Annotated in this window: 99 protein-coding genes and 1 tRNA gene (2 of these 100 cut by a window edge); 47 read left to right on the top strand and 53 right to left on the bottom strand. The window is 62.4% G+C overall.

Annotation, left to right across the window (positions count from 1 at the left end):
• The 4 genes from BV071_RS09040 to BV071_RS09025 form a co-directional block, all read left to right on the top strand.
• On the top strand, positions 1-413 hold the end of the coding sequence (locus tag BV071_RS09040; RefSeq protein ID WP_035605209.1) for a PhoH family protein. The gene continues 565 nt to the left of window position 1, outside the view; only the last 413 of its 978 coding nucleotides appear in the window; its start codon lies off the left edge, out of view; its stop codon occupies positions 411-413.
• Between the two features lie 188 nt (positions 414-601).
• Entirely contained in the window at positions 602-2,323 is a 1,722-nt protein-coding gene (locus BV071_RS09035; protein ID WP_265594247.1) for an HDIG domain-containing metalloprotein, read from the top strand.
• Between the two features lie 31 nt (positions 2,324-2,354).
• A complete protein-coding gene (gene ybeY, locus BV071_RS32725) occupies positions 2,355-2,807 on the top strand; it encodes an rRNA maturation RNase YbeY (protein WP_052573084.1) in 453 nt (150 codons plus the stop codon).
• A gap of 198 nt (positions 2,808-3,005) precedes the next feature.
• Positions 3,006-3,233, top strand: a complete 228-nt coding sequence (locus BV071_RS09025; RefSeq protein WP_035605206.1) for an addiction module protein — start codon at positions 3,006-3,008, stop codon at positions 3,231-3,233.
• Between the two features lie 2 nt (positions 3,234-3,235).
• On the opposite strand, the gene BV071_RS09020 is transcribed toward BV071_RS09025, so the two are convergent.
• From BV071_RS09020 to BV071_RS09010, 3 genes are read right to left on the bottom strand one after another with little or no spacing between them, the layout of a single operon-like run.
• Positions 3,236-3,715: a hypothetical protein gene (locus tag BV071_RS09020; RefSeq protein ID WP_265594246.1), complete on the bottom strand. Its 480-nt coding sequence runs from the start codon at positions 3,713-3,715 to the stop codon at positions 3,236-3,238.
• 26 nt (positions 3,716-3,741) lie between these two features.
• Complete coding sequence (locus BV071_RS09015; RefSeq protein ID WP_035605200.1) at positions 3,742-6,888, bottom strand: efflux RND transporter permease subunit; 3,147 nt, start codon at positions 6,886-6,888, stop codon at positions 3,742-3,744.
• On the bottom strand, positions 6,885-8,021 hold the full coding sequence (locus BV071_RS09010) for an efflux RND transporter periplasmic adaptor subunit (protein WP_035605197.1): 1,137 nt from the start codon (positions 8,019-8,021) through the stop codon (positions 6,885-6,887). Before BV071_RS09010 ends, BV071_RS09015 begins: the two co-directional genes overlap by 4 nt.
• Before the next feature lie 177 nt (positions 8,022-8,198).
• Between BV071_RS09010 and BV071_RS09005 the strand changes: the two genes are divergently transcribed.
• Positions 8,199-8,927 carry a response regulator gene (locus tag BV071_RS09005; protein WP_035605195.1) on the top strand — a complete coding sequence of 243 codons (729 nt, stop codon included), beginning with the start codon at positions 8,199-8,201 and terminating at the stop codon, positions 8,925-8,927.
• A gap of 5 nt (positions 8,928-8,932) precedes the next feature.
• Positions 8,933-10,297 carry an ATP-binding protein gene (locus BV071_RS09000; RefSeq protein ID WP_035605192.1) on the top strand — a complete coding sequence of 455 codons (1,365 nt, stop codon included), beginning with the start codon at positions 8,933-8,935 and terminating at the stop codon, positions 10,295-10,297.
• Between the two features lie 49 nt (positions 10,298-10,346).
• Here the strand turns inward: BV071_RS09000 and speA are convergent, their stop codons facing one another.
• The 4 genes from speA to nspC form a co-directional block, all read right to left on the bottom strand.
• Positions 10,347-12,293 carry a biosynthetic arginine decarboxylase gene (speA, locus tag BV071_RS08995; protein WP_052573092.1) on the bottom strand — a complete coding sequence of 649 codons (1,947 nt, stop codon included), beginning with the start codon at positions 12,291-12,293 and terminating at the stop codon, positions 10,347-10,349.
• A 96-nt stretch (positions 12,294-12,389) separates the two neighbouring features.
• The gene (locus BV071_RS08990; RefSeq protein ID WP_035605189.1) at positions 12,390-14,906 is read right to left on the bottom strand and encodes a phosphatidylglycerol lysyltransferase domain-containing protein; all 2,517 of its coding nucleotides are present in this window, start codon (positions 14,904-14,906) and stop codon (positions 12,390-12,392) included.
• A 61-nt stretch (positions 14,907-14,967) separates the two neighbouring features.
• The gene (locus tag BV071_RS08985; RefSeq protein WP_052573083.1) at positions 14,968-15,372 is read right to left on the bottom strand and encodes a hypothetical protein; all 405 of its coding nucleotides are present in this window, start codon (positions 15,370-15,372) and stop codon (positions 14,968-14,970) included.
• A gap of 113 nt (positions 15,373-15,485) precedes the next feature.
• A complete protein-coding gene (gene nspC / locus BV071_RS08980; RefSeq protein ID WP_081885881.1) occupies positions 15,486-16,688 on the bottom strand; it encodes a carboxynorspermidine decarboxylase in 1,203 nt (400 codons plus the stop codon).
• Between the two features lie 80 nt (positions 16,689-16,768).
• Between nspC and BV071_RS08975 the strand changes: the two genes are divergently transcribed.
• The gene (locus BV071_RS08975) at positions 16,769-17,674 is read left to right on the top strand and encodes a lactate dehydrogenase (protein WP_035605368.1); all 906 of its coding nucleotides are present in this window, start codon (positions 16,769-16,771) and stop codon (positions 17,672-17,674) included.
• A gap of 64 nt (positions 17,675-17,738) precedes the next feature.
• Positions 17,739-18,104 (top strand): hypothetical protein, encoded by a 366-nt coding sequence (locus tag BV071_RS08970; protein ID WP_035605183.1) that lies wholly within the window; start codon positions 17,739-17,741, stop codon positions 18,102-18,104.
• A 14-nt stretch (positions 18,105-18,118) separates the two neighbouring features.
• Here the strand turns inward: BV071_RS08970 and BV071_RS08965 are convergent, their stop codons facing one another.
• From BV071_RS08965 to BV071_RS08955, 3 genes are read right to left on the bottom strand one after another with little or no spacing between them, the layout of a single operon-like run.
• A complete protein-coding gene (locus BV071_RS08965) occupies positions 18,119-18,343 on the bottom strand; it encodes a hypothetical protein (protein ID WP_035605180.1) in 225 nt (74 codons plus the stop codon).
• A 17-nt stretch (positions 18,344-18,360) separates the two neighbouring features.
• Complete coding sequence (locus BV071_RS08960) at positions 18,361-18,969, bottom strand: hypothetical protein (protein ID WP_265594245.1); 609 nt, start codon at positions 18,967-18,969, stop codon at positions 18,361-18,363.
• 5 nt (positions 18,970-18,974) lie between these two features.
• Positions 18,975-19,838: a hypothetical protein gene (locus tag BV071_RS08955; RefSeq protein WP_265594244.1), complete on the bottom strand. Its 864-nt coding sequence runs from the start codon at positions 19,836-19,838 to the stop codon at positions 18,975-18,977.
• Positions 19,839-19,942: 104 nt separating this feature from the next.
• Here BV071_RS08955 and BV071_RS08950 point away from each other — a divergent pair, with 104 nt between their 5' ends.
• Genes BV071_RS08950 through BV071_RS08940 form a run of 3 tightly spaced genes read left to right on the top strand, consistent with a single transcriptional unit; the run spans position 19,943 to position 21,693 of the window.
• A complete protein-coding gene (locus BV071_RS08950; protein WP_265594243.1) occupies positions 19,943-20,314 on the top strand; it encodes a BlaI/MecI/CopY family transcriptional regulator in 372 nt (123 codons plus the stop codon).
• Positions 20,315-20,371: 57 nt separating this feature from the next.
• Positions 20,372-20,779 carry a hypothetical protein gene (locus BV071_RS08945; RefSeq protein ID WP_265594242.1) on the top strand — a complete coding sequence of 136 codons (408 nt, stop codon included), beginning with the start codon at positions 20,372-20,374 and terminating at the stop codon, positions 20,777-20,779.
• Positions 20,780-20,787: 8 nt separating this feature from the next.
• A complete protein-coding gene (locus BV071_RS08940) occupies positions 20,788-21,693 on the top strand; it encodes a M56 family metallopeptidase (protein WP_035605168.1) in 906 nt (301 codons plus the stop codon).
• A gap of 390 nt (positions 21,694-22,083) precedes the next feature.
• Here BV071_RS08940 and BV071_RS08935 read toward each other — a convergent pair whose 3' ends face one another.
• From BV071_RS08935 to BV071_RS08915, 5 genes are all read right to left on the bottom strand, one after another.
• Complete coding sequence (locus BV071_RS08935; protein WP_035605165.1) at positions 22,084-22,692, bottom strand: redoxin domain-containing protein; 609 nt, start codon at positions 22,690-22,692, stop codon at positions 22,084-22,086.
• Positions 22,693-22,771: 79 nt separating this feature from the next.
• Positions 22,772-23,587, bottom strand: coding sequence for a protein-disulfide reductase DsbD domain-containing protein (locus tag BV071_RS08930; protein WP_265594241.1), 816 nt, complete (start codon positions 23,585-23,587; stop codon positions 22,772-22,774).
• Positions 23,588-23,645: 58 nt separating this feature from the next.
• Positions 23,646-24,059 carry a GNAT family N-acetyltransferase gene (locus BV071_RS08925; protein WP_035605159.1) on the bottom strand — a complete coding sequence of 138 codons (414 nt, stop codon included), beginning with the start codon at positions 24,057-24,059 and terminating at the stop codon, positions 23,646-23,648.
• 2 nt (positions 24,060-24,061) lie between these two features.
• The gene (locus tag BV071_RS08920) at positions 24,062-24,433 is read right to left on the bottom strand and encodes a hypothetical protein (protein ID WP_035605156.1); all 372 of its coding nucleotides are present in this window, start codon (positions 24,431-24,433) and stop codon (positions 24,062-24,064) included.
• A 4-nt stretch (positions 24,434-24,437) separates the two neighbouring features.
• Positions 24,438-25,184: an AraC family transcriptional regulator gene (locus BV071_RS08915; RefSeq protein WP_265594240.1), complete on the bottom strand. Its 747-nt coding sequence runs from the start codon at positions 25,182-25,184 to the stop codon at positions 24,438-24,440.
• A gap of 124 nt (positions 25,185-25,308) precedes the next feature.
• On the opposite strand from BV071_RS08915, the gene BV071_RS32720 reads away from it, so the two are divergent.
• On the top strand, positions 25,309-28,911 hold the full coding sequence (locus tag BV071_RS32720; protein ID WP_052573081.1) for a PVC-type heme-binding CxxCH protein: 3,603 nt from the start codon (positions 25,309-25,311) through the stop codon (positions 28,909-28,911).
• A 442-nt stretch (positions 28,912-29,353) separates the two neighbouring features.
• Complete coding sequence (locus BV071_RS08905; RefSeq protein WP_035605149.1) at positions 29,354-30,622, top strand: MFS transporter; 1,269 nt, start codon at positions 29,354-29,356, stop codon at positions 30,620-30,622.
• Positions 30,623-30,774: 152 nt separating this feature from the next.
• On the opposite strand, the gene BV071_RS08900 is transcribed toward BV071_RS08905, so the two are convergent.
• The 6 genes from BV071_RS08900 to BV071_RS08875 form a co-directional block, all read right to left on the bottom strand.
• Positions 30,775-31,101 carry a hypothetical protein gene (locus BV071_RS08900; RefSeq protein WP_035605147.1) on the bottom strand — a complete coding sequence of 109 codons (327 nt, stop codon included), beginning with the start codon at positions 31,099-31,101 and terminating at the stop codon, positions 30,775-30,777.
• Between the two features lie 68 nt (positions 31,102-31,169).
• Positions 31,170-31,490 (bottom strand): hypothetical protein, encoded by a 321-nt coding sequence (locus BV071_RS08895; RefSeq protein ID WP_035605145.1) that lies wholly within the window; start codon positions 31,488-31,490, stop codon positions 31,170-31,172.
• Between the two features lie 54 nt (positions 31,491-31,544).
• Positions 31,545-31,919: a hypothetical protein gene (locus tag BV071_RS08890; protein WP_035605142.1), complete on the bottom strand. Its 375-nt coding sequence runs from the start codon at positions 31,917-31,919 to the stop codon at positions 31,545-31,547.
• 150 nt (positions 31,920-32,069) lie between these two features.
• On the bottom strand, positions 32,070-32,900 hold the full coding sequence (locus tag BV071_RS08885) for a hypothetical protein (RefSeq protein WP_035605139.1): 831 nt from the start codon (positions 32,898-32,900) through the stop codon (positions 32,070-32,072).
• A gap of 116 nt (positions 32,901-33,016) precedes the next feature.
• Positions 33,017-34,720: a phosphate ABC transporter substrate-binding/OmpA family protein gene (locus BV071_RS08880; RefSeq protein ID WP_265594239.1), complete on the bottom strand. Its 1,704-nt coding sequence runs from the start codon at positions 34,718-34,720 to the stop codon at positions 33,017-33,019.
• Between the two features lie 93 nt (positions 34,721-34,813).
• On the bottom strand, positions 34,814-36,013 hold the full coding sequence (locus BV071_RS08875) for a substrate-binding domain-containing protein (RefSeq protein WP_035605134.1): 1,200 nt from the start codon (positions 36,011-36,013) through the stop codon (positions 34,814-34,816).
• A 190-nt stretch (positions 36,014-36,203) separates the two neighbouring features.
• Here BV071_RS08875 and BV071_RS08870 point away from each other — a divergent pair, with 190 nt between their 5' ends.
• Positions 36,204-42,374: an autotransporter-associated beta strand repeat-containing protein gene (locus BV071_RS08870; protein ID WP_035605131.1), complete on the top strand. Its 6,171-nt coding sequence runs from the start codon at positions 36,204-36,206 to the stop codon at positions 42,372-42,374.
• A gap of 122 nt (positions 42,375-42,496) precedes the next feature.
• Here BV071_RS08870 and BV071_RS08865 read toward each other — a convergent pair whose 3' ends face one another.
• The 5 genes from BV071_RS08865 to BV071_RS08845 are packed head-to-tail and all read right to left on the bottom strand — an operon-like array spanning position 42,497 to position 46,667.
• Positions 42,497-42,814, bottom strand: coding sequence for a hypothetical protein (locus BV071_RS08865; protein ID WP_035605129.1), 318 nt, complete (start codon positions 42,812-42,814; stop codon positions 42,497-42,499).
• A gap of 11 nt (positions 42,815-42,825) precedes the next feature.
• Entirely contained in the window at positions 42,826-43,233 is a 408-nt protein-coding gene (locus BV071_RS08860) for a 4Fe-4S binding protein (RefSeq protein WP_052573080.1), read from the bottom strand.
• Positions 43,230-44,045, bottom strand: a complete 816-nt coding sequence (locus tag BV071_RS32715; RefSeq protein ID WP_052573079.1) for a nitrate reductase cytochrome c-type subunit — start codon at positions 44,043-44,045, stop codon at positions 43,230-43,232. The genes BV071_RS08860 and BV071_RS32715 overlap by 4 nt, the downstream gene beginning before the upstream one ends.
• Before the next feature lie 3 nt (positions 44,046-44,048).
• On the bottom strand, positions 44,049-46,430 hold the full coding sequence (locus BV071_RS08850; RefSeq protein ID WP_035605127.1) for a molybdopterin-dependent oxidoreductase: 2,382 nt from the start codon (positions 46,428-46,430) through the stop codon (positions 44,049-44,051).
• 12 nt (positions 46,431-46,442) lie between these two features.
• Positions 46,443-46,667 carry a hypothetical protein gene (locus tag BV071_RS08845; RefSeq protein ID WP_265594238.1) on the bottom strand — a complete coding sequence of 75 codons (225 nt, stop codon included), beginning with the start codon at positions 46,665-46,667 and terminating at the stop codon, positions 46,443-46,445.
• Between the two features lie 177 nt (positions 46,668-46,844).
• On the opposite strand from BV071_RS08845, the gene BV071_RS08840 reads away from it, so the two are divergent.
• Genes BV071_RS08840 through dsrP form a run of 3 tightly spaced genes read left to right on the top strand, consistent with a single transcriptional unit; the run spans position 46,845 to position 49,753 of the window.
• Positions 46,845-47,498, top strand: coding sequence for a hypothetical protein (locus BV071_RS08840; RefSeq protein ID WP_052573078.1), 654 nt, complete (start codon positions 46,845-46,847; stop codon positions 47,496-47,498).
• A 4-nt stretch (positions 47,499-47,502) separates the two neighbouring features.
• Positions 47,503-48,465, top strand: a complete 963-nt coding sequence (locus BV071_RS08835) for a 4Fe-4S dicluster domain-containing protein (protein ID WP_035605122.1) — start codon at positions 47,503-47,505, stop codon at positions 48,463-48,465.
• Positions 48,466-48,472: 7 nt separating this feature from the next.
• A complete protein-coding gene (dsrP, locus tag BV071_RS08830) occupies positions 48,473-49,753 on the top strand; it encodes a sulfate reduction electron transfer complex DsrMKJOP subunit DsrP (protein WP_052573077.1) in 1,281 nt (426 codons plus the stop codon).
• 186 nt (positions 49,754-49,939) lie between these two features.
• On the opposite strand, the gene BV071_RS08825 is transcribed toward dsrP, so the two are convergent.
• The 11 genes from BV071_RS08825 to BV071_RS08775 all read right to left on the bottom strand — a co-directional run bounded on the left by BV071_RS08825 (position 49,940) and on the right by BV071_RS08775 (position 56,122).
• The gene (locus BV071_RS08825; RefSeq protein WP_035605120.1) at positions 49,940-50,602 is read right to left on the bottom strand and encodes a hypothetical protein; all 663 of its coding nucleotides are present in this window, start codon (positions 50,600-50,602) and stop codon (positions 49,940-49,942) included.
• Positions 50,599-51,474 (bottom strand): nucleotidyltransferase, encoded by an 876-nt coding sequence (locus tag BV071_RS08820; RefSeq protein ID WP_052573076.1) that lies wholly within the window; start codon positions 51,472-51,474, stop codon positions 50,599-50,601. Before BV071_RS08820 ends, BV071_RS08825 begins: the two co-directional genes overlap by 4 nt.
• 30 nt (positions 51,475-51,504) lie before the next feature.
• Complete coding sequence (locus tag BV071_RS08815) at positions 51,505-51,744, bottom strand: hypothetical protein (RefSeq protein WP_035605119.1); 240 nt, start codon at positions 51,742-51,744, stop codon at positions 51,505-51,507.
• Entirely contained in the window at positions 51,741-51,992 is a 252-nt protein-coding gene (locus BV071_RS08810; protein WP_035605116.1) for a hypothetical protein, read from the bottom strand. The genes BV071_RS08815 and BV071_RS08810 overlap by 4 nt, the downstream gene beginning before the upstream one ends.
• A 52-nt stretch (positions 51,993-52,044) precedes the next feature.
• Entirely contained in the window at positions 52,045-52,716 is a 672-nt protein-coding gene (locus BV071_RS08805; protein WP_265594237.1) for a hypothetical protein, read from the bottom strand.
• A 323-nt stretch (positions 52,717-53,039) separates the two neighbouring features.
• Positions 53,040-53,582, bottom strand: coding sequence for a helix-turn-helix domain-containing protein (locus BV071_RS08800; RefSeq protein ID WP_035605110.1), 543 nt, complete (start codon positions 53,580-53,582; stop codon positions 53,040-53,042).
• A gap of 4 nt (positions 53,583-53,586) precedes the next feature.
• The gene (locus tag BV071_RS08795) at positions 53,587-54,414 is read right to left on the bottom strand and encodes a hypothetical protein (protein WP_035605108.1); all 828 of its coding nucleotides are present in this window, start codon (positions 54,412-54,414) and stop codon (positions 53,587-53,589) included.
• 17 nt (positions 54,415-54,431) lie between these two features.
• Entirely contained in the window at positions 54,432-54,701 is a 270-nt protein-coding gene (locus BV071_RS08790; RefSeq protein ID WP_035605105.1) for a hypothetical protein, read from the bottom strand.
• A gap of 230 nt (positions 54,702-54,931) precedes the next feature.
• Entirely contained in the window at positions 54,932-55,603 is a 672-nt protein-coding gene (locus tag BV071_RS08785; RefSeq protein ID WP_265594236.1) for a hypothetical protein, read from the bottom strand.
• A 19-nt stretch (positions 55,604-55,622) separates the two neighbouring features.
• On the bottom strand, positions 55,623-55,871 hold the full coding sequence (locus tag BV071_RS08780) for a hypothetical protein (RefSeq protein ID WP_035605099.1): 249 nt from the start codon (positions 55,869-55,871) through the stop codon (positions 55,623-55,625).
• A gap of 11 nt (positions 55,872-55,882) precedes the next feature.
• A complete protein-coding gene (locus BV071_RS08775) occupies positions 55,883-56,122 on the bottom strand; it encodes a hypothetical protein (protein ID WP_035605096.1) in 240 nt (79 codons plus the stop codon).
• Between the two features lie 106 nt (positions 56,123-56,228).
• On the opposite strand from BV071_RS08775, the gene BV071_RS08770 reads away from it, so the two are divergent.
• The 14 genes from BV071_RS08770 (at position 56,229) to BV071_RS32705 (ending at position 67,389) form a co-directional block, all read left to right on the top strand.
• Positions 56,229-56,555 carry a helix-turn-helix domain-containing protein gene (locus BV071_RS08770; protein WP_035605092.1) on the top strand — a complete coding sequence of 109 codons (327 nt, stop codon included), beginning with the start codon at positions 56,229-56,231 and terminating at the stop codon, positions 56,553-56,555.
• Positions 56,556-56,665: 110 nt separating this feature from the next.
• Positions 56,666-56,914, top strand: coding sequence for a hypothetical protein (locus BV071_RS08765; RefSeq protein WP_035605090.1), 249 nt, complete (start codon positions 56,666-56,668; stop codon positions 56,912-56,914).
• A 44-nt stretch (positions 56,915-56,958) separates the two neighbouring features.
• Positions 56,959-57,384: a hypothetical protein gene (locus tag BV071_RS08760; protein ID WP_265594235.1), complete on the top strand. Its 426-nt coding sequence runs from the start codon at positions 56,959-56,961 to the stop codon at positions 57,382-57,384.
• Between the two features lie 79 nt (positions 57,385-57,463).
• Positions 57,464-58,099, top strand: a complete 636-nt coding sequence (locus BV071_RS08755) for a hypothetical protein (RefSeq protein WP_035605085.1) — start codon at positions 57,464-57,466, stop codon at positions 58,097-58,099.
• A gap of 9 nt (positions 58,100-58,108) precedes the next feature.
• Complete coding sequence (locus tag BV071_RS08750) at positions 58,109-59,224, top strand: hypothetical protein (protein ID WP_035605084.1); 1,116 nt, start codon at positions 58,109-58,111, stop codon at positions 59,222-59,224.
• Positions 59,225-59,267: 43 nt separating this feature from the next.
• The gene (locus BV071_RS08745; protein WP_035605082.1) at positions 59,268-59,558 is read left to right on the top strand and encodes a hypothetical protein; all 291 of its coding nucleotides are present in this window, start codon (positions 59,268-59,270) and stop codon (positions 59,556-59,558) included.
• Positions 59,558-61,129, top strand: a complete 1,572-nt coding sequence (locus BV071_RS08740) for a hypothetical protein (RefSeq protein ID WP_035605080.1) — start codon at positions 59,558-59,560, stop codon at positions 61,127-61,129. Before BV071_RS08745 ends, BV071_RS08740 begins: the two co-directional genes overlap by 1 nt.
• A gap of 30 nt (positions 61,130-61,159) precedes the next feature.
• Positions 61,160-61,741: an HK97 gp10 family phage protein gene (locus BV071_RS32710; protein ID WP_052573075.1), complete on the top strand. Its 582-nt coding sequence runs from the start codon at positions 61,160-61,162 to the stop codon at positions 61,739-61,741.
• 656 nt (positions 61,742-62,397) lie between these two features.
• Complete coding sequence (locus tag BV071_RS08725; RefSeq protein WP_265594234.1) at positions 62,398-63,102, top strand: hypothetical protein; 705 nt, start codon at positions 62,398-62,400, stop codon at positions 63,100-63,102.
• A gap of 78 nt (positions 63,103-63,180) precedes the next feature.
• On the top strand, positions 63,181-63,681 hold the full coding sequence (locus BV071_RS08720) for a hypothetical protein (protein ID WP_265594233.1): 501 nt from the start codon (positions 63,181-63,183) through the stop codon (positions 63,679-63,681).
• Positions 63,682-63,692: 11 nt separating this feature from the next.
• Complete coding sequence (locus BV071_RS08715) at positions 63,693-64,220, top strand: hypothetical protein (RefSeq protein ID WP_035605068.1); 528 nt, start codon at positions 63,693-63,695, stop codon at positions 64,218-64,220.
• 222 nt (positions 64,221-64,442) lie between these two features.
• Positions 64,443-64,739: a hypothetical protein gene (locus BV071_RS08710; protein WP_265594232.1), complete on the top strand. Its 297-nt coding sequence runs from the start codon at positions 64,443-64,445 to the stop codon at positions 64,737-64,739.
• A gap of 786 nt (positions 64,740-65,525) precedes the next feature.
• Positions 65,526-66,488: a LysR family transcriptional regulator gene (locus BV071_RS08705; RefSeq protein ID WP_035605063.1), complete on the top strand. Its 963-nt coding sequence runs from the start codon at positions 65,526-65,528 to the stop codon at positions 66,486-66,488.
• Positions 66,469-67,389, top strand: coding sequence for a LysR family transcriptional regulator (locus BV071_RS32705; protein ID WP_052573074.1), 921 nt, complete (start codon positions 66,469-66,471; stop codon positions 67,387-67,389). Before BV071_RS08705 ends, BV071_RS32705 begins: the two co-directional genes overlap by 20 nt.
• Positions 67,390-67,589: 200 nt before the next feature.
• Here BV071_RS32705 and BV071_RS08695 read toward each other — a convergent pair whose 3' ends face one another.
• A complete protein-coding gene (locus BV071_RS08695; RefSeq protein ID WP_052573073.1) occupies positions 67,590-70,430 on the bottom strand; it encodes a hypothetical protein in 2,841 nt (946 codons plus the stop codon).
• 234 nt (positions 70,431-70,664) lie between these two features.
• Here BV071_RS08695 and BV071_RS08690 point away from each other — a divergent pair, with 234 nt between their 5' ends.
• Entirely contained in the window at positions 70,665-71,039 is a 375-nt protein-coding gene (locus tag BV071_RS08690; RefSeq protein WP_035605060.1) for a hypothetical protein, read from the top strand.
• Between the two features lie 316 nt (positions 71,040-71,355).
• On the opposite strand, the gene BV071_RS08685 is transcribed toward BV071_RS08690, so the two are convergent.
• The 4 genes from BV071_RS08685 to cysE form a co-directional block, all read right to left on the bottom strand.
• Positions 71,356-72,378 (bottom strand): hypothetical protein, encoded by a 1,023-nt coding sequence (locus tag BV071_RS08685; protein ID WP_265594231.1) that lies wholly within the window; start codon positions 72,376-72,378, stop codon positions 71,356-71,358.
• 164 nt (positions 72,379-72,542) lie between these two features.
• A complete protein-coding gene (locus BV071_RS08680; RefSeq protein ID WP_035605339.1) occupies positions 72,543-73,022 on the bottom strand; it encodes an SRPBCC family protein in 480 nt (159 codons plus the stop codon).
• Between the two features lie 17 nt (positions 73,023-73,039).
• Positions 73,040-73,432, bottom strand: coding sequence for a metalloregulator ArsR/SmtB family transcription factor (locus tag BV071_RS08675; protein WP_035605054.1), 393 nt, complete (start codon positions 73,430-73,432; stop codon positions 73,040-73,042).
• Positions 73,433-73,656: 224 nt separating this feature from the next.
• Positions 73,657-74,547: a serine O-acetyltransferase gene (cysE, locus tag BV071_RS08670; protein ID WP_081885875.1), complete on the bottom strand. Its 891-nt coding sequence runs from the start codon at positions 74,545-74,547 to the stop codon at positions 73,657-73,659.
• Between cysE and BV071_RS08665 the strand changes: the two genes are divergently transcribed.
• Together BV071_RS08665 and BV071_RS08660 are read left to right on the top strand one after the other, a co-directional pair.
• On the top strand, positions 74,546-74,959 hold the full coding sequence (locus BV071_RS08665; RefSeq protein WP_035605051.1) for an Rrf2 family transcriptional regulator: 414 nt from the start codon (positions 74,546-74,548) through the stop codon (positions 74,957-74,959). The genes cysE and BV071_RS08665 overlap by 2 nt on opposite strands.
• Positions 74,960-75,599: 640 nt before the next feature.
• A tRNA-Phe gene (locus BV071_RS08660) sits at positions 75,600-75,672 on the top strand.
• A gap of 190 nt (positions 75,673-75,862) precedes the next feature.
• Here BV071_RS08660 and BV071_RS08655 read toward each other — a convergent pair.
• Together BV071_RS08655 and BV071_RS08650 are read right to left on the bottom strand one after the other, a co-directional pair.
• Positions 75,863-77,257 (bottom strand): DUF1501 domain-containing protein, encoded by a 1,395-nt coding sequence (locus BV071_RS08655; protein WP_035605047.1) that lies wholly within the window; start codon positions 77,255-77,257, stop codon positions 75,863-75,865.
• Positions 77,247-79,436, bottom strand: coding sequence for a DUF1549 and DUF1553 domain-containing protein (locus BV071_RS08650; RefSeq protein ID WP_265594229.1), 2,190 nt, complete (start codon positions 79,434-79,436; stop codon positions 77,247-77,249). The genes BV071_RS08655 and BV071_RS08650 overlap by 11 nt, the downstream gene beginning before the upstream one ends.
• Before the next feature lie 195 nt (positions 79,437-79,631).
• Here BV071_RS08650 and BV071_RS08645 point away from each other — a divergent pair, with 195 nt between their 5' ends.
• The 4 genes from BV071_RS08645 to BV071_RS08630 all read left to right on the top strand — a co-directional run bounded on the left by BV071_RS08645 (position 79,632) and on the right by BV071_RS08630 (position 85,861).
• Complete coding sequence (locus BV071_RS08645; protein WP_265594228.1) at positions 79,632-80,525, top strand: hypothetical protein; 894 nt, start codon at positions 79,632-79,634, stop codon at positions 80,523-80,525.
• Positions 80,526-80,596: 71 nt separating this feature from the next.
• On the top strand, positions 80,597-81,646 hold the full coding sequence (locus tag BV071_RS08640; protein ID WP_035605041.1) for a PQQ-binding-like beta-propeller repeat protein: 1,050 nt from the start codon (positions 80,597-80,599) through the stop codon (positions 81,644-81,646).
• A 31-nt stretch (positions 81,647-81,677) separates the two neighbouring features.
• The gene (locus tag BV071_RS08635) at positions 81,678-84,410 is read left to right on the top strand and encodes a glycoside hydrolase family 9 protein (RefSeq protein WP_265594227.1); all 2,733 of its coding nucleotides are present in this window, start codon (positions 81,678-81,680) and stop codon (positions 84,408-84,410) included.
• Positions 84,411-84,520: 110 nt separating this feature from the next.
• Positions 84,521-85,861, top strand: coding sequence for a hypothetical protein (locus tag BV071_RS08630; RefSeq protein WP_265594226.1), 1,341 nt, complete (start codon positions 84,521-84,523; stop codon positions 85,859-85,861).
• 55 nt (positions 85,862-85,916) lie between these two features.
• Here the strand turns inward: BV071_RS08630 and BV071_RS08625 are convergent, their stop codons facing one another.
• Together BV071_RS08625 and BV071_RS08620 are read right to left on the bottom strand one after the other, a co-directional pair.
• Positions 85,917-87,599 (bottom strand): LamG-like jellyroll fold domain-containing protein, encoded by a 1,683-nt coding sequence (locus tag BV071_RS08625; RefSeq protein WP_035605035.1) that lies wholly within the window; start codon positions 87,597-87,599, stop codon positions 85,917-85,919.
• A complete protein-coding gene (locus BV071_RS08620; protein WP_035605032.1) occupies positions 87,589-88,155 on the bottom strand; it encodes a sigma-70 family RNA polymerase sigma factor in 567 nt (188 codons plus the stop codon). The genes BV071_RS08625 and BV071_RS08620 overlap by 11 nt, the downstream gene beginning before the upstream one ends.
• A gap of 180 nt (positions 88,156-88,335) precedes the next feature.
• On the opposite strand from BV071_RS08620, the gene BV071_RS08615 reads away from it, so the two are divergent.
• The 8 genes from BV071_RS08615 to BV071_RS32695 all read left to right on the top strand — a co-directional run bounded on the left by BV071_RS08615 (position 88,336) and on the right by BV071_RS32695 (position 104,623).
• Complete coding sequence (locus BV071_RS08615; protein WP_265594225.1) at positions 88,336-91,722, top strand: autotransporter-associated beta strand repeat-containing protein; 3,387 nt, start codon at positions 88,336-88,338, stop codon at positions 91,720-91,722.
• A gap of 144 nt (positions 91,723-91,866) precedes the next feature.
• Positions 91,867-92,490: a response regulator transcription factor gene (locus BV071_RS08610; RefSeq protein ID WP_035605026.1), complete on the top strand. Its 624-nt coding sequence runs from the start codon at positions 91,867-91,869 to the stop codon at positions 92,488-92,490.
• A gap of 66 nt (positions 92,491-92,556) precedes the next feature.
• Positions 92,557-93,669: a glycoside hydrolase family 76 protein gene (locus BV071_RS32700; RefSeq protein ID WP_052573070.1), complete on the top strand. Its 1,113-nt coding sequence runs from the start codon at positions 92,557-92,559 to the stop codon at positions 93,667-93,669.
• A gap of 495 nt (positions 93,670-94,164) precedes the next feature.
• The gene (locus tag BV071_RS08600; RefSeq protein WP_035605024.1) at positions 94,165-97,761 is read left to right on the top strand and encodes a hypothetical protein; all 3,597 of its coding nucleotides are present in this window, start codon (positions 94,165-94,167) and stop codon (positions 97,759-97,761) included.
• Between the two features lie 111 nt (positions 97,762-97,872).
• A complete protein-coding gene (locus BV071_RS08595; protein ID WP_035605021.1) occupies positions 97,873-98,553 on the top strand; it encodes a hypothetical protein in 681 nt (226 codons plus the stop codon).
• Between the two features lie 181 nt (positions 98,554-98,734).
• On the top strand, positions 98,735-99,259 hold the full coding sequence (locus BV071_RS08590; RefSeq protein WP_035605017.1) for a sigma-70 family RNA polymerase sigma factor: 525 nt from the start codon (positions 98,735-98,737) through the stop codon (positions 99,257-99,259).
• 5 nt (positions 99,260-99,264) lie between these two features.
• Positions 99,265-100,662: a FecR domain-containing protein gene (locus BV071_RS08585; RefSeq protein WP_265594224.1), complete on the top strand. Its 1,398-nt coding sequence runs from the start codon at positions 99,265-99,267 to the stop codon at positions 100,660-100,662.
• 97 nt (positions 100,663-100,759) lie between these two features.
• The gene (locus BV071_RS32695) at positions 100,760-104,623 is read left to right on the top strand and encodes an arylsulfatase (protein WP_052573069.1); all 3,864 of its coding nucleotides are present in this window, start codon (positions 100,760-100,762) and stop codon (positions 104,621-104,623) included.
• Between the two features lie 189 nt (positions 104,624-104,812).
• Here BV071_RS32695 and BV071_RS08575 read toward each other — a convergent pair whose 3' ends face one another.
• From BV071_RS08575 to BV071_RS08555, 5 genes are all read right to left on the bottom strand, one after another.
• A complete protein-coding gene (locus BV071_RS08575; protein WP_052573068.1) occupies positions 104,813-105,259 on the bottom strand; it encodes a hypothetical protein in 447 nt (148 codons plus the stop codon).
• Between the two features lie 28 nt (positions 105,260-105,287).
• Positions 105,288-106,079, bottom strand: a complete 792-nt coding sequence (locus BV071_RS08570) for an SDR family oxidoreductase (RefSeq protein ID WP_265594223.1) — start codon at positions 106,077-106,079, stop codon at positions 105,288-105,290.
• A gap of 171 nt (positions 106,080-106,250) precedes the next feature.
• The gene (locus BV071_RS32690; RefSeq protein WP_052573067.1) at positions 106,251-109,406 is read right to left on the bottom strand and encodes a serine/threonine-protein kinase; all 3,156 of its coding nucleotides are present in this window, start codon (positions 109,404-109,406) and stop codon (positions 106,251-106,253) included.
• A gap of 12 nt (positions 109,407-109,418) precedes the next feature.
• Positions 109,419-110,159 (bottom strand): sigma-70 family RNA polymerase sigma factor, encoded by a 741-nt coding sequence (locus BV071_RS08560; RefSeq protein WP_052573066.1) that lies wholly within the window; start codon positions 110,157-110,159, stop codon positions 109,419-109,421.
• A gap of 175 nt (positions 110,160-110,334) precedes the next feature.
• Positions 110,335-110,793, bottom strand: coding sequence for a RidA family protein (locus tag BV071_RS08555; protein WP_035605011.1), 459 nt, complete (start codon positions 110,791-110,793; stop codon positions 110,335-110,337).
• Between the two features lie 217 nt (positions 110,794-111,010).
• On the opposite strand from BV071_RS08555, the gene BV071_RS08550 reads away from it, so the two are divergent.
• Complete coding sequence (locus tag BV071_RS08550) at positions 111,011-113,734, top strand: NPCBM/NEW2 domain-containing protein (protein WP_035605008.1); 2,724 nt, start codon at positions 111,011-111,013, stop codon at positions 113,732-113,734.
• A gap of 18 nt (positions 113,735-113,752) precedes the next feature.
• On the opposite strand, the gene BV071_RS08545 is transcribed toward BV071_RS08550, so the two are convergent.
• Together BV071_RS08545 and BV071_RS08540 are read right to left on the bottom strand one after the other, a co-directional pair.
• Complete coding sequence (locus BV071_RS08545) at positions 113,753-114,868, bottom strand: M23 family metallopeptidase (RefSeq protein ID WP_052573065.1); 1,116 nt, start codon at positions 114,866-114,868, stop codon at positions 113,753-113,755.
• Positions 114,869-114,872: 4 nt separating this feature from the next.
• On the bottom strand, positions 114,873-115,343 hold the 3' portion of the coding sequence (locus tag BV071_RS08540; RefSeq protein WP_035605006.1) for a hypothetical protein. Its footprint extends 30 nt past the window's final position; 471 of the gene's 501 nt are visible here — the last part of the coding sequence; the start codon falls outside the window, past its right edge; the stop codon is at positions 114,873-114,875.

Genomic DNA, 115,343 nt, shown 5'->3' with positions numbered 1-115,343 from the left:
CCCCCTACCTGCGCCCGCTCTACGACGCGATCCACGACATGATCGGTCATGAGGAGGGTGAGCGCTACTTGGCGGATGGCACGATCGAAATCGCCCCGCTGGCCTTCATGCGCGGGCGCACCCTCGCACGCTCTTTTGTCATTCTGGATGAGGCGCAAAACACCACCCGCGAGCAGATGTTCATGGCCCTGACACGACTCGGCGAAGACTCCCGGATGGTGGTTACTGGAGACGGTTCCCAGATCGACCTGAAGCCGAATGTGCCCTCTGGATTGTTTGAAGCAGAGCGCGCCTTGGGCGGCGTAGAGGGCATCGATTTCGTCCGTTTCAGCGGGAGCGATGTTGTCCGTCATCCGGTGGTCGGGCGCATCATTGAGGCCTATGACAAGCATCGCAGCTCGGCTGGCGGCTAAGTCGCTCGTTGTCAAGGTGAACGTCTGCTTAAAGCTTTGGGAATCATGATGTTTGCGTAGATTGATATTCTCCGCTGATCAGCTCGTCCTCGGGTATTTGCGCATTGCTAAAAGGGGTGCGATCTTCTAACCAACTCCCCGCCGGTGGCTCAGCGCCGGACCCGTCTCAGCAACCAAGTTGCCTCACCGTGGGATTTATCGATGCTTTTAAACGCTGGCGTCTCGCACGCCGCGGCCTTTCATCCGGCCGGAAGCGTCGCGTCCACGCGGAGAACCCGGTGGCGCTGACTCTCGACCGCAGCCCGTGGGTGCGGTTTTGCCTCTATTTATTTTTCGTCGTTTGGGTCGGCGTGATGGTGCTGCGCGTGGCGCACCACACCTACTTCGCGGAGAACCCGATGATGGGTGGTCTCTTCGGTCTGGTGGTGGCCGTCACGGGAGTGGCCATCCTGCAGATGAATTACGAGGCTGCCTCGTTGCGCAACGGCCGCCTGGTGCTGATCCTCGCCGGCCTTGCCGGGCATATGGCCATGGTCCGCGCGATCTCGGTGATCGTCGATCACCTCGTCGGCGACCCGACCGGGGCGGACAGCCAGATGAAGTTCCTGCTGATCCCATTCGCGCTGACACCCATGGTTCATGCGGTGTTGCTGGGGCGGGGGATTGGGATTTTCTCGACCATGTATGCCGCGCTGCTCGGCTCGCTGGTCCTGCCGGAGCGGGATGCTACCCTCTACATGGCGGTCAGCTTGGTCTGTGGTCTGGTCGCGGTGCAGGCCGTCCACCGCGTTCGCAAGCGGGTCCAGCTCTTGCGCGGCGGTGTCTATGCCGGCTTGGCCGCGCTCTTGCTCTGCGTGGCCTTTGGGCGGATCGACCTGATGCCAGAGATGAACGACAAGTTCGAAGGGCTCAAGCAGGCCGGCCTCAGCTCGCTGGCAGCCCTCGGCGTGGGCATCGTGATTGCCCTGCTGGTCAGCGGCATGCTGCCGGTGCTGGAAGGCGCCTTCCACCTCACCACTGACATTTCCTGGCTCGAGCTGAGCGATCTGAATCACAAGCTCCTGCGCCGCCTGCAACTCGAAGCGCCCGGCACCTTCCACCACAGCCTGGTGGTCGCCTCCCTTTCGGAGGCCGCCGCGGAGGCTGTCGGCGCAAATGCCGCGATGTGCCGCGTCTCAGCCTACTTCCACGACATCGGCAAGCTCAGCAAGCCGGAATACTTCATCGAGAATCAGGTCGAGGGCGTGGAAAATCCCCACGATACCCTGACGCCGACGATGAGCGCGCTGATCATCATTGCACACGTCAAGGACGGCGTGGACCTCGCGGTGAAGCACAAGCTCAACCCGCGTGTTATCGACGTGATCCAGGAGCATCATGGCGACTCGCTGGTGAGCTACTTCCATCGCCGCGCGCAGGAGCAGAAGAAGGCGGAGCTTGAGAAGGTGGAGAAGGGCCTCGAAAACCCCGAAGACCTGCCGAAGATCGACGAGAAGAACTTCCGCTATCCCGGCCCTCGTCCGCGCACCCGCGAGAGCGGCATCGTGAGCTTGGCGGATGCGGTGGAGAGCGCCTCGCGCAGCTTGCGCAAGCCTACCCCGGCGAAGATCCGCTCAATGGTGGAGGACCTCGTCGATGGCCGCGTTTGCGACGGCCAGCTTTCCGATTGCGTGCTGACCCTGCGCGATCTGGCGACAGTGAAGGACAGCTTCTGTGCTACCCTGCGCAGCATGCTCCACACCCGCATCGACTATCCGAAGGATGACGAGCGCAGCACCATCGGCCGCAAGTCATCTTCTGATCTGGAGCGACGCCACGGCGGCGGGACCAAGACCCAGCCGCTCAAGACTGCGCCGATCCAGCCTGCGGCGACTCCCGTGGTGACTCCACGGCAGTCCCCGGCCAATTGATTCGATTCAACCCGAGCCAAGATAGATTCCCATGCCTCCGGAAATCATTGTCGGCAACAACCAGGAACGTACTGAGATCCCCGAAGCTTGGCTGACGATCCTGGAAAGTGGCGGGGCCCTCGCCGCGGCGGAGATCCTCGCCAAACACGTCGTGGTCGAAGACGCGCCCCTGCACGACCACGAGTGCATCGAGGTCGCACTGGTGGACAACGAGACCAGCGCCCGCGTCCACGAGCAATTCATGGGCATTGAAGGCGAGACCGATGTCATTACCTTCCACCACGGCGAGATTGTGATCGGTGTGGAGGTGGCCTTCAAGCAAGCCGCGGAGAACGGCGAGCCGCCGCTGCGGGAGCTATTCCGTTACATCGTCCACGGCTTGCTCCATCTCGCCGGCCACGAAGATGAGGAAGATGCGGATCGCCAGCGCATGGAAGCCGCGCAGGAGCCGCTGGTGGCGAGGCTGTGGCCGGAGTTGGGCTAGCCTCGGGCTCGCGAATGGTCTTCGTGCCAAAGGCACGGCTCATAACAGCCCGGCACGAAGTGCCGGGTTTTGCATTCCGGAATCTTCGCGTCCTGAAGGGACGCCTAATGCTTCTGGCGGCGATGGAAATCGCGAATTGCTGCCCCATCGACGGGAGGCCTGCTTGCAAGCGCCTTCTGCCAAGGTTACATCAGAAGCATGGCGGTCACCGTAGTCGAACTCCATGCCGAGGCTCTTCTGCTTTCCGATGAAGCGCGCATCGAACTTGCGGAGCGTTTGATTGAAAGCTGCAGCTTGCCTTCGGATTTGCTGTCGGAACAGCTCGTGATCGTCCAGAGGCGGATGGAAAATCTGGATGCCGGGCTATCCCGGGAAATTCCCGGAGAAGAGGCTCACCTGCGCGTGCTGCGATCGGTGTCCGCCTAAAATCAAATTAGCCAGCCTCGATCCACCACATGAAGGTATTCGATGATCATTTCATCGGGAAGCTGTTCGATGGTGTCGAAGTCGTCGTAGGCGATTCCTTTATAAACTTCGGGGACGTCGAATTGCAGGCCGAACTCGCCGTCGATGATTAGCCAGCCAGCGGTGAACAACTGCTTAGCCGAATTGGCGGCAATCTCCCTTACGGGCATTCCTGGATAGAAAGCCTGCTTGTAGCGTCCTTGATAGCGTGAAGAGCATGAGATCCTGCAGATTCCTCCAGGCGGCTCCTCAGTGAATGACACGCCCCAGTCCTCGATTGTCCATTCCAAGAAGTCCCTGCCAACATTTTCAAATGTCCCGAGGGATACCTTCAGGCCCATCTCCTCAAGCTGCGCAGCCACTGCCGAGCCATCTTCGTCGAGACAGATGCCGGCGATTGAGACTCCGGGTACAATTGGCTCGCTTCTAGAGAATTGCTTCATGCTGCCCTGCAAGATCTGGAGCGGGTTTAGACTCCTGCTGCCAGCGCTTTTTCACCTGCGGCAGCTTGATGCTTGTCCTCCTCGTGCTTCTTCTTCCGCCACCCCGCCAGCCGGTCGAACATCAAGTAAACCACCGGCGTCGTAAACAGCGTCAGCATCTGGCTCACCGCCAGACCGCCAACGATTGCATAGCCCAGCGGCTGCCGCAGTTCGGAGCCATCGCCGTGACCCAAGGCCAGGGGGATGCCGCCGATCATCGCCGCGAGGGTCGTCATCAGGATCGGCCGGAAGCGCTTGATACAGGCTTCAAAGATCGCCTTTTCCGGCTCCTCGCCACGATCCCGCTCCGCCTCGATCGCGAAGTCGATCATCATGATCGCGTTCTTCTTCACGATCCCGATCAAGAGCAGGATGCCGATGATCGCGATCACGCCGATGTCGTAGTTGAAGGCCCAGAGGGTCAGCAACGCGCCGAGGCCTGCAGAAGGCAGCGTCGAGAGAATCGTCAGTGGATGGATGAAGCTCTCGTAGAGCATCCCCAGGATGATGTAGATCGCGATGATTGCAGCCGCGATCAGATAGGGCTGCGAACTCAGCGAATCCTTGAAGGCCTGCGCGGCACCTTGGAATGAGCCCGTCACTGTGATCGGCAGGCCCATGTCGCCGTTGGCCTTCTCCACCGCGGCCACGGCCTCTCCGAGCGCGACCCCCGGCGCGAGGTTGAAGGAGATGGTCACGGACGGATACTGCCCGAGGTGATTCACCGAGAGCGGCTTGCTTGCGCCAGTGTCGAAAGTCACCAGCGAGCTCAGCGGCACCTGCCCACCCGTGATTGGCGAACTCAGGAAGATCTTGTCGAAGGTGGATGGGTCCTTCTGCAACTCCGGCGAAACTTCGATGATTACCTTATACTGGCTGACCTGGGTGTAGAACTGCGTGATCTGCCGCTCGCCGAAAGCATTATAGAGCGCGGAATTGATCGCCTGCGCGGGTATGCCGAAGCGGCTCGCCGCTTGGCGGTCGATCTCCACGCTCAGTGCGGGTGCGGCGGATTCCTGGTCGGATGCCACATCGCGCAGTTCCGGCAGCTCACGCATCTTCTCCACCACCTTCGGAGCCCAAGCGTTGAGTTCGTCCATGTCCGCATCGCGCAGCGTGTATTGGAACTGGGTCTTGGACAGCAAGCCGCCCACGTTGAGATCCTGTCGTGCCTGGAAGAAGATCGTGAGACCCGGTATGCCGGCAGTGGCCTTTTTCAGCCGATCCATCACCACCGCCGCCGGATCCCGCTCATGGCGCTCCTTCAGCGTGATGAAGAAGCGGCTGGAATTCATCGCGCCGCCGCCACGGCCTCCACTTCCGATGCGGTTCTGCATTCCCAGCACACCGGGGTCCTTGACGATGATGTCCCCTATCTCTTGCACCCGCTGGTACATCGCGTCGTAGGAAATATCGGCTGAAGCTTCGACGGTGGCATCTACCAGACCGATGTCCTGTGAAGGGAAGAAGCCCTTGGGCATCTGCACGAAGACGGAGCCTGTCGCGGCAATCGTGAGCAGCAGCGAGAGCAGGGTTGCCTTCCGGTGCCGCAGCACGAAGTGCAGCATCGACTCGTAGGTCCTCTCCAAGCCGCCGAAGAAGCGCTCCAGTGCCCGGTCGAGCAGAGCCCGCGGCCCATTTCCCGTCGGCACCTCATGGTGCTTCAGGAAGCGCGAGCACATCATCGGCACGAAGGTCAGCGAGACGAAGCCAGAGACCAGCACCGCGGTGGTGACCGTCACCGCGAACTCGCGGAACAAGCGCCCCACGATCCCGCCCATCATCAGCACCGGGATGAACACCGCGATCAGCGAGAAAGTGATCGAAAGGATGGTGAAGCCGATCTCGCCCGCCCCTTTGAGAGCCGCATCCATCGGCTTCATGCCGTCCTCGATGTGGCGGTAGATGTTCTCCAGCATCACGATCGCGTCATCGATCACGAAGCCCACCGAGATGGTCAGCGCCATCAGCGAAAGGTTGTTCAGGCTGAAGCCCAGCACGTGCATGATCGCGAAGGTCGCGATGATCGAGATCGGCACCACCGCGCTGGCGATCAGCGTGGCCCTCAGGTTCCTCAGGAACCCGAAGACCACGATGGTCACCAGCCCGACAGTGAGCGCCAGGTGCATTTCCACCTCTTCCACGGAAGCCCGGATGGTGCGGCTGCGATCGCTCTGCAGGTCGATCGACATTGCCGGCGGCATTGCTGCGCGCAATTGCGGCAGCAAGCCGTTCACCCGGGCAATGGTCTCGATCACGTTCGCATCCGCCTCCTTGCGGATGATGATGCCCACGCCCGGTTGATTGTTCACCAGCGCGCCGGAGCGTGCCTGCTCGGGGCCATCCACGGCGCGGCCGATATCGCGGACCCGGATTGGTGCCCCTTTGCGATAGGCCAGGATCAGGTCGTTGTAGGGCTCTGCCTTGAGCAGCTGGTCATTCGCGTAGATCGAGTAGCTCTGGCGGTCGCCGTTGATGCTGCCCTTCGGCGAATTGATGGTCGCGGAAGCGATCACGCCGCGCACATCGTCCATGCTCAGGCCCAGCGAGGCCAGCTTCGCGGGATCCACCTGGATCCGCACCGCCGGCTTGCGCTCGCCCATCACATCCACCTGGGCCACTCCGCTGAGCTGCGAGATCTGCTGTGCCACCACATTCGAGGCGTAGTCGCTCACTTGCGTCAGCGGCAGGACTTCGGAGGTCAGGCTCAGCATGAGGATCGGCGAGTCCGAGGGATTCACCTTCTTGTAGTTCGGCGGGCTGGGCAGGTTGGTCGGCAGTTGCCCGGCGGCGGCGCTGATCGCGGACTGCACTTCCTGCGCCGCGGCATCGATGTTCTTGCTGAGGTCGAACTGGATCGTGATCGAGGTGTTGCCCAGTCCGCTGCTGGAGCTCATCTGCGTGACCCCGGGGATCTGCGAGAGCTGGTTCTCCAGTGGCGTCGCGACGGTCGCTGCCATCGTTTCCGGGCTGGCACCGGGCAATCCGGCGGAGACCTGGATGGTCGGGAATTCCACCTGCGGCAGCGGGGCCACCGGCAGCAGCGGGAAGGTTACGATCCCTACCAGCAGGATGCCGATGGTTAGCAATGCGGTGGCGATCGGCCGCCGGATGAATGGCGTGGAAATGCTCATAGCTTGGCTTCCTTCACGCTGATCTTGGCGCCCGGCTTCAGCTTGTTCTGGCCTTCGCGCACCACCCGGTCACCGGGCTGCAAGCCCTTCTCGATCACCGTCATGCCTTCCAGCTCCATCCCGGCATCCACTTGCCGGGCCTCCACGCTTTGATCCTCCTTCGCGAGATAGACGAAGTCGCCCTTCAGCCCCGGCTGAACCGCCTCGGTGGGCACCACCAGCGAGCCCTGCTTGGTCTCCACCAGCACCTTCGCCGAGACATACTGGCCGGGCCAGAGGGTGAAGTCCTTGTTAGGAAAAGTCGCCTTCAGTCGCAGAGTGCCGGTGGTGTTGTCGATCTGGTTGTCCACCAGAGTCAGGCTTCCTTCATCCAGGGTCCTGCCGTCATCATCCACGGCCTGGGTCTTCAGCGGAGCGGCTCCCGGCTTCATGTGCGGGCTCAAGGCCGCCAAGTGCCGCTGCGGCAGCGTGAAGATTACCGACACCGGTTGGATCTCGTTCAGCACCACCAGTCCCTCCGCCTGGCTGGCCGTGACCACGTTCCCCGCATCAACCATTCGAACACCCGTCCTCCCCGAAATCGGTGCGCGCACCACGGTGAAATCCAGATCAAGCTGCGCCGCATCAATCGCCGCTTGATCGGCCTTCACCAGCGCCTCGTATTGGCCCTGCGCTGCCTCCGCCTGATCCACGATTTGTTGGCTGACCGCGTTTTCTTTCACCAGCTTTTGCGAGCGGGCCAAGGTGGCACTGGCATTCGCAAGCTGTGCCTCGTCCTGTGCCTTCTTTGCCTTCGCCTGCGCCAGAGCGGATTCAAAGGGCCGCGGATCGATCCGTGCCAGCACATCGCCGGCCTTCACCATCGCGCCCTCGCTGAATTCCACGCTCTCCAAGATCCCGCCGACCCGCGGTCGCACCGTCACCGAATTCGAAGCCTGCACTGTGCCGATCCCCTCCAGCCACACCGGGATGTCCTGTCGAGAGACCTCGGCGAGCGTCACGGGCACGACTTGCGGCCCCTTCGGGCCCTTGTCGGCGGACTTGCCGAGCGACTTCGCCCGGGCCTGCCAGACCAGCAGGGAAATGGCGGATAGGACTAACATGACGACCAGGGCCCGGAAGACGGATTTCATGGAGCGGAAGCGGGGACGGGGAAATTGATAGCATGGGAACCCGCGAAATGCGTGTCAGGTGGCCCGGTTTATCGTCGCGAATTGTCGCGGTTCGCGGGGTGGCGACACACTTTGCGACAATTTTTTCCACACTCCCGCCGCGCAAACTGCGATGATAGCGGCAGAAGAGAAGAAGGCATGGAAGTCGGCCCGCACATCGCCGTCGTGGATGATCATCAGGAGATTCGCCAATTGCTGGTGAAGTATCTCGGCCAGCACGGCTTCACGGTGAGCGCCGCTGCCAGCGCCGCGGAGTTCCGCGCCCAGCTCGAGCGTAGCGAGACACCTGACCTCGTGGTGCTCGACATCATGATGCCCGGCGAGGACGGCCTGTCGCTCTGCCGTCACCTGCGCGCCACCACCGGCCTGCCGGTGATCTTCCTGACCGCCATGGCCGAGGACACCGAGCGCATCATCGGCCTGGAAATCGGCGCCGACGATTACCTCGTCAAACCTTTCAATCCGCGCGAGCTGCTGGCCCGCATCCGCGCCGTGCTGCGCCGCAGCGGCACCCATGCCACGAACGAAGAGCCCCCTCTAACAAAATCGAGCCGCCTGCGCTTCGCCGACAAGCTCTTCGATCTCTCGCGCCATGAGGTGACCGGCAGCGATGGTGTGGCGGTGCCGCTCAGCACCGCGGAGTATCGCCTGCTCTGCGTCTTCCTCGAACATCCCGGCAAGGTGCTCAGCCGCGATGCCCTACTCGATCTTACCAGCGGCCGCGAGGCGGAAGTCTGGGACCGCAGCATCGACAATCAGGTGAGTCGCTTGCGCCGCAAGATTGAGGAAGATCCGAAGAACCCGATGCTCATCAAAACCTATTGGGGCGACGGCTACTGCTTCACCGGTACCGTGACCCCGGCATAAGAGAGATGAAACGTTTCTGGATGCGCAGCCTCACCGGGCAATGGATCACGCTGCTGCTGCTGGCACTCGCGGTTTCCCAGCTCATCTTTTTCGCGATCTATCGTGGCGACCAGATGCGCACGGTCTTTCTGCTGCGCCGCGACGAGTTCCTCGGGCGGGCCGCCTCCGTTGCACGTCTGCTAGAAGCCGCCGATCCGGGGCTGCATCAGGGTATCCTCGATACCGCGAATACGGTTGCGGTCCGCTACTGGTTCGGACCCAAGCCCGGTGGTGATCCTCTGGAGTGGGAAAGCCAAGCCCGTGCCCAGCTGATGGAATCCACACGGCCCCCGGCGGCAGAGGACCTGCCTATTCAGGCCAATGTGAAATGGGAGAGCTTGTCGCTGGATGAATGGCGTGCCGGTTCGCCTGCCATGCTGGTGCACCTGCCGGAGTGGAATGGTTTCGGTCTCGCCACCGAGGTTAGCGGCGGCCGCTGGCTTCATGCCGTCTATGCCAAGCCCGGCGCTCCCGCCAGCCCACCCGGCACCTACTACATCTCCATGGCCATTACCGCGGTGGCGCTGTGCTTGGTCACCGCTTTGATCGCACGCCGGGTCGGCAGTCCGCTGCGCCGCCTCAGTGATGCCGCGGAGAAGCTCGGGCGAGGGGAGGAGACCGAGCCGCTTCCCGAGGAGGGTGCCGATGACATCCGGCGCACGGCCGTCGCCTTCAACCGCATGCAGTCCCGCCTCAAGCGCTACGTCGAGGACCGCACCGGCATGATGGCGGCAATCAGCCACGACCTGCGTACTCCGATCACCTCGCTGCGCCTGCAAGCCGAGTTCGTCGAAGATCCCGAAGCGCGTGACAAGCTCGTCGCCACTCTGGACGAAATGAAGGCCATCACCGAAGCCAGCCTCGCCTTTGCCCGCGAGGAGGCCACCGCGGAGCCGACCCGGACCCTGGATGTCCATGCGCTGTTAGAGAGCCTGTGCGAAGATCTATCCCTGCTCGGGTGGGACGCGAAATTCATCGGCGAGGGGCCGCTGCCTTGGCGCTGCCGCGCCGATGCCCTGCGCCGCGCCTTGCGCAATGTGATCGAAAACGCCGTGCGCTACGGCCATCGCGCCCGGGTTTCCACCGCACTCGCCGAGCATCACTTGGACATCATCGTGGACGACGACGGCCCAGGGATCGCCGAGGCGGATCGAGATAGGGTCTTTACTCCTTTTGTTCGCTTAGAGGGTTCGCGCAATCGTGGTACCGGTGGTACCGGACTCGGGCTTACGATCGCCCGCACCATCCTCCTCAATCACGGCGGCGATCTCTCACTGACAAACCGCCCCGATGGCGGCCTGCGTGCGATCCTTCAGTTGCCGGCGAAGTGAGCCGCTCTTCGCGCCTACCGGCGCGCTGAGAGCTACGGCCATTGTCACCTCACCCCTCGAAGTAAGTGTAGCCGCTCAAGCCCGTCCGGTAGAGATCCAGCACCTCGCGGCGCTCCTTCGGCGAGATCCGTCCCTGTGCCACCGCCTTCTCGGCAAAGGCCCGGAAGCGTCCCACCAGCTCCTTCGGATCATACTCCACGTAGCTCAGCACGTCGGCCACGGTGTCGCCTTCCACCTCGTGGGTGTAAACCGGCTTGCCGTCCTCGATGTGGACACCCACCACGTTGGTATCGCCCAAGAGGTTGTGGAGGTCACCCAAGGTCTCTTGATAGGCTCCCACCAGGAAGGTCGCGATGTAGTATTCTTCGCCGGGCTTGATGCTGTGCAGAGGCAGCACCTTGGCCACGTCCTCGCGGTCGATGAAGCGGTCGATCTTGCCGTCGCAATCGCAGGTGATGTCCGCGATGACCGCGCGCTGCTTCGGACGCTCGTCGAGGCGGTGAATCGGCATCACCGGGAAGAGCTGCTTGATCGCCCAAGAGTCCGGCAGGCTCTGGAAGAGGCTGAAGTTCCCGTAGTAGTAATCGACCAGCGTATCGGAAAGCTCGCGCAGGTCTTCCGGCACGATGTCCAGTTCCAGGATCAACTTCGAGATCCGGGTCATGATGTGCCAGAACCAGGCCTCGGCCAGTCCGCGCTCACGTAGCGTCGCGGAGCCATAGAAGAACTGGGCGCGCACCTGGTCGCGGTAGTAGAGCGCGTCGTTGAAGCACTCCTGCAGGTTGCGCTTGCTGAGGTCTTTGTTGACCGCAATCAGGTTGAGCAGGTTCTGCGGTGCCTGCTCCGGCGTGGCCGGTGCGGTCTCGGTGGTTTGCACCGTCGAGACATCCAGGATGTTGAAGACCAGCACCGAGTAGTAGGCGACGATTGCGCGGCCGGATTCCGAGATCAGGTTGGGATGCGCGACCCCCGCCTTGTCGCAGATCTGCATGATCGTTTCGATCACGTCAGTGCAGTACTCGGAGATCGAGTAGTTGCAGGAGGAGTGGAAATTCGTGTGCGAGCCATCGTAGTCGACCGCCATACCACCGCCCATGTCGAGCACACCCATCGGGGCGCCTTCCTTGACCAGGTCGCAATACATCCGTGCCACCTCGGTGGCACCTTCACGGATCGCGGCGATGTTCGGGATCTGGCTGCCTTGGTGGTAGTGCAGCATCCGCAAGCAACCGAGGTAGCCCTCTTCCTTGAGGCGATCGACCACTTCGATGACTTGGTTGGCGCTGAGGCCGAAGACCGATTTGTCGCCGGCGCTCTCCGCCCAGTGGCCGGAGCCGCGGGTTGAGAGGCGCACGCGCACGCCGAGATTCGGCAGCACACCCACCTTGCGGGAACGCTCCAGCACCAGATCCAGCTCGGTGGGCATCTCCAGCACCAGCATCACCTTCAAGCCCATCTTCTGCGCGTGTAGCGCAAGGTCGATGAACTCCTCGTCCTTGTAGCCGTTGCAGACGATGTAGGCCTCGGTGTCGTGCATGTGCGCGAGCGCGGCGATCAGCTCGGGCTTCGAGCCAGCTTCCAGACCGTAGTGGTACTGCTTGCCGAACTCGGAGATCTCCTCGATCACCTGCCGCTGCTGGTTCACCTTGATCGGATAGACGCCGCGGTATTCGCCGCGATAGCCGGTTTCCTTGATCGCCTGGCGGAAGGATTCGTTCAGCTCGCGGATCCGCCAGTGCAGCAGATCGCGGAAGCGCAGCAGCACCGGCAAGTCCGTGCCGCGGTCGCGCAGACCTTGGATGATTTCGAAGAGTGAAACCTCCTTGTGGCCCTCGTCGTCCACCAACTTCACCGTGACGTGACCATCCTTGTTCACGCCGAAGAAGCCGTGACCCCAATTGTCCACGCCATAGAGCTCCGCCGATTGCTCGGTGGACCATCCATTGGTTTCTTTCTTGGGCTTCGGGGCCTTGGTGCTGCTAGCGGGCGGAACCATGCGCGGGAACAAAAGGCTTTTTCCGGAAAATGAAAGGGAAATGACCGCCGGAAGAACGATTTGGAAAGTGACGGAAACCGTCACGCACGCTGTGACTTACGACCTCAGCAGTCCGCGGAATCCTCCCGGCAGGTGCACGGCTGCCACTGCCAGCCCAATCCGCGCCAGCAGGATCCCCGGCGGATAGGCCAGATAGCGACCCTGCCATGCCGGGTGATACTTGCGCTTGAAGTCGAAGAGCGACTTATAGCGGTAGAAGCGGTCGAACTTGTCGAAGAGCATTTTCACCTGCCGCTCCTCCTTCGAGAGGTTGGCCGGATCGGTCTCGGTATTGGCCAGCGGTGCGCTGCCGAGGCTGATCTCCTCCACACCGCTCTCGCGGAAGTGGTCAAGACTTTCGAGGATCAGGAAGTCCATGATGCCGCCTGGGGAACCGCGGCCGCGCATCAAGTCGAGAGCCCGGCCCTTGCCTGCCGCGTAGGGCCGCCAGGTGGCGAAGCACTCCAGCTGCCCGTCTGCCTGGAAGGCCACGGCGCAGCCATTCTCGCGGATGTCCGCCAGCGAGAAGGAACCGAGGTCGAAGGTCATCTCGCCGCCGCTTTTCGAGCGCAGCCAATTGTCGGAGAGCAGGGTGAGTTGCGCCTCCAGCCCGTGGTCCACGCCGGCCGCTGCATCGTACCAGCGGAAGCCCAGCGACTCCTTTTTCGCCTTGTTTCGGGCGGTGCGGAGGTTCTGGAATTTGCCTCCAGCCAAGCTGAATTCGGAGAGCGGGATGCGCGCGTCCTCTCCCACCTTGAAGGTGACGAGGCCGGCGTACTCGTAGAGCGCGCGGTTCTCCTGGCGGGTGCCGTAGAAGATCGGGGTCCAGTCCTGCTTGCGGCAGAAGCGGACGAAGTGCTCAACAAGCCCTTGGCGCATTTCCGGCGGGCAAACCGGGTCCGCCAGCACCACGGCGATATTCCGCCAGCAGGCGTAGGCCACATAGCCCTCGCCGGACTCGTGGAAATAGTAGTGCTTGTCCGGAAGCAGGGTGTAGGGGTCGCTCGGGTCGATCCCATGGCGCGCCAGGATCTCCGCAGCGCGCTTCCGCTCGTCCTCACCGGCGGAACTCACCCGCGAGAGAAGCACCGGTCGGAGGAGCAAGAAGAGGACCAGCGCCCCGCCGGCAATTCCGGTCAAACGCAGACGGTCCAGGAGGCGTCCGACCTCGGGCGAGGTGTCGTCCATTGAATCTGCCAGTCCTGCGACCGCCGTGGACGAGGAGCCGAGCGCTCGGGCCCAGTCGATCGGCTCCGGCAGTTTCCCGGACTCGCCCAGATCGTGCAGGCTGATCGTTCCGTAGAGAATCACGACCACCGCGACCAGCGGTGCCACCGCGAGGCCGAGGCGCAGCGAGGGCGCATCCGAGCGGGCGATGAATTCCCGGCGCCAGCGGATCAGAGGGACCATCAGCACCAAGGCGGCCACCGCGTGGTGCCAATCGAAGGCGCGTACCAAGTGCAACAGCGCGGAAGCGGCCAGCAGCCCGGTGGCCAGCCACCATGCCACCCGCTTGCGGCGTCCCAGGCCGCGGGCCAAGACCAGCAGGGAGAGGCCGGAGAGCAGCAGCAGGAGGCGGCTGTCTTCACTGACCCGCTCGCTGAGGCCGAGCGGATACCACTGCTGCATCCAGTCGATCACCTCCGGCGGCTTCGGCAGCATTGCTTCCAGCAAGTTCGCCAGGCCGATCAGCACCAAGGCGGCAACCAGCAGCCGGATGGCATGGCGCCGCATGAACAGGAAAACGATGACCAAAAGGATACTCAGCGCCGCCATCGGCCACAGCGGGGAGAGTCCCCATGGCAAAACCTTGGAGGTATTCGCCGGGGCCATCGAATCATCGCCCATCAGCCAGCCCAGCGCTTGGTTCACGCTGGGCTTGAACTTGAGATCAGGGCCGTCGAAGCCGTGGTCGTAGCCCGGCATTTCGTAGAGGGCCGAGGGCGCGGGCAGGTTCTTGATCCAAGCGGTGCTGGAAATGAAGTCGGCGCCGCCTTGGAACTGTGCCACCCGCAGGTCCTTGAGCGAATCGTTGAATTCGCTCAACGCGAAGGTACCGTCGCCGGTCGGGGCGATCCCCAGCTCGTCCTTCATCCGCAGACCGAAGCGGCCGCGGGAGCCGCAGGAGAAAAGCAGCAGACCCTTGAGGTTGTCCGGCCGTTCCATGCCGGCCGCCGCCACCGCCTGCCCGGCCCCCATCGACCAGCCGCCGTAGAAAATCGGAGTGCCCGGCGGCAGGTTCATCTCCTTGGCCAAGGTGGCGAAATCGTTGCCCAGCAGGTCGCCGTCGTAGTCGGTTTCCGCATAGGTCCGGCAATTCAGCCCGGCGACCCGCCAGCCGGCCTCTGCCAGCCAGCCGCACATGTCGTTTTCCCAGTCCGTCCAGCCGCCGTCGCCGGAGGCGAAAACGATGCCTGCGACGGGCTTTTCCGGCCCCTTGAAGATGTAGGTGACCCCAGGGCCGCGGGACAACTGGACGTCCCGGGTCTCAGGACTGTCCGCTAGTGTGCGGCCTGCCAGGAGCAGGACGAGGATCAAGAGCCGCCGCAAAACCGGCCACGAAAACGAAAACATGGTACAGGATACAGGAACCTCGCGCTTCCGGCCGGATACGGCCAGCGTTGCGGGCTTCTGTCTAGCAGCCTGCGGCGGCTTGTCCATCGCGCTTGCGGCGCAGGAAATACCGCGCGCCGAGCTCACCTGCGGTAGCCCCCGCCAGATTTGCCAGCCCGTCCGCCCAATCCAAGGTCCGCGAGGGGAAGAAGGCCTGCGAGCACTCTTCCAAGCTCATGCCCCCGGCGACCAGCAGGGTGCCGAGCATGATCCCGGCCAGTGGCCGGGGGGCGCGGCGGCCATTCAGGGATAAATTCAGCAGCAGGGACAATGTGCCCACCAGACCGAGGTGCCCGGCCTTGTCGCCCAGCGGCAGCTCGGTGATGAAGTGGTAGAACTGCCCGCCGCCACGGTCCGCATTCAGGATGATTCCCAAGAACAGGGCTCCGTAGCAGACGAGGGCGAGGCGCAAGGCGGTCGGCTTCACGGCTCGCTGTCATGCGCGGGTCGCCGCGCCGGGTCAATCAGGCGCGAGTGGTTCATGGGGAATTCACCCGGGCTTCATGGCACTGCAACTGCCGGATCAAGAGCGCGTGGCCTCTAACTGAGCCGGTCCCGGAAGTCCGGGTAGCCGAACTCGCGGATCGTTTCCAGCCTGCCGTCTTCATGCTGGAGCACGATGGCAGGGTGGGGGACGCCGTTGAAGGTGGTGGTCTTCACCATCGTGTAGTGCGCCATATCGTCGAAGACGAGGATGTCTCCGGCCTTGAGCGGGCGAGGGAAGGCGAAGTCGCCGGTGACGTCTCCGGCGAGGCAGGTCGGGCCGCCGAGGCGGTAGAGGTGCTCGCCGGATTCGGTGGAAGCTTGGTAGGTTTCGCCTTCGAAGGTGACGGCGGGTTCTATGGAGTGCGGAGTGGCGAGTGCGGAGTGCGGAGTGGCAAGAAAGACATCCGGGCGGTACGGCATCTCCAGTACATCGGGCATGTGGGCGGTGGCGGAGATGTCGAGGATCGCGAGCTTGTGTCCGGCTGATTCGAAGACATCCAGCACTTCGGAGCGCAGCACGCCGGTGTGGATCGCTCCGGCCTCGCCCGGCTCCAGCCAGACTTCCACGCCATACTTCGTCCTGGTTTCGCGCACCAGGCGGATCAGGCGCTCGCGATCGTAGAAGGGCTTGGTGATCCAGTGGCCGCCGCCCATGTTCAGGTAGGTGAATTGAGGGCTGCGCAGGAGGTGGCCGAACTTCTCGTCCACCGCCGCCAGGGTCTTCTCCAAGTCATCCGAGTTCTGCTCGCAGAGGGTGTGGAAGTGCAGGCCGGACAGTCCTGTCAGGTCGACGCCCTCCAGTTGCTCGGCGGTGATCCCAAGCCGCGAGCCCGGCACGCAGGGATCGTAGAGGGCGGTGTGGCCGGTGGAGCACTCGGGATTCACCCGTAGCCCGCAGTGCAGTTCACCGCTCAGGAAGCGCGGGTGCGCCATCACCATTTCGCGGAAGCGGAACCACTGCGACAGCGAGTTGAAGTCGAGGTGGTGGGTGAATTCGCAGAGTTGGCGGATGTCCTCCTCCTGATAGGCCGGCGAGTAGGTGACCACGTGCTTGCCGAAGTAGTCGCGCGCCAGCAGTGCCTCCCACAGGCCGGAGGCACAGCAGCCATCCAGATACTCCCGGATATACGGGAAGGCCTTCCAACAGGAGAAACCTTTCAGCGCGAGCACGATCTTGCAGCCCGCGGCATCGGCAGTTTCCCGCAGGATGGCGGCATTGCGGCGGAGGGCGGCGATGGAGATGACGTAGGAAGCCACGCGGCGACCATGAACTCGGATTGCCGCAGGTCCAACATCGATCGTTGAACTTTTTGGCCGGGCAACCGAAGGAAAGGCCGGTGAAAGTCACGATCGTCGGACCGGGAAATGTGGGAATGGTGCTGGCCTATACCCTGATGCTGCGCGGCGCGGCCCGCGAGATCGTGCTGGTCGGCGCGAACCGGACCAAGGCCGAGGGCGAGGCGATGGATCTGATGCACGCGCAGGCCTTCCTGCAGGTGCCGGTGAGCGTGAGGGCAGGGGACCTCTCGGATTGTGCGGGCAGCGAGGTGGTGGCGATGTGCGCCTCCGTCCCCACGCCCGACAATATTACCGACCGGAACATCCTCGCCGCCGGGAATGTCCAGCTGATGCGCAAGCTCCTGCCGACCATCGCCGAGCTGGCCCCGCAGACCAAGCTGGTGATGATCACCAACCCCGTCGATATTCTGACTTGGGAAGCACTCCAGATCACCGGTTTCCCGCGCGAGCGAGTGATGGGCACGGGCACCCTGGTCGATTCGATCCGCTTCCGCGAGATGCTCTCCGCGATGACCCACATCCATCCTGATGATCTGCGCGCCTACATCCTCGGCGAGCATGGCATGCACATGTTCCCCGCGATGAGCGTGGCCCAGGCAGGCGGCGAGAGGATCGACGATACCCCCGAGCGCCGCGCCCTCTGCGACAAGGCGGCGGGAGCGGGCATCGAGGTCTTCCGCAAGAAGCGCAACACCTGCTACGCCATCGGCCAGGCTGCCTCCTACATCATCGAGGCGATCTTGTTAGACGAGCGCCGCACCGTCCCGCTCAGCGTGAAGGTCGATGGTTTCCTCGGGGTTGAAGGCGTCTGCCTGAGCCTTCCTGTCGTTGTCGGCAAGCGCGGCATCGAGCGCTTCATGCATCCCGATCTGAATGCGCTCGAAAGCGAGCAATTCCGTGCCGCGGCGAGGGCGGTGCGGAAGGTGATCGATGAGGTTTGTTAGAAGGATTTTGCGTGTGCCCGGTGTGGCATCGGTCTATCAGGAAGGAGTGAGGAATTCCCGCTTCTTGCGGCGTTCACCCCTGCTGTGGCTGGGCATGTTCGGCCTTCTGTTCCTGCTCTGGGCCTGGGGCGATTGCTTGCGGAATACCTCGCTCATTTCCTACGGGACAGCCGTGTGGAGGACTTCGGTTACCCATGCCGACTCAGAGATCTCGGTCATGTGTATGGACGCAGGAGGCGACCAAGCGGGATGGATGTATGGCCGTTGGGAGCGTCAGAGCGATCTCCCTTTCGGACGGCCGAGCTTTCAGAAGTGGGGAGGCGATCCGGTGTTGAAGTTGCCGGATTGGCTGCTGGTAGGTCTGTATCTGGGGGTGTGGGGCGGCTTGCTGGCGTGGCGCTGGAGGAAGAGGATGCGTGAAAGTTGTTAGGGTCGTCCCTTCACTCAGGGAGCCACCTTCCCTTTGTCATGTCGGGCAATCACCAGCAAGGGCTCCCGGTCCTCATCGTTCACGACGACTTCCTCCGCCACTTTCTCAAGCGAGGCAGGTGCAACCACTACCGCTTGACGCGTCGGCAGCATCGGCTCGCGACAAGCTCCCCACACCAGCAGGACCAAACCGAGCAAAAGACAGATCCGTCCGCTCCACGTATCTTGTGCAAAGTGCATAGCGTGCCTTTCTGAATTTACTCTGACTGAATCGGCTTTTTCAAATACCACGCGTCCGGCGGTCGGAAGGTCTGCACGCCAGCCAGATCCGTCAGACTACCGCCGAGCTGCTTGATCCCCGCCGCCTTCGCCTGTTTCCAGGCTCTCATGAAGGCCAGGTGCTGCGGCTTCGGATGGCTGTTGATCCCGTAGCCGGGGATCTCCCGCTCGTCCCAGAAGAGCATCTGCTGTTTGCCGTCCACCACCGCGATCATGCAGAGCACCGGCGCATCCGGCACCAGGTAGCAATTGCCCTTCAGTTCGAAGATTCCGGAGATCTGGATCTGCTTCTTGAGCAGCGCCACCTGTTCCTTCGGGATCTTGCCGGTGCGCAGGCGGTTTCCGTCATTCTCCAGATCCCGCCCGCAGAGGACGGTACCATCTTCCCACACAGCGAAGCGCAGCACCTTTTCGCCGGGGGAAGTCCGCTGCTTGCTCCCATGGTCATCCACCCACAGCGCCAGCAGCGGCAGTTTGCCCTGAGGCTCGGGCAGGAAGTTCAGTGACTCCGCCCGCAACGCCGGTGCACACCAGACCCCGGCCAGCACCGCCAGTGCGGCGCTGCAAAACCCACGTCGAGTTTTCATGAGTACTATTGGTTCCTGCCGGGAGCTTTGGCAAAGGGATCCGCCTCAAGCCGGTTATTCACCTCGCCCGAGCTCCAGGTCCAGGGATCCACGCCTTTCTCGGCGAAGACCGCCATCCCGATCACACCGACATTGCGATGATCGCCATACGCGAGGTTCGTGTAGGAACCTGCGACGGTGGAAAACCTGAAGCGCGCCACTGTAGTGGGGCTGGTCCGCCAGCCCTTCACCTCCAGCGTCTCGCCGGAGCCGATCACGTAGCCCTGCTTGGAAAGACCAGCCTTCTTGCCGTCGATCACGTCCAGACCGTCGACGCTCAGCACCACCTCCAGGCGGCTTTTGCAGCGGTTCTTCAGCACAATCGAGTAGTCGGAGTCTTTCTCACCGACCACGAAACGCCGGGTGCCCCAGCTATAGGTCTTGTAGGTCGGCAGGTAGCCGAAGCCGCTCTTGATGCCCCACTCGATCATGTCGCCCGCCGCCGTCTCCACGCCGCCGACCTTCCGCTTCGAGCCGGTCATCGCTTCGATGCCTTCCTTGTCGTTGTAATAGACCAGCCCGGCCCCGGCGGGCTTCGAGGAAGCCCGCACGAAGGACTGGCGGTGCCAGTCGGAGTCCGCGGACTCGCCGAAGCCGGTAGCCAAGCCCGGGCGTTCTTCTGCCGACTTCTGGCGTGGTGGCGTCGCGTCAGCCGACTGGCTGTCCGCCGGGCCATTGATGGGCATTGGCCGGTTGTAGTCGCCCCTCGCTTCGCCGGGGCTTACGTTGTTGGCGCAGCTTGACAACCACAGCGCTGCCGAGGCTGCGGCGCTGATGCGAAACAGATCTTTCCACTTGGGGGTTGCGCTTGCCTTCATCGCAAATTTCATGGTGCTGGAAAAACAGCATTATAGCCCTGCCCTAGTCAAACCTTAAGTGCTATTTTTTCAACATTTGAATTGCGGCTTTTCCAGCAAGGCTGTAATTCATGGGCATGAGCAATGCGGAAGCGCTGGCACGACGGGAGCGGCAGGTGATGGATATCCTCTACCGGGTAGGGGAGGCAACCGCGCAGGAGGTCATGGACCAAATGCCCGATCCGCCGACCTATTCCGCAGTGCGGGCTCTGTTGGCGACCATGATCGAGAAGACGCTGGTTTCCTTCCGCAAGGACTCGCGCCGCTACGTTTACCGTCCGGCCGTGCCGGAGAAAAAGGCCAAGCGCTCTGCCCTCAAGCAGCTCCTTTCCACCTTCTTCGAAGGCAAGCCGGAGAACCTCGTGGCCGCCCTGCTGGACCCCAAGGACCAGCAGCTCAGCACTGACGAGATCGAGAAGATCCGCAGCCTGATCAATACGGAGAACTGAACCGCCGGGATTTGTTTCCCGATCCGATCCGCGGGCCACGGCCCGGAACCGATGACGATGATCCTGCCATACGCCGGCCTGCCGGTGCTGGCCTTGCTGCTGGCAGACTGCGCCCCGATGCCGGGACGCGCCGCCACCGACCGCTCCGAGGTCATCCGTGCGGCGGAATCGGCGGCGCGAATGCTGCAGATCGATCTCTCCGGCTACAACCGGGAAGAGGTGCGTTATGTGGCTCCCTACCAGTTCTGGTATGTAGCCTACGCAGAGCGAGGCTACCTGCTCGCTGCCGGTGACGAGTTCACCGTTTTGGTGGACGATGCACGCGGGAATTGCGAACTGCTCCGGGATACCGGGGTTCGTGGGGCCTCGTCGAAATTGAAACTGGAAGCCGCGAAGGAGCGCTGGACCCGGGAGCGCTTCCGGCAAAGCGCCAGCTCTTCCGCGCATCCTGAGAAAGCTCACTGAGATTCATCATGCTACTGCCTGCCATCGCCTTCTCGCTGACCGCCACCGTTTTTGTCTGGTGGGCCGGTCGCCGCGATCATGCGAAGGACCCGCGTCTCACCGTGCTGGCGCTGGTGCTGTTGCTGGTATTCCCGCTGCTTTTCTTTCTGCCGAAGTGGCAGATCCTGCCGCATCCGGATGAAGCGGTGGAAGTGCAGGAAACGCTCTGGAATTTGCTGCCCTGGATCTGGGCGATCGGCGTGGCCGTGGCTTCCTTGCGCTTGTTCGCCGCGCTCACCATCCTGAATCGCTGGCGCCGCGATTCCGAGCGCATCGGCGTCCGCGAATCCGGCGACCTGATCGCCGATGTGCGCCTGCTCAAGCACCACCCCGGTCCGGTGGCGGCGGGCATCTTCAAGCCGGTGATCTTCGTGCCGGAGGAATGGCACTCCTGGCCACCCGAAACCCAAGAGGCTGTGCTGGCACACGAGATGAAGCACCATCAGCGCCGCGATCCGCTGATGCGCGCGGTGGCCTCCGCCGCCTGCACGCTCCACTGGTTCAATCCACTGGTGTGGTGGATGGCCCGTCGTCTCGGCGACCAATGCGAGTTTGCCTGTGATGAAGCGCTCGTCGCTGAAGGGATGCGTGCTGACCGCTATGCGAACGTCCTCTGCGACCTCGCCGCGGCCAAGCACTCGCCTGCTACCGCTCTGGCCATGGCCCACGAAAGCGGCTTGGAGGCCCGCGTAAAACGGATGTTTTCCAAGGTGCCCACCAGCCCACGCTGGATCGTCAGCACCCTGATCGTGCTGACTCTGCTCACGGCACTCGGGCTCGTGGTCATCCGCCCGGCTGATCCGCCGGCGAAGACGACGGTGCCGATGGACGAGATCCGGACGCGCCTGGATGCGAATCCGTTTCCGGGGGAGTGATGTGGAACGAGCGATGTCCCCTTTTGCGGCATCGCCGCTTTAGGAGTGCGCGCGGGAATCGCCGCTTTGAGGGAGCGGATCCGTATCGGCACGCAATCCAAGTTCTAGGAAGATCCGCCCTTACCCCGGGCAGGGATGTAGTTGTGAGTGACTAGCGCTTCACCCGCCGAACCAAGATCGCGGCGGACCCACCTAGAACTTGTGTGGCGAGATGAGGGAAGACTCGCCGAAAAAGCGGCGATTCTCGCGCGCACTCCTAAAGCGGTTGCGCCGCGAATGGGGAATCGTTTGGAGGAAGGGCACGGCTTGATGTGCGGAAGCAAAAAGAAAAAGCCCCCGGGGAGATCCCCGGAGGCTTCCAAAACTCACTGAACGAAATAACCCGGCGAATCACTTCGCGGCGTACTTCACACCGCAGCCGTAGGGCTCGGTCTTGGCCTTGTCCACGGTCTTGCCGGCGAGCACGGAATCCAGTGCCAGCGAGACGTAGCTGTCAGCGGTGGCGATGTCCGCGGCTTCGGTCGACTTCACGGAGTCAATTGCGCCGTCGTAGGCGATCTTGCCTTCCTTATCGATCACGAACATGTGCGGGGTGGTCTTGGCGCCGTAGGCCTTGCCTACCTTGCCATCGGTATCCAGCACGATCTGGGTTGCCTTGTTGCCGGCTTCCTTCGAGCGATCGGCCAGGCCCTTGGCTTCAGACAAGGGGCCCTCCGCATTGGTGCTCACGGTGATCCACACCACGTCCTTGGCGGTGTATTTTTCCTGCAGCTTCTGCATGTTGCCGCTGCCGTAGTGCTTCTTCACGAAGGGGCAATCGTAGTTGACCCACTCGAGGACCACGACCTTGCCCTTTTGCTTCGCGAGGGACACTTCTTCACCCTTCACGTTCTTCACGGTGAAGGCGGGAGCGGCGTCGCCCGGCTCGATGGCCCAGGCGTTGACGCTGCAGATCATGGCACCAAGCACGGCGCCGAGGAATGTGTTGTGCTGCTTCATGGTATTTGAGGAATGATTTCCAAGACGGGATCGTCGATGACGGTGGCGAGGTGATCCGGCTTGTCCAACGGAAATCCGGTCACTTTTTGGCCGCCTGCCATGAGACGACGAGAGGCCTCTCCAGCTTGCCGCCGGCCAAGACGATATCGAGTAGAGTCGGCGCGCCCGTGGCATATTCACTTTTTTTCGCTGTGGCGGTCCATCCGTCCGCGCTGCGTGCGAATTTCAGCGGATCGGCGGCGTCCACCACCTGCTCCGTGGCGGGGAAGGCCTGCGCCCCATCCAGATCCACTCCCGCGGGGGCTGTGATCGTCAGTTTCAGCGCTTTGTCAGCCTCTTCCACCTTCAGGGCTGCACCCTGCAAGGGCTGGGGGATCTTCTTGGCCGCGGCGGTCAGCGCGGCGGCATCCTTGCCCGGAGCGCCATCGCCAGGGGCGAGTTTCACGGCAAGTTCCACGTCTCCCGGCACGCAGGCCTTTTCGTCGCAGGTCAACCAGGACAGCTTCACCTTGCACTCGGCCGTGCTTGCGCCGGAACCCGCGCCCGCGGGCGGCGTGAGATCGACCAGATACACCGCCTCGCCCTCGTAGCCGAAGCCCGGCAGCTCGCCGGTCATGAAGCGCTTCGGCACGGGTGCTTGCAGCGCCCCGGCCTTCCAGCCTTCTGGCAGGGTCCACTTCGCGCTCATCGCCATGCCGCCCTCGCCGGGATTGGTCCAGTAGGCGTGCCAGCCGTCTTCCACCTTCAAGCGGATGCCGACCGTTACGGGCTTGCCGGTTTGGTAGGTCGCGCTCTGGGCGAGCAACTCTGCCTCGCCGTGACCGTCCTTCACTCCTGCCGCCATCACCTGCGATACCAGCGGAAGGCCCGCTGCCATGAGAATCGAGAATTTCATCGTGGCCATCTAAGAGAGGGGAGGGGCCGGACGCCACCTCTATTCCCCAGAGGCCCGCTCACACCAAGTCCTTCCCCGGCGCGATCACCCAGGCCGAGGGATGGGTTTCGAACCCGATCTTTGGATAATACTCCCGCGCCGCTGGTGCTGCCAAAAGAATCAGCGAGGTCCGTGGGCCCAACAGGGTGCGCGTGTGCCGGATCATCTCCCGGCCGATGCCCTGCTTCTGATATTCCACGTCCACCGCGAGGTCGGAGAGATAGCAACAGTAGTGGAAGTCCGTGACCGAGCGAGCCGCGCCGACCAGCTTCTCGCTGTCCCATGCCGTGCAGAGGATGTTCGCGTGCTGCAGCATTCCGGTGATGCACTCGCGGTCATCCACCGGGCGGCGCTGAGCGAAATCCGCGCGATGCAGCAGATCGATGTACTGATCCGCGGTGATGACGACGTCGGTCGAATAGTGGATCGGCACGGCTAGGGCGGGGTATTGTCCATCACCACCCGGAAGGGCTCTTCAAGGATCACGATGGGCTTGCCGGAGAACTTCACTTCCTTCGTGGAGACGGCGCCATCCATTGTGATCTTCAGGTGGTATACGTCGCCCTTGGCCTTCGGATGGACCGTCCAAGTCACGTTGAATTGATGTCCGTCTTTCGCGAAGGACATCTCCTTGGGGCGCATGGAAATTCCAGATTCGGATTTGATGTAGAAGCCACAGGTAGAGTCGAGCGCCCCGCCGGAATAGATCTTGATCCCGGCTTCGGGAAAGCCCGGATCCTTCTTCGTGCAAGCCGCCAAGCTCGCGACGAGGCAAACCGCCACACTACGGATTAAGATCTTCATCATCACCTCAGCGCTTCCCGCGCTTCTCCCTCCGGTAAACGGTCGGTGCCTGGCCCATGTGCTTGCGGAATTGCCGCGAGAAATCGCTGTGGTCATAGAAGCCGGACTCCAGTGCCACTTCCGTGATCGGCAGGTTGGTGCCAGCGAGCAGCTCGCAGGCTTTGATGACCCGCATCCGCATCAGGTAGCTGCGCGGGGTGGTCTGGAAGGTCTTGCGGAATTTGCGCTCGAACTGGCGCACGGAGAGCCCCGCGATCTGCGCCAGCTCGGAGACTTCCAGCCGCTCGCGGAAGTTTGCCTTCAGGTGCTCCGCCACATCGGCCAGCTCCAGGTAAGGCTGGATCGCCGCGCGCTGCTCTTCATAGCTCCGCACCGTTCCGCAGAGGCCGCAGACATTGCCGTGCTTGTCGAAGATCGGCAATTTGTCGGTGATGAACCATTCCGGGCGCCCTGCGGCATTCGGGAAAAGCTCGATCAGCCCCAGCAGCGGCTGGCGGGTGGAGATCACCCGCTCGTCGTCGCGGTGGAATTTGTCCGCCATTCGCGGCGGGAAAATCTGCTTGTCGGTCAGACCCACGATCTGGTCCTCGCGCTGAAAACCGCAACGTTTCACGAAGGCGGGGTTTCCTGCCATCAGCCGTCCCTCGCGGTCTTTCGCGAAAAAGAGGGTCCCGGGGAGGTGGTCGAAGAGGTGCCGGAACTGCCCCGGCGGTAGCTCCTCCATCCACTTGCGTAGCTCAAACGGGGTACTCACTGGCGGAATCATACAAGTGTCTCCCGCAAACTTACAAGCGATCTTCGCGTTTCCGCGTCAGCTTGAAAGCCCGCCCCGATCGTGCAGGTTAGAGGCACATCCGGCTCGTCCGAAATCCAAATTCATGCAAGCGCTCCGTCTGACCATCCTCCTGCCACTGCTCGCACTCGGCGCGCTGCTGGCAAAACCCCTGATAACGCCGAAACCGGAGGCCCGGCGTCTAGAAATCCTGTTCTTCGGTGCCCCGACCAAGAACGGGGCCCACCACGATCCGATCAGCCGCTACCGCTCGATCAAGAAAGAGCTCGGCAGCCAAGGGATCGATTTCACCTACAGCGAGGACCCCGCTGAAGCGTTCAATCCCGGCACCCTCGCCAAATACGACGGCGTGCTGATGTACGGCAACTGGGAGATGAACGGCAAGATGCCGGACGACCAGCTCAAGGCCCTCACCGACTACGTGAACAATGGCGGCGCCTTCCTGCCGATCCACTGCGCCTCCGCCTGCTACGGCGGCTCGCCCGAGTTCATCAATCTTGTCGGCGGCCGCTTCAAGGAGCACCAGACCGGCACCTTCAAGGTCACCAACGTCAACCGCAACCATCCGATCATGCGTGGTTACGATGGCTTCGAGGCCTGGGATGAAACCTATGTCCACGACCGCCTCACCGATGACCGCGAGCTGCTCGAGAAGCGCGACCAAGAGCCATGGACCTGGGTCCGCCAGCAGGGCAAGGGCCGCGTCTTCTACACCGCCGCCGGCCACGACCACCGTGTCTGGGATAACGACCAGTTCGCGATGCTGATCCGCAATGCGATCTATTGGAGCGTGGGACCGGACAAGTACAAGCTCCTCCAGAACCTCAAGCTGCCCAAGCTGGAGATGGAAGACGCCAAGCTTCCGGGCTACATCCAGCACGAGCTGATCACCAAGGCCCAGAAGCCGCTCTCGCCGGAAGAGTCGATGAAGATGGCCCAAGTGCCGGAGGGCTTCGAGCTGTCGCTCTTCGCCTCCGAGCCGGACATCGTGAACCCGATCTTCGTGAACTGGGATCACAAGGGCCGCGCCTATATTATCCAGACCGTCGACTACCCGAACAACCTGCACTCCGGGAATCTGGGCAACGACAAGATCATCCTCGCCGAGGATACCGACAAGGACGGCCGCGCCGACAAGTTCACCACTTTCGCCGACAAGCTCTCGATCCCGACCTCGCTGGTCTGCGTGAACGGCGGTGTGATCTGCACCAATTGCAGCGAGATCCTCTTCCTCAAGGATACCAATGGCGATGACAAGGCGGACGTTCGCCAGGTGCTCTTCTCCGGCTTTGGCGTCGGCGACACCCACGCGGGTGTCTCGAACCTGCGCTACGGCCACGACAACTGGATCTACGCCACCGTCGGCTACTCCGGCTTCAAGGGCGATGTGGGCGGCGAGCACTTCGACTTCGCCCAGCAGGTCTTCCGCTTCAAGCCGGACGGCTCCAAGCTCGAGGTGATCCAGGGCACCACCAACAACACCTGGGGCCTCGGCACGACTTCCGACTTCGACATGATGGGTTCCACCGCCAACGGCAACCCTTCCTTCTACGTCACCCACGCCCGCAAGGACTATCAGTCCGCGGGCCTCAATCAGGGCCGCACGCCACGGGCGGATAACAATCCGGCCTTCTTCCCGAGCTCGATGGACATCCGCCAGGTCGACCAGTTCGATCCCTGGACCGAGGCCGCCGGCCTGCGCAACCACTACACTGCGGGTGCGGGCCATGCCTTCTACACCGCCGAGCGCTTCCCCGAGCCTTGGCGTGAGAAGGTGGCCTTCATCACGGAAGGCACCGGCAAGCTCGTTGGCGCCTTCGAGGTCAAGCGCGAGGGCGCTGGCTACAAGTCCTACCAGCTCGCGAACAACATCTATAACAGTGCCGATGCTTGGTCTGGCCCGGTCTGCGCGGAAACCGGCCCGGACGGTGCCCTCTGGATCTGCGACTGGTACAATCTGATCATCCAGCACAACCCGACCCCGACCCTCCGTTCCGCTGGCCTCGACTCCAAGACCGGCAAGGGCAACGCCTACGAGACCCCGCTCCGCGACACCCAATACGGCCGCGTTTACCGCGTCTACCCGAAGGGCAGCCCGGACGACGCGGACCCGAACCTCGATCCCACCAAGGGCGAGTCGCTGATCGCGGGCCTCAACCACCCGAACCTCTTCTGGCGTCTCCAGGCCCAGCGCCTGATCGTCGAAAGCGGCAACAAGGCCTACGTGCCGAAGCTGGAAGAACTGCTGGCAGGCCGCGACCACGCCGCCACCCACGCGGTCTACGCGCTCGCCGGTCTCGGTGCCCTGCAGGATGCGGACGTCGCCGCCGCGCTTAGCTCCGGTGTCCGCGGCTCGATCCGCGCCGCCATCCACATGGGCACGCCGAAGCAACTGCGCGACGTGCTGGTGGCGAATGGCAAGATCGGTCTCCAAGACCCGCGCGACCTCGCCGAGGCGATTGTCGCGATGTCCGCTGGCGACACTGATGTCGACTTAGGCAAGACGCTCTTCGCGCTGCTCCAGTCGGACGAGTCGAAGATCACCTCCGACGCCTCGCTCAAGGATGGCTGGCAGATCGCTGCCAACCGTCAGGCTGCGGGTGTCCTGCTCGCTGCCGCTACTGCCGGTGTCGGTGGGGATGAGGCTGCTTCCAAGAGCCCGAACCTGATCAAGAACGGCGACTTCTCCGAAGTCTCCGGTGGCAAGCCCACGGGCTGGACCGATCACCGCTTCTACGGCGGCGACCGCGACGGCGTGAAGCTCACCGCCTCCCCGGATGGCCGCGAGGGCAGCATGGCGCTCTCGATCTCTTCGGAGAAGAATTCGGACAACGGCGCGGCCGTGACCATCCCGGTCAAGAAGCGCACGAGCTACCTGCTCAGCGCATGGGTGAAGACGAAGGACCTCAAGCCTGCGGGCAATGGCCCGGGTGCAATGCTCAACGTCCACGGCGGCGAAATGACCAAGGGTGTCAAGGGCACCAGCGATTGGACCCAGGTCAGCGTCAACGTGGACTCCGGCGATCGCGACGAACTGCTCATCCACTGCCTCTTCGGCGGCTACGGTGGTGCTACCGGCACCGCTTGGTGGGATGATGTCTCGCTTACCGAAGTGGCCGGTGGTGCCGGCATTGGCGGCATGTTGAATCAAGTGGCGGCCCGCTTCGCCACGACGGCTGACCCTGCCGCCAAGCAGGCGCTTGCCGACGAGCTCGCCAAGCTCAACACCGGCTACGCCAAGAAGCTGCTGGCCGACATGAATGCCAAGCCTGCCGCCCCGACGGTGCAGAAGGAGAAGAAGAACAAGATCGACCCCGCGGTGCACGAGCGCGGCAAGGCGATCTACAACATGACCTGCATCGCCTGCCACCAGCCGGAAGGCCAGGGTCTCGTCAATGCCTTCCCGCCGCTTGATGGCTCCGATTGGCTGACCGGTGATCCGAGCGTGCCGATCCGCATCGTCATCGCCGGTCTCCAGGGCCCGGTGAAGGTGAACGGCCAGGACTTCAACAGCATCATGCCGCCCGTCGCCGAGATGGACGACCAGAAGATCGCCGATGTCCTGACCCTCGTCCGCCAGAGCTGGTCAAACGACGCGACTCCCGTGACCCCCGCCCAGGTCAAGGAAGTCCGCGCCAAGTATGAGAGCCATCCCGGCATGTGGACCGCCAAGGAGCTCGGCCACTAAACAAGGCGAGATCCAGCGCTAGCTAATTCCCAAGTGCCAGGCAGCAACCCTGCCTGGCACTTTTCTTTTTGGGGTTTTTCAACTGCGGAATGTTCTCCACCGGGTGGGGGAGGGGAGCCCACCCCAACTTCCGGATTGACCTCCCGCATCCCTCCCAACACTCTCCCGACCCTCCGATGAACCCGCGATCCGCCGCCAACCCCATGCTCCAGCCGCTAGTCGGTTGCGCGGTCGTGGGCCTTGTCGCGGAGAATCGCAACAAATCCACCCGCCATTACCGCCACGGCTTTGCGTTCGTCCGCAAAGATTGGACTGAGCGGCGGCGGGCCGAAATCGTGATGGAATAGACTAGCCAACTTTCCCGAACCCTTTTCGCCCCGTCTGCCGCTCCCGGTGGACGGGGCTTTTCGTTTGTTACCCAGACCAAGCCCCCAGTGATGCCATGAATGCCGAAATAGCCGAACCCGAACCTGAGCCTCACAGTACCCTGTGGCAGGACCTGCGTGCCCTGCCCACGGAGTACTGGATTCTTTTCAGCGGCACCCTGGTGAACCGCTTCGGGCACTTCGTGATTCCCTTCCTGGCCATCTACATGCGCCAACAGGGTCACAATGCGGCGGCCACCAGCCTGACCCTCGGGGCCTATGGTGCGGGAGCGCTCATCGCAGGGGCCATCGGCGGATACCTTGCCGACCGCATCGGCAGAAGGGCCACCATGCTGGTGGCCTGCACCGGCTCGGCGCTTTCCATGCTGCTGCTCTCGCTGGCGCACAGTGTGCCGGAACTGGTGGCAGTGACTTTCATGAATGGCCTGCTTTCGGCTATCTACGGGCCGGCCGCCGCCGCACTCATTGCGGACCTCGTGCCTCTAAAGCGCCGGGTGCGGGCCTTCTCCTGCCAGCGCTTCGCCATCAATCTCGGCTTCGCCGCGGGCATGGCTACCGCTGGCTTCATGGCGGAGAAATCCTTCGCAGCCCTCTTCATCGCGGACGCTGCCACGACCACGATTCTCGGGCTGCTGGTGCTCTTCGGCATCAAGCCGCGCCCGCGGATCGCGCGGGAACGCAGTGGCTGGGCGCCGGCCTTGCGTCACATGAAGACCAACGTGCCCTTCCAACTGGCGACCACCGCGGGCTTCCTGATCGGCATCGTCTTCTGGCAGATGAGCAGCAGCTACGCTCTCCAAGCCACGAAGGGCGCGGGTCTCGACGAGCGCGCCTACGGCCTGTTGATGGCGCTGAATGGCATCCTCATCGTCTTCGCCGAGTTGCCACTCACCAGCTACACCAAGCGCTTCCCGCCCATCCTCACCATGGCCAGCGGTTATCTCATCATTGGTCTCGGCATGGGTATGAATGCCTTGGGTGCCTCCACCTTCTTGCTCATCGCGAGTATGGTTGTCTTCACCGTTGGTGAAATGATCGCGCTGCCCGTGAACAGCGGCTACATGTCCGCCCTTGCGCCCGATGAAATGCGTGGCCGCTACCAGGGCGTGATGTCGATCTCATGGAGCACCGCCACCATGATCGGACCCTCGATGGGCATCACCCTCTACGAATACAGCCCGCCGCTCCTCTGGTCCGGCATCTTCGTCCTCTGCATCGTCGCAGCGGGTCTCACCCTCGCCGGTGGCAGCAAGCGCTTCCGGCGAACCGCCCTCCCTGCGCAAGCGCAAGCTGAAGTCGAGGCCGAAGCTGGAGCGGGGGCATAAGCCAAGTGCTCAGAGAAAGGCAACGCCGTTCCCCAATAAAGCCCAGGGTTGGTTCCAACGAAGGAGGAACCTACCCTGGGTAAACCCCACGCGATGCATTCAACCTCGAAGAGGTTGCCGAGGTCCCCGGATTACCCAAGGCTTTCACTTCCTCATTCCCGCCGCGAAGCCCCAGCCGTCCGTCCCGACAAGATCGCAAAGCTCTCCTGCTGCCGCTTCTTGCGGATCCGCACATTGAGTGCCGCCTGGCACACCAGCCCCACCAAGTAGGCCAAGAGCAAGGCTCCTCCGACCACTCCCGCGAACGCGACGAAATCCTTGTCGATGCTGAACTTCTTCATTGGCGGCCCGAACACCACGCACACCAAGACCACGGAACCCGCGAACACCCACAGGGCATTGCGGACGCTCCGCCGCATGTCCTGGCGGAAGCCACGGATCTCCTCGATCAGGCGCTCGTCACTCGGCTTCTCGTTCATCAAGCCGGAGACTAACTACCTATAACTCGAGACTACAAGTGGGAAATGGGGAGGGGATTCCAAGCATTTCAAGGCATCTCCGCTCTGCCCGGTGACTCCTGGGGCCGCCGCCGCGCGGTAAGCTCACCGAGGGCCCGGCGGTAGTGTCCACCGGAGATCATGCTGAATGCCGTCCCCACGGTCTGCACCACGATGCATGAAACGAAGACCAAGGTGCGCCCTCCTAGATCCAGCTCCGACCACATGAAGACGAGGATCGCCACACTCATCCAGAAAACCGCGAACTGCACGCGGACCGTAGTGTCGACGAATCTGCCGTGTTTCCGCACGGACCTCTCAAGCTGCTGGACCAACTCGTCACGGCCCTCGTCGCCGGGATTGGCTGTCATGCGGCGAAGTCTAGAGCAGCTCGCTGATGAAACAAGGGGAAGGAAGCGGGCGGCTCATTGGGTTCCTTTCAGCTCGGCCCATGGCTCCTGCTCTCCCATCTCGCCCCACCACAGCACTGCGGATGGAGTGGGTGTATCGAGCTTATCCACACCAATGCTCACCCCGGAATCGAAGAAGTAGTGGAGCTTAAAATGGGCATGACCCTTCCGCACATTCACCCGCATGGCTTGGAGCGCTGCGAACTCCGGCGGGATCGGCGGGTTGCGCAGGCTTTCACCAAAGATCCGCTCATCCTCCTCCGGCTCGATCTGTCGCGCGATCTCCGCGCAGGTTCGCAGGATCTTCTCCCTCTCCGCTTGCGGGATCGCCCGCGCGCGTTCCAAGGCCGCGCTCTGCTTGAAAGAGGCATCTACCGTCCATGTCAGCATGCATCCGTTGACGAACAGAAACGGAATTCCAAGCGCGACCAGAAAGGGATGGAGACAGCACCACCGCAAGATCCTCCATCCTCGTCCCAGCACCGGCTTCGGTTGGAACAGGAGTGGATTGGAAGGCCTCGGCTCGCTTCGCATCGATACTCAATTCCCCATCTTCAGGGGCGCCGCCGCCGCCAATTCCTCCGGCACGTCCGCCGGGGAAGTATCGAACTCCAGTCCGCGCAGCCAATCATTCGTCCGGTCGAACTGGATTGCCGCTCCATCGATCTCATGCGACAGCGAGCCGGCATCCCGGTTGGACAAGAGATCCGCGCGGGCCAACTTCACCAGCTCCGCGATCCGCTCTTGCTCGGAGACCGTCAGCTCGCGGCTCTCCTCCGCACCGCGCCGTTTCTCCAAGCGCGAGCGCAAGGAAGTCAGCCGCGACTGCATCGACTCCGCCAAACCCGCTTTGCTCCCAGGCGCGATCCCCGCGATCTCTTTTTCCATCGCCGCGATCTTGTTCTCCAGTTCCGCCGGATCCTCCGTCTCGATGAAGCGATCCAGCATCTCGCCGGTGTGCAAGAGCCGCAAATAAGTCCACGCCAGGTTCGACAACCGCTCGCTGCGCTGCCGCACGATCTCCGCATTCATCCGCGGATCGCGATGGAAGTCCCCCTGCAGCGACTCGATTTCCCCGGCCAATTGGTCATAGCGCGCCCGCGTCGAGCTCCGCAGCGCATCGTAGATCTGCCGCCGCTGATAGAGAAACTCCCGCAGCTTCGCCCCGTCGTCGCCCTGCTTCCGCGCCGCCAGCCAGCGCTGGAACAGCGGCGAATCCGGCAGGAAGACCCAGCCCAGCGCATACAACGCCGCCCCGATCACGATCGGGATCGCACTCGTCGTCGCCAGCCCCGCCCCGAGCGTCAGCAGCCCGAGCCACGCATGGAGCGGGCTCTTCGCAAAGGCCTTCAGTTTTTCGACGCCAGTCATGGGAAGAAGTGCCGAGTGATCAGTGATCGGTGAGCAGTGGAAGAAGAGCCCAAAATCGCCCAACCAACAAGGCTCTAACACCGATCACAGATCACAGATCACCCGACACAATGCCTTTATTCCAAAGTAAACCACTGCACCTCCACCCGGCGGTTCAGGTCCGAGTTCTTGCCCGCCGGCTCTTCCCAGCCACGGCCCACGGTTTCGATCCGGTCGCCTTGGATGGTTGGGAATTTTTCGAGCAAGCGCTTCTTCACCCCGTTGGCGCGGCGTTCGGAGAGGGCCATCGCATCCAGTGCCATGCGGTTCAGGAAGGCCGCGCCTTGCTTGGCGAATTCCGCCTTCTTCGCATCATCCACATGGCCGCGCAGCACAATCCGGGAGCCGGGTGAAACGCCGAGGAGGTGGTTCACGTTGGTCAGGAACTCGAGGTTCTCCTTCTTTGCCATGTCCAAGTCGTCGCTATTCGGCACGAAGTAGAAACGGATATCGCGGGTCAGCAGGGGATCCTGCTCGATCACCGATTGGTTGTTGCTCTTGATCGGCTGGATCGAGGCAACCTGGCCGGTCAAGGTGCCCGCCTTCTCGGTCGCCTCCAGCGCCTTGATGTCCGCGAAGTAGGAGGAGCCCACGGGAGTCGGCTGCAGCTCCGGCCCATAGGCCAGGTTCGCCGTCTGGAACACGGAGGCAAAAGAGCCCGCTTCATCGATCCCGCCGCGGAAGAAGGCCAGATTCTCCGGCAAGTTGGAAAGGTGCACCTTCGCCAGCTCCTGGCGCGTGCTCTCCGGCGTCCATTTGAATTGCTTGTAGGCCGCCGCGATCCCCGGGAGATACTGGTCCGGATTCGCGCGGATCTTGTCGTTGTGAAGCAGCATGCCCTCCACCATCTTCTGCACGATCTCCGGCTTGGTCTGCGCAAAGCCCTTGTTGAAGACCAGGATGTCGGCGATCACCAGCAGGTTGCGGTTGTCCACCAGTTGCCGGGCTGCGCCGTTAGAGCCGTCCACCACCTCGGTCGTCTTCGGTGCCCAGGTCACGCAGCCGTCGATCTTATGGCCGCCGCCTTTCAGGTCAGCCAGGAAGGCATCACCCGCAGCGAAGGCATCCTCGAGGAACACCAGGTTCACCGCTTCCGTGTCGCGCTCTTCATCGGGGCCGTCCAGACGCTTCACCGGCAGACCGGCTTCCTGCGCGAGATAGCGGATGAAGAACTCCGCCTCGCTGAAGGGCGCGGTGGCGATCGTCTTGCCCTTCAGGTCGTTCACCCGCTTGATCTCCTTGCGCACGATGATTCCGTCAGCGCCGCGGGACCAGGAGACCTGCGCCGGCACTACGCACTGCCACTGGCGGCCGTAGTTCGAGAGCACGTCAACGGTAGTCGCCGTCGCGGAGAACTTGCCGTCCTGCAGGTCCGCCCAAGAGTCTTCCTCGCTCAGCGTGATCTTCAGCTTGAAGCCGCCATTCTTCGCAAACCACGAGTTGTCGTTGGGCTCCAAGCCGCCGTTCGCGGTGATCAGGCCGGCATAGCCTGCATACTCGGACAGGTTCACCAGGATCGTGTTGTCAGTCGGCGCATAGGCGCGCGGGGAAGGGAGCTGCTTCGCCTTCTCCGCCGCGATGAAGTCGAAGGATGCAATCGCCGCATCCTTGTCGCCGCCTCCCTCGGCGGGCTTGGCCTCGCCATCCTTCTTGTCGCCCTGCACCTGGCTGTGCTGCGGCGACTGCTTTCCGGCCTCCTCCTTCTTCAAGAGCCTGGTGACCGCAAATCCGGCCAGCAGCAGGACTATCAGGGTGAACACGATCTTTCCGAGCTTGGTCATGGTGCCAGCCATCATGAGCCGCCCGGGCCGCATCCTGCCATGGGAAAATGAGCCCCCGTGTGGAAGAGCCTGGAGCCCGCCTAACAAATTAGCTCAGCTCACCCATTCCCCCAGCTTGGCCGCCTCGTCCTCCTGATACGCGCTCGGGGCGCAGCCCGCATGCCTCCGGAAGTAGTTGTTGAACGCCGCTTGCGAGGAAAAACCGCAGCGCGCTGCCACCTCGGTTGCCTTCAGCTTGCCCTCGCCCAGCAGCCGCTTGGCCTCGGCCAGACGCCGCTGGTTGACCTCCTCCACCGGATCGATCCCGAAGGCCGCCTCGTAGCGTCGGACCAGGGTCTTGGTCGAGAGCCCGGACGCCGTGACCAGCTCTCCCAGCGAAATTCCCTGGATCGCCTTGCTCTCCACCAGGCGCCGCACCCGTTCGATCGCCGCGTCCTTCGTCCGCCCTGCGGTGCTTTCCCGCACCACAAGTCGTGCACCGGGGATTTTCATTGCCTTGGCTGGCGGGGCTTCGCCGCCCAGCCAGTCTAGCAGCAGCTCCGCCGCCGCTTCTCCAAGGGCCACCGCATCACCGGCGATGCTGCTCAGCGGCGGATTGCTGGTCGCCGCCAGTGGATTGTCCGATTCGCCGATCACCGCCAGGTCTTCCGGCACCCTGAGTCCCAGCCGGGACGCCACTTCGCAAACAATCACCGCCATCTGATCGCTCGCGCAGACCACTGCGCAGGGCAGCGTCAGGGAGCGGAGAAAGTCCGCCAGCTCGTGCTCGGCATGCGCTTGCAGCAGGCGCCCGGGCGCCATCGCCGGGCTGCCCTCGCCCTCGAGGCTCCACACTTGGGCATCGATGCCCTCACGCCGGGCCATCGCCGCGAAATTCTCGATCAACTGCCGGGACCGCGGCCGCAGTCCCAGCCGGTGGCCCATGCCCACTGCCCGCTGCAGGCCCAGCCCTTGCAGGTGCGCGATCAGCAAATGATGCATTTCCGGACGATCGAAATACGCGCTGGCCACTCCCGGGGTGTTTTCCCACTCGGTCCCACAGCTCAGCACCCGCGTGCCCCGGGCAACTAGATCCCTCACCCAAGTGTCCCGCGGTTCGGCCCAGACGATCGCCGCGTCCAGCACCGCCCCGCCTTGGAAGAGCGGGCTCCGCCCGGGCTCGAAGTGCGGGCACTCGATCACCATCCACTCCTCCTGGACCCGTGGGTTCCGCATCAGTCCCTCATGGATCCGCGCGCTGTAGGCCAAGGCCGGCGGCAGCAGGAAGCCGACATACTTGCGGGCACCACTCATTCTCCATCCTCGCTCCATTGGCTTCACGTCGCCAAGGGCAAAGGCAGTGGCATTCCCCAAATCGTTTAATCGATTCCTGAAATCATCAAGTGACACGAACGTCATATTTCTTGGTAAGACGTGAAGTTGCGCACCGTGCTTTCAGCCCGGAAGTCGCGGACCAACCCAAAATGACCTCAAAAACCGAGAAATGAACCCACTCCCCGTGTTCCGTATCACTCGTGGCAATCTGCTGACCTGCGCTTGCCTTTGCGTCCAGCTCACGGCCCAAGGCGCCGACAGCTTCAAGCTCGACAATGCCGACAACCTCAACCTCTCCAGCAGCTGGGAGGGTGGCACGGCTCCGACCGTCGCGGATGTCGCCAACTGGGACTCGCTTCTGCCCGGGGCCAGTTCCACCCAGCTTGGGGCGAACTTGGCCTGGGACGGTATGCGGGTCTCGAACCCGAACGGCCCGGTGACGGTCTCCGGAGCCCACACGCTCAGCCTCGGTGCGAGCGGCATCGATCTTCTTGCGGCTACCCAGAATCTCACGCTCAACAGCGCCGTGGCCCTTAGCGCCGATCAGGCATGGCTGAGTGGCAGCGGCCGCCGGATCACCGTCTCGGGCGCTATTTCCGGTGCTTTCAACCTGACCAAGGCGAGTCTCGGGGAGTTGGTGCTGAATGGCTCGGGGAACAACTCCTTCGGCAATCTGGTTTTTGATACCACCGGCGGCACCTCGGCCGGCACCACGCTCTACCTCGGCAAGACCGGCGGCGCGCTCGCCGTCGCTGCGGGCAAGACCGTCCAGTTCGGCATCGGCGGCACCGGCCAAGCGAACCTGCGCATGCTCCAGCCGCAGCAGTTTGGCCCCGGTGTGGTGATGAACTTCGGCAATGCCTCCGGCCAATGGGCGCGTTTCGACCTCAATGGCACCAGCCAGACCTTCGCAGGTCTCAATGCCGGGGTGCTGGCGACCCAGGCTGGCGCGGTGGTGCAGAACCGCGCGGTCGGTGATTCCACCACCCAGCTCGGACCCGTCACCCTGACCCTCAACGGCAGCGACACCTACCTCTACAATGGCTACCTGCGCGACGTCGATGGTGGCACCGTCGGCAACAACCAGCTGAAGCTGGTCAAGAACGGCACCGGCACCCAGACCATCGCGGGCAACCAGATCCTCTACACCGGCGGCACCGAGATCAACAGCGGCACACTTCTGCTTGGCCCGATGGTCACCGGCGGCACCGGCACCCTGCGCGGCGCGGTCACGGTGAATGCGCCCGGCGTCCTCGACTACGCGGGTGACAACAGCTTCGGCTACAACGCCGGGGTCAATGTCAACGCCCTCACCATCAACAATACCACCGTTGGCGGCGCGAACTTCAACCAGCACTTCTATCAGAACTTCGCGCTCAATATGACCGGCGCGAGCCTGCTGCTGGGGGGCACCAACAACGAGTTCCACAACAGCACCATCACGGTCAACGCCTCGCCGAATACCTCGACCATTGCCCGCACCGGCACCAACACGGTCGCGGCGATGCGGGTGCGCGACGCCACGCCGATGACCCTCGCCGTGGCCGATGGCGGGCAGCCGATCGACCTTCTGATCTCGGCCCCGTTGATCACTCAGAGTGTCGGCAGCATCGTCACCAAGACCGGTGCCGGCACGCTGTCGCTGACCGGCGGTCAGGATAACGCTTCCACCATCCTCGCCGCGATGGGCGGCACTACCATCCTGGACAAGAGCGGAGCCACCATCCGCGCTGCGGCAGGCGTCAGTGACATCGGCACCGGCGCCACGGTCCGGATCGCGGGCACCAGCGGCGACCAGATCTACGGCGGCGGCACTGGCAATCTCGGCCGCGTCGGCATGAGCGGCGGCACCCTCGACCTCGCCGGCCTGAACGAAGGCTGGGACCGTCTTGAGGGCACCGGCACCATCACCAACTCGGTGCCATCCACCACTTCGATCCTCACCTTGGGTGAGAACAATGGCTCCAGCCTTTTCTCCGGCTCCATCAATGATGGCGCGGGCGTGGTCAAGCTGGTCAAGACCGGCACCGGCACGATCGGGCTCGCCGGCACCAATTCTCTCAGCGGTTCAGTCGAGGTCACCGCCGGGACCCTTGCCCTCACCGGTTCACTGCCTGCCAGCGCGACTACCGTTGCGGATGGCGCGCGGGTGGCCGGTGAGGGCTCTTTCTCCACGCTCACTCTCGGCGCCTCCAGCGGTGCGGGACTCGTGGCCGATCCTTCCACACCGGGCGCGCTCAATGTGACCGGTGCGCTGAATGTGACCGGCAGCACCGCCGTGAGTCTCGCCAATGGCTCCTTCACGGCCGGTGTGCCTTTCAAGGTCGTCAGCTTCGGCAGCAAGGCCGGCACTTGGGATGCCACGAACTTCACCCTCGCGAATGTCGCGAACTTCCGCGGCACGCCGGTCTTTACCCAGAATGCGAATGACGTCTCGCTGACCCTCAGCGGCGCGAACCTCAAGTGGAACAACGCCGCGGGCAACCTGCGCTGGAACACCAACACTTCCGCCAACTTCAACGACGGCGCTGCCAACAGCCTCTTCTTCTGGGGTGACAAGGTCAGCTTCGACGATACTCCGGGCGCAGCCCAGGCAATCGTGATCGACGGCGCGCAGCAGCCGGCGGCGATGACGGTGAACTCGCAGTATGACTACAGCTTCACCAGCGGCACTTCCGGGTCCTTGGCCGGTGGCATGTCGCTGCTGAAGTCCGGTGCCGGCACGCTGACGCTCGGCACCAGCAACAGCTACCTCGGCTCCACCACGATCAATGGCGGCACCGTGGTCATCGGCAGCGATGCGGCGCTTGGCACCGCGCCCTTCTCGGCCACGCCCAATAGCCTCGCGATCAATGGCGGCACGCTGCGCTGGACCGGCAACTTCAACCTCAGCGGCACCCGCGGCATGGCAATCGGTGCGGGCGGTGCGACCCTGAATACCAATGCCGCGGGCACGGGCGGCGCTGTCACCTTGGCCTCCGCGATCACCGGTACCGGCCCGATCACGCTTCAGGCCAATGGCGACACCTCCGACACCGGTGGTGGCGTCACCGGATCGACCCTGTTGACCAACCCGTCTAACAGCTTCACCGGGACCGTCACGATCACCTCGGGTGTGGTCACCATCAACTCGAACTTCGGAAACCCGGCCAATGCCATCGTCCTGAACGGCGGCGGCCTGGTGGACCAGAACCTGAACATCGACTGCGGCCGTAATATACAGATCGGCTCGGCGGGTGGCGTTTACCGGACCTACGGCAGCGTCGCCACCAGCACCTTGTCCGGTTCGGTCTCGAATGCGCCGGGGGTGGCCTTCACCACCCTCCGGCATGCCGATGGCGGCACGGTCTGGTATTCCGGTGACTGGAGCGGGTTCTCCGGCCAGTACCAGAACAAGCGCGGCAACGTCCGGATCTCCGCGGCGAATGCCAACTGGGCCAATACCGACTACATCCAGGATACCGGCGGTGGCTGGGTGGAATTCCGCGGCACCGGCACGGCCACCCTCAACTCGATGGCCAGTACCCGCGACGTCTTCGTCAACTACGGCGGCACGCTCAACGTCGACTCCGGCGTGATCAACCTGGCGACGAACGGCCACTGGTGGCAGACCAATGCCGGTGACCTCGGCAAGCTGACCTCCTCCTCCGGTACGCTGACGATCACCAACGGTGCGGCCTCGGGTGCGCTCGCCACGCTCGACCACCAACTGCGCCTGAAGATCGTGGACTTCAACGGCAGCACGCCGCTGACCTTCGTGAAGAACGGCATCAACCACCTCGGGGTGAACCAGGCCAACACCTACAGCGGCGGCACCGTGATCAATGCCGGTCGTTTCTGGGCGGAGAACCTGCAGTCGCTGGGAAGTGGTCCGGTTACGGTCAACAACGGCGGCCAAGTCGGATTGCTGGTGGCCAACGGGACCTACACCAACAACTTCACCATCGCCGGCCCCGGCCAGGCGGAAGGCGCGGGCACTTTGGGTGCCATCCGTTTCGTCAATAACACGCTTGCCGGCAACGTGACCGTGGCAGCCGCGGGCTCCCGCATGACCGCCCACGGCGGCTTCGGGACCCTGACCGGTGCGCTGCTCGGCAGCGGCAACCTGGAGATCAACTCCACCGCGGTGAACAACAACGGCATCGTCAGCCTGAACGGCAACAGCCCGGCCTACACCGGCACCCTGAGCGTCTCGCAAGGCCGCCTCAATGTGAACGGCGCGAACTTCGGCGGCTCGCTGGCTTCGCTGGATGGCATCACGCTCGGCGGTGAGGCCAGCTTCGCCGGCACCGTGACCCTCGGCACCGTGACCGGTTGCAACCTGGCGATCGATCCCGGCACTCCGGCCAAGCTCAGTGCGGCTGGTGCGCTGACCGTCAATGGCACGGTCAACGTGAGCCTCAACGGCAACTTCCCGACGAGCAGCGCGCCGATCGAAGTAGTCGGCTTCGGCTCAAAGGGGAATGCCTTCACCGCGGCGAACTTCGCCTTCGCCGCGCCCACCGGAGCCCGCGCCATCACCTTCGGTGAGACCGCGAATGCGGTGGTGCTCAACATCCCGACCACCGACCTGGTGTGGACCGATGCCGCGGCCACCGCGACTTGGAATACCAATGGCGATGCCAACTTCAAGGACACGGCCAACGTCAATCAGCCCTTCTTCTGGGCGGACCGCGTGAGCTTCACCGACCTGCCCGGCGCGGATCAGCTGATCGGCGTGGTCGGCACGGTGGAGCCCGGCCTGATGACCGTGAACTCGAAGTACAACTATGAGTTCTTCGGCGACATGATCGGCGGCGGTGGCATCGTGAAGTCCGGCACCGGCAAGCTGACGCTCAGCCAAGCCAACAGCCTGACCGGCCCGATCACCGTGAATGGTGGCAAGCTGGTCGCTTCCGGCCTGCGTTCGGGCACCAACACCGCGCTCGGTCTTGCCAGCACGGCGCGCACGCTGACCGTGAATGCGGGGGCTACGCTCGAGTTCCAGGTGGCCAACACCTTCGGCAACCACAACGCTGCCACCGTCCCGGCCCTGGTGGTCAATGGCGGTACGGTGACCAATTCGGATGCGCTGAACCCGAGCGTGAACAATGCCCTGAACAGCGTGACGCTCAACAGCGCCACCCTGACCTCCACCACCGGCTCCACCTCCACCATCGGCGGCACCCGCCCGACCGATACCTACGGCGCGTGGAACCTGAATGGCACCGTCACCTCCACCGGTAGCTCCACCATCACCACCACCGCCCCGGTGAATGGCCAGGTGATGCTCGGCAGCGTGGGTAGCGATACCACCTTCGCGGTGACCGATGGCACGCTCACGGTGTCCACTCCGTTCACCAGCGGTGACGCCACCTATCAGAGCGGTGTGGTCAAGACCCAGCCCGGCACCATGGTGCTCAATGCCGCCAGCAACTACAGCGGCCCGACCACCGTCAATGGCGGCACCTTGCTCGCCAACAACGCTGCGGGTTCCGGCACTGGAACCGGCGCGGTCAACGTAAATGCCACCGGCAAGTTCGGCGGCACCGGTGCCATCACCGGCGCGGTCAACGTGAACACCGGCGGCACCCTCGCCCCTGGAGCGGGGATTGAATCGCTCGCCACCGGCGCGCTGAACCTGGCGGACGGCTCCACCTTCGCGGTGGAATACAACTCCTCCGGCGTTCCGACCGTGGACGTGCTCAACGTCACCGGCAACGTGACCCTCGCCGGCACCTTGAACCTGAGCGATCTCGCTCCGGTTGCCACCAAGCTGCCGCTCGGCACCAAGTTGACCATCCTGACCTACACTGGCACCCTGACCGGCAACTTCGCCGGCGTGCTGGAAGGCGGTGGCATCACCTCCGGCCTGAATACCTTCAAGGTCCGCTATGCCGATGGCAATGCGGTCACCCTGGAAGCCACTGACGCCGTGGGCACGCCTTACGACAGCTGGGCATCCTCGAAGGGCCTCAACGCCTCTAACAACGGCTCCAGCATGGACCCCGACAAGGACGGCGTGAGCAACCTGCTCGAGTTCTACTTCGACGGCAACCCACTCGCCTCCGACGCCTCGACTCTGCCGCAGGTCTCGCTCACCGCCACGCACTTGGTCATCACCCTGCATCGCCGCGACGATGCTGAGGCGCAGCTCACCACCGAGCTCGCCCAGTGGGGAACCAACCTCGGCCTGTGGAACGATGTGATCCTTGGCGCGACCAGCTCCGGACCGAATGCCAACGGCGTGACCGTGCAGGTCACCGAGAATGGCACCGGTCCAGACACCATCGTCGTGTCCATCCCGCGGACCTTGGCTGTGGGCAGCAAGCTCTTCGGCCGCATCAAGGTCGCTGAATAACTTCCCTGGGGGGGAAACCAAAAAACCCAAGAGTGGCCGGCGGATCGGGTTCCGCCGGCCATTTCTTTTTTCAACCTCATGGAAATCACCGCAGCAGGCCGCGCTTTCAGGCGCGCCAGCTCTCACGAAAACCGATGCTCGATCCGGACAATCCGGAACCGGCCATCCGGCAGCGGCATCAGCGTGTCCCACCAGGTTTGCCCCTCGTGAATGTAACGCACCTGCAGCCCACGGAGCGCGCGCGAGGCCAGGAGCTCAAACGCCTCCTCGAGCTTCAGTGAGGACTCGCCGCCTTCGACGTACCCCGGCGCAAATTTCGGGATGATCTCGATGATCCGGGCGTGCTTGCCCAGATCCGCAAAGAGTTGGCGCAAGGTGATCTCGTCGATCTCAGACTGGTGCAGATCAGGCAGCGGCGGTGAGTCGGGTGAGTCGGACATGGGAAGCTGGTTCACGCAAGCATGGAGCCCGGCGCGGTCTCGTCGACCGTCTTCCCGATCATGCCCGGGCGTGGTTTGCGTGAGACGAAGAAGACGGCCTTCTTCGGTGCCGGGCAGACATCATGGCAAACCCGGCAGCCCGTACAGAGATCCGGCACGATGCTCGGTTTGCCATCCTTTGTGGTGATGGCGCCCGGCACAGGGCAGCGCTCGGCGCACACGGAGCAAAAGCTGCCCTGATAGGCGAGGCAGAAGCGGTCCAGAATTAGCGCCAGTTCGCCGCTCGCCGGCGGCGGCTGCGGCAGGGGAACCGGCTCAGGTGATGCGGTCGTGGGCGCCGGTTCCTGCTTCGTCTCCTGATGGCTGCGGCCAAACAAGGAGCGGAACATCTCGCGGCGGCTGACAGGGCGCGGGTTCATGGGGTAGTGGCGGCTGGCGGGCTGTTAGGCAGGCGCTCCCGGTTATCGAGCGCGGCATTCGGCGCATGGCATTGCAGGCAATTCTGCCGCGCGGGATGCGAAGTCCGGATCGCCTGTTCACGCCCCGGACCGTGGCAGCTCATGCAATTCTGCCGCATCCACAGCTGGTGCGGAACGGTCGGTGGTGCACCGGGATAGGCACGGGTGCCCGGCCCGGCGGGCCCGCTCCCTTGGAATGCGGAGGGCACCACCAGCCTTGCCCGCTCCGCTTCGGTGAAGCGGCGCAAGCCATTGGCCGGCACGTGGCATTGGGTGCAGTTGGAGAAGTAAGGATGGCTGATGGTCGCGGGCCGTTTGCTGCCGATCATCAGTGCGGCCTCCGTTGAGTGACAGCTCATGCAAGCGCTCACGCTGAGCTGGTCGATCTCGTGCGGAATCGTCGGCGGCGCGCCATCGTAGGTCCGGCGCGCGGCGCGGGCATCCAGTGCCGCGGCCAGCTGCTCCGCATTCAGCGGCACTTGCGGTCCCGGATCGGGCGGGACCTGGGGAAGCGTCTTCAGGCTAAAACTCCAATCGCGGTTGGCCAGCCACGGGGCCTTGGGGATCTCGCCGTAGCGTGGTGCCGTCGGCACTTGCGATTCGTGCGGCGGCTGGTGTTCCGGCAGCTTGACCGGCTCAAGCGCTTCCCGTGCCTCGGTCTCGCGCATGCTGCGGAAGGCCGCCGAGATCGCCGCAATCGAGACCACCAGCATCAGCACCGCCAGGGTCCGGCGGTGCTGCTGGAAGTAGGACTCGATGGGATACTGGTCCATGGCTCAGGCCTTGCGGATGCGGGCGGCGCACTTCTTGTAGTCGGGCTCCTTCGAGATCGGGCAGAAGACATCGAGCGTCAGCAGGTTCGCCAGGCGCTTCTCATCGAAGAAGGGCACGAAGATGCTGCCCTTCGGCGGCCGGGATCGGCCGTTGAGCCAAGCCGTGAGGATCAAGTCGCCCCGGCGAGTGCTCAGAGTGATCTTGTCGCCATTGGCGATGCCTGCGGCGGCAGCGTCTTCCGGGTGCAGCTCCGCGTAGGCATTCGGCATCGCACCGCGGAGCTGCGGCACCCGCATGGTCATCGTGCCGGTGTGCCAGTGTTCCAGCACGCGGCCCGTGCAGAGCCAGAAGGGATACTCCTGGTCCGGCTCTTCAGGGTGCTTCTCGTAGGGGCAGAACCAGATCTGTGCACGGCCATCGTGGGTGGGGGAGTGGTAGAAATCGATTCCGCTACCCTTCTTCACGAAGGGATCGTCGAACTCGGCGAAGCGGAAGCGGGTCTCGCGGTAGCTGCCATCCGGCTGCTCCACCACCGGCCAGCGCAGTCCGGTGTGCTTGGCCAGCTCGTCATAGGGCGCCACGTGCTTGTGCTTTAGGTGCGTCAGCGGGCGGTAGTCCTCGTACAGGACACGGTCCACATTGATGTCGTGGAAGTGGGCATAGTCCCAGACCGGGATCTCCTTCCCCGCCTCATCGGTGATGCGGAACAGGAAGTTGCCATCCTTGTCCTTCATTCCGGGATGCCCGAGGTCGTGCAGCTTCCGTGCGATCGCGAGGATGATCCACAGGTCCTCACGCGCTTCACCGGGTGGCTCGATCATCTTGAACCACTGCTGGGTGCGGCGCTCGGAGTTCCCGTAGACACCATTCTTCTCCACCCATAGCGCGGCGGGTAGGACCAGGTCCGCCAGCTCGGTGGTGGCGGTTGGATAGACGTCGGAGACGATCAGGAATTTGCCGGCCTGCTTGGCTTGGAACAGCTTTTTGAGATTCGGCAGGGACTGGCCGGGATTGGTGCACTGCACCAGGATCGTGCGGATGTCGCCGCCCTTGTCCGCGGGCGTGCAGAACTTTTCCCACATCAGCACCGTGTGATAGCCGATCGTCTCCTTGATCCGCCCAGCCGGGACCTTCCAATGCTCCTCGCACTCCTTGCGGTGCTCGGGATTGGCGATCAGACGGCCACCGGGCAGGGTGTGGCAGAGCGTGCCGACCTCGCGCGCGGTGCCGCAGGCGGAAGGTTGGCCGGTGAGGGAAGTCGGCGCATTGCCGGGCGAGCCGAATTTGCCGCTGAAGAGGTGGATGCCATGCACCAGGCGGTTGATCGCCGTGGCGCGGGTGTGCTGGTTCAGGCCCATGCACCAGGTGGAGGTGATCTTGAGCTTGGGATCCGCGAACAAGTCGCCTAACAGGCGCAACTGCTCGACCGGCAGGCCGGAGATCTGGCTCACCTTCTCCGGTGTGTAGTCCGCGACCTTCTTCTTGAACTCGTCGAAGGAGATCGCCACGCCATCGAGGGTCGGCTTGGTGATATCGGCATCGGCGCGGAAGGCGCAGTGCTTGTCCACGAAGTCCTTGTTCCAGGCACCGCGCTCGATCAGCTGCTGGTAGATGCAGCAGGCGATCGCGAGGTCGCTCTGCGGGCGGAACTCGAGGTAGTGATCGGCAAACTCTGTGGTCCGCGTGCGGCGGGTGCCGAGATCGACCAGGGTGACCTTCTCGCCGCGGGTGCGGCGGTCGATGAAGCGTGAGAACAGCACCGGGTGCATCTCCGCCATGTTGTTGCCCCACAGCACCAGCACGTCGCAGGTGTCCAGGTCATCGTAGCAGCCGGCCGGTTCATCCACGCCGTAGGTGGAGAGGAAGCCGGTGACGGCGGAGGCCATGCAGAGCCGGGCATTGGGCTCGAGGTGGTTGTTCGAGAGCCCGGCGCGCATCAGCTTCTGGGCGGCGTAGCCTTCGGGAATGGTCCACTGGCCGGAGCCGTAGATCGCGAACTGCTCCGGCGCCTCCATGATCTTGCTCGCTGCCAGTTCGATCGCATCCTCCCATGAGATCGGCTCGAGCACGCCGTTGCGGCGCAGCATCGGCTGTTTCAGGCGGTCCTGTCCGTAAAGGATACCTCCGACGTGGTAGCCCTTCACGCATAGAAGGCCCTTGTTCACCGGCGCATCCGGATGGCCGGCGATCGCGACCACCTTGCCCTCGCGCACCCCGACCTTCACATGGCAGCCGGTGCCGCAAAACCGGCAGGGTGCCTTGTTCCACTCGATGCCATTGGCTGGGGCTTCAACCGCGGCGGCACCCGCGCGCTGGCGGGCGGCGGCGCTGGCGGCGGCCAGTGCGGTGGCCTTCAGAAAATTTCGGCGCTCAAGGCTGCTCATCGCGATTAGGGGTCAAGGGCTTGGTTCATCGAGGCTCACCAGGATCACGTTGACCTGCTCCACGCCGGGTAGACTCTCCAGCCACGCGTGCAGCTCCCGGGCTTCTTGGTCATCGCGGCTTTCCACCGCCACACCCAGCCAGCGCTCATGGCGTTCACCGCACTCGATGCCCGCATGCGCAGCGATCGACTCGAGCGCATGCGAAGCAGGGCCAGGGTCAGCAGATAGCGTTACCATGAGTCCATTGACGGGCATGGGATGAAATATCGCAGCCTTGAAAGATTCAGGCACAGTCCCGTCAACACAAGCAAAAATGCTGAGGTTTGCCTTGATGGGGATGACCTCATTCGCTAACCCAATAGAAGAGAGAAGCTGGGAAAAAGTTATCTATCAAAATCCCGGATACCATCGCGCATGGCTGGAGAAGCACGCATAGGCAAAATCGCGTTCGGCGGTGTGATCGCCCTGATTGGCGTGGTCTTCGTCGGCGTGCTGGTCTGGACTTGGCTGGCCCGCAACGACCTGAAGCCGGGACCCAAGGCGGAGGAACCGTCCACACCCGCGGTGATCCATCCCGTGACCATTCGCACCCCGGCCGGGATCCCGCGGGTGGCCACCGGGGAGGTGGATAGCCAGGGCCAGCCGGTGACGATCGCCTGCGCGACCTGCCATGATACCCGCCAGCCGAACTACGAGACTCGTAGTGGCACCACGCTCAAGGATTTCCACCAGGGTCTCCATTTCGCGCATGGCAACCAGAGCTGCCTGAGCTGCCACAATGCGACTGACTACGATACCCTGAAGCAGGCAGACGGCCGACCGCTCGAATTTTCCCAGACCCTGATGCTCTGCGCACAGTGCCATGGGCCCCAGTTCCGCGACTATCAGAATGGCAGCCACGGCGGCATGCAGGGTCACTGGGACCTCACCCGCGGCGGACGCACCCGCAACACCTGCACGGATTGCCACGATCCCCATCATCCTGCCTACCCGGAGGTAATGCCCGTCTTCCCGCCGAAGATGGTGCGTGGCGAAACCATCACGCCTCACGGCGAAAACCATCCATGAAGCCATGAGTGAACCATCAGGAGAATGTGGATCCGGCTGCGGCTGCAAGGGCGGGGGAGACGACAAGCTCTTCTCGCGCCGCAACCTGATCAAGGGCGCGGGCATCACCCTCGGTGCTGCGGCCTTCGCCAAGGCCCTCTCGCCGCTGGCCCACTGGACGCGTGAGGCCACCTCGGTCGATGAGTTCCTGCAAAAGCACTACCGCGAGTTGACCAAGGTCGATCTCGAGGTGGTCTTCCGTCGTCTCGAACGCGAGGCAAAGCAACAGTACGGCGCGGACGTCACCATCTCCGACCACCGCCCGCAGGCCGGCGTGAAATTCGGCTACGCGCTCAATCTCAGCATCTGCATCGGCTGCCGCCGCTGTGCGGAGGCCTGCCATCACGAGAATAATCACGACCGCGCCACCAGCAACTCCTACATCCGCGTGCTGGAGATGACCAAGGGCTCGATGGACATGGAGAAAGGCAACGTCCACTACGACCATCCCGTGCCGCATCCGGACAAGTTCTACATGCCGGTGCAGTGCCAGCAGTGCGATAATCCTCCCTGTGTGGATGTCTGCCCGGTGGAAGCGACCTGGAAGGAAGCGGACGGCATCGTGGTCGTCGACTACAACTGGTGCATCGGCTGCCGCTATTGCGAGGCCGCCTGCCCCTATCACGCGCGCCGCTTCAACTGGACCAAGCCAGTGATCCCGAAGGAGGAGATCAATCCCAAGCAGTCCTACCTCAGCAACCGAATCCGTCCACAGGGAGTGATGGAGAAGTGCACCTTCTGCCTGCACCGTACCCGCGAGGGCCGCATGCCTGCCTGCCTCGAGGCCTGTCCGACTGGTGCCCGCGTCTTCGGCAACCTGCTCGACCCGGATTCCGAGATCCGCAAGGTGATCGAGAACAAGCGGGTGTTCGTCCTCAAGGAGGAGCTGGGGACCAAGCCGAGTTTCTTCTATTTCTTCGACGAGTGAACCGCCCATGAACGTGAACGACACCACGGCCAACCCGGCGGAGCCGGAGCCGCACGATGCGCGCTTCCACGCTACCAGCTACATGAAGTTTCTCCGGCTGGCCTTCCGGCTCGCCACGGAGGGCAGCTGGATTTTCTACCTGTGGATGATCGTGTTGACCTGCATCGCCTTGGTCGGCACCCACGCCTGGGCGGTGCAGGTGCGCGACGGCATGGCGGTGACCGCCATGACCGACCATGTTTCCTGGGGTCTCTACATCGCGAACTTCACCTTCATCGTGGGTCTCGCCGCCGGCGGGGTGATGATGGTGATCCCGGCCTACATCTATCATGACCGGGACATGCACGACACGGTCATCATCGGCGAGCTGCTGGCCATCGCCTCGATCGTAATGTGCCTGCTCTTCGTGGTCGTGGACCTCGGCCGGCCGGACCGCTTCTGGCACATCATGCCCTTCGTCGGGAAGTTCCACTGGCCGGTCTCGATGCTCACTTGGGATGTCATCGTGCTCAATGGCTACCTGCTGCTGAACCTGCACATCTGCGGTTACCTCCTCTACAAGCGCTTCCTCGGTGAGGCTCCCGACCGCAAATGGTACATTCCCTTCGTCTTCCTCAGCATCGCTTGGGCGATCTCGATCCACACGGTCACCGCCTTCCTTTACTCCGGGCTCGGCGGTCGTCCCTTCTGGAATACTGCGTTGCTTGCTCCGCGTTTCCTCACCTCCGCCTTCGTCGCCGGCCCCGCCTTCATCATCGTCGTCCTGCAAATCATCCGCCGCATCACGAAGACCAAGACCAAGATCGGCGAGGGCTCGATCCGCACGCTCGCCGGCATCATGCGCATCACGATCCTGATCAATCTGCTCATGCTGGTGTCAGAGATCTTCACTTCCTTCTACACCGGCGGCGCGCATGGCGTCTCGGCCAAGTACCTCTACTTCGGGCATCACGGTCACCACGCGCTGATGCCATGGATCTGGACCTCCGCCGTCTTCATGATCATCGCCGCCGTGCTCTTGCTCCGGCCGCGCATCCACGAACACCTCTGGACTCTCGATATCGCCTGCGTCCTCGCCTTCATCGCCATCTGGATCGAGAAGGGCATGGGCCTGATCATCCCCGGCTTCATCCCTTCGACGCTCCACGAGTGGGTCGAGTACCTGCCCAGCGCCACCGAGTGGAAGATCACCGCCGGCATCTGGGCTGGCGGGCTCATGGTCTACACCCTCCTCCTTAAGATCGCGATCCCGGTCTTCGCCGGCACGGTCAGCAGCCGCAAACCCTGAAGCCAATCCCCTCACGATATCCCGGCCCACTTCCGTGTACGTAAAGCCGCAGACGATCTGGTAAATTTCCGCAAGGATCTGGTAAAAATGACCCTTTTCCCTCAGCCGTGCAACGGGGCTGCATCGGCGCTTTTAGACCCTTGCAAGACCGCTGCAAGGCATCGCAGCAGGTCCCACAGTCGCTCCCTACGCGCCTGGGCCGGGGTGGCTAGGCATTTCGGGGTGCAGCGCATCAAGAGGCTTCGCGTCGGAAAACTCAAGCCGGATGTCGCCAGTGGTCGGGATCGGCCGCCGGTTAGTCCAATAGCTGCCTTCCAGCTTCTTCCCGGTGGATTGGCTGAAGCGTAGCATGCAGGCACCCTCGTGGACGTTGCTCCGCTCTCTTACCCGTTCGTCTGGGACGTTCCGGTAGCAGTAATACAGCTCGATCAATGAAGGGTCCTTCGGATCAACCCGAACCTCTTCGGCGAAGCTCGTGCTGATGCTTTCCCCGGTGCGCTGCGTGCAGCTCACCGTCAGGAGAGTCTGGTAAATGGAAAGCTGCGTGGGGATGGCATCCGGCCGCTGGCCGGTTTCCGGATTGACCCAGTTTGAGTAGAGATTCCCACGCCAAGTGCCGTGGATGACCGGCACCGTCACTAGGCAGCCCCGCCACAGGGGCCACTTCCAAATCCACTTGTAGAAGGCGATCCAGAGCAGCAGCTCAACCGAGACCGCCTTGGAGAAGAGGGCAAGCAGCGATCCGGCTCCATTCACGTTCGAAAGCCCCAAGGCCTCGAAGAGAAAGGCAAGCCCGATGAAGATGCCCAAGGCAAACGAGATTGCTCCGCGATGGTTCAGGCTGTTCATGCAAAACCGAGTTTATTCCAAGCTGCCACAAGGAATGCCTGCGCATGCTCTCGTGTCCATTGGCTGTGGTCTCCAAACAGCGGCTTGATATGGTTCACTTCGACAGGGGATGACGGGCCGACCGCGATGGAATGGGCGGCGATGATCAATTGGCGGATCGTCTCAGTCCACGACGGCAGCATGAAAACCGAATTGTCTACGTTGTAGACGAGACTCTCGATTTGGAAGGAGGGCGCGAACTTTACCGATTCGTCGCCCCGCTCGCGGAGATAGTTGCGCGTCCTCTTCATGATCCTCACTGCACGCTTATAGTAGCGGTTCGTCGCGTTGTTTTTCGCGATTCCGTTGGCAAGAGCCTGCTTCGGATAGTTGACGATCCGCTTCCCGCCATCGGGGTCGAGGGCAACCCCCTCAATGGTGGGTGAAAAGTTGTAATTCCGGTAGAGGATGGTTGGCACCGCGTCGGCATGGACGCGGTAGGTATTGTCCCGAATGGTGTATGCTTTGGAGCCGGGCGTGACGTCGTCTTGCCCAAAGTAGGAAACCAGAGCGCGCCCAACCCTCGCACGGAATTCGCGTGAGCTTATGGGCGCAGCGCCACGGTAGCCATATTCCTCCATGGTCCTCCCTGGGGGCAGGCCGAGGCCCACCGTCTCTTCAAAACAGATGCAGACGTCAACGTCGCTATCCCGCCGGACATTGGTGTTCGCCGCCCACGAGCCCTGCGCGAAGACCGAGATGTCAAGATTCGTTAACTCAGAGGAAGCTTTGATTGCTTTGCGGATGGCAGTCTCGGCATTCACGCACTGCTCCTCTTCGGTGTCGCTGGCGCGCTTGGTCCAAGTGCTGAACGTGTTTTCCCAGTCGGGCATGCTGCAATCCTAGGTAGACTCCCCCGCTCGTCAAGAGGGTGCCTGGATCGCCTCCGCCCACCATTCCCCATACCAGGGAAACTCCGGATCATCGCTGCACTGATAGATGGTCTCATCCGCTTTCGCCACGAAGAGAGCCCCAGAGTCCGGCTTGGTATAATCGAAGATCACCTGGAGAGCGCGCCATTCATCAAGAGGGTCCTGTCTCCACCAATACCAACCCGGCGCGGTGGGGACGAAGGCAGGGGCTCCCGTGGCTGGCTCGGTCATCGCCGGGTGTTCCTCTCAATCCGGTGCAGCGTCCGCAGAAGGACCGCGAAGGCCCACGCGCCGCTTCCGGAAAGCGCGCCCGCTGCCAACCCGATGAACATGCCCTGCGCGCCTGCCGCTTGCAGCCCTTGCACCACGCCGCCTACCACGCTGAGGCCAGCGAGAACAAACAGCACGAGGACAATGATCGGCTCGTCATCTCCCTTGGCGGGAGCGGCATCGCGGGGAAGCGCGCGGGTATCTTTCATGGCGCGTGCCTTCTAGCAGGACTGCGGGAAGCGGTCGATGGGAAAGCGCGTGCTAGTCCGCAGCTCCCAGCTCGCTGCGCAGATCGGAAAGCACCCGGCCAATCTCCCTCTCCGCACGCTGGAAAGCGGCGGCGCTATCACCTGAACCTTCTACCTGACGCTCCGTCTCGCGCCCCTTGCCCCGCACGCCGTTCAAGAGCCTTGCTTGGCTTACTCCGGAGAGCTTGTCCCGCAGGATCTCCAGCAAGCGCCCTCTGCCCTCTTCTGTGGCTTCGGAAGGACGCACGCTCAGCAGCGCGATTGCTTCGCCATCATCCGCCAGACGGGCTTTGCAGGCCTCGTGGCAGGCAATGAGATTGTCAGCCGTGTCTTCCGAGATCCCGAGCACCGTCCGGCACCATTGCCCCCAAGTGCCCGCCCGCTCACTGGCGGCGAGCCTCCGCCCGCTGCCTGCATGGCCAAGCTCCCTCTTAGCATGGCCAAGCTCCGCACCGCAAAGGATCCTCTCTGGCAGATCTGGCCGCAGGGCTTGCTTGAACAAAGAGCGTATGGCCCCGAGCCGGTCTGCTGGCTGCTGCACCTTCGCGCGAGGCTTCGCCGCAGCCTTGGGCTTGATCGCTCCCGAGGACTTGCGGGCATCTCCAGCAAGTAGCGCTCGCAGGGTGACGCCTTCCAGCTTGCTGCCAAGTATCGCCAGCAGTTCCGAGCGCGAAGCGTTATCCATTTCCGATGGCCGCAGCTTCAGCAACTGGCTGGCGCGACGATCAGCGGCAAGCCGGGCCTTGGACGACTCAAAGGCCTTGATGCATCGATTACCGGAGTCATCGCAGATCCCAATCTTGGCACGGCACCACTCGCCCCACGTCCGTGCTGACGTGTCAGGAAATCGCCGAGTCTGAGCGCCGCCGCGCCGCTGCCAAGAACCCTTCCCGACAAAGCCCAATTCTGCCTTCACTCTGCTAAGCTCAGAGCCTAGCAGAATGGTCTCTGCCAACATCGGGCGGATAGCCGCCCGGCGGTCCAGGCCTATCCCTTCAAGGAAACTGCTCATAAAGTCTGCTCCTTAGCTGTTTTCTCTTTAAGCCTGCGAAGCTCGACCAACGTCGGCATTAGCCTCGCGAGATTGTCTACACTCCAGCCCTTTGGGTGCCCGCTGCCGCCATCGCTTGGGGGAACGTCGTAGCCGGGAATCCGCCACTTCTTGGCACCGGTCTCCCGCCACTTCTGCCAGCGCTTACACAGCGCCTTATGGAGGCTGGCCGGCTTCGTGGAGTGATCGGCTAAGAAGACCGATTCAACATGCCGCCGGAAGGCCGGTGGCAAGCCGCTGTCCTCACGCTTGCGACCGTCGATCAGACCTCGCCACCCAGTCGCCCGATAGCGGGCAAGATACCGGTTCACGGCGCTCCCGGAGGTGTGCATGGCTTTGGCGGCTTTCGCGACCGTCGCGCCCTTCTTCCCTTTGCCAGCGCCTTCGATTTCGAGAATGAAGGAAAGGCGCAACAGCACTGAAAAGCGCACCTTGCTAGACAGCTCGGCGAAGGCCTCCGGATTGTCGATTGACTTCAATAGGGCTGGGTCCTCGCTCATGGGTTCAGTCGCGGTATTCCGGAAATCGCTTTGCAATCACCCTCTCCACATCCTTGAGCATCGCAGCAGGCTCGCCTGTGATCAGCTCGCGAAGCCGGTCGCGCATTTCGAGAAGGCCGGTCTGTGTCGGATCTGAGCCGTGGAGGGGAAGGCAATGGAGCGAGATCTGGTAAGTCTGGTCAGTGCGGAAGCTGGCAGCGCGCTTGGTAAAGTCGTAGGTCAGGCCATCCAAGACGCCGAATAAATTTAACGCCATTTGCTCGCCGGTGAGCTTGGAATTGTCCTTCCGGTGCGCGGACGTATCCCCGCCCGCTATCTTGTGCTGTGCTTTCGCCAGCTTCAGTTCATAGAGAAGCTGCGCTTGGGTCTCCCCTTCCACCAGCCGGTCAACCATCTTGGCCAGCTTCTCGCGCTGCGCTTCGGTCATACCCGCAGGCTTCATGTCCATCAGTGCCAGCATCGCCTTTTGGCCGCCCTGCTTCTTCAGCCGCAGCTTGGCGGCTTCATAGCACTTGATCATGTTGTTGGCGGTCATGTCGGAGATCCCAAGCTCCGCATCGCACCATTGCTCCCATGTCTTGCCGTGGGCGCGCCGGGTGTTCTCGTCAAGCTGATGCTGGGGCCTGCGACCCGAGCCGAGAAACCCAAGCTCCAGCTTCAAGGTGAGCAGCTCATGCCCTAGCATGACTTGGGCCCCGATAGCCACGCGGAGAGCATGCTTGATCCCCTCCCTCAGCTCACGCGCACGGCTCCAGTCCGGAGGCTTGGATTCCCCTGTGAGTTCCAGGAACGGCTCTCCTGCTTTCAGGGCGGTCTTCTTTGGTCGCGGCATAATGATGGATGCTTCTGTTAGAAAAGTTCAGGCTGCTGCGGATCGTCGATCAGTTCGACCAGCACGCGGGCCAGCCTCGGGGGCAGGCCTCTCTCGCGCAGACCGCGCGCAACCTTGGACAGGGCGGTATTGAATACCTCGTGGACGGTGGCCTCTCCGATCTCGGCGCGGCGCGCCAATTCGGCCAAGCTCACCTCGCCCGGCTGTGGTCCCTCCCCGCACCGCTGCTCCAGCTCCAGTTGTAGCAGGGCGGCATCCAGCTTGGCGGCGGTGAGATCGGTGATCATGGCGGGGCAAATTCGGATCCTTAGTCGTTCAAGACCTTCCGGGACGGCTTTGTTTCAGCATAGCAGGTGCGGTGCATCGGCGGCCTTGGTCAGGATCTGTTGGCATTCAGGAGCGGCATATTTCCCATCCTACCACGCGCACTCGGCGCTGTTCATTTTGCAGCCGTAGCGGGGTTTTCGCGGTGCGCGCTGTGGATTGGTGAGCATTCCGGGACGGCATAAGGTCAACCTTAGCAGAAAGCCGGGGCGCTGTTCATTTTCCGGATTCCCGGGCCTTTCTGCACCTTCTGCCGCTCTTCCAAGCTGGGAAATCGCTCCCCCTCTTGAACCATCTCGGCGCGTTCGAAAGCCGCGCGCTCCGCAGGCAGCGGCAGGCGGATGCAGCGGCACCAGCAATCCTCCACCGTGAAGGGGAAGCATTCCTCGTAGACCTCACCGTCTTCCCACCAGTCGCCTGTCAGGCCGATCACCTGGGCGCTCGCGGTGGAGTGCGGCAGAGCGCTCACCCGCCCCGCCTTGTCGCCCCATACCACGATCTCGCCGTGATACATGCGCGTCACCGGAGCGACTCGCCGCATGGCCTTCGCCTCCGCATGGGTGAAGGTGAAGCGCTGGGCCGGGCCGTCGTTCACGTCCCACTTCTGCGCCCATACCGTGCGCGCGTAGACCCGCCGGATCAGGAAGGCTTCGCCCGCCTCATTGAGCAGGATCTGCCGCCAGTGGAGTGGCACGCTCTCGTCTAGCCGCTCTGCCTCCCGCTGGTGCTTGCGGACCTTCAGCCCGATCCTGCATGCTTGCTGGATCAGTGCTGCGGGGGTCATCTTCAGACCCTCCGCCACCTCTTCGCATGCTTGGAAGAGATCGGAGCCGATCGTCAATTGAATCCAAGAATTCCTTTTCATGGATAGTTGGGTTGGGGATTTACAGTTGAGTGGCCAGCCGTGGCCGCACGGACTTGAAGACCTCTTGCAACCGCTCTGCGGTCGCATCCTTCAGCAGCTCGATTCCGAATACTTCCGTCTCGGAAAACGGCGTCTTGGCCGGGCCGCTGCTGGTGTCCGTGGTCGCGCGATCTGTCAGCAGGGCCAGCAGCCCGACCGATTGCGCTATGGCTTGTTCAAGCTCCGTCTCCAGATCGACTGGAGTCGGCGTCGGCAGTGGAGTAAGCATGGCTCGATTTCTCATGGCTTCTTGGCGGCTGGGGTTTCCACGGTTTCTCCCTTTTCGCGGGCAGGCAGGGCCAAGATCGCGGCCAGCAGCCGCTTGCTCTCCCGCCGTCCGTTGAGGACCTCAGAAACGTGCTGATAGCCCACGCCCAGCAGCGGGGCGGCGGAGCGGTAGGACCACCCTTGGGCAAAGAAATGCCTCCGGGCGGCGGCGATGGCGCGGGAGACCCGCGGTTTTTTTGGTGTAAATGGCATGGTCAATTTGGTTAGGTTTCTCACGCGTTCGTTTGGCAAGTGTGCCCGCGAACATCGCCCAAATGGAACATGTTCCATTTGGGATGGCAAGAAATGCATTTCCCAAATGGAGGATTTTACCAGCCGCCTGAATTCAGCGATCGAACGCACTGGAATGAACCAGTCGCGCTTCGCTGAGAAGGCGGGGGTAGGGACTTCACTAATCAGCAAGTGGCTCGCAGGAACTCAGATGCCGAAGAGCGAACAGCTCTTGAGCTTGGCCACCACCGCCGGAGTCAGCATGGAGTGGCTGCTGACCGGCCGACAGCCCGAGGGTGGATCAGAAGCCGCTTTGATGAAGCGGCTTGGGGAGATGGAGCAACGCGCTAAAGCCGCCGAGCAGGACCTAGCAGACCTCCGCCGCAAGCTGGCAGAGTTGGCCAAGAAGCGCTGAGGCGGCGACCAGGAGCGGCAATTAAAGAACAAATCGTGTGTTCTTTCCGGCCTTCCGGCGGCGACTAGGAGGCCGCCGAATCCCTCCGAGTCCCCGTGCCATCATGGGGAATGGCTCACTTCCCCGCAGTCACCCCGCTTGAACAGGACTGGATTGGTCCCCGGCGGCATCTCTACGTTTACCTAGGCCGCCCAGGCATTGGCAAGAAGGCCAAGCGCACCATGGCCCGCCGCGAGCGCCGGAGATCCCGCGTCCTGGCATTCGTTCCCTACGATGACCAGGACATCACCCACGCCACCGGCCCTTTCACTCCGGCCTATCACGCCACCGGCGACTGGAACGGCACCCTTGGGCAATGATGAAAACCGCCGAGGGGGCATGCGATGCTGAGGAAGTTCCAGCCATGCTAAACGAACTCACCGCCCTCAAGATCCAAGCGGGCCTCTTGGCCCTCGCGCATGACCAGCTCACCGGCGACGCACCGCCGCCTGGACAAGTCAGCCTCTCCCTGATCGCCGAATACTGCGGCGTTTCGGAAGGGGTCATTCAATACGTTCAGCGCCTCGCCCTGGCCAAGATCCTCCGCGGCCTGATCAAGGCCGATGCCTTGCCTGAACAATACCAGGGCAAGCGGGCCATGATCTTCGCCATCGTCGAAACGCGTCAGGAGCCCGCAGAAGCGCAGGCACCCCTTTTCCGGCACTCTGTCCCGTCCGGGCGCGGGGGACGCGCTGACGGCGCGTTGCAACGGCTTTGCAACGGGTGCGGCGGTGATCGAGCCCCCCACATGCAGGCCGGAACGGCTCAACCCCACGGAATCGACGCATGATCCTAACACCTCATCGCCCCGCGAGGGCATTCGTAGCGCCGTCAATCTCCACCCTTCGAACCCCGACACCACAACAGCAATGGCACTGAAATTGATAGGGCAGGCAGGCAGAGCCCTGGATGCCGCCGAGCGGACACCCGCGCTCCTGAAAATCCGGGACCTGAGCTTGCGCTTTGAGGCGATGGCCGATGATTCACTGACCTGGACGGCGCGCACGCAGGACCTTGCGGGAAGCATGACCATCCTTCCCGACTTTGAGCAGGCGGTCTCCCTGTATCACGATGGCGTGCGGATCTTCCACGGCCACGTGAGCGATCCGAAGGATCTTTTGCGAGGCACTCGCGTGACGGTGCTCGGGCCATGGTGGTGGCTGCGGAGAACGCAGCTAACACAAAGCGCCGCCGGTATCGACAAGCCGACGATGGAGTTCCCGCAGCAGACGGTGAAGGCCAGCATTACGCAGCTCCTCACGAGGGCGATTGCAAAGGGCGTGCCGATGCGGATTGGCACGATTGCCGACACTCTGACGGTGCCGAAGCAGAATTATAGCGAGGCAAGCTTCGCAGACATCCTGGCGGAGCTGCTGAAGCTGGTTCCGGATGCGGTGGGCTGGTGGGATTACAGCGGGAATGGCTTGCCTGCCTTCAATGTGACCCGCCGGGCGGATGCGGTGCCGGTGACCTATGGATTGAACCAATTGGTCGAGCCTTACTAGGTGTCGGCAATGGGGGAACTGGTGGCAAGCCGGGTGGAACTGACCTACTACACGCGCAGCGGGACAGGTCTGCCAACTCCCCAGGTGCAGGCGGATGGCGTGGCGGCTCCGGGCAAGGTGCAGGTCATCGCGATCAGTGGACCGGAGCGCGATACCTTCGTGCCAAAGGATGACTTGGATAGCTTCGACGTGCAGACAGTGAATGCCAACGTCACGATTGGCACGCTCCGGCCGACGATACTCTCCATGCTGCCGGAGGTGGTCACGAGCCGCGCCGGATTCGCCGGGAAGCCGGGAGGGACGGATGTGACCTTGGCCAATGGCGAGACCTTGGATTTCGACGACAACAAGAATCCTTCCAGCGTGGGAAGTAGTTTCTCCCTCACGATGCCAGCGCTCACCATGGTGGACGCGGCCACAGGCGCTGCTGTCAGCCGTATAGGCAAGAATCTGGTGATCACTCCGGATGCGCCAGACTGGCTTTCCTTGCCCGGCATGCAGCGGGTGAAGCTCAGCGGCCGGATCTACGTGTTGGCCGCGCAGACCTCAGCCAAGAGTCCCTATGGTGTCAGCGATAACATCGACTCCGCGCCGCCGCCAGCATGGGCGAACGCCTTCCCCTGGTCGCTGAAGCAATCCATGACGCGGAGCGGAGATCCGCCGCCGTATTGGATGAGCATCACGACGTTCCCGCAGCCGAGCTTCTACATCCGGCATCAAAACCAGTTGTGGGCGTTGGATTTCGAGATCGAAGCCGTGGTAACCACGACCGCCTATGCCGCACTGACGAGCTTCTACAAGCCACCGGAATTCGAATATCTGACACCGCCTGCGAACATGGCGAAGGCCCTGCGGTCGATGCAGTCCTGGACACCATGCCGGGGCACCCTGACGCGAAAGGGAAAGGAACTCTGCAACGGTGCGCAGATGCTGAACTGCAAGTTCAACTTGAGCGGCGCGCGCGCTGCGTTGGCGACGATGGGGGCGCTTCCCAAGGCGGTCAGCTACGACTTCAGGAGCAAGGAACTCAGCATCGAGTTGGGGCCGCCGTCGCGCTTCGACACCCGCAGTCTCGCGCAGAGGTTCCGCCAACCAGCCCAGACCAACATCACCTACACACCGTAACCCACGGACGCGGCCTTTACCGCGGCACTTCTAGAATCACCTCATGAATTATCAATTCCCACCAGATCGAAGCGGCCCCACGGACGGCGAGCGCATCGCCGCCGCTATCGCCACAACCCGAGCTGCCATCGCGAATGCCGACAAGAGCATGTCGGAGCTGGGTGACAAGCTCGCCAACCTGCGGCGAGCCGTTTCCAGCGGGCAAGAGCACATCAACACGATGGAAGCTCTGGCAGCCCATATCGTGGACCTCCGCGCAAATGCCATCGCTCAACTCGAAGATCTCCAAACCCGCTTGGCGGAACACCAGCGCCAGCACAGCTCCCGAAACTAATGGCGGACGATAAACTCACATACGAGCTGACCTTCAAAACGAGATCAGAGGGCACCGGAGCCGCTGAGACCGTCAAGGCCATGCGGGACATCCGCAGCGAGACGGATCGGCTCAACTCCCTGTCCACCGCGGAGAAGACCCGGGCCAATGTGATCGCACAGTATGACCTGGACGCGGCGCTGGCCAAAAACACCAACACCACCAAGGCGGCGGTGCGGAGCCAAGCGGATCTGGACGTGCAGCAGGCCAAGGCGAAGCAGACTGTCCGGCAGATCCGTGAGGAACTGGCTCTAACGGAGCCGATGCAAAAGCGGTTCAATGCTGCGAACATGGCAGCGGCAGGGGGCATGAACGCGGCGAAAGGTGCCGGACAGAACCTTTCCTATCAGCTCCAGGACATCGCCGTTCAGCTCGGCTCAGGCGTGAAGCTGAGCACCGCGCTTGGCCAGCAATTGCCGCAGCTCCTCAGCGGCTTCGGGGCGAAGGGAGCGGCGGCCGGCGCGGCCATCTCCATCGGCTTCATGGTCTACAACCTGATCTCCATGAAAAAGGAGACGGACGAGGCCAAGGAGAAGGCCAAGGAGATGAAAGAAGCGCTTGAGGATCTGATAAACCTGAAAGCGCATGAATCCACGGAGGCCTATGCCGAGTCAGTGAGGCATGCCACCCAGGTTGTAAACAATCTGGCCCAAGCCCAGCTCAACTGGCTTGCCGTTGCCACTCAAGTCGCAGATGCGAACCGCAGCGAGGCCCAAAGCCAGGACGACGCCGCAGCAGCAGCTCTGCGCTACCTCGCCGCCACCACCGGTGCCGATGTCTCCGCACAGATGGCGGCATTGGAGCGGAAGAAGATCGCCCGCGAAGCGGAGGAGGCCACCGACCATGCAAATGCGAAAGTCCAAGAGCAAATCGACAAATACGAGTCGCTCCGTGAAGAGATGGCCCGCGTGAAGCAAGACGCGGCCGACATGGAGAAGGCGCGGCCGGGTTTGGATCAGCAAGCCAGCGATCTTCAGAAGGAGATAGCCTCCCGGGAGCGGCGGGGCAAGGACACCTCCGGGGTGGAATTGAAGCTGAAAGAGACCTTGGACAAAGCGGCGGAAATGGACGCCATGCTAAAAGCGGTGCCTGCCGAAATGAATCGGATCACGGAGGAGATGGCCACCACTGGCACCGCCATTGATCAGGCCCGCGAAGTCCAGAAGTCCGAAGTGAAGGCCATCAATGCAGAGATGGAATCCAAGCTTACCAGCTCGGAGTTTGATCAGGCAGTCACGGAGAACCGCAACCTGTCAGGCAAGCTGAACGGTGCTCTTGGCATGTTCGAGATCTCCACTCCTCAGCAGGCCGCAGCCGCGGAGACGATCCGCCAGAGCGCCGCCGATGGAGTGATCACCGCAGAGGAAGCCAAGAAAAACAGCGAGGCCCTCAAGACGCTGCTGCCTTCGGTCAACAAGACCATGGCAGGCAATACCGATGTCGTGATGCAGCTCATCAAGGCAATGGAGGGGATGGATGCCAAGCAGCGCGAGATGAAGGCGAAGGTGGACGGCCTGCTAAACCGTCAATAGCCCGCCAGCCTCCAGCAAGACAACTGACCCATGAAAATTGAAGTACAGACCAGCAAGGAAGCCGAGCGGATCGAGAAGCTCGTGGCCAAATTCCAAACGCTACCCTCTGAGGCTTTCGAAGCGCTCATGTATGAGATTGGCTTGGCCTCGCTTTTGGCCGCGTCGGCCGCCGTCAAGCAGCGCTTCCGGGGGAAGGGCCCTTTCCCCGTTTCGGAGAACAGGCTTGGCGTGAAAAGCGGCCGCCTGAGCCAGTCGATCCGCTGCACCAAGCCGCAAGTGAACCTTCGCACGGGCGAGATTACCGTGAGCTTTGGCAGCAATGTGGTTTACTTCGCCGCGCACGAGTTCGGCTTCAATGGATCAATCGGCGTGAAAGCCCACCAACGGAAGGAGAAGAAGCCGAGAGGCCGCCTCAGGAAGTCAGCCCAGGCCGCCGCGAAGGAAGCAGCCAAGCCGCTGAAGATTGTCGAGATTCGCGCTCACAACCGTCGAATGAAAGTGCCAGCACGCCGTCCACTCGGCACGCACCTTGAATCCGAACCCACCAGGGTGGCTTTCCTTCTCGCCCTCAAGAGAGGCATGCAGCGCGCCGTTAAGTCCCTGAGTTCATGATCTGAGAGGGCATCGCCGTCCTGTATCACGCTATCCGAGCAAGCCCCTATCCCAACTTGATCCTCGGTTCACGCGTACCCGCTTGGCTCCGCTCGGAGGCTTTGGATAGCATTCGAACTTGCAGCCATGGCAGCCGATCTTGCTCGTTTGGCCCTCGCGTTGGAGCAAGGAAAGCCTGCGTTCCCCGAAACAATGCGGGCAGGCTGGCACGGATGGGCGGCCGGATCCTTGCTTAGGCTGATAGACGACAAGTCCGTCTCGAACCTCGGTCGCCTCATAGTCCGCTGCAATCGCGTCCCACTGCTTGAATGTATCCAGGTCCTGTTGAAGCAACTTCCGCGCTGCTTCCAGCTCCTCGAACTTCAGATTTGCATCAATGGCCTTTGCTTGAAGTCCCAGGATAACCTCTTGCAGGTTGATCACCACATCCTGGACCATAGCTTGGTCTCCAGCACTCTTCAGTCCCTTCACAATATCGGAGAGCGCGCGGGTGCCGGACAGAAGGGCGGATATCTCAGCGATCATGCAACGATCCCATCCGGGGACTGCCGCCAGTCAAGGGGAAAGGCGAACATGTGAAGCAAGCGCCCCGGATCTTACATTTCGTGGGCCAGATCGTAATTGAACGCGTCGCAATCGCTTCTAGCATACCGCACGTGAATCCGCCATTCGATCCGGGAAGCGCCGCCGTGGGGGCAGCGGCAGTGGCCTCAGTCGTGAGCATGACCGACATACCCAAGGAAGCGTGGATCACCCTGGCACAAAATGCCTCCGATATCGTTAAGGACTTTTTGGCTCCGCTTACCTCCACGACATCGGGCCTAGGCCGGGTCATCTCCGAGAAGTTCACTAGCAAGGTCGAGCTGGAAAAGGTGCTCTGTGCGGACACCTTGCGCCGAACACAGGAGCGGCTTCTAGCGAGTGGCAAAGCCCTCCAGGGCTCGTTTGATCCATCGGTTGTCATCCCCGCTTTGGATGAGTGCGGTAGACAGCGAGATGAGGAAATCCGGGAGATGTGGGCGGCCATTCTCGCCGAGGAGCTAACCGAGGGAGGTATCCATCCCGAACTCGTTCGAGCCCTCTCCCGTTTGACCAAGTTCGAAGTGGAGAAGCTCAGGGAAATCAGCACCGCAGAATATCTAATGACGATGGTTTTGCGGCGTGGCGAAAACCACGATTCAGCCCCAGCTCAGTTCAATTTCCTCTTAGGGGATCGCAATCCCAACGGCAGTTTGCGGAACCATATTCTGGTGGTTACGGGCCTAGCTTCGCAAGACAAGTGGGGATGGATGGAACTCACCATTCTGGGCAGACGCCTCTTGGAGATCGTCGATACAAAATGCGACTCTTCCCACACCTAGCCCCTCAAAATCATCCGGCCGCCAGTCCACCCGACACTCTGGAATCGACGTGCGGGGATAGTTTGTTACGGTCGCGTTGTGGAGGAGCAACAATCGTTGTTTGCGGAGGATAGGGAAAGGGAACGGAGGAGCCGGATCTACGGGACGCCGGAATTCAAGAAGCGCTATCAGCAGTACATCCGTTCAAAGGAGTGGAAGGCTTTGCGGCTTCAAGTCATCCAGCGCTGTGGCGGCCTCTGCGAGCGCTGCCGGGAGAAACCAAAGCGACTGGAGATCCACCATCTCACCTATGACCGGTTCGGCGATGAGCTGCTCACCGATCTGCAAGCGCTCTGCTTCGGTCGCTGCCATGGCGAGGCCGACAAGGAGAGGGAGCGCAGCGTTGCCAATCGACGTGAAGAGCGGGGCGAAAATGCCCGGATTGAAGCAGCCAGAGATACTTATTTCACCAAGATCTATGGGGGGGACTGGGAACGACACTGGCTCTCCGACCCTGAGCGCATGGACCGGCAGTTTGACGATTGGCTGGAGCGAAAGGAGATGGCAGACGATGGCCGCTCCGACTACTACGGCCGCTAGACAATGATCGCATGAACGAAGATCCCCACCTGCTGGAAGGCGAAGCCCCGAAAGAGGCGATGGACTATCTCTCGCCGCTATTCGAGACGGCACTTGCCACCGTCATCGCTGATCGTGAGAAAATCCGGTCGCGGGCATGGCAGGCCTTGGGCTTGGCTGGGGCATTGGTGGCATTCTTCAGCAACCTTGCCCTCCAGCATTATAGCGATTGGCCGTTACCGGCACGATGCTTCTGCATCGTCCAAGCCGCCGTGCTACTGATCCTTGCGGCTCGGCTAGCTAAAGCCACTTGGCTACCCAAGAATTACGCCTGCCCAGGCGAGGAACCCCAACACTGGCTCCACAAGGATTTTATCCAGCAAAACGTAGCGGATATAATGCTTGGACATGCCCGGAGAGTGCAACGGGCGCTCGACTTTAACCGGACCTTGTTGGGCGATGACATGAAGGCTCTAGGCTCCTTCGTGAGATGGGCCATCCTATCGCCGATTATTCCTGCTTGCCTCGCGGTTCTGTGCTCGTGGGCAAGCTGGCGTTGAGCGAAACAAGTGGGGGCGTAGCATCGCCCGCGGAATTGCAGCTCATCACGAAACCTTCAGGCACGAGCACAGGCCGCGGTGTGGACGGCATCGGCATCGGGGCGGAGCTTTCCGGAGTTGGGGGGCCTGCATTCTCTGACATGGCGGGATTTTGCACCTACCGCGAACATGCGTCCAGTCCAGTTTCCGGAAACGCCGAGACCCCGTGATAGTCTGGCTTTGATGACTAAGCCAGCCAAGTCAACTGTAGTATCCATGGCCGTGGACCAGAGCACCGCTCCGGACGGTTCCATTGTCCTCAAGCCCCGCTGTGTGGTCGATGATCACGATGTAAAAGTCACCGAGGCCGCCGCCTATTTGCGCCTCGGCAAGGATACCGTCCGGATGCTCTGCGAACTCGGAGAGCCGGAAGGCCTGAAGGCCTACAAGCTTCCCAGCAAACGGGGCAATTCGCCGTGGCGGATCTCCTGGCAAAGCGTGATCACCTTGAAGCAACGCAATAGCCCATCCGGCCATTGAGAAGGGCGGGAAGCCAGCTCTTGCAAGGTCCCGCAACGCCGTTTCCGCCCTCTTTCCGCGCTCAAAGCTGCCGTGCCAATCGTGAGCCCGGCACCTCGCGGGACGGGAAGGCATCGGGCGAAACCTCCATTCCGCGGATTTCGCAGAACGGCACGTCACGCCACCCCAGATCACTAATCCAGATCTTGACCAGGATAGCCCCCGTGCGGGGTGCCTGTGCCCTCCCAACCTACACTTTTGGCGACCGATGCAACTGGTCTTCCTGGCACGCCTCATGTCAGATCCGTTGGATTGACTCGGCCAGACGAAGCCGGTAATCCGCTTTGCAGACCCAGTGCAACGCCGTTTCCGGGCGATTCCCTGGCGGCCCGCGGGAAATGGGCCATTTTTACCAGATCCTTGCGGAAACCGCCTTTTCCCGGGCCATTTTTACCAGAAATGGTTTTCGGCCCTCAACTCCGGAACCCCCTCATTTTCGGGCCTTTTCGGGCCATTTTGGGTTTTTTCGGATTTCTCAGATGCTCCGCCGGGGAACGTGTATTCCGTGGTAGCTTCTTCGGCTGTTCAAATTTCGCGGCCTTTCGCGTTTTTCGCGGTTAAAACCAAACTCCATCCATCCCATCCACTGCTCGGTCCAATTCCTCTTCATTCGTGGTTGAAAGCATAGCAGGGGAGGGGACACGGCATTTTGCAATCTGCTAGACCGGCGGGGTGACGCAGGCGGCAGCACAAATCCCTTTGTCCGGGGTCCCCGGCCTGCTTTGCTGGCGATCAGCCCTCCCCTGAATGAGTTCGCCGGACCAGAAGGCCAAACCGAAGAATGTGGAAGCCACCGCTACTCCCGTGCCGGGAGTGGAATCTCTGCCGGACCTCACCTTCCGCCAGTTGGAAGTCTTCAGCGTGATCTGCCGCGAGCGCTCCTATGCGAATGCCGCGCTGGAACTCCACAGCACCCGAGCCAACATCAAGCGCGTCTGCGACGAATTCGGACAAGCCGTCGGCCGCCCGCTCTTCGAAGAAGGCCCCGACCGTAACCTGGTGCCAACCGCCTTCGCCGCCGGCCTGCTTGCCCAGATCGGGCCGCTCTCTCGCGCGCTGCGCAAGCTCGACGACGGCGTGCGCGGCCTGCACCAGGCCGGTCGCATCCTGCGTTTCGCCGCGGCCGGTGAGTTCTTCCGCGTCGGCCTCTTCACCGATTTCCTGTCCACGCTCCAGCTCACCGATCTCTTCCGCTCCTGCTTCGTGCGGATTGAAGTGAAGCGCTTCCGCACCGCTCTGCTCAATGCCGAGTGCGACGTCTACTTTGGCATCGGTCTAGGTGCCGCCGACCGCCTGGAAGCGGTGGACCTCGGTCCGGTGCCATGGACCATTCTCCATCACCCGGCTCTGCATCTGCCCACGATACCGGCAGACCTTGCTGGCAACGATTGGTGGATCGCCGCCGCCGGAGAGCCGGAGACGGCGACCGTTCTTCTGGAAGCCTTCCGCCAAGCCGGTGCGAAGGGTGGCGCGGTGCTCCCTGAGTCGGAAGCCGCTGCCTACGCGGCCGACCCCGCGAGCCTGCCCTCCGGCACCTGTGTCTTCCTGCCGGAGACCACGGTCGGCATGCGTGGCCGCGACCCTGGCGTCTGGCCCGCCTACCGCCTGACCGCTTGCCTGCGGCGCAATCACCCTTACGCCGAACTCAAGCCGCGTCTGATGACGGCGGCAAACGGCAATGGCAACGGCCATGGACATCGACCTCAATAGCCTGCTTGTCTTCCGTCACCTCGCGGAGACCGGGAGCTTCACCGCCACCGGCAAGCGCTGGGGCATGACCCAGCCCTCAGTGAGTCTCACGATCTCCAAGCTGGAGTCGGCGGTTGGCCTGATTCTCTTCGAGCGCTCGCCCACCGGGGCCAAGCTCACTCCTGCCGGCGTCGCCTTCCTCGAATTGGGCACCGAGGTCAGCGACGCCTATCTCGACTTCATCGATGGCATGCGCCGCCTCGACCGGCGCATGGACAAGCAGGTGCTGGTGGCACTAGATGCCTCGTACTTCGGCCGTGTTTTGCGCAATTCCCTTCTAACAGAGCCTCCCGTCGGGCCGGTCATCCGCTGCTGCGATGCCAACGGCACCTGGCGCGAGTCTCTGGAGTCCACCCGCGTGGATGTCGTTGTCGCCGGGCGCTTCCTCCGCGCCGGACTTTCCCCGAGTCTGCAAGAAGCGGTCATCCGCCGCGAGCGTGGCATCACCGTCGCTTGGAATCCGGACTTCTATCCCTTCGACCCCGAGCACTTCAGCTTCCCGGAAGTCTTGCGCACCACCGTGCTGGTCCCGGACCGCAGTGTCGTCACCGGCTTTAGTTCCTTCCTCCTGCGCTGGTGTGATGAAGCCTATGGCATGCAGCCGGCCAACTCGATTGCCTTTCCCACCGAAGACGAAGCCGCCGCCGCCTGCCGCGCTGGCCTTGGCGTCATGCTCGGCCCCGGTAACGTCATGCCCCGCCTCGGCCCCGAAGCCGATGGTCTCGTCCACGTCCGCACCTTCGAGTTCCTTCTTCCCGAAGCCTTCACCGTCGCCGTCTACTGCCGCAGTGATGAGGAATCCAAGGAGGTGTTAGGCGTGGCCGCCGCGGTGGCGAAGCTGGGGCGGAAGCTGTTTCCGTGAACGGCCAGAATCCGGGAACGGCCAGGGCCAAGGGCCCGTCCGTGAGGGCCCGTCCGCGAGGGCCCGTCCGCGAGGGCCAAAGGCCCGCTCCATATCAGCCCAGGCCGCGAGGCCTGGGAACCGGCCGGCAAAAAAAACAAGGGCGGAAAGCCCGCTCCATCCCGGGTGCGGCGCTGGTTCATCGCGCGTTCCTCCCTACCTCACAACCCCGCCCGCACTACCACCACCCGCATAAACCTCCGTCTCGCCTCGCTCACCCTCACCGTATCCCTTACCTCCACTGTCTTCACCCCCGGCCCGGCGTCATCCCCGGTCACGTAACCCGGCCCACTGAAAGGCGCCCCCTGTGCACTCGTCGCCAAGCTCGTCCATGGCCCCTCGGGACCATCCGCCCCCAGCACATCGATCGTCACATCATTCCGCGCCGGATCACGCTGCACAAAAATCCTCAAGCGCTCGCCATCCGCATAGCCGGCACGGGTGACCGCAGGTGCCACCGAGGGACTCGCCGGTGGCAGCACCAAGCCATACTCCGCCAAGTTCACCAAGCCGTCGCCATCGGCGTCGTCCCCGTCGGCGGCATTCGCATCGCCGATTTCGCTGAGCTTCCACTGCTGGAGCGGAGTGAGCGGGGGATCATCTACCACCGTCGCGATCGCGGATGGCAGCCAGTCGCTGTCGTTGCCGCTCTGCCAGGCATCGAGCCGGATCTCGCCGGCACCGGCACGCGTGAGCGTATTGCCATTCAGCGTGGCCGGACCGTTTAGCGAATAGCTCACCGGCAGGCCACTGCTGGCCGTGGCCGCAAGTGTGACTGGCACACCGATCGCGGCGCTGGGGCCCGGAAGGCTCACCGATTGCGCGCCACGCGCGGGCATGCTGCGGCGTGGCACCGCGCGGCCCATGTCGCCACCGGGGAGCTGGCCGCTGGCATTCGAGCCGAAGCCCCAGAGGCGGCCGCCGCGCAGCGCCAGCGTATGCGTCCAGCCGGTTCCGCCCGGGACCAGGGTCCAGCCGGGGGCGCTGCTGAGCTGCTGGGGGAGATTGAAGTAGTTGCGATTGTTCAAGGTGAGCTGGCCATGGAGGTCGCTGCCCCAGCCCCACAGGGTCCCATCGCGCTTGAGCGCCACGCAGTGGCTCAAGCCCGCGGCGATCGACTGCCAATTGCTGGCGCTACCGACTTGGAAGGGGCTGTAGCGGTACGCGGCGCCCGTCGTGCCGAGTTGGCCGGCACCATTGTGTCCCCAGGTCCACAGGGTGCCGTTAGTCTTCAGGGCGATGCTGTGGAGATCGCCCGCTCCGATCGCACTCCAGTCCGTGGCCGTGCCGACCTGCACCGGGCTGAGCTGCCGCATCGTGGTGAAGCCCGTGCCATCGCCGAGCTGACCGGAATCGTTGAGCCCCCAGGCCCACAGCGTGCCATCGCTCTTCAGCGCCAGCGTGTGCCACTGTCCCGCGGCAACCGCGGTCCAGTTGTTGCCGCTGAGTTGGATCGGGCTCGGGCGAGTGGTCTGCGTGCCGTCGCCAAGCTGGCCGTGGACATTGTTCCCCCACACCCAGAGCGTGCCATCGCTCCGCAACGCGACGCTATGCGTGGGGCCGGCGGCGATGGCCCGCCAAGTAGTCGCGCTGCCGATCTGCACCGGGCTTATGCGGTCGGTCTGGTTCCCATCGCCCAGTGCGCGGTTCGAATTGTCGCCCCAGGCCCAGAGAGTGCCGTTGCTCTTCAGGGCCAGGCTGCGGTTGGAGCTGGCCGTGACGGAAACCCAATCGCTCGAGCTGCCCACTTGCACCGCGCTGCTGCGGTTGGTCAGAGTCCCATCGCCGAGCTGCCCATCGCTATTGGAGCCCCAGGTCCACAGGGTTCCGTCACTTTTCACGGCAAGCGAGTGGGTAAAGCCGGCCGCCGCGGCGATCACGGTCTGATGGCCCAACTCGGCATCCAGCGAGACCGGCTGGCTGCCGGCCGCGAGCTGACCGGAGAAGTTGTAGCCCCAGGACCAGAGCGAGCCATCGCTGCGCATGCCGTGGCTGTGCGCTGTGCCCGCGGCAATCGCTTGCCAGTTCGTGGCAGTGCCGATGGCCACGGGACTGCCGCGGGTGATATAAGTTCCATCTCCCAATTGCCCGTAAGCATTGGAGCCCCAAGCCCAGAGACTGCCGCCGGTCTTCAGTGCCACACAGTGATCTCCCCCGGCGGCGACCGTGAGCCAATCGGTATCGCTGCCGATGTGCCTCGGAACGGGGCTGTTAGTGGTCCCGCCGCCAAGCTGGCCTTTATCGTTGCGTCCCCAGGTCCAGAGACTGCCATCGCTCCGGATGCCGGCGCTGTGGTACCCACCTGCAGCGATCGAGGTCCAGTTCGTGGCACTCCCCCAGACTTTGACCGGGCTCCAGCGATTTGCGCTGCTGTCGTCACCGACCTGGTAGTCTTCATTGCGTCCCCAAGCCCAGGCGCTGCCATCGGACTTCAGGGCCAGGGTGTGGGAATCGCCTGCGGCGATTGCCACCCAGTCATGATCCGTGCCGACGGGGACTGGAGTGTTGGCCTGGGTCTGGCTACCCACCCCGAGCTGCCCATAAAAGTTATACCCCCAAGCCCACAGGCTGCCGTCGCTTTTGATCGCGATGCTGTGCGATTTGCCGGCGGCGACCGCTTGCCATGTGCTACCGCTGCCGATCTGGACCGGGCTGCTGCGGCTGCTCAAGCCGGTATCGCCGCCATCCCCAATCTGACCGTAGTAGTTGCTGCCCCAAGCCCAGAGAGTCCCATCGCTTCTAACCGCGAGCGTATGGTCACCCCCGACTGCCACCCTCTGCCAATGGGTGTCCGTCCCGATCTGGAAAGGGCTGTAGTGGGTCGTGCCGGTGCCATCCGAGCCCCAGGTCCAGAGCGTGCCATCGTTGCCGATCGCGGCGCTGTGATCGGCAGTAGCGCCGCGGGCGATCAGGACAAAGGGCGGAGGGATGGTTTGGGCGAGAGCGGAGGAAAAGGCGACGGGCAAGATCGCGGCAAGGAGGACGAGGAAGCGGGGGGACATGATTTGCTCCGTGGCTGGCTGGAGTTGTAGTCAGCCTGCGGCGCGCGAGTCAATGGGGCGGCGGGTTAGGGACTGTGAAGTTATCGTGAAGATGAAGTTCCGGTGAAGCGCTGCGGGAACTACGGCGTCCGCCGTAGTTCCAAGGCATGGCGACCGGACCGTCCTGATCCGCCGGATCTTTCCCCGTTCCGGCATTGCCCCCGGCCCGCTTCCCGTGCTAGCTTCGGGATCGCCATGACTGTCCACGACAGTACCACCTTGGCAGCCCTGATCGGGGCTTACGAGAAGTCGGTGGTCTTTGAGGAAGCCACTCCGAAGGCCCTGCAGGTGGCGAAGGCTTTGCCTGCCCTGCACTGGTCGAATGGAGGGCTGCTGCTGCTCGGCGTGCGCAAGGATGGCAGCGTCTGCGGCGTGCCGGAAGGGGAGGTGGACGAGATCTTCCACCGCTTCGGCCAGCTTTGCGCAGAACTCACCAAGACCAGCGTGGAGATCGGCTTGCTCCGTTGCGGGGACAAGCGAGTGGTCTTCCTGGTCTTCAATATGATCCCCCGTCACACCGCGCCGCTGGACCGCTATGCCGGCGAGATTGAGCGGGTGGCGGTGGTCTGATAGCCCGCTCGGGGAAAAAAGACCCGTTGTCCGGGCCCTTTCGGGGGCCGTGCCGGGCCTTTTTGGCCCGGGAAAGAGACTGACTCCGCATAATTCCGTAGCCCCGGTGAAGAATTTTTCACTCGGCTGAATTCTATGCTGGTCAAATGCACGCCTCTCTGTTCTAAAACGACGCGAGTTCCTGAACATCAGGGCTCACGAGCTCCTCCCCTCCCACCCAGGGTGTCCCGTCCCTCCCTCAGATGACGGGACACCTTGGGAAACTTTCAAAGGCTCCCAAGGTGTTAGGACGAGTAGTTTTTTGAGGCGTTGTGCCTCAGCTCTCTGTGATCGGTTTCCAGTCGTTGGTGGTCACGGTTTTCACCGCTCCTTGGACGCGGCTCTTCACGCCGCCCTTTGAGCCTTCGATCGCGGTAACCACTGTGTCGAACTCCTCGCGCAGGACCAGCGGGTGGAGGAGCGAGCACCAGACCTTGCCGGATTTGATCGTCAGCTTGCGGTCGGAGACTTCGCCGCTGAGCGAGACTTCGTCCTTGGTCTGCAAGTCACCGGACAGCGAAAAGCGTCCGCAGGGGTGGCCATCGATCGGTTCGCTGACCTCATAGACCAGAGTCACCTTGCCGGTGCTGTGGGGCGCGAAAAGCATTTCCAAGGAATCGCCCTCCAAGACCAGACGATCGCCCGCGGCCCAGCGCCGGGATGCGGAGAACCACTGCTTGCGCGCGGCCAAGCCGTTCTGGGAGAGCGAGGTCTCCAGCACCGGGAGCAGAGCCTTCTCGTGCATCATGGTCTGGAACTCTGGCGGGCCGCTGCGTGGTGGCACCCGCCAGCCGTGCGGGCCGAGTTCGAAATTGATCTTGGGCATGGCGCCGTCGGCTGCGCTCGCGCTGGTATCGTCCTTCGCTTTGGTGCTCTTGCCCTCTTGATCGTCGACGAACTCTCCGGAGCGCTCGATGGCGTAGCTTACCTTCTGGGCGCGGCGCTCGAGCAGGACCACGACTTCAACCTTCGGCGAGGCTGCGACCGACTCAGATCCCAAGGCGGAGGTCATGGTCCGGCGGACATTTTCGAAGACACTGCGGCTGGTCACCCGTGCGTTGACTTGGGAGGGGAAGGGCAGGTCGCGGCGGAAACGCACGCCTTCCGCTGCATTGTCTACCTGCGACGCGAGAGTCGGAGTGACGTTCCCGCCGGGGGCCACGGGGGCACCCGAATCGGTGGCACCACGGAATTTCTCGCGGGCAGCATCCACCGCCAGCTTCGCCTTGTCACAGGAGGCCATGCCGAGGATCCCGGCAAGCAGGACCACGGCGCTGGTGGCGTTTCGTAAACGCGTCATGACTATCAGGTACCATGCAGACGATCTTTTGGCGAGGTTAACTTATTGAAAATTGGCAGCCAGAGGGGCGAAAATCGGCCAATTTGTGAAAAAAGAAGCTCCGATCCCGGGGATTGCGGGGCCGGAGCTTGAAAAATGCGGGATCGTGTCCCTCTCCCGCCCGCTCAGGCGGGGGAGCCGGCCAGGATCTCGGCGAGCTTGTCGTAGCTCTCGGCGGCTCCGTGCTCCATGCCGGAGGCGATGACAATGTCCCGGACCTCGCGGGAGGGGTAGGTGACCGTGGCTACCAATGTGGTCTTGCCGTCCACTTCCGTGAAGACCGCGGAGACGGTGGACTCACCGGGGTAGTCATCGAAGGATTCGCGGTGGACTGAGCGCTCGGGAGGGGCGAGTTCGACGTAGGTGCCGCGCATGCCCATGCGGTGGCCTTCCGGGCCAACGAGGATGAAGCGGAAGCCGCCGCCGACGCGGTGATCGACTTCGCAGGTTTCCAAGTGCCAGCCGTGCGGGCCGAACCAGCGCTTGAGGAGCTCTGGCTTGGAGAAGGCGTCGTAGACCAGCTCGCGCGGGGCATCGAAGACGCGGGTCATGACGACGTCGCAGTCGCCGGCGGTTTCGACCTTGAGGGTTCCGGTGTTTTTCATGTTCATGGCGGTTGTTGTTAGGCTTGGCGTTTCGATTTTGGGTTCGGCTTTTTCTCGGGTGATGGTTCGGCGGCCGTCTTCATCTCGGCCAGCAGGGAGTCGAGCTTCTCGAAGCTCTCCTCCCAGAATTGGCGGTAGCCTTCGAGCCAGCCGCTGGCTTTCTCCAGCGGCTTGCCCTCGATGCGGCAGAGATGCTCGCGGCCGACCACGCGGCGGCGCACCACCTTGGCGCGCTCCAGCACGCGCACGTGCTTGGAGGCGGCGGGGAAGGACATGCGCAGTGGCTTGGCCAGCTCGCTGAGGTTGCGCTCACCGCCGGCCAGGTGGCGCAGCATCTCGCGCCGCGCCGGATGGGCCAGCGCGTGGAAGACCTTGTCCAAGGTGGGTGCGCGGTCTCGTTCTTTAACCATTTGGTTTAGCTTTTCCGCGCGGTGGAAAATGTCAAACCATTTGGTTTAGTATTGGCCGGGAAGTTCCGATGGAGGAGCTGATTCTCCTGCTGCGACACGCCCGCTTCCGCAACGCCGATGGCGTTGGTGATTCTCCTCGGGAAACCTAGGTGGCCTCCTGTGTCGGCAACCCCGGGCTTTGTTCCGATGTCCCGTTGGGACAGAGAAGGGGAGCTTCGCTCCTGCTAGATGCTGTAGTGCAGCACGGCCTCCTCGGCATGGCCGCGGCAGCCGAGGCGCTGGTCCATTTCGAGGGCGGGGGCGTCTTCGCGGCTGACGCCGACGATGACGGCGGGGACGCCGGCGACGGTGGTGTGCGGGCGGACGTCGGTGAGGACGACGCTGCCGGCGCCGACCTTGGCGCCTTCACCGATTTCGACGCGGCCGAGGATCTTGGCACCCGCGCCTAACAGCACGCCGGAGCGCACGATCGGGTGGCGGTCGCCGGTTTCCTTGCCAGTGCCGCCGAGGGTGACCTCGTGGAGGATCGAGACGTTGTCCTCGATGATCGCGGTTTCGCCGACGACGAAGCTGGTGGCGTGGTCGAGGAGGATGCCGCAGCCGATGCGGGCGGCGGGGTGGATGTCCACGGCGAAGACCTCGCTGGCGAGGCTCTGGAAGTAGAGGGCAAGCTCCTGCCGCCCGTGGGTCCAGAGATGGTGGGACACGCGGTAGGTGGAGATCGCCATGAAGCCCTTGAAGAAGAGCAGGGGATGGAGTGGCGAGTCGCAGGCCGGGTCGCGCTCAACGATGGCGCGCAGGTCGCGGGCGGCGGAAGCGACCAGATGCTCGTCACCGCGCAAAATGCCCGCCAGCAGGGGGGCGAGCTCCTCGCGGGTCATGTCCTCGCGGGCCAATTTGCGCGCCAGACGCACGGCCAGAGAGGCTCCCAGGCAAGGCTGGCGTAGGACGACGTCCTCCAGAAGAGGCCGCAATCCGGGCTCCCGTTTGGCCACGGCGTGGGCCTCATCGACGATCCAACGCCAGACTCCGGCGGAGTCATTGGCGGTCGACTGACAGAGGCGGACTTTCTTCGCGCTTCCTCCGACCTCGACGCTATGCTGGTTTGCCTCCATGCGAATTTCCCAAAAGCTCGACTACGCTTGCCGGGCGATGGCCCAATTGGCGAAGCGGTTCGACGGGCGAACGATTACACGGCTCGACGAGCTCGCGCAACGTGAAGCCGTGTCCGCGAACTTCTTAGTCCAGATTCTCAATGATTTACGCCGCGCGGGACTGGTGGAAAGCCGGCGCGGGAAAAGCGGCGGGTACCTACTGGCGCGCAAGCCGGACAGTATCAACCTGCGGGAGATCGTGGAGGCGGTGGAGCCGACCCTTCTGTCATTTTCGACCCGGACGGAGGGCGACAGCGGGATTTCGGTGCGGGCGGCGTGGGAAAAAGTCGCCCTAGAGCTGAAGGCGCACCTGGAGCGGGTGAACTTGCAGCAGCTCGCGGACAAGTCGGAGGCGCCAATGTTTTATATTTGAAGGCAGATGCCGCGTTCCCGAATGCCGAATGAAGTGTGGGGAGAAGATTGAACCACAGATGGCGAGTATGGGGGCCGAGATGGAAGGTAGAGTTTGTTAGTGTTCAGGAAAGGCAGGTGGGAGGCGCCACGAATCCGGCGAATCCGACGAATGGTGGGAGGGAGCGCCGAGACGCTCAAATGGCGGAGTTTTCCGGAGATGCCCGGTGGGGAGATGTGACGGAGATATTGATTCAATTCACATTGTTTTCATCATTCCGCGATCATTGCTTCATGCGGTGGGGTTGAAGTGTCCTTGCCGATGAGCCCAAGCCCGGCGTGCCTGCGGTCCCTGCAAGCCGCAGGCGATCCGGGAAGGGGAATGCATCCGGCGGTGCAGTTTGGTTTTATCAGGAAATTTACTAGGTGTTTGGTGGAGTTCGACTGAGGGAGTGACACGCCAACAAGGAGCGCCGCGGTGGCCCCGCGGCGCTCCATTTCGTTTCGGCCCGAGGGGGTGGGACAGGTGGCTTTTTGGGCTGCTTCGAGGGGCAGGAAGGGGATTCCCGGATTGTTGGCAAAATCGGTTCACTTTTCGGTTGTCAAAACCCGGACCCCCCGCCTAAATCCCGCCCCGCTTCGGCGGGACCCAAAAAGTCAAAGGCTCGGTAGCTCAGTCGGTAGAGCAGCGGATTGAAAATCCGCGTGTCGGCGGTTCGATTCCGTCCCGAGCCACTTTCACTCCCTCTTCGAGTAATAGGAGGGTGTCTAACAGGACAAAGCGGCGGTGCGGCTTTATCTCGATTTCCGACCAGAGTTCGGAACCCCGGCATGGTTCGTCCTGATCAATCCCGTCCACGCCCAAGGACATTCCGATGGCGCTACGGGACCAGCTTGGGTAGGCGCTTCATGGGGTGCCCGGAGGCTAGCTGATGATCTCCTTGATCGGTCCGCCGTTTTCGACCAGACGCGAGACGGTTCCGAGGGAAGGGATTTCCATCTTGGTATGATCGATGCCGAGCTGCCGGAGAATGGTGGCGTGAAGGTCGCTGTAATAGTGGGGGCTTTCCACGGCCTTGTAGCCAACCTCGTCGGTTGCGCCGTGGACGATGCCGCCCTTGATCCCTCCACCGGCGAGCCAGCAACTGTAGCCTTTCGGGTTGTGATCACGGCCCGTGGTGTTCTGCGACCAAGGCGTGCGGCCGAATTCGCTGGTCCAGACGACCATCGTTTCATCGAGCATGCCACGCAGTTTGAGGTCGCGGATGAGGCCGGCGATCGGCTTGTCCGTGGCCCGGCAGAGCGGCTCGTGGGTCTTCATGTCGCCGTGGGCATCCCAACCGCCATTGCCACCACCGGAGTTGCAAATCTGGATGAAACGGACACCGCGCTCCGCAAGGCGGCGGGCTAGCAAAAGCTGTTTGCCGAATTCGGCGGTCTCCGGCCGATCGATGCCATACAGCTCTTTGACGTGGTCGGGCTCGCGCGAAAAATCCACGGCCTCCGGGGCGGACAGCTGCATGCTGGCGGCGAGTTTGTAAGCCTTGGCGCGGGCCTGGATGTCAGAATTGACCGCATAGCGTTGGCGGAATTCCTGGTTCATCTCATGGAGCACCTGTGCCTGCCGTTCGCGTTCGGCACTGGAGCTGCCCTTGGGCGGATGCAGGTTCGGGATCGGGATCTCACCGGCTTGGAAGGGCGTCGCCGCGACCGATGCGCCGAGGTAGCCGCCGGTCAGCTGGACTGGTGAAGACGGACGGCCGATATTGACGAAGGTCGGTAGGTTCCGGTTCACGGAGCCCAGGGCGTAGGAAATCCAACTGCCAAAGGTGGGGTGATCGAAGGCGCGACCACGGTGGCCGGTGCAGGTTTCGATCACCGCGGGGAAGTGGTTGCTCTCGTGGCACCACATCGAACGCACGACCGCGATGTCATCGATGACCCCGCCGACGTGCGGAAACCAATCGGAAACCGGGATGCCGGACTTGCCATAACGGGTGAAGCTCCGCAGGCATGGGATGACGGGCCGCCTCATGGAGGCCTGGTTGTCGCCGAAGCCGACGGCATCGATGAGCTTGCCGGCATGATCATTGCCTTTGGGGTCAAAGGTATCGATGTGGCTGACACCCCCGCACATGAACAGGAAGATGACTGACTTTGCCTTCGGCTCAAAATGAGGGCCCAGAATGGCGTCCTTGATTTCGCCCTCCTGTGCCCACAGTCCTCCCAGTGCGGTGCCGAGAAAGCCGCCTCCCGCCTGGAAGAGGAAGTTCCGGCGCGAAATGCGGCCGCAGGGGAAGAGTTCTGAATTACCGGACATAGGTGAACTCATCGAGGTTGAAGATGAGCCAGGAGAGCTGCTTGAGGCGCTCGGGGTTGTTCTCCAGGTAGGCGGCGGCGCGAGCGCTTTCCGCGGGGCTCGGAGGCCGGGCAATGGTCAAGCGGTAAGCCAGATCGATTGCCTGATTCATATCGCCGCCAGACTCGCTCTTCAAGCGCTCGGCAAGCTCCGTGGTCGCGGCTTCAATCTCCGGGCTGTTCATGAGGAAGAGCGATTGCGGCGCGGTGACCGTCTGGGTTCGGACCGGGCAGGGGACGCGACCGTCGTCCACATCGAAGGACTGGAGGAAAGCGGGCGTCACGTCGCGGCTCGGCGAATAGCCGCGGATCATGTAGGCGGCACGCCGTTTGGTGGAAGCACCTGCTTTGGCGGTATCGTCGCCGCCGCGGCGTCCCTGTGCGCCAGCGCCCGGGTCGAAGGAGCGGCCACCGACTTGCAGATCAAGGCTGCCTGCCGCCGCGTGGATGGAATCCCAGATCGGCTCTGCTTCCAGACGCTGCAGCCTGAAGTGCCAGAGCCAGGTATCATCCGGATCGATGTGCTGGCTCGCCATGGATTCCGGCGGCACTTCCGAACTCATCCGATAGGCCTGGGAGGTCACCATCAGCCGGTTCATCTGCTTCATGCTGTAGCCCTGCCTCACGAATTCCGAAGCGAGCCAATCTAACAATGCGGGATGCGAAGGCCCCTCGGATTGCAAACCGAAGTCGCTCGGAGTCCTCTGCAGCCCCAAGCCGAAATGCCATTGCCAGAGGCGGTTGACCGCCACGCGGGCGAAGAACGGGTTGGAGGGATCCGTCAGCCAATCCGCGAATGCCTCGATCCGGCCATCGCGAAAGTCATATTCACTGCCCGCGAATGGCCAGCCCGGCTTGACCTCATTCTGAAGTTCGGGCCGGGTCGGATCGCCGCTAGTGAGGACGTAGCTTTTCAACTGCTCGCGGCTACGGTCCACATCCACCGTGTTGAAAGCTGCAAGCTCCGGAGTGCTGCTACCCCGCCCTGCCTCCTCAACCCGCTTCTTCAAATCGCGATAGGCGCCGATCACTTCGGCAGTCATCGCCGCTTCGATCTTGTCATTGTCGATGCGCAGGATCGGGAAGTAGTCATCGGCGATCTTTTGCTCCTGCACGGTCCGCTCTTTCTCTGACTTCCGGATGACCGCCTGCACTTCGGGCGGGAGCATCTGGATCCGTTCCTCGCGGAGTTTTGTTTTGTAGGGATCCAGGAAAGCGGCGAGTTCCTTCTCGAATGGGGCGCGCTTCTTCTGCGTCTCCGCCATCGCCTTTCCGGCAGCAACCAGATCCTGCGCACTAGCGAGGTTCACCTTCTTGACCACCAGCGGATCAAACAAGGCCTTCATCGAATAGTAATCGACCTGCGAGACGGGATCGAACTTGTGATCGTGGCACTTCGCGCAACCGACGGTCAGCCCCAGGAAGGCAGTTGAGACCGTATCCACCGCATTGATCGCGAGGTCCTGAGGATCTCCACCGGCACCCCGCGCCAGGAATCCCAACGCGAAGATATCGCCCGGCCGCGGTTCCTTGCGCGAGCGGAAGCCTGTGTCGGACATCTGGGTCCTTTCGCTGACGCGGCGTCCCGTCAATTGAAGCTGCACGAACTGATCGTAGGGGAGATCGTCGCGGAGCGCGTTGATGACCCAGTCCCGCCACAGGTAGATGCCGGACCCCGGCCCCAGCTTCTCGTCGCTATCCGCATAGCGCAGGACATCCAGCCAGTGTCGCGCGTACCGCACCCCGTGCTGGTCGCTGGCCAAAAGCCGGTCCACCACCCGTTGGTAGGCATCCGGGGAAGTGTCCGCGAGGAAAGCCTCCTGATCCGCAGGCGATGGCGGCAGCCCGGTCAGATCCAGATGGACGCGGCGCAGCAGGGTGAGCTTATCCGCGGGAGCGACCGCCTTGAGGCCCTTGGCGGCACGCTCGACTTCGAGAAAGCGATCGATCGGATTGGCTACGTCGGCATCACCTTCCGGGACAGCCGGATGGCCTACCGGCACCAGCGACCACATGGGTTCCTTGGAGATGACGGCGTGAGGCCAAGCCGCGATCGCGACCGCGCTGGCCACTGCCAAGGCCGTGCGGCCTGGTCTCGCGTGGGACCTCGTCAATTTTACCTCTGGGAACTTCTTCGGCATCAGGAGTCAGGTTCCTCTTAACGAAGGCAATGAAATCATACTTTCGGCCGCTTTGGATACTACCCCTTGGATAGTCACCCAATCTGTCATTCGGTCCCTTTCAGTGAACTTTTTTGTCAGGATCTGCCACCGCGGATGAATAGGGCATGAATGTGGGTGAAGGCTTTTGCCCATAGGATTCAAAGCCCTTTGTTCATGAGACGCAAAGCCCTCCTGTCTTCCCTCCTGCCACTTGCAGGTTTTATTTTGATCAGCCTCGTCCCCAACCAGGCCGCAACGATTCTGCAAACAAACTCCCAGAATAGTACTGGCGACAATTGGAATGCCACCGCGGCCTGGGGAGGAACCGCACCGATCGGGACCAACGACTATGTCACCAATGCGGCCGCCACCGGTGCATTTGCGGCCACTGCCACCGGCCTGGGCTCTACCGTCACCTCGCGGGTCCGGAATACGGCCACCACTCCGTTCGGAGGGAATTCCCTGACCATTGTTTCGAGCACGGAATTGCTGTTGAGAGGAAACGGCACGACTTCCTCCGGGAACATCATCGTCAACGGCGGGACGGTGCGTTCGGTTTTCTCCAGTGCCTTGACCGGTAATTTGTCGACCATCACCACCGGGATTGTGGGCTTGGGTGGGACGAACACTTTGACCATCAACTCCGCGCTAACGGGTAGTGGCACGTTCTTCCTGCGCTCTTCCGACGGCACCCCAACGATCCGCTTCGGCGGCGATCTCTCGGGGTTTACGGGCACTTTGCAGATTGGCGGCGGTGGTGCTGCGCCCGGGGTTGTGACACTGGATTTTGACCAGAACTACACTCTCCTCGCCTCGATCGTGATGGGCACCGCAGGCACTCTGGATGTGCTCAATCTCGATCAGGCGATCACCGTGAATTCCTTCCAATTCGGTGCGACCATCTTGGCTCCCCACCAATATACCGTGGCGGAGCTCAACGCCCTGCCCGGCGTTGTCGGCTCGCAGTTCACTGGCAATGGCACCCTCACTGTCGTCCCTGAGCCAAGCGCCTTGCTGCTGGGAGGCCTGAGTTCGTTTCTCTTGATCCGCCGGCGCCGGGTGGCTTGAGGGCATTACTCCGATTCTGTCTAACAAAAACCACGGGAACCATGATCAGTAAAGCTCTTCACTTGCGGACAATGCTTTCAACCATCGGCTTGGTAGCTGCCTTGGGTGGCATTTCCAAGAGCCTGGCGGCAACGCCGTGCATGGATGTCCTCCATCTTTTCACTGCGCCGGAGGTGCCTGCATTCGCCCCGAGCGAGATCGCGGTTCCTGACAGGGGAGAGAATGGCTTGGTACGTGCCGGGCTTCCCGGCGAGGGGCTGGCGCGCCACCCGATGCTGTATGTCGGGGAGAACTACAACAAGATGTTCCTCGTGAAGGATGGCAAGGTGGTCTGGACCTACGCCACCGGACCGCGCCCTGAATTCGACGACGTGTGGATGCTGTCCAACGGCAACATCCTATTCTCCCGGATGGAGTATGTGGCGCTGATCACTCCGGACAAGAAGGTGCTGTGGCGCTATGACTGCAATACTTCGAAGGACTCTAAGCACACGGAGATCCACGCCTGTCAGCCGATCGGATTGGACAAGGTCATGTTCGTTGAGAACGGGCTGCCGCCGCGGTTGAAGGTCATCAACATCAAGACCGGTGCTACGGAGGTGGATCACGAGCTTCCTTACGAAGAGGCTCGTGGGATTCACGGGCAGTTCCGGCGGGCCCGCGTGACCGCCCAAGGGACCTACCTGCTTTCCTTTCTCGGGCTCGACCGGGTGGTGGAGTACGACAAGGACTTCAAGGAGGTATGGAGGTATGAGATCGCGAAGCCGTGGGCAGCGATCCGGCTGAAGAATGGAAATACCCTGATCACGAACGAAAAGGACAGTCTCACCCGCGAGGTCAATGCCAAGGGTGAAACGATCTGGGAGTTCAACTGCCTCACGGATCTTCCGGCTGAATACCAGTTTACTTCCGCGCCGCAGAGCTGCACCCGCCTTGCGAACGGGAATACGATTTTCACCTCGCGCGGCAAAGCTGGTGAAGGTCCGCAGCTCATCGAGGTGACTCCGGACAAGAAGGTCGTCTGGGTGTTGCAGGATTGGAAGACCCTCGGCGATGCCACCGCCGTGCAGATTCTAGACGATCCCGGCATTCCTGAGATTCCGGGCGAATCCGAGCACTGAGCGCGTGAGAAATTTCATTCTGTTTTGCCTCTTGGTTTCGGGGTCCCTCTCCCATGCACAGGCGGATCCGGGGGAATATGGCAGCTATCCGTTGGAGGCTGCGGAAGAGAACTCCCTGATGGCGAGATGGGAGAAGAAGCCGGTGCTTGAATCCCGGGTGATCGACGACATGGAAGGGGCGGGTGGCTGGAAGGTCAACGGCATCGGTGAGATGGGTTACACGGAGGATCGGGCGCGGGATGGGAAACAGTCGCTTCGGTTCAGCACTTCGGTGCGCGATGCGGCGTATCTGGCGTTGCCTGGGAACAAGAGTGAATGGGGATCCCAGACCTTCTCCATTTCAGGGCAGGCTGGCGCTTCGTCGGTGCAACTGCGTTTCGACAAGCCCCAAGATTGGTCGGCATATAACCGGATCTCCTACTGGGTCTACGTGCATCCGACATCGATGCCGCGCCACAACCTCAACCTGGAGATCAAGAATGAGGGCGGCGATGGTGGTGCCTTGAGTTCGGCGCGGAGCCACTACTCCAACGACCTCAAGCCGGGCATGTGGAACCACGTGCTCTTTGAGATGCCCCATCTGCAGCGGGACAAGGTGACCATGTTCAGCCTGACCCGCGAACTCACCGGCAACAATCCCGGCGAAGATCCGATCGTGACCTATGACATTGACCGGCTAGAGCTCCAGCGGGTGCCGGCGGATGCCTACGAAGGGTGGGCGGTCTCAGCGGGGAAATTCGCTTTCAGTCATGCCGGCTACCGTCCCGAAGATCCGAAGATCGCGATGGTTGGCGGCGGTGGTGGTGAGCGCTTCGAATTGGTGGATCAAGCGGGCAGGGTGGTCTTGGCAGGCGATGTCGGGATTTTGGAAAACAAGAACGGCGTGTTTCACCAGGTCGACTTCTCGGGCTTCCACACGGAGGGTGTCTATCGGATCCGTTGCGGTCCGCTGGTATCGGATCCATTTCCGATCCATGGGAACATCTGGTTGCAACCGGTTTTCAAGGCGGTGAACTTCTACTACTGCGAGCGCTGCGGCTACGAGGTGCCGGGCATCCACAAGGAATGCCACAAGGACTGGCAGGGATTCCGCGGCGATGAGAAGAAGGTGATCAACGGCGGCTGGCACGATGCCGGGGATCTTTCGCAAGGGATCTGGCGGAGCTCGATGGCGATCTACGCCATGTTGTGCAACCTGGAGGCTATGCAGCAGAACAAGGGGGCCTCGGCTGTTAGGGCGCGGATGCTTTCGGAGGTCGCGTGGGGTTTGAAGTATCTTCTGAAGACCCGGTTTGGTGACGGCTACCACATTCATTGGTGCCGGATGCGGATGTTCACCGACAATGAGATTGGCACGGTTGATGATGTGGTCGTTCCTGCCCAGAATGTAGCATGGGAGAACTTCCTGGCCGCCGCCGTGGAGAGCAAGGCGGCCATGTTATTGGAGGGGGCGGATCCTGAACTCGCTGCTCAGGCACGTGCCGCGGCGATTGACGATTGGCAGGCAGCGGTGGCATCACGCGGCACTTGGGATCAGGCTTCGATCGAGGAGGCAGCATGGGGCGTCAGCTCTTCCTTGCTGATGGCAAGGATGAGCGGGGAGGAGAAGTATCGGAAGCAAGCGGTGGTTCTCGGCGATCTCTTGCTGCGGTGTCAGGAGCAGAGCTTCGTGGAGGGTATTCCAATCACGGGTTACTTCTATCAGGATACGGAGCGGCGGAGGGTGATCCACAACAAGCACACCGCCTTCGATGAAGCCCCGATGATCGCGCTGGCCATGCTTTGCAAGGAGCTGCCGCAGCATGAGAAATGGATGGCGTGGTATAGCTCCGCCGTCTTGTATAGCGAGTTCTTCATGAAGCGGGGGAGCCAGATTGCCGCACCCTACCAGCTGCTGCCCAACTCAGTCTGGAACAGGGCGGAGGTCCTTGCCGACAAGGATAAAAAACACGGCGCCACCAGTCTCCAGCAATTCAATGAGGGGACACGCTTGAACGATGACCACGTGCTGCGGACCTTCCCGATTTGGACCGATTCCTTGTTCCATGGGAATACGAATATCCAACTGTCCAGCACCTGGGCGCTGGCGGAGGCTGCCCGGCTGAGGAATGATGCGGAAGGCATGAAGCTAGTGGGGAAGCAACTGGAGTGGGTGCTTGGTGCCAATCCCTTCGGCCAAAGCCTGATGTATGGCGAGGGGTATGATTTTGCCCCTCAGTTTGCCTATTGCCTGAAGGACATCGTGGGTTCCTTGCCGGTGGGCATGGATTGCAGGTCGGGCGATCAGCCGTATTGGCCGGCCACCGTGAGCGCCACCTTCAAGGAAATGTGGATGGAGCCGGTGAGCCGCTTTTTGGGCGCTGTGTCCGTCTATGCGTCTCCAATTCCCCAGGAGTCTGGCAAGGATCTGGACATGCAGGTGAAAGCCACTCAATCCGCTCAGGGCGTAGTGAATCTCGATCTAAGCATCCGGGGAAGCGGCAAGCACGAGATCGAGCTGAGGACCTTTAATGCGAGGTCGGAGTTCACCCGGAAGCAGGTCGACCTTTCCGCGAGCGGGGAGGGGAAGCTCCAATTCGAGCTGAAGGTGCCTGACGTGAACCGGCCCTATGTCGCCGTGATCTCCGTGGATGGGAATCCGGAGCTGCGCCGGGAAGTCGTGGGCTCCTACAGCGATGCATCGATCTTATCGGGAAAGCCAGGAAGAGCTGTTTGTTCGTTACGTCCTTGGTCGCTTTTGGAGGAATTCTCACGCTTGAACTGAGGGCTGAGAATCTGATTCCCACCGCCCCCGGAACTGCGCCGGATTACTTCTGCACTTGGAACGTCCAAGGTTACGTCTTGAGCTATGCCCCGAAAAAACTCCGGGATGCGATGACCGAGGAGAACATGTTCGGCTCCGGCAAGTATCAGAACTGGACGGGCTTTTATCCCCGGATCCGCAGCGATCTCTACTTCGTCATGGACGATTCGTGGGACGTGGATTTCAAGAACTACGACTACGGCGCGGATCTCTTGAATCCGGCAAGGTTCCCGACTTATGCCTCGTCCGGAACCGAGCAGGAGAAGTTCAGGAAACTGAATGCCGCAGTTCAGGCCAAGGGGTGGCGCGCGGTTGGCGGCTGGATTGCCGCCAACAAGGCGAAGGCCTACCAGGACATGAGCGACCACGACTTCTATGCGGAGCGCTTGAAGTGGATGGAGGCGGCCGGATGGGGTTACTTGAAGGTGGATTGGGGCAGTAACTCCAAGAGTGAAAAATGGCGGCGACAGCTCACGGAGTGGGGGCACCAGTATGCTCCCAATATTTACGTGGAGCAGGCCATGATCTGGAGCTGTGTTCCATTTTCCGATGTATTCCGGACTTACGATATTGAGGCGATCACCTCGATCCCGGTGACCTTGTCCAGGGTCTGCGATGGGATCAAGCAGGTCGCAGAGCCGGGTGCCAAAGGCTTGATCAACTGTGAGGACGAGCCCGTGATCGGTGCCGCCTTGGGCTGTGCCATCGGGATCATGCGGCACCCCTTTGTTGGCAATCTACCCGATGGCCAGCAGGACTATGCCTTCCCTCCGGTCGCACGCGATTTGAAGCGATGTGTGAATGAAGTTGAGCGGGCGGTGCTGTGGCATCGTGTTGCGCCGCCTTTCAGGGTGGATGGGCAGGCTAACATTGACGACGTGAAGCTAAACGATAGCTGGTGCTTCCAGGAGCGGGAAGGCTGGTCGACCAAGACGCCTGGCAAATGGTCCAGAAATTCCGCTCCTGCGCGGATCACCCGCGGTGGCTTGCCGCTTCCAACCGTGAAGGTGGAGTCCGGTGAAGCACCGTTTGTCATCGCCTCCCGCCATCCCAATGGCGTGCTCACCGTTGCCACTCTCGGGCGGACCATTTGCGCGAGTCCCACGGATCGGAAATATGGGACGCCCTTGGCCGATATCACTCTGGAAGCCGGCAAATTGACGGACCCTATCGGGATCTTCGGTCACTATCAAACTTTGACCCTGAGCTTCGACACCCCGATGAAGGGCCGCAAGGTCTTGGCCCAGGACATCCTAGACCATCAGGCGAAGGACATCACTGCTCAGGTCGTGATCAAGGACAATACCATCACCCTGCCGGGGAAGCTGATTGATCGCATCGGCTTGGAAAAGGCGGATCACGGCGACAAATCGGATCCGGGCATGGTGATTTCGATTTTGGACGCCAAGTGATCGGCCGCGGAATCTCGTCACATCCGCCGCGTGTCGGATTGATGTCGTGGTTGGCTTACGGCTTCTTGCCGCCGAGCGTGGCATGCTGCCGGATTTCTTCCGGCGTGAGCATGCGATCGTAGACCGCGATCTCCGCGAGGCGGCCGTGAAGCTGTCGCCACGGCTTCGATTCCGCTTCGGTGGTCGTGTAGCCCACGGAGTAGCCGAAGAGCAGGGCGACGGTGCTCTCGGGAGCCACTTCATCGCAAACGCCAGAGGCGAGGCGCACGCCATCAACATAGAGGGCCATCTCACGCTCTTGCCGCTGGGCGACCACATGGTGCCAGACAAAGGGCAGGGTGCCGGGATGCGAGATCAGATTTACTCCCTCGGTGCTCGTGGCCTTCGCGCGCATGAGGTAGCGCATGCGGCCCGGAGCCAGCGAGCCAGCCGGGGAGGATAGCGAACTCATTTCCTGGCGGCCCGCGGGAACCACGAAGTCCGGATACTGTGTGGCAAATTCCAGCAGGCTGAATTGCCGCGAGCTCCCGGCATCTGGCGCGAGCGAGGCCAAGGTGGCGTGTCCGCAGTCGGTGGTGGCGAACCACATTTCGACTGCCGAGCCAGAGCGCTTCATGGTCCACGGCTGTTCCGCCATGAAACCGCTTGGTCCGCCCTCGTAGCCGAGTCTCGCGCTGATGTGGCCGCGTTCATCGGGCCGCAGTGGGAGAGGGCCCATTGATTGCAGCGCCATGCCGCCGGTGATTTCATTCGGGACCAGTCCTTCGGGGCTGCTGCGATTCAGGCGCCAATAGTGGCGCGGTTGGGCGGCGAGGATGGCTTTGGAGTAATCGTCCGTGAGAGGCAGCGGCGGCAAGGGGATCTCGGGAGCCGCGGGAAAGTCAGTCATGCCAGAGGGCCGGAATTCCCCAGTGCTTGGCAGCATGCGTACCGCTTCACTGGGCTTCAAAACCTGGGTGCGGACGCCGTCCTGCTCCGGTTGCTTCAGGGCCGCGAGCACCGAGCCTTTGAAGACGCCAACTTGCGTGGAACCGTCGTCAGCCACGCTCACACCCATCTCCGTCCCCAGATCGGTGGCCGTGCCGCGCGGGGTTTCGACGCAAAAGCCCTCTGCACCCATCGGCACACTGGTGCGGATCTTGCCGCGATGGACGACCACTTGGTTGAACTCAATAAGCTCGAGATCAGCCGGTCCCTCGATCGTGAGCAGCACGCCTTTATTGAGCAGCAGTGTGGCGCGGCCGGATTGCAGTTGCACGCGCTCTTTCTTCAATAGGTCGCCCGGCTGAAGCTGGCGCGCTGAGGTCCACTGCGGAGCATCGACTAGAAGCACCTGCGCGAGCGGGGGAGGCTCCGGATTGGATCCGGCTGGATTCTTGCGGAGGAGCATGAAACAGAGCACCGCCGCGACCGAGGCAGCTCCGAAGGCAGCGAGCCGCCACCAGCTCTGCACCAGCCGGAAAGGCTGCTTGCTGACTGCGGTCATTACGCTGTTCTCCAGCGTCCGTTGCGAGTCCGGCGCAGACTCGTGGCTGATGCCCAGCTTCTCGCACAACTCCAGCCAGCGCGGCTCCGGAGCTTGGGCGACGCGCATCAGGGAGAGCATCCAGATTTCCTGGGAGAAGGCGGCGCGAAACTCCGCGTCTTGCTCCAGCCTCGCAAGCAGGGCATCGCCACGCCCGGGCGGCAATTCGCCACCCTGCCAGGCAGTCACGGCATCGAGGAGATCAGGATCCATGGGACAACCTCTTTTCAATACAGTCCCGCAGCAGTGCTGATGCCCGATGCTGGATCTGGTAAATGTTAGACACGGAAAGGGCCATCTCCCGGGCCAAGGCAAGCGCTTTCTCCTGGTCCAGCCAGCCGCGCACCACCCGGCGCATGCGTTCCGGCAATTTGCCGATGCAACCTAGCAGCGCTTCGAGGTGCACCTCCTGTGTCAGATCTGCCGCAGCGTCCAGATCGGCATCGAGGAGACTGACCGCGTCCCGCTGGAAAAGTTCCAAGGCTCCGGCGCGCCGCGCGGTACGCTCGTAGTGATGCCGGAGTTTGTTGCGGGCGATGCCCCGTAGCCAGGCCCCGAAATTCTCGCTGCGGGTAAAGGTAGGAAGCCGCTCGTAGGCGACGATAAAGACCTCCTGCGCGAGGTCATCGAGATCATTCATCTGGAAGAGCTGTGTGCCGAGAAACGTGCGCAGCGACGGGCCATACTCGCGGACGATGCCCAAGAAGGCATCGGACTGCCCGCCGAGGATGGCATCGAGGTGTTTTTCGAGATCAAAGGCTTCGCCCATATTCACCCCTTGTTCAGTCGTTGCGGCCGATCCTGACAAAAAAAAGAGCGCCGGGAAAAATAAACGCGGCCCCCTGTCAGAATTCCCACTCAAGCGGGAAGTTGTCTGACAGCAGCTCTCCCACGGCCCTCTACCATGGCCTTCCGCTGCTCTGACCCAGCAATAACCCAAGAGACAACTATGAAAGCCCGTAGAAACAACCCCTTCCTTCGTCTGTCGCCGCTATCCCCCGCCGTCGTAGTGATCGTTTCCTTCGCCAGCTCCTCCGGATTGCACGCCAATACTTCCCTGAATGTGAAGAGCGGCTTGGCTCTGGACGCCGGCCTGCAGGTGGCGACGACCTACGACGAGAACCTGGTGCCTGCCGCGACCCGCGATATCGCCTTCACTGCAGCAGGCGCTTACGCGAATAACTTCGTGGCGGGTAGATTCGGCGTAGGGACAGCAATCACCACCGGCTCGATCAACGATCTTAGCAGCGCGACGCCGATCACTATTTTCAACGGCAACCAAGGCACCGCGGCCCCTATCACGCTCACCGGAGGCAATACGGTATCCGGCACCGCGGAGGACCTGCTCTACGTGGCACCGGGCGCAAACCTCGCCATTTCCGGGTTCAAGGCCGATGGGATAGTCCCCAACACTATCAATTTGGTTCTGGGCGCTTCCGGTAACTTTAACGTCGCAGGGAATGCACTGATTAGCGCGCCGATTGCGAGCGGTACCATCACGCAGAACGGAACCACAAATGCACTGACAGCCAATACCAATGCCATCACCAAGACGGGAGCCGGCTCGGTCGTCCTTGCCAGTTCCTTGAACAACTTCACGGGCGGAATGACCATCAGCGGTGGCGTGCTGCAACTCGGCAATGGCGGGACCACGGGGAAGCTCGCGGTGGCCAGCGCCATCATCAACAATGCGAACCTGACCATCAGCCGCAGTGACGCAGTGGCTCAGGGCACCGACTTCAGCGATTTGCCCATCACCGGCAGCGGATCCTTCACCCAGGCGGGTGCCGGCACGACCACTCTCTTCGCGGTGAATACCTACACCGGTGCCACCAATGTGAATGCCGGAACGCTCGACCTGAAAGGCTCGCTGACTTCGGACATCACCGTCAGCAGCGGGGCGATCATCACCGGCATGGGGTCGACGACCGGCACCCTGACGATGAACGCAGGGTCGATCTTTTCGGCAGAAACCGTGGATCCTCCGTTCCAAGCCAAAGGAGTCACTTTCGCAGGTGCTACAAAGCTCATCTTCCGTGGCATCCCCAATTCCGGGCAGCAGACGGTCCTCTTCAAATATGGGGCCGGGGGAGTGCAGTCCTTGAATAATCTGAGTTCAAACTACCGGATTACTCCGCAAAACGACCCGGCCAATTCCCAAGTCGTCGGCACGGTGACGGTCAGTGACTTGACCTGGAATTCGACCGATGGCACTTGGGCAATCGGTGCCGGTGGATGGAGTGGTGCTCCGAGCTACTTCGACGGTGACAGCGTGACCTTCGGTGAGCGTTCCGCAGCGAGCACAGTGACTCTCAGCGGTGTCCTGAGTCCGGTGTGGATGACGGTCAACAATACCAGCACCCCCTACACCTTCACGGGCAGCGGCTCGATCAGTGGTGCCGCCCCGCTGACCAAGGACGGTGCGGGAGCGCTGAACCTGGCGACCGCCAATACCTACTCCGGAGGCACCACTCTGAACGCCGGGACGCTCAACGTTAACAGTGCCTCGGCGCTGGGAACCGGTCTCCTGACGATCAACGGCGGTGTGCTCGACAACACCAGCGGCGGTGCAGTGGTGATGAGCAACAACATCCCGCAGCTTTGGAATACCGATATTCTCTTCACGGGCACCAACAATCTCGATCTGGGGCGAGGCACCACCACTGCGGGTGGTGAAGGCACGAGCAGGACCGTCACGGTTAGCACTGGCACGCTGGCCATTGGGGAACTCCTGACGCCCGGCTTTGGCTTGATCAAGCAAGGCCCGGGCAAACTCGAAGTTGCGAGCAGTGGCAACAACACTGCCAGCAGTACGATCGGCGGGGTGCTGAACGTCGCCGCGGGTGAGCTTCAAATCAACCGCACCGGAATCGCCGCGGCGGACTCCGGAGATTTCACCGCGGCTGGAGTCATCGGAACGGGTACCATTACCAATGGAGCTGCTGGGTCGCGCTGGCTTTATTCCAATCCTGCGACAGGCAGCTTTAGCTTCGACGGTATCCTGGCGAACGGTGGAACGGCGGGTTTGGGATTTCTCAAGAGCGGGGCTGGCACCCAAGTTCTGACCGGTGCCAATACCTACACCGATGTCACCACTGTCTCGGGGGGCGCGTTGGTCATTGCGAACAACACTGCCTTGGGAACACCGGCTGGCACCACGAGCGTGGGCACCGGCGGATCGCTTCAATTCCAAGGAGGAATTACGGTGGCGGAGCCCTTGATCACCACAGGGCAGGGGAACGGAGTCGCGTCGAACAACGTCGTGGATCTGAATCCAGCCTCCCCGGGGGCGATCCGGAATATCTCCGGCGACAATATCTTCAGCGGCACTCTCAGCCTCACCAGTGGCGGCGGTGGCACCTTGGTGCGGGTGGACAGCGGGAGCAGCCTGAATCTGTCGGGAACTATCGGCATCATCAATGCGGGCACGAACCGCCGACTCTTCCTGGGTGGTGCCGGTAGCGGCAGTGTGAGCGGTGTCATCAACAACAACTTCGGTGGCGCTGGAGTGCTGAGCCTCGAAAAGGTGGATGGAGGCACATGGACGCTCGGTGGCGCAAATACCTTCACCGGGACCACCACGATCAACGCGGGAACACTGGTCCTCAATGGTAGCCTGGCGAACAGCGCGGTGACGGTAGCCTCGGGGGCAAGCTTCGGGGGAACTGGAAGCATTGCAGGAAATGTCACCATCTCCCCTGGTGGTATCCATTCGCTGGCGGTCGCTGCCACCCCGGATGTCCAAGCTCTTCAGGCCATCACCGGCTCTCTGACCCACGGCGCTGGCTCGGTTCTGAATCTGTCTGCGCCGGTCGTTCCCGCGCCAGGGACCTACAACCTCGTCACCACCACCACCGGAACCATTACCGGTCTTCCGAATCGCACCGGCTTCACGGGTGGAACCTTGGAGATTTCGCCGGATGGCAAGACCTTGAGGCTGGTCGTTGGCAGTGGCTCGGACTTCGGCACTTGGATCGCTACTTATACCTTCGCTCCGGGAGCGGACACCTCACCGACTGGCGATCCCGATCACGACGGCCTGACGAACCAGCAGGAGTATGCCTTTGGCCTCACCCCGAACAGCGGTAGCTCGGTCAATCCGATCACGTCTCCGCTGAACAAGGCCACGGGCCAATTCACTTACACCCGCCGCAAGCAGTCGCTGACGGGGCTTGGCTACAGCTACGAGTTCACCACCAACTTTGGAAGCTGGGCGCCATTCACCCCGACCGCGGCCGTCTCCAACAACGGCGATCCGATCGAGACGATCACCGTGACCGTTCCGGCATCGGTGACCGGCAACGCGAGCGCGTTCATTCGCGTCATCGCCGAGTGAGCTAGCGAAATTTGGAGAGTTTCTCCGATTCCTGGGTGGGTATTCAGGAACAAAGTGGCGGTCCGGTCGGGTTCCGGGCCGCCACCCTTTCCCTTCAGGGATCCGGAGCATGCAGCCTGAAATGGCATAGGAACAGACTCGGATATGATCAAGGTTGCCATTGTAGAAAGTAGGAGGACAACACGTGAAGTGCTCAGGAGTATCATCGAGCTTTCGAGCGAATTTGAGTGCGTGGCGGTCTGCCAAACGGCGGAGGACGCGCTGGAGGTTTTGCCGCGCCGTGCCCCCGCGGTGGTTCTCATGGACATCCAGCTTCCGGCCAAGTCCGGGATCGAGTGTGTCGCCGAGCTGAAGATGCTGATGCCTCATGTCCTGGTGATCATGGTGACGGCAGATGAGGACCCGGATCAGATTTTCGCGGCACTGCGGGCAGGGGCTTCCGGCTACCTGCTGAAGCGCTCTGCTCCCGAGGAATTGCTGACCGCGATCCGCGAGGTGGGCAGGGGAGGAGCCCCTTTGAGCAGAGAGGTCGCCCGCAAGGTATTCCAGTATTTCAGGAACCAGTCATCGTTCTCCGGCGAGTTGGAGACTCTAACGGTTCGCGAGAAGTATGTGCTGGAATTGGTGGCCTTCGGGCTCAGTAACAAGGAGATCGCTACACGCCTGGACGTATCAACTGATACTGTTCGCTTTCACCTGAAGCGTATTTATTTGAAGCTTCACGTTCGTTCCCGGACGGAAGCTGCAATTAAATTCTGCGGGCGCTAGTATTAGGGAGGCCTTCCCGATTGCGGTAGCCGCAGGGTAAAGGATCCTCAATTTTACTTCCGAATCATGAAGCTTGCTTCCACCTCCAACCAAACCTCAGCCACGACGTCCAAGATCCGTTTCTTTTGGTTCGCCGGGGCCTGCTTCGCATTGGCTGGCGGGCGGGTGCAGGCCTTTACCCCTGCGGATTCGGATGCTATCTTTGACGCCCATACCAAGGCCTTCTACAAGTTGGAGAACGGGCAGGGCTGGCACATCAAGAAGAGTGACGGCGGCAGGGCCGATTTCTGGATGCAGGCGGAGATGCTGGAGATGGTGCTGGATGTTTACGCCCGGACTCAGAATAAGAAGCAACTCGTGATGTTCGACGAGTTGTTCCGGGGTTTCATCGCCAAGCATGGCGAAACCTGGGAGCGCAACGATTTCAACGATGACATCATGTGGATGGTCATTGCCTGCACGAGGGCGAACCTGGTGACGAAGAACGCCGAATATCTCACCGTGGCGAAGAAGAACTTCGACCTTTGCTACAAGAGGGCGATCTCTCCCGACCTCGGTGGTGGCCTGTGGTGGAAGACCGACAACAAGTCGAAGAATGCCTGCGTGAACGGTCCGGGTGCGATCGCGGCCTTCCTGCTCGGTCTGGCGACAAAGGATGCCTCCTACACCGCCAAAGCAAAGGAGCTATTCTTGTGGGAACGCGCCACCTTGTTCGACGCGAAGACGGGGAAAGTTTCCGACAACATTCATGTTGGCGGGAAGATCGGTGCTTTCGCGCTCACCTACAACCAGGGGACCTTTGTCGGAGCGGCGAACTTGCTCGGTTACAATGAGGATGCGCAACTTGCTGCTACCTACACCATGAACAACATGTGCAGGGATGGCTACCTGCCGGCTTCCGGGGAAGGTGGCGACGGTGGTGGGTTCAATGGAATCGGGGTCCGTTGGATTGCCCGCTACATGAAGGATCGCAAGCAGCAGGCGACCTTCGAGCCATGGTTGCAGAAGAATGCCGAGGCCGCTTGGCAAGCCCGTCGTGCGGAGGATAATCTCTCTTGGTGCGCTTGGCCGAAGCCGACGCCCCCGGGCGTGAGGCATGCATGGGGCTGTAGTAGCGCGGTCGTGATCCTACAGGCGGTTCCTCCGACTGAGGCGGTCAAGAAGGAGGGGTCGCAGTGATCCACCTTTGAGCGTTCTACTGTAAAAGTATCGTTTGAGGGCTAGGAAGAGGGACGGGGATGGATTTGATGGATAGGGTACCAGGCTGAAGAGCTTGGGTTGGTTCACCTCATCCCATCCCATCTCAAAGATTCCGGGCACCTGATTCTCCGGATCTCCAGCCGGGGGAAGGTAGGAGCTTGTGTTTCAGTGTTAAGTTTTCGGGAAAAGCGGGGGGATGGCGCAAGCTGGGTCGCGGATTTGAATAGCCGAAGCCTAACCGCGGAATAGACCGAACACGCGGAAACGGAGAGGAAATGCCGATGGAAAGCGCCGGTTGAGGCGGGCAGGCGGGGACCGTTCGGCGGCTTTTTAGCCGCGCTTCCTACTGTCAAGTTAATGAATTCCAGGAGGTTGGGGGAAAAGTGCAGATAAGTTGGCGGGAATTTTTCATCAAAAACGCACTGTATCTACAATGCGATGACTGCTATGAGGGTCAGGATTCTCAAAACCCAAGTGAAAACCCCCAAGAAATTCCGAGAGAACCGTGGCTTTGCGCTGGTGATCTCGATGGCGCTGATGGTGCTGATCACCCTGCTGGCGATAGCGCTGCTATCGCTATCATCGATCAGTTTGCGTAGTAGCGAGCGGGATCAGGCGATGGCGGAGGCGCGGGCGAACGCGCGGCTGTCGCTGATGCTGGCGATCGGGCAGCTGCAGAAGGCTGCGGGACCGGACCAGCGGGTGACGGCGCGGGCGGGGATATTGGATGAGAAGATTGCCTGTCCGCAGCTCACGGGGGTGTGGAATTCGTGGGAGATCAAGGCGACTTCACCGCCGAATGCCAGCGACTACTCGGAGCAGGAGAAGGCGAAGAAGTTCCGGACCTGGTTGGTGTCCGATGCGGATGCTGCGGCGCCGCGGCAGACGGAGTTCGCGCGCAAGGAGCCGAAGGCGCCGGTGACGCTGTGGGGTGAGGGGACCTTGGGCAAGAGCGCGCCGAAAGAGAGCCGGGTGCTGGTGGCCAGGCTGCCAGTCGGCAAGCGCGAGGGGAATCTGGCATGGGCTGCGATGGACGAGGGCCTGAAGGCGCGGATCGATACGCCGCATCGCAAGAAGGCGGAGACGCAGGCGGACCGCACGCAACAGCTAGGTGCAGGAGAGCGCCCGGCGAGCGAGATGATTGCGGGACTGGATGGCTTGGGCCGCGAGATGTTCGAGGCAGAGTCTTCGCAGTATGCGACGCTGCGGAAGGGCATCACGCGGCAGACCTTCGGCGTGGGTGGCGATGAGCTGGCACCGGGGGTGCGGGCGGCGATGGAGCCGCTGTTTCATGATGTGACCACGCAGTCGCAGGGGCTTTTCACCGATACGGCGCACGGTGGTCTGAAGCAGGACTTCCAGCTCCTGGCGAATGGGAGCAGCCTGCCTTCGGCGTATGCGGGCAAGGGGGTCTACAATACCTGCCTGGGCATGAGCACGGCGGAGGCTCCCTCTGATCCGCGCTGGGAATCACTGCATCAATTCGGCCGCGCCTATCGCGACCGCATCAGCAACACCGCCGGGGTGCCGCTGTTGAAGGCCTTCACGCCGACCGGTTGGCAGTCATCGACGGGCAATCCGCCTAGCCTGGTGATGAACCGCAAGCCGCCGGCGGGAGTGGTGCTGACGCCGACGATCGCCAAGGTGCAGATGCTGTTCAGCTTGGTGGCGCGGGATATCTACAGCTATCCGGCCTTCGGGCCCGGCGACGTGGCGACGGTGGTGCCGGATAGCGCGGGAAATCTCCATGGTCCGCAGGACGGCCATTTCCGCGGCACCAAGTATAAGTATGATTTGCACCTGCTCTACACGCCGGTGGTGACGCTGCACAATCCATACAATGTGGCGCTGGAGTTCCGGAATTTGCGGATCGAGTTCGTGCATGTGCCTTTCGCGATGCAGATCTTCCGCAATGGTCTGCCGCAGAGCAGCGGGCTGGTGCCGCTGGAGACGATGTATGCAGACAACGACACCGAGGGTAAGGGCAAGATTTTCGGGATGAACCTGAAGACGAAGCTCAACAACAAGCCGGGATCCACGACCTTCCGCATGCTGCCGGGCGAGGTGAAGATGTTCTCGCCGTACATCGATCCCAGCCGGACCTATGCGCAGGATCTCGCGGACCGGAAGTTCTGGGACATTTATGTCGATACCGGGATCACCAGCAATATCGATGCGATCCCAGGCTGGCGCGGTGACGGCATCGGTTTTGACTGCGACTGGCTGGCGGGTGCGAAGAAGATCGACGGCAACAAGGAGAACGGCCACTGGGAGTCCTGTCTGGGGCTGGCGCGCGATGATAGAATCCACGTGCAGTTCGCACCGCTGAGCGAGTCTAACAGCAGCGGCAACAAGTTCGTGATCCGCATGGCGGGGAGCACCGGTACATCCAGCGCGGTGACCACGATCAGCACGATCGAGATGAATTACGAGAGCCCGACCGGCTTGCAGGACAGCATCCTGGGCAAGAACCAGACCCTGCGCTTCCCGAAGACCGGGGCGGTCATGGGCGTCGACATGCTCGATCACTCGACGCGGCAGATCAAAGACATCGTGAATGCCAAGCCCTTCGCCCTGCTGAGCGCGCAGGCGAAGGTGACCTCCGGTGCGCGCGACGCCAGCACCAAGGACGGCCGGCTGGCGACCAAGCCATGGTGCTTCGCACACGCGAACATTGGGGCGTCTGCGGAGAAGATCGTGACCGAGCACGCCGCCAATCATTCGCACGAGGTGGACTTGCAGATGCTGGAGCTGGGGCAGGGGACATCAAACCTCTTGCAGATCGACCAGCAGGACCGCTCGAATTTCATCACCGGGCACTCCAGTCTCTATGGCTCGAAGTTCGGGGTTCAGTATGACATTCCGCTGGGGCCGGTGCAGTCGCTGGCGAGCCTGAATGGCGGGAACCCGGGTGGTTCGTCGGGCTACCTGCCGCGTTTTGCGCAGCCGATCGGCAACTCGTGGGCACATCCGCTGCTGGCACCGGACCGGATCGTCCAAGGTGGGAGTGGTGGCAATTATCTCGATCATTCCTTCCTGCTGAACCTGGCGCTGTATGACCGCTTCTACTTCTCCGGTCTGGGTGAACAGTCGGGTCCCTTCGGCGGTGGCAAGACGGCGCTTGCCTTGGGTGAGGAGCTTGCGAATGGCAAAGGCCTGGGCGATCCCAGGCTGGCCTATCATGCCGCGGGAGCGCGGCCGGTGTCCGCCTTCACGGACATGCTGGGAACGCCGGAAGCCTATACCAAGGCGAGCGCCTGGCAGATGATGCAGGGGGCCTTCAACATCAATTCGACCTCGGTGCCGGCGTGGAAGGCGATGCTGGCCTCCGTGCACGATCCGGAAGCGCTGTGCAACCTGATCAATCCCGCAGGCAATACGTCCGCGCTGGGCAATCTCAACGCGGTGAAGGATGGCAGCTCGCGGATCAGCCGCTTGCGGCTGCCGGATTCACCCTCGGTGGATGGCGGTGCCGCACCGGGGACTGCCTATTGGCTCGGGCCGCGGGAGTATGATGACAAGCAGCTGGAGAAACTGGCGAAGAACATCGTCGAGCAGGTGCGCCTGCGGGGCCCTTTCCTGTCGATGGCGGAATTTGTAAACCGCCAGGTCGGTAGCGATGAAAAGGCGCAACGTGGGGCCTTGCAGCAGGCGATCGATGATAGCGACCTTAATCGTGACACTGCGGTGACGGCCAATGCCGGGTATGAGATCGGCAGTGGCCAGGTGGTGGACTACAAGTATGCGAATCCGGCTGCGGGTGTGGGCTCAAGCTATCAGGGGGCACCGGGCTATCTCAGCCAGGCGGATCTGCTGAACGTGCTGGGGAATGCGGCCACGCCGCGCTCGGATACCTTTACGATCCGCGGCTACGGCGAGGCACTGGATGCGAATGGCAAGGTCCTGGCGGCGGTGACCTGTGAGGCGGTGGTGCAGCGCTTTCCGGAATGGATCGATAGCCATGAGGCAGTCGAGACGCAGGTGGCGGCGCTGCAGACCGATGCGAACAAGAAATTCGGCAGGCGTTTCCAGATTGTTTCTTTCCGTTGGCTCAATCCCAAGGAGGTTTAGGAGCCACGAATGAAGAATTCCGTTCCGAGGACCTTCCTGTCTTCCATCCGTGTCCATTAGTGTTCATCCGTGGCTTCTGCCATGTCCCGACAAAGACTAGTTTCAAAACCCATGCGTGCTTTCTTTTTACTGCTGCTGTTTCCCATCACGTGTCTTGCCGCGGGCAGTGGCAATGATCGCAAAGTGAGCTGCCGCTTCCTCGCGCTGGAGGGCAATCCGGCGGTGCCGGCCTTGGTCAATCTGGCGGCGGATGGCGCGGAGTTGGCCTGCGAGGTGCCGGTGGCGACGCTTTCGGAGGAGAAGGCCTGCTTCGCGAAGGGCGAGGCGATGAGCTTCCTTTCGCAGGCGGACAAGAAGCCCGCGGCGGTGGCGAAGGTGCCAGCGGGAATGAATGCCGCGATCCTGGTCTTCCTGCCGGCGGAGAAGGGCGCGGAGATTCCGTGGCGGGTGCTGGTGGTCGAGGATTCGGCCAAGACCCTGCCGGATGGCGGGGCCTTCGTGGCGAACCTGCATCAGCAGGAGATTCGCTTCGTGGTCGGGCAGAGCAAGATCCTGCTCAAGCCGGGGACGACCCACAGCATGGCGCGACCGGAAGGGCGGGACGAATTCAACATGGCACCGGTGGTGTTCCAGTTTCCGCAGAAGGACAATAGCTGGGCGACGGCCAGCGAGAGCATGCTGCGCTTCGTGCCGGGCGGGCGGTATTTGATGTTTGCGTATGTGGATCCGCCGTCGGGGCGGCCGCGGATCATGACCTGCAAGGACTCGAAGCGGCCGGCGGCGGCTCCCTGAAATTACTGATTATTAAGCACCAATTTTTAACCTGGTCAGCGAGGGGAAGTTGGGGGCTGGCGCCTTTGGGGGGGCGTGAAAGTGTGGGGTGAGATTGTTTGGGATTTTTCGGTCATCGGGGGGAACGTCAAGTGGGTCCGTGACACTGCTTTGAAAGGGCCCGCCCCGATTCAAAAATCCCATGCCGGATCTCAAGGAATTCACGAGCGTTGTTGCCGAGCATCACGCCAGCCTGCGGTATTTCATCCAAGGGCTGGGGGTAAGCCCGGCGTGGGTGGATGACATGGCGCAGGACACCTTCCTGGTGGCCTACCGCAAGTGGGGCGATGCCGGGCGGGTGGAGAATCCCGGGGCTTGGCTGCGGACGATTGCGCGCAATCTGGTGCAGAACGAGACCGCGAAGCTAAACCGCCGCCAGCGGCTCTTGGACGAGAATCTGACGACTTTATTGCTGAATGCGGAGCCCGGCGGGCCGGAGGCGGGGGAGATCAGTGATCTCTCCACGCGCCGGGAGGCCCTGCGGGAATGTCTGAAGGTCCTCTCGGAGCGGGCGCGCGGGGTGGTGGAGCAGCACTACTACCACGACCGGAAGTCCGAGGAGATCGGGCGGGAGTTTGCGATGAAGCCGGCGGCGGTGAGGAAAATGTTATTCCATGCCCGCCAAGCACTGGCGGGCTGCCTGAGGACCAAGGTAAAAGAAGCATGAAGAGGATGGACGAGGACCTACCAGACAAGCTGATGGACCTTCCCGACGAACTGATCGAGCTGCTGGAACTGCTGCAAGAGGGTGCGCTGGATGAGGCGGGCCGCAAGCGTCTGCACTCGATGTTGGAGGGGCGGCCGGATCTCCTGCGGATGGTGGCGGACCACTTCGCCGTCTCGCGGGCGCTGGCTCATTGTGAGGTGTGTGATACTGATTTCGCGGAGCGGACCGCGGCGCATGTGGCAAAGCTGGCGAACGAGGGCGAGTTCGCCTTCGTCGGCCAGGTGAAGCGCCGTGTGATCAAGCGCCGGGTAGTGAAGTCGCTGGCGATTGCCGCGGTGCTGATGCTGGCGGCGGTGCCCATGGCGCTGAAGCCGCCGGTGCCTACTGGCAGCGGTAGCGTTGCCAGGGTGCAGGTGGCGACCATGACCAAGCTCGGCAAGGATGGCGTGGCCTTGGGTAGCACGGCGGTGCACGAGGGTAGCCGGATCGAGGAGAAGAGCGGCCTGATGCGCTTGGAGTTCACCAATGGCGCGGTGGTGGCAGTGGAGGCGCCAGTGGCCTTCGAGGTGGTATCGGCGATGGAGATCGTGCTCGAATCGGGCCGCCTGAATGCTTGGTGTCCTGAGGATGCGCATGGTTTCCAGGTGCGCACGGCGTCCGCGTCGTTGAAGGACTTGGGGACTTCCTTCGGCGTCTCTACGACTGCCGACGGGCGCTCGGAGTTCGTGGTGCTGGATGGCGCGGTTGAGGTCAAGAAAGGCAGCGAGAAGCTGCTTCTGGAGAAGGGCGAGGCGGTGACTTCCTCGAAGAAGGAGGAGGCGCTCAAGCCGGTGGACTTCGAGCCGCTGGAGTTCAAGAAGACTTGGGCCTTGGCTTCTGGAATTATTGCAACCAAGGGGGCGGTGGTGCCCGCGGATCCGGATGTGCCCGAGAAGGTCGCAGTGATGGAAAGCGACGACCATGTGCTGGTGATTCCTGAAAAGCGCGGCGTGATCTTCAATCGCCCGATCGCGGTGGAGGTCACCGGGCCAGGCGACTTGCCGGGAACTTTTGACCGGACGCCGGAGACGATCCTGCCGGTGCCCGAAAAGCGCTTGCGCAGTGTAATTCTGCGCTTTGACCCAAAGGGGACTTGGCCACCGGATCATTTCCTGCCCTTCGAGGGTGAGGTGACCTTCGACAGCCCGGTGGTGGGGATCAGTTGCCTGCGGGATACCTTGGAGAAGAGTGATGAACTCTTCGCAACGGTGTCGTGGTCTTCGCGCTTCCGCGGGATTGAGCTGGATCAGGGGCGCAATCCTCCGGACTACGTGCAGCTTTCCAAAGACCGTCGCACGGTGAAGATTGTGTTCTTTGCGGGGGCTTCGACCGACGAGGTGCGGGTGATCATGGAGGACAATTGAGGCGGGAGATTGGGAACACTTGGGGGTTTGAAGACACCTTTTGTCCGGAAGCGCGGGGCTTGCTTCCACTGCTTGCTTTCCCCGGAACCCAGGTCTCATGAATTTTCTCCGTTTGACGGGCTTGCTGGCCCTCGTGTTCGCGGCGCATGCGCGGGCCGCGGTATTGTTTGAAGACACATTCGATCGGGCGAATAGCCGCAATATTGATGGCGGACTGACCGGCATCACGGACAACACCGGCTCGGCCTTGCCGGTGGATGGGGTTTACACTCAGCCCTGGCTCGATCCGAACAGCAAGCCGCCAACCTATGGCGTGGAGGATGCCGATGCGGGCAATGGCGGTGGCAGCCAGATCCTCTCCAATCGCTTCCAGAACGATGTGGGGGCAGGCACGGCGAATCTCTTCGTGAATCACAACTTCACGAATCCCTCGATCCTCTCGGCTGGCGGCTTCTCGGTGGCGGTGGATGTCACCGACTATAGCCAGGCGACCAACGGGCAGGGCGGAGCGATTGCGGTGGGGATGTCGCAGGCGGAGGCCGCGGGGACGCGCGACGCCTTCGGCGGGACCAGCCGGATGACGGGGGCCTTTGGCACGGCGATCGGGGATGCGGTGCCGACGCAGAGCGTCGCCGACTTCTGGGTGGCGGTGCGTGGCAACAACTCGCTGGTATGGGGCACGCGTAGCGGAACGGTGAACGGCGTGACCGGGCTGGGGTTGAAGACCGGAACGATCAAGGTGGACTTCACGCTCAGCAGCTTCGCGGCGGGCAGCACGGTGAACTATGAGGTGTTCTTCAATGGCAGTTCCAAGGGCACCGGCAGCTTCACCTGGAGCGGCACGAATGAGAACTACATCGGGCTGGACTCGCGCGACACGGGCGCAACGACCTTCGACAACTTCCGCATCAGCATGCCCGATGTCGCACCGGCTGCGACACTGCAGGTGACGCCGGATAGCGTGGCGCATGACAATTCCGCGCTGCCGGTGACCCTGAACTGGAGTGGCACGAATCTGCCTGCGGGAGCGACTTATCAAATCACTGCAGACCAAGCGGTGTCCTTCCCGAACGGTGGGGCCAGTGGTAGTGCCGGGGCGGGTAGCGGCAGCGTGAATGCCGTGGTTAATGGTTCGTTGGGTAGCACGACCTTCACGGTCAAGTTCTCTAACAGCATGCCCACGGTGGTCGCGACGGCGACTGCGACGGTGCAGCGGATCCCAGTGCCGAACCGGCCGAACCTGATCGTGATCCTGGCGGATGACATGGGCTGGGGGGATCTCGGTTGCTACGGCAGCGAGATCTCCACGCCGAATATCGACGCACTGGCCGCGAATGGTGTGCGCTTCCGGCAATTCTACAATTCCGCGCGCTGCAGCCCGACGCGTTGTTCTCTGCTTTCGGGGCTCTATCCGCAGCAGGCGGCGGTGGATCCGTCCGCGCCTCTGCCGGATTTGCGCGCGGATAACAACATGACCTTTGCCGAGATGTTGAAGGCCGATGGCTACCGCACCTATATGGCGGGCAAGTGGCACCTGGGGAATAATAACCGGCTCGCGGAGAACCGCGGCTTCCAGCACGTCTGGCGCTTCGGCAATGGCACGGCACACAGCCTGAATCAGTGGAACCAGAGCCTCTACACGCTGATTTCCGAGAACAACGAGATCGCCTTCCGCGACTACACCGGCAATGGCCAGACCTTCTATCAGACGGATGCGATCGGCGACTACGCGGTGGACCATATCAATCACAACCACGACAGGAACGACGGCAAGCCCTTCGCGATGTACATGGCCTTCGGTGCGCCGCACTTCCCGATCCAGGCACCGGCGGCCGTGGCGGACACCTACATGCTGAACTATGCGCAGGGCTGGGATGTGGTGCGGCAGCAGCGCTACAACCGCCAGCTTGCAAATGGGGTGATCGATAGCCGCTATCCTTTCCCGGGGCGCGGTGGGGTGGGGCCGCACGGCGGTGAACCAATCGTCGAGGTTCCGGCATGGAACAGCCTTTCCAGTGATCGCCAGGCCGACTTGACGCGGCGTATGGCGCTTTTCGCGGCGATGATCACCAAGCTCGACCAGAATGTGGGCAAGGTCGTGAGCCGCTTGCGTGAGCTGAACGAGCTCGACAATACCCTGATCTTCTTCATGTCCGACAACGGTGGGAACCATGAAGGCGGGGTGTTGGGCAATGGGACCGTGGTGACGGGGGCGGCGCTGACCAACATGGGGCAGCCGGGCCAAGGCGACAGCATCACCTACGGCGGTGGCAATGCCCACGTCAGCAACACCCCGCTGAAGCTCTTCAAGCACTTCACGCATGAGGGCGGCATCCGTGCGCCATTCATTGTGCATTGGCCGGCGGGCTTCGCCGCGCGTAATACTTGGGTGGAGACCCCGACACACTTGATCGACGTAGTGGCGACGATTGCCGATGCGACCGGCGCGCCGCGTCCCGCAACCTTCAGCGGTCATCAGGTGCTACCAATGGAAGGCACGAGCGTGCTGCCGCTGATCAATGGCCAGAGCATCCCGGAGCGCGCGCTCTATGTAGAACACGAGTCGAATCGCATGGTCCGCAAGGGCAGGTGGAAGCTGGTGACTGAGAATTTCACGGCCTTCGACAACGAGTTCACCAGCAGCCAGAAGTTGCTCTACGACATGGACGCGGATCCCGGCGAGACCACGGATCTCGCTGCGGCCAATCCAGCGAAGGTGGTCGAACTGGTGGATGAGTGGAATGCCTGGAGCACCCGCGTAGGATTGCCGGCCTCGCGCCAGATCGTGCAGACACCGGTGAGCCTCACGCCGGGGCCGACCGCCGCCGATTTGTTCGTCGATACCTTCAACCGGCCGAATGCGACGGATATCGATGTTTCTAACAGTGGTATGTCCGGCAGCCGGGGTAATCTCCCTTGGTTCGAGGGTTGGGAGGGCAGTGGCACGGCAGACTCGATCCAAGTGCTGGACGATGTCCTGCAAATGGCCACCGGGACGGGGATGAGCGAAAACGGCCTGAACCACAATTTCATCGGCCAGGACATTCTGGATGCGGGCGGCTTCAGCGTGTCAATGCGGGTGCTCCACATGAATAGCGCTGCCACGGACACAGCGAACCGCTATGCGGGCTTCGGCGGGGGACTCAATGCCGCGCAAGCGGCGGCGGGAAATGACATCGGCGGGGCGAATCCGCCTTCGATCCGGGGCAACGGCACTAACATCGGGGTGGCGGATGCCTTCGTGGAGCTGGATCTGAATGGCAATGTGAAGCTGTGGACCGATGGGGTGTTGCGGGCGACCGTGCCGGTGAGCAAGACCAGCGGAACACTGACGGCATCGTTTGCCTTCAATAGCTTTGCGGCGGGCTCGACCGTGACGGTTTCGGCTTGGTTCGATGGCACTCGGCTGGATCTGAACAGCGGTAGCACCGCGATGACCCGCACCTTCACCTGGGATGAGGCGAACCAGAATTACCTTGCCCTGAGTTCGCGCGCCAGCGTGTTCGTGCAGGTGGACAACTTCGCGGTGCGCAAGCTGCCGGTCTCGCATGCGCTGGCGGTCGAGCGAGCCCTGTCCGCGAGCTTGCAGGGAGCGGATGGCGCGCCGGGTGCGAATCCGGATGGCGACCGCCTGGATAACTTCGGCGAGTGGGCCTTCGGTAGCGATCCGACCAAGGCTGACGATCTGGTGTCGGTCACTTCGCTGGTGTTGAGCGTGCCGGAGGATGGGGTTTTCCGCTTTGCACACCGGCGCTTGATCGATGCTGCGAGTGCTGGGCTGCGGTTTCGCTATCGAATCAGCGGGGATCTTACCACATGGAGTGATGTGGTGCCAGTGGAGGAGCCCGCCACGCCACTGCCCGCGAGCCCGGGGTATGAAGTGGTGACGCTGAGTCTTCCGGCGTCGGCGTTGAACGGGAAGCCGAGCCTTTACCTGCGAGTGATGTCAGAGCCTTTGTGAGCGGCGGAGTCCGGGGGACGCGGCAACCTCGTTGAGGTTGAATGCTGGCTGCTAGCGTACCCAGGGTAGGTTCCTCCCTTGTCCTTCCTTGCTCTGCGAGCTGCGAAGGACTCGTCGGAACCAACCCTGGGCTTCAATAGGGAACGGCTTTGCCGTTCTTCAGGACTAGGCCTTCCTCTACAAGCGATGCTAGGCGTAGCGGATGGAATTGGTGGGCCGGTCGCCCGCCCGCCACGACCACCAGCTCAGGGTGATTCCGATCAAGGCCGGCAGGGTCACGGCTGCGAAGTCGCGGGCCAGGGCGGAAGGCGGGCAGATGCCTGCCGCAACTTCCCAGAAGTGGAGCAGTGCATGGGCACTGAGCCAGGTGGCCGCCGCTGCCCAGAGCAGGAAGCGGCCAGCCGGGCGAGCCAGACCGAGTCCCAGCATCGCGCCGAGGAACATCTGGATCAGCCCGATATCCATGACGAAGTGCGGGTTGAATGGTCCGGTATGGGAGACTCCCGGGACCACATTGTACCACATGAATGGCGTGAACAGCATGGCTAGCCCGTTCCCAAAGAGGAACGCGGCATTGAGCGAAGCCACGATCCAGAGTGCCGCAGGGACCGAGTCCGTCCTGTTGATCGTTTTCATGAGCGGAGGATTGCTTGGATTCGGGGGCTCACTTGGCGGCGTGGGCCATGGCCACGGTTTCCTTCAGCCAATCCTTGTAGCGCACCTTGCCATGGCGGGCATGCGCGCCGGGGATCAGGCTGCGGTCGTTCACGGCGCTGCCGAAATACATCGCCTTGGGATCGGCGACGACGGTCACTTCATCCCCGCTGGCGGCGAGATACTCGCGGACGAACTCGTCCTGACGGATGGGCTCCGGCCCGGCGATCTCCACCATGCCGTTGTGGGGTTCGCTGTGAACCACATCGGCCAACATGGACGCCACGTCATCCGAAGACATCGGCTGCATCAGAGCCGGCGGCACGGTGATGGTTTTTCCCTGCGCCGCGGTCTTGGAGATCGCAGCGGCGAAATCGAAGAACTGGGTGGCGCGGACGATCGTGTAGGGGACTTCGGAGGCCGCGATCAATTCTTCCTGGGCCATCTTGCCGCGGAAGTAGCCGCTGGCGAGCATGCGGTCCGTGCCAACCACGGAGAGTGCGATGTGATGGCGCACTCCGGCGGTCTTCTCTGCGGGCATCAGATGCTTGCCGCTCTTGGTGAAGAACTCGAGAACCGCGGCGTCCTCGAAGGATGGCGAGTTTGCCACATCGACCACGACATCGGCATCGACGAGTGCCTCGGCGACGCCTTCGCCAGTGACGGTGTTGACGCCGGAGGATGGCGATGCGGCGATCACTTCGTGGCCCTTGTCGCCGAGGACCTTCGCAAGCCGGGAGCCGATACGGCCGCTGCCGCCGATGATCACGATCTTCATCTTGCCGGTGGGTGATCCGGACATTCCGTTTTTAGCATTCATAGGTGTTTTCCTTTGATGGATTGATTGGAGCCGGTCTGCCGTTTGCCAGGAGGGCAAGTGCAGGATCCGGCGCTTCACCGATGGCTTAGGGAAGACCCGGGTAGGGCGTGACAGGCGAAAGCGCCGATCCCTCAATCTCTCGGAGGACGCCGCCTATTCGATGTCCTTGATGTCCGCAAAACGGCCCCATGCGCCGCCGCTTGCCTTGAACATCATAAGCGTCGAGGGCTCATCGCGATGTGGTACAAAGAGAGTGAACTTGCCGTCGGGCCTGGAGAGTTCAGAGCCAGCAATCCCATTCACCTTGATGACCGCGGAGACGGTATAGAGGTTGCGGGTTCCGGAGGGTTGTATCTCCGTCCAGGTGCGGTCGGTTCTTTCCCAGAGACGCCTGCCGGGGTCGGAGGCTTTGTAGTCGATCGCGAATTTCAGCGGTGAACGTTCCAAGCCACGCTTCAAGCGTGCCTCTGCATCCAGAGGCGCGGGAGGATTCTTGAGCAGATCCTGGAAGCTGGCATGTCCGGCCAGCAAGGTAAGATCCTGGGTGGCCTGGAGTCGGGTGATTCCGTCGTAGCCATTCAAGACCGCCTGCCGGAGCAGGGCGACAACCCTCTGCGCGTAAAGATCCGCAGTCAGCTTGCGCGAATCTTCATCCGGGAACGCGGCAGTGCTGATGATTTGTAGTCCGCGGTTCCCTGCTAGTGCCGCCCAGTGCCAGGGCTCCCAATCGTCCGGGAACATCTTCGAGAAGCCTTCCGCAGTGGTGAGGGCCACATCGTAGTCGCCAAGCTGGAGATGGGCTTCCGTGAGTTGCTTCAGGAGATCCGCGAGCTTCTGCTTCTCTGTGCCGGGAGACTGCGAGAACTTTTCCCGCTGAAGGCCGATGGCTCTGTTCAGAAGACTGCGGGCCTCCGGCCATTCCTTGGCCGCGGTGCGCATCGCCGCGAGCTTTTCGAGCGCGGGAGCCGGCGATAGTTGCCATTTCGGCACGTCGGGAAACTCGGCGGCGAGCCGCTCCAGGAGTGCCAGCGCCTCCTCATAGGCGGACCGTGCTTCCGCGAGTCGTCCCGCATCGCGCAGCGCGTCTCCTGCTTTCAGCTTCGCATCTCCGGCATTGAGGCGGAGATCGGGACGGTTCGGGAGTTCGCGGGCTAGAGCCCGGAAGATCTCGACGGCATGCTCGAAGGCCGGCACAGCTGCCGCAGGATTGCCGATCTGGCAGAGACGATCACCACGCTTCACCGAGAAGCTTGCCGCCGCCTCGCGGGCCCCCGGGTTCGGCGGGGTCGCGCTTGCCAGACTCTCATACAGCTCCACTGCCTCGCGATAGATGGCGTCGGCCTTGGCATGGTTGCCGCGGCGCGAGGCGAGATCGGCGGCCATGCCCTGGAGATAACCGAGTTGCTGGATCTCGCGGGGCTCTGTGGATTCGGTAGCCAGTGCGGACTGGATTCCCAAGCAGCGCACATAGGTGGCCTCCGCTTCGTCCATCTCACCGTTGCCCGCCAGGCCCACAGCGTAGTTCGAGAGCACCAGCGCGAAGTCGTGCCGCACTCCGGGGTCGCCCGGGTGCTCCGAGAGGTGCTTCTCCAGTAGTTGGACCGCGAGCTTTCTCATGGCTTGCGCCTCGGTGAGATTGCCCGCGGTGGTCAAGGGTAGTGCCAGATTGTTCGCCAGCATTGCCGATGCGCGGCGGTCGTAGCTGGCATTCGGGAACTCGGCTTCGATGGCCTCGGCCATCGCCACCGCCTTGCGGAGAGACTCCAGAGCCTTGGGCAAATTTCCCGTCTGATGATAGAGAGTGCCGAGTCTTCCCAAGTTGCGCGCATAGTCCATGCGCGTCTGGAGATCGCCACCTTCGTCGGAATCTAGATTCTCGTAGAAGTTGATCGCGCCTTCCAAGAGATAGGACCTTAGTCCGGAGAACTCCGGCGTTTTCAGCGTGGGCTCGTCCGTGACCGTCCCGACATACTTGTCGAAGGCCTTTTTCGCCTGCTCGAGATTCTGTCTGGCCTTGTCACGATTGGCATTTGCCTCGAGGCGATTGGCATCCGCTTCTGCCTTGCTGCTTTGGGCCGCGGCCAGGCTGAGGTCGGCACGGTGCGCCTGCCAGAGGCTGACGATGGTGCCGGTGACCAACGCGGCTGCCACGAGTCCCACCGTCATGAGGACAGCTTTGTTGCGGCGCGCAAACTTGCCGAAGCGATAGCTCCAAGTCGGGGCCGCGGCGGTGACGGCTTCACCATCAAGATAAGAACGCAGGTCGTTCGCCAGCGCATTGGCGGTGTCGTAGCGGCGCTGACGATCCTTCTCCAAGGCCTTCATCGTCACTCGATCGAGATCGCCACGCAGCGAACGGATGAGTCGTGTGGTCTCGCTGCCGCGCTGCTCCCTGAGGTTCGCGGCGGCATGATCGTTGGCGTCCTTCGCGACACAGAGGCTCGGGTTCGCGGGCTCGCCTTCGCGGATCTCGCGCAGGACTTCATCAAAAGCGAGGCGCGGGTTCCGCCACGCCAGCGGCGTCTTGCCGGTGAGTAATTCGTAGAGGATCACCCCGAGGGCGTAGATATCGCTGCGCGTATCCACGTCCGGCGTGCTGCCAGCTTGCTCCGGGCTCATGTAGTCCGGTGTGCCGACCACGACTCCGGCCTTGGTCGCCAGAAGGCTGGATTGGATCACCTCATCCGAGACCCCCAGGGCCTTGGCGATGCCGAAGTCGATCACCTTCGGGACCATCTTGCCGTCCACCTCCGCGACGAGGATATTGGAAGGCTTCAAGTCGCGGTGCAGGATTGCCTTCTGGTGCGCGTGCTGGACGGCGTGGCAGACTGCGATGAAGAGTTCAAGGCGCTCACGGAGCCCAAGCCGGAATGCATCGCAATGCGTGGTGATCGGCTTGCCCGCGACCAACTCCAGCACGAAGTAGGGTCGGCCCGTGGCGCTGGTGCCGGCATCCAGGACCCGCGCGATATTCGGGTGATCCATCAGCGCCAGGGTCTGCCGCTCCGCCTCGAAGCGGGCGATGATCTCGCGGCTGTCCATACCCGGCTTGATCAGCTTCAGGGCGACCTGCCGACGGATTGGCTCGGTCTGCTCCGCCAGCCAGACATTGCCGAAGCCGCCGCTGCCGAGCAGGGAGATCAGCCGGTAGCGGCCGATCGCGTCGCCGGCCTGCTCAAGCGGGCCGCTGTCGCCGGTCCGCATGTCGTCGGCGCCATCGTCCTCCCCGAAGCCAAGATCGAGCAGGGCACGGTCCCGTTCCCAGGTACCGCGCTGCCGTCCGGCCGGGTTGCTGGGATCCTCATTCATGGGGTGATCGGTTTATCCGCCCAAGGCCACGCGGAGGGCTGCAAGCTCTTCGTCGATGCGGGCTTCGTCGGGATCATGGAGAGTGGCGGCAATGGCTTCGCGAAGACACTTACGGAATTTCTTGCGAAGGCGTGACACCGCCTGGCGAATTGCTTCGGGAGTCATCCCCGAGCTGCTTGCAACGCTCTCATATCCATGCTCCGCCACGGAGTCGGGAGTCAGGAAAGATTGGAGAATCTCAAACTGAGGCCCGCGCCCCGCTTGGTGCTCGCTGGCAGCCAAGGCCGCCTGCGCGGCGCGTAGCAAGGACTGCGCCCAAGTGCGGTCGAAGAGGAGTTCGGGGCTCTCGCTGGTGGCGAGATCGGCCGCGTAGAGATTTTCCCCACCTTCGATATCGAGCGAGAGGTGGTCCTGGCCGCCCCCGCGCTTGAGTGCCCGCTCGCGATCGCGGACGTCGCTCATGTAGCGCTGGAAGATCTTCAGCAGGAAGGTGCGCAAGGTGCCGAGATTGCGGTCGGCGAGGCTGAAGACATCGCGTTCCAGGGCGTGGATGAAGAAGCCTTGAGTCAGATCCTCGGCGTCTTCCTGGCTGCGGCCCAGGCGGCGGGCGAAGGCATAGAGGGGATACCAGTAGTCCCGGCAGAGATCAGCCAGCGCCTGTTTCCGACGGCCCGTATCCTCCGAGCCAAGTACGCGCAGAACGCCCGTCCAGCGGGTCGTCGGGAAGTGGGGATTTCCTGGAGAAAGCGGCATGATCCTTGGATGAGCGGTAGCGGGCTTCGCTTTGCTGTCAAGGAATCGACCGGGGAAGGTTGTGCATGGCGGCTTTCGCGGGCGGCACAACTTTGCGAGGCGGGCGGGGTGCGGTCACGCCGGAGCAGGCCGCGTGCGTTCTTTGCTCCCCACGCGCCCCGCGCAACTTTCAAAGTTACTCTACTTCCACGATCATATTGATCTCCACCGCCACATTGAGCGGCAGGGCGGCGGCACCGAGGGCGGTGCGGGAGTGCTTGCCCTTGTCGCCGAAGATCTCGATGAGAAGTTCGCTGGCACCATTGATGACCTGCGGGTGGCCGTAGAAATCCGGGGCGGAGCTGACGAAGCCGTTGAGGGCTACGATGCGAGTAACCTTGTCGAGCGAGCCGATCTCCTGCTTCACCACGGCGAGGCGGTTGAGGACGATCATGCGCGCGCCTTCCTTCGCTTCGTCGATGGAGACATCGCCGGGAACCTGGCCGATGACCTTCTTGTCGCCCTCGATCGGCAGGCCGCCGGAGAGGAAGAGGAGGTTGCCGCTGCGGACGCAGTTGACGTAGGCGGCGACGGGCACGGGGACGTCCGGGAGGGCAAGGCCGAGGGACTCGATGCGGGCAAGGATGCTATCCATGCGCGGGAGTCAGAAGCTCCCCATCCGAAGTTCCAAGCCCCAAATTCCGGATTTGGTATATCGAATGGCGTCCAGTGAATGCATCCTTGCGCAGGGAAATGATCGGAAAGTGAGGCTCGCTGAAAGGCCGCTGCTCTGCCATCAGTCTTGCAGAACTCGACCCCGGCGAGGTTCCTCTTGGATGACTCCTTGGAAAATGAATCCGCTGTAAAGCGCCATGAAAGCCTCTTGTTTCTCCAATCCATTGCCGCTTGCCTGTGCTCTGATCGCTGCCGCGATCGCTTCCATTCAAGCTGCGCCCCAAGAGACCCGCTTGTCCGATCTGGACCTCAGCGGCATGAGCAGTGGCTGGCAAAAGCCGACTGCGGATGCGGAGGTTAACAGCTCTGTCCCGCTTGCCGTTGGGAGCGTCGACTATGACTTCGGGATCGGCACGCATGCGGATTCCACTTGGAAGCTCATCCTGGGTGGCAAGGGAGTGGAGTTCCGCTCCAAGGTGGGGGTACAGGATGCGAGTCCCGGGAAGGTCGAGTTCATCGTACGCGGGGACGGCAAGGATCTGTTTCGTTCCGGGCCGATGAGCGGTGGTGAGGCCGCCAAGGAGATCAAGGTCAGTCTTGCCGGGGTGCAGACGCTGGAGTTGCTGGTCGATAGCCTCGGCAGCACGACCTCGGACCACGCCGATTGGCTGGAGCCGGTCCTTGTCCACGATGGAGCGGCTCTTCCGCCGCTTGTTAGAAAGCCCGCGGAGCAGGAAGTATTGGTCGCGGACCTGCCCGGCGATCCGCCGAATGCCGGTCTGACGGCGAACTGGTCCAATGGCAGCTTGATCCTCAGCTATGAGGGTAAGGAGCTCTTCTCCGGCAAGGCGAGCGCGGCCGGTGCCATCGAGTTCAAGCAGGAGGTCCATCAAAAGCGCCAAGCAGTCACCCAGGAACTCATCCTGCGCGGCACCGGCATCAAGCTCAGTGGCGTGGTGACGGCGAGCCGCGAGGCGCTGGCTGCGGAGACCGAGGGCGCGGCACAAAAACGGTTTCCGCTGATCCGCACCAGCATCGGCGGGCCAAGCCAGAGCCTGCGGAACAATGCCGTCTACGAGCGGGGGCGTGACTGGATGCTGGAAGCTCCCGCCACGGATGCCACCCGGATTGTGGGGGCCAAGGATTCGGCGCTTGGGCGTGCCTTCACGCTGGAAGCCAGCGGTGATGAGATCCGGCTGGTCTTCCGCCCGCGCTTCTATCAGCGCCACAAGAACATTGCCCACTTCCGGCCTTGGACCTATCAGATCCGGAAGGACTCGATCACCGGCTGGTCCTCGTGGTGGGCCTATATGCGGAACTTTTCCCAGAAGGACTGCGATGAGCTGTTAGCCGTTTGGAAGGAGAAGCAGTTCGCGGACTACGGCTATCGCTTCATCCAGATCGACGACTGTTTCCAGAACGAGTTCGGGAAGGGTCAAGCCCGCCAAGCTTATCCAGGTGCCAATACCGGCTATGTTGCCCGGGGACCGGAGACTTGGCTCGACTGGCGCAAGGATCTCTACCCAGCCGGCCTCACGGGATACGCCGATGCATGCCGGAAGGCCGGGTTCGAACCGGGAGTCTGGATCGGCTCCTATTTCACCGACAATGAATTGATCACGCAGCACCCGGACTGGTTTATCCAAGGCCAAGACGGCAAGCCCTTCGTCGCGCCATGGGCGAGTTGCGGCATCGATGCGACCAACAAGACAGCCATGGACACCTTGGTCCGGCCGACCTTCCGCGGACTTCGCAAGGCGAACGTCTCCTACGTCAAGGTCGACCTCCTGCGGCACTACCTCTACGACAACCTTCATCACAACCTCGAGTACTGTAAGGCCCATGGCGTCGCGCCGGACCAAATGTACCGCAAGTATCTCGGCGCCATCCGCGAGGAACTCGGGCCCGATACCTTCCTGCTGTCCTGCTGGGGAGTCTTGCCGGAATCCGTAGGCATCGCCGATGCCTGCCGCATCGGTGGCGACGGCTACGGCCCGATGACGATGCAGCAATACAACTCCTGGAACGGGATCGTCTGGCGCAACGATCCGGACCATTGCGATGTCTTCCCGCACTTCAAGCCCGCGGAGGCCGGCAATGTCACCAAGACCACCACGGTCCAAGCCTCGCCCACGGATACCATCATCCGGCCCGCGCTGGCATCGATCGCGAGCTGCATGCTGCTGCTCAGCGACCGTCCGCAGGTGTATCGCGACGAGGCCAATTTGCGAGGACTGCGCCGCGCCGCGCCGGTGCTCTTCAGCGTGCCCGGGCAGCTCTACGACTTCACTCCGGATCGCTCCCGCAACCTGATTCGCATCCCCCGCACCGCCATCACTAACGGTGCCGATCCATCTCCGATCGACGCGCTTCAGTTCGGCACGATCAACCCCTGGTGGCTCAATGAATACAACCTGCCCGGTGGCAGTTGGGTGGTCCTCAACCGCATCAACTGGAGCAACCAAGCCGCGGCGAAGACCAGTGTCGCGCTGGCCGATATCGGGCTGGATCCCAAGAAACAGTACGTCGCCTATGAGTTCTGGTCGAATCGCTACCTGGGCAGCTGCAAGGACAGCTCACTTGTTTTCGACGAGCTGCCGGCGATGGGACTCTCCAGCATTGCGATCCGCGAGCTGAGCGAGCGTCCGCAGCTTGTCAGCACCAACCGTCACCTCAGCCAAGGCGGGGTGGATCTTGTATCCGTCGCCTGGAGCCAGAAGGTGCTCTCAGGCAAGAGCCGGGTCGTAGCGGGGGACCGCTACGAAATTTCCGTGCGGGTTCCCGCGGGATATCAGCTGAAGGCCGCAACGATCGACGGCAAAACGGCAGCCATCAACACGGAGGGTGAACTCGTGCGGATCGCCTGCGTTCCCGCCACCTCCAGCGAGGTGGCATGGCAGCTTGAGTTCGACTCCAAGTAAGGCCGAGGCCTTGTTCCTTCAGTCTTCCTGCTCGGCGTCCGCAGGCTTGGCGTGGGAAGGCTGGCCCTTGGCGGCGTGTTCCTTGCCCGCCGCCTGTGGTGCGACCTGCGGGAAATTGTCGGTCAGCAGGGCGACGAGTTGCTTGCCCGACTTCGTCAGCGCGGCGGTGTTGCCCTTGCCATCGATCAAGCCACGGGTGAGGTAGCGATGGCCGATCGGCGAGTCGCGCACGGCACTCACGATCGGCTCGGTGACTTCTAGCTGGCTGGGAGCGATGCCGACGGCGAGGCCGGTGGCGGTGAAGGACAGTTCCCAAGAGGGTGAGGGCGCGGCGATATCGCCCTTCACCATCCAGCGGTGGCGCTCGGCGAAGTCCCAAGCTCCCTTGCGAGGCAGGGTGACCTTGAAGTAGGGCGGGCTGTTCAGGACGAAGTCCTGCACGCGCAGGTTCGGGTTCTTCTTCTGCTCCAGGAAGAGGTTCGCGACGTCCATCCCGGCGAGGTTCATGCCGTTGAAATTGCCGTGGTAGTTCGAGCCACCGGAGAAGGCGGTGTGCCAGCCCTCGTAATGGGCGCTCATCATCAGGCAGACCTCGAGGTGCAAGTGGGCGCGGACGTTGCTGCGGTTGAAGCCATCGCCGGTGTAACCCATGCGGCCGAGCAGCGAGCCCATGCGCACGAAGTCACCGGGCTTCACCGAGATTTCCGAGAGGTGGGCGTAAACGCTGTAGAAGGCGTCGCCATCGAACTTGTGTTCCACCACGATGTACTTGCCGTAGTTCGAGCGGCCGACCGTGGGGCAGATGTAGACCACCGTGCCATCGCTGATCGAGTTGACCAGATCGAGCGGATTGCCGGCCTTGTCACGGGCCATCGGCTGGATGTCCATGCCCTCGTGGAACTTGGTCAGCACCACTTCCTGGCCGAAGCGCACGGGATTGCGCACGAAGCCGAAACCGCCGGCTTCCCATGGCTTGGTGGTCGCGCCCTCAAAGGTGCGGTCCACGTACATGAAAAATTTGTCGGGCTCGCCGGTGAGCAAGTGATGGTTTTCCGTGGGGAGCTGAATCTCCACGGCGGAAAGAGGCAGGGGGCTGAGGATGGCTGCGGCGGCGAGAGCGAGCGAGCGGAGCATGTCGTTACTTTTTTTTCCCTCTGGGTTTTTCCTCCCCGATGCGGGGAACCATTTCGTCGAAAGCTGCGATTTCGGCTTCGCCGATGCCCTTCCAGATGACCATCTGGCCGTCCTCGATCTGCTTGTCGATCATCACCGCATCGACGATCCGGCCATTGACCATGGCGACGAGCCAGCGGTTGATGTTGGCGGAGCTGACGGCAGCCCAGCGGTTTTTCGGGCCGGGCTTGAGGACGAGCACGGCCCCGTAGCCCTCGCCATCGCGGGAGGGGAAGGGGGCGAAGGATTGGATATCCTTGGTGTTGATCTCCGGGAGCCGACGGTAGGCCAGCATCTTGCCATTGGTGGCCTGGGTGAAGATCATCTTCGGATTGTCCGTTTCCTCGGCCTGAAGATGGAAGGTGATGCCGGTCGGGTCGCCCTTCTTGCCGCTGGCATGGAGAGGCAGGGGAAGCGCCACGCTGAGGGTGAGCAA

This window comes from Haloferula sp. BvORR071 (genome assembly GCF_000739615.1).
Lineage (GTDB): Bacteria > Verrucomicrobiota > Verrucomicrobiia > Verrucomicrobiales > Akkermansiaceae > Haloferula.
The sequence above is the reverse complement of the archived record's forward strand: the minus strand, read 5'-3'. Positions and strand labels throughout refer to the sequence as shown.

Bases quoted from the DNA above. Each gene is read 5' to 3' on its own strand.
- BV071_RS32700 (WP_052573070.1), top strand. From the start codon at position 92,557: ATGAAGCTTGCTTCCACCTCCAACCAAACCTCAGCCACGACGTCCAAG.
- BV071_RS08945 (WP_265594242.1), top strand. From the start codon at position 20,372: ATGATCCTGCCATACGCCGGCCTGCCGGTGCTGGCCTTGCTGCTGGCA.
- BV071_RS08550 (WP_035605008.1), top strand. From the start codon at position 111,011: ATGAAAGCCTCTTGTTTCTCCAATCCATTGCCGCTTGCCTGTGCTCTG.
- cysE (WP_081885875.1), bottom strand. From the start codon at position 74,547: ATGGAGGCAAACCAGCATAGCGTCGAGGTCGGAGGAAGCGCGAAGAAA.
- BV071_RS08790 (WP_035605105.1), bottom strand. From the start codon at position 54,701: ATGATCACCGATCTCACCGCCGCCAAGCTGGATGCCGCCCTGCTACAA.
- BV071_RS08655 (WP_035605047.1), bottom strand. From the start codon at position 77,257: ATGTCCGGTAATTCAGAACTCTTCCCCTGCGGCCGCATTTCGCGCCGG.
- BV071_RS08770 (WP_035605092.1), top strand. From the start codon at position 56,229: ATGGAGGATTTTACCAGCCGCCTGAATTCAGCGATCGAACGCACTGGA.
- BV071_RS08990 (WP_035605189.1), bottom strand. From the start codon at position 14,906: ATGTTTTCGTTTTCGTGGCCGGTTTTGCGGCGGCTCTTGATCCTCGTC.
- BV071_RS08805 (WP_265594237.1), bottom strand. From the start codon at position 52,716: ATGGATAACGCTTCGCGCTCGGAACTGCTGGCGATACTTGGCAGCAAG.
- BV071_RS08675 (WP_035605054.1), bottom strand. From the start codon at position 73,432: ATGGTTAAAGAACGAGACCGCGCACCCACCTTGGACAAGGTCTTCCAC.
- BV071_RS08640 (WP_035605041.1), top strand. From the start codon at position 80,597: ATGCTTTCAACCATCGGCTTGGTAGCTGCCTTGGGTGGCATTTCCAAG.
- BV071_RS08895 (WP_035605145.1), bottom strand. From the start codon at position 31,490: ATGACAGCCAATCCCGGCGACGAGGGCCGTGACGAGTTGGTCCAGCAG.
- BV071_RS09025 (WP_035605206.1), top strand. From the start codon at position 3,006: ATGGCGGTCACCGTAGTCGAACTCCATGCCGAGGCTCTTCTGCTTTCC.
- BV071_RS08890 (WP_035605142.1), bottom strand. From the start codon at position 31,919: ATGCTGACATGGACGGTAGATGCCTCTTTCAAGCAGAGCGCGGCCTTG.
- speA (WP_052573092.1), bottom strand. From the start codon at position 12,293: ATGGTTCCGCCCGCTAGCAGCACCAAGGCCCCGAAGCCCAAGAAAGAA.
- BV071_RS08780 (WP_035605099.1), bottom strand. From the start codon at position 55,871: ATGCTTACTCCACTGCCGACGCCGACTCCAGTCGATCTGGAGACGGAG.
- BV071_RS08545 (WP_052573065.1), bottom strand. From the start codon at position 114,868: ATGCTCCGCTCGCTCGCTCTCGCCGCCGCAGCCATCCTCAGCCCCCTG.
- BV071_RS08900 (WP_035605147.1), bottom strand. From the start codon at position 31,101: ATGAACGAGAAGCCGAGTGACGAGCGCCTGATCGAGGAGATCCGTGGC.
- BV071_RS08960 (WP_265594245.1), bottom strand. From the start codon at position 18,969: ATGAAAACTCGACGTGGGTTTTGCAGCGCCGCACTGGCGGTGCTGGCC.
- BV071_RS08765 (WP_035605090.1), top strand. From the start codon at position 56,666: ATGGCTCACTTCCCCGCAGTCACCCCGCTTGAACAGGACTGGATTGGT.
- BV071_RS08715 (WP_035605068.1), top strand. From the start codon at position 63,693: ATGAACGAAGATCCCCACCTGCTGGAAGGCGAAGCCCCGAAAGAGGCG.
- BV071_RS08755 (WP_035605085.1), top strand. From the start codon at position 57,464: ATGGCACTGAAATTGATAGGGCAGGCAGGCAGAGCCCTGGATGCCGCC.
- BV071_RS08665 (WP_035605051.1), top strand. From the start codon at position 74,546: ATGCGAATTTCCCAAAAGCTCGACTACGCTTGCCGGGCGATGGCCCAA.
- BV071_RS09010 (WP_035605197.1), bottom strand. From the start codon at position 8,021: ATGAAATCCGTCTTCCGGGCCCTGGTCGTCATGTTAGTCCTATCCGCC.
- BV071_RS08775 (WP_035605096.1), bottom strand. From the start codon at position 56,122: ATGCCATTTACACCAAAAAAACCGCGGGTCTCCCGCGCCATCGCCGCC.
- BV071_RS09015 (WP_035605200.1), bottom strand. From the start codon at position 6,888: ATGAGCATTTCCACGCCATTCATCCGGCGGCCGATCGCCACCGCATTG.
- BV071_RS08955 (WP_265594244.1), bottom strand. From the start codon at position 19,838: ATGAAATTTGCGATGAAGGCAAGCGCAACCCCCAAGTGGAAAGATCTG.
- BV071_RS08705 (WP_035605063.1), top strand. From the start codon at position 65,526: ATGAGTTCGCCGGACCAGAAGGCCAAACCGAAGAATGTGGAAGCCACC.
- BV071_RS08870 (WP_035605131.1), top strand. From the start codon at position 36,204: ATGAACCCACTCCCCGTGTTCCGTATCACTCGTGGCAATCTGCTGACC.
- BV071_RS08825 (WP_035605120.1), bottom strand. From the start codon at position 50,602: ATGAACAGCCTGAACCATCGCGGAGCAATCTCGTTTGCCTTGGGCATC.
- BV071_RS08615 (WP_265594225.1), top strand. From the start codon at position 88,336: ATGAAAGCCCGTAGAAACAACCCCTTCCTTCGTCTGTCGCCGCTATCC.
- BV071_RS08935 (WP_035605165.1), bottom strand. From the start codon at position 22,692: ATGAAGCAGCACAACACATTCCTCGGCGCCGTGCTTGGTGCCATGATC.
- BV071_RS08680 (WP_035605339.1), bottom strand. From the start codon at position 73,022: ATGAAAAACACCGGAACCCTCAAGGTCGAAACCGCCGGCGACTGCGAC.
- BV071_RS32720 (WP_052573081.1), top strand. From the start codon at position 25,309: ATGCAAGCGCTCCGTCTGACCATCCTCCTGCCACTGCTCGCACTCGGC.
- BV071_RS08695 (WP_052573073.1), bottom strand. From the start codon at position 70,430: ATGTCCCCCCGCTTCCTCGTCCTCCTTGCCGCGATCTTGCCCGTCGCC.
- BV071_RS08950 (WP_265594243.1), top strand. From the start codon at position 19,943: ATGAGCAATGCGGAAGCGCTGGCACGACGGGAGCGGCAGGTGATGGAT.
- BV071_RS08610 (WP_035605026.1), top strand. From the start codon at position 91,867: ATGATCAAGGTTGCCATTGTAGAAAGTAGGAGGACAACACGTGAAGTG.
- BV071_RS32715 (WP_052573079.1), bottom strand. From the start codon at position 44,045: ATGGACCAGTATCCCATCGAGTCCTACTTCCAGCAGCACCGCCGGACC.
- BV071_RS08930 (WP_265594241.1), bottom strand. From the start codon at position 23,587: ATGAAATTCTCGATTCTCATGGCAGCGGGCCTTCCGCTGGTATCGCAG.
- BV071_RS08620 (WP_035605032.1), bottom strand. From the start codon at position 88,155: ATGGGCGAAGCCTTTGATCTCGAAAAACACCTCGATGCCATCCTCGGC.
- BV071_RS08940 (WP_035605168.1), top strand. From the start codon at position 20,788: ATGCTACTGCCTGCCATCGCCTTCTCGCTGACCGCCACCGTTTTTGTC.
- BV071_RS08740 (WP_035605080.1), top strand. From the start codon at position 59,558: ATGGCGGACGATAAACTCACATACGAGCTGACCTTCAAAACGAGATCA.
- BV071_RS32705 (WP_052573074.1), top strand. From the start codon at position 66,469: ATGGACATCGACCTCAATAGCCTGCTTGTCTTCCGTCACCTCGCGGAG.
- BV071_RS08875 (WP_035605134.1), bottom strand. From the start codon at position 36,013: ATGAGTGGTGCCCGCAAGTATGTCGGCTTCCTGCTGCCGCCGGCCTTG.
- BV071_RS32710 (WP_052573075.1), top strand. From the start codon at position 61,160: ATGAAAATTGAAGTACAGACCAGCAAGGAAGCCGAGCGGATCGAGAAG.
- BV071_RS08800 (WP_035605110.1), bottom strand. From the start codon at position 53,582: ATGAGCGAGGACCCAGCCCTATTGAAGTCAATCGACAATCCGGAGGCC.
- BV071_RS08835 (WP_035605122.1), top strand. From the start codon at position 47,503: ATGAGTGAACCATCAGGAGAATGTGGATCCGGCTGCGGCTGCAAGGGC.
- BV071_RS08860 (WP_052573080.1), bottom strand. From the start codon at position 43,233: ATGAACCCGCGCCCTGTCAGCCGCCGCGAGATGTTCCGCTCCTTGTTT.
- BV071_RS08840 (WP_052573078.1), top strand. From the start codon at position 46,845: ATGGCTGGAGAAGCACGCATAGGCAAAATCGCGTTCGGCGGTGTGATC.
- BV071_RS08585 (WP_265594224.1), top strand. From the start codon at position 99,265: ATGGACGAGGACCTACCAGACAAGCTGATGGACCTTCCCGACGAACTG.
- dsrP (WP_052573077.1), top strand. From the start codon at position 48,473: ATGAACGTGAACGACACCACGGCCAACCCGGCGGAGCCGGAGCCGCAC.
- BV071_RS32695 (WP_052573069.1), top strand. From the start codon at position 100,760: ATGAATTTTCTCCGTTTGACGGGCTTGCTGGCCCTCGTGTTCGCGGCG.
- ybeY (WP_052573084.1), top strand. From the start codon at position 2,355: ATGCCTCCGGAAATCATTGTCGGCAACAACCAGGAACGTACTGAGATC.
- BV071_RS09020 (WP_265594246.1), bottom strand. From the start codon at position 3,715: ATGAAGCAATTCTCTAGAAGCGAGCCAATTGTACCCGGAGTCTCAATC.
- BV071_RS08965 (WP_035605180.1), bottom strand. From the start codon at position 18,343: ATGCACTTTGCACAAGATACGTGGAGCGGACGGATCTGTCTTTTGCTC.
- BV071_RS08750 (WP_035605084.1), top strand. From the start codon at position 58,109: ATGGGGGAACTGGTGGCAAGCCGGGTGGAACTGACCTACTACACGCGC.
- BV071_RS08795 (WP_035605108.1), bottom strand. From the start codon at position 54,414: ATGCCGCGACCAAAGAAGACCGCCCTGAAAGCAGGAGAGCCGTTCCTG.
- BV071_RS08760 (WP_265594235.1), top strand. From the start codon at position 56,959: ATGCTAAACGAACTCACCGCCCTCAAGATCCAAGCGGGCCTCTTGGCC.
- BV071_RS08820 (WP_052573076.1), bottom strand. From the start codon at position 51,474: ATGCCCGACTGGGAAAACACGTTCAGCACTTGGACCAAGCGCGCCAGC.
- BV071_RS08810 (WP_035605116.1), bottom strand. From the start codon at position 51,992: ATGAAAGATACCCGCGCGCTTCCCCGCGATGCCGCTCCCGCCAAGGGA.
- BV071_RS08785 (WP_265594236.1), bottom strand. From the start codon at position 55,603: ATGAAAAGGAATTCTTGGATTCAATTGACGATCGGCTCCGATCTCTTC.
- BV071_RS08650 (WP_265594229.1), bottom strand. From the start codon at position 79,436: ATGCCGAAGAAGTTCCCAGAGGTAAAATTGACGAGGTCCCACGCGAGA.
- BV071_RS08575 (WP_052573068.1), bottom strand. From the start codon at position 105,259: ATGAAAACGATCAACAGGACGGACTCGGTCCCTGCGGCACTCTGGATC.
- BV071_RS08630 (WP_265594226.1), top strand. From the start codon at position 84,521: ATGACCGAGGAGAACATGTTCGGCTCCGGCAAGTATCAGAACTGGACG.
- BV071_RS08905 (WP_035605149.1), top strand. From the start codon at position 29,354: ATGAATGCCGAAATAGCCGAACCCGAACCTGAGCCTCACAGTACCCTG.
- BV071_RS08690 (WP_035605060.1), top strand. From the start codon at position 70,665: ATGACTGTCCACGACAGTACCACCTTGGCAGCCCTGATCGGGGCTTAC.
- BV071_RS08560 (WP_052573066.1), bottom strand. From the start codon at position 110,159: ATGCCGCTTTCTCCAGGAAATCCCCACTTCCCGACGACCCGCTGGACG.
- BV071_RS08595 (WP_035605021.1), top strand. From the start codon at position 97,873: ATGCGTGCTTTCTTTTTACTGCTGCTGTTTCCCATCACGTGTCTTGCC.
- BV071_RS08685 (WP_265594231.1), bottom strand. From the start codon at position 72,378: ATGACGCGTTTACGAAACGCCACCAGCGCCGTGGTCCTGCTTGCCGGG.
- BV071_RS08920 (WP_035605156.1), bottom strand. From the start codon at position 24,433: ATGATGAAGATCTTAATCCGTAGTGTGGCGGTTTGCCTCGTCGCGAGC.
- BV071_RS09005 (WP_035605195.1), top strand. From the start codon at position 8,199: ATGGAAGTCGGCCCGCACATCGCCGTCGTGGATGATCATCAGGAGATT.
- BV071_RS08865 (WP_035605129.1), bottom strand. From the start codon at position 42,814: ATGTCCGACTCACCCGACTCACCGCCGCTGCCTGATCTGCACCAGTCT.
- BV071_RS08815 (WP_035605119.1), bottom strand. From the start codon at position 51,744: ATGACCGAGCCAGCCACGGGAGCCCCTGCCTTCGTCCCCACCGCGCCG.
- BV071_RS32690 (WP_052573067.1), bottom strand. From the start codon at position 109,406: ATGAATGAGGATCCCAGCAACCCGGCCGGACGGCAGCGCGGTACCTGG.
- BV071_RS08880 (WP_265594239.1), bottom strand. From the start codon at position 34,720: ATGACCAAGCTCGGAAAGATCGTGTTCACCCTGATAGTCCTGCTGCTG.
- BV071_RS09000 (WP_035605192.1), top strand. From the start codon at position 8,933: ATGAAACGTTTCTGGATGCGCAGCCTCACCGGGCAATGGATCACGCTG.
- BV071_RS08745 (WP_035605082.1), top strand. From the start codon at position 59,268: ATGAATTATCAATTCCCACCAGATCGAAGCGGCCCCACGGACGGCGAG.
- BV071_RS08570 (WP_265594223.1), bottom strand. From the start codon at position 106,079: ATGTCCGGATCACCCACCGGCAAGATGAAGATCGTGATCATCGGCGGC.
- BV071_RS08590 (WP_035605017.1), top strand. From the start codon at position 98,735: ATGCCGGATCTCAAGGAATTCACGAGCGTTGTTGCCGAGCATCACGCC.
- BV071_RS08555 (WP_035605011.1), bottom strand. From the start codon at position 110,793: ATGGATAGCATCCTTGCCCGCATCGAGTCCCTCGGCCTTGCCCTCCCG.
- BV071_RS08850 (WP_035605127.1), bottom strand. From the start codon at position 46,430: ATGAGCAGCCTTGAGCGCCGAAATTTTCTGAAGGCCACCGCACTGGCC.
- BV071_RS08645 (WP_265594228.1), top strand. From the start codon at position 79,632: ATGAGACGCAAAGCCCTCCTGTCTTCCCTCCTGCCACTTGCAGGTTTT.
- BV071_RS08845 (WP_265594238.1), bottom strand. From the start codon at position 46,667: ATGGTAACGCTATCTGCTGACCCTGGCCCTGCTTCGCATGCGCTCGAG.
- BV071_RS08885 (WP_035605139.1), bottom strand. From the start codon at position 32,900: ATGACTGGCGTCGAAAAACTGAAGGCCTTTGCGAAGAGCCCGCTCCAT.
- BV071_RS08625 (WP_035605035.1), bottom strand. From the start codon at position 87,599: ATGGATCCTGATCTCCTCGATGCCGTGACTGCCTGGCAGGGTGGCGAA.
- BV071_RS08710 (WP_265594232.1), top strand. From the start codon at position 64,443: ATGACTAAGCCAGCCAAGTCAACTGTAGTATCCATGGCCGTGGACCAG.